The sequence below is a fragment of the Martinezella sp. CNPSo 3959 genome (genome assembly GCF_057784355.1).
Genome location: NZ_JBXSOV010000007.1, coordinates 166914 through 265179, shown reverse-complemented (window position 1 = coordinate 265179; position 98266 = coordinate 166914). Strand labels below are relative to the sequence as shown.

92 protein-coding genes and 1 riboswitch (1 of these 93 running past the window's edge) are annotated in these 98266 nt (G+C 60.1%); of the genes, 45 read left to right on the top strand and 47 right to left on the bottom strand.

From position 1 onward, the window contains the following. The first annotated feature begins 206 nt into the window (after window positions 1-206). The gene (locus AC13RE_RS17630; RefSeq protein ID WP_488563898.1) at window positions 207-731 is read left to right on the top strand and encodes an invasion associated locus B family protein; all 525 of its coding nucleotides are present in this window, start codon (window positions 207-209) and stop codon (window positions 729-731) included. On the opposite strand, the gene AC13RE_RS17625 is transcribed toward AC13RE_RS17630, so the two are convergent. Then, window positions 725-1645 (bottom strand): GntR family transcriptional regulator, encoded by a 921-nt coding sequence (locus tag AC13RE_RS17625; protein WP_488563886.1) that lies wholly within the window; start codon window positions 1643-1645, stop codon window positions 725-727. The two genes, AC13RE_RS17630 and AC13RE_RS17625, sit on opposite strands and share 7 nt — an antisense overlap. Window positions 1646-1934: 289 nt before the next feature. Here AC13RE_RS17625 and AC13RE_RS17620 point away from each other — a divergent pair, with 289 nt between their 5' ends. From AC13RE_RS17620 to AC13RE_RS17605, 4 genes are all read left to right on the top strand, one after another. Beyond that, on the top strand, window positions 1935-2948 hold the full coding sequence (locus AC13RE_RS17620) for a zinc-binding alcohol dehydrogenase family protein (RefSeq protein ID WP_488482535.1): 1014 nt from the start codon (window positions 1935-1937) through the stop codon (window positions 2946-2948). 376 nt (window positions 2949-3324) lie between these two features. After that, window positions 3325-3885: an FMN reductase gene (gene msuE / locus AC13RE_RS17615; protein WP_488563885.1), complete on the top strand. Its 561-nt coding sequence runs from the start codon at window positions 3325-3327 to the stop codon at window positions 3883-3885. A gap of 293 nt (window positions 3886-4178) precedes the next feature. Continuing rightward, window positions 4179-4763: an RBBP9/YdeN family alpha/beta hydrolase gene (locus AC13RE_RS17610; RefSeq protein WP_488563884.1), complete on the top strand. Its 585-nt coding sequence runs from the start codon at window positions 4179-4181 to the stop codon at window positions 4761-4763. 105 nt (window positions 4764-4868) lie between these two features. Further along, complete coding sequence (locus AC13RE_RS17605; RefSeq protein WP_488563883.1) at window positions 4869-5528, top strand: peroxiredoxin; 660 nt, start codon at window positions 4869-4871, stop codon at window positions 5526-5528. A 59-nt stretch (window positions 5529-5587) separates the two neighbouring features. Here AC13RE_RS17605 and AC13RE_RS17600 read toward each other — a convergent pair whose 3' ends face one another. Further along, complete coding sequence (locus AC13RE_RS17600; RefSeq protein WP_488563882.1) at window positions 5588-6490, bottom strand: LysR family transcriptional regulator; 903 nt, start codon at window positions 6488-6490, stop codon at window positions 5588-5590. Between the two features lie 94 nt (window positions 6491-6584). On the opposite strand from AC13RE_RS17600, the gene AC13RE_RS17595 reads away from it, so the two are divergent. Continuing rightward, complete coding sequence (locus AC13RE_RS17595) at window positions 6585-7619, top strand: aldo/keto reductase (RefSeq protein WP_488563897.1); 1035 nt, start codon at window positions 6585-6587, stop codon at window positions 7617-7619. A gap of 61 nt (window positions 7620-7680) precedes the next feature. Here the strand turns inward: AC13RE_RS17595 and AC13RE_RS17590 are convergent, their stop codons facing one another. Next, window positions 7681-8712 (bottom strand): aldo/keto reductase, encoded by a 1032-nt coding sequence (locus tag AC13RE_RS17590; protein WP_132717922.1) that lies wholly within the window; start codon window positions 8710-8712, stop codon window positions 7681-7683. A 262-nt stretch (window positions 8713-8974) separates the two neighbouring features. On the opposite strand from AC13RE_RS17590, the gene recX reads away from it, so the two are divergent. After that, window positions 8975-9511, top strand: coding sequence for a recombination regulator RecX (recX, locus tag AC13RE_RS17585; protein ID WP_488563881.1), 537 nt, complete (start codon window positions 8975-8977; stop codon window positions 9509-9511). A 64-nt stretch (window positions 9512-9575) separates the two neighbouring features. Then, window positions 9576-10190 (top strand): DUF922 domain-containing Zn-dependent protease, encoded by a 615-nt coding sequence (locus tag AC13RE_RS17580; RefSeq protein WP_488563880.1) that lies wholly within the window; start codon window positions 9576-9578, stop codon window positions 10188-10190. A 52-nt stretch (window positions 10191-10242) separates the two neighbouring features. Here the strand turns inward: AC13RE_RS17580 and AC13RE_RS17575 are convergent, their stop codons facing one another. Genes AC13RE_RS17575 through AC13RE_RS17555 form a run of 5 tightly spaced genes read right to left on the bottom strand, consistent with a single transcriptional unit; the run spans window position 10243 to window position 15518 of the window. Beyond that, entirely contained in the window at window positions 10243-10968 is a 726-nt protein-coding gene (locus AC13RE_RS17575) for a ribonuclease activity regulator RraA (RefSeq protein ID WP_488563879.1), read from the bottom strand. Window positions 10969-10986: 18 nt separating this feature from the next. Further along, window positions 10987-12723, bottom strand: a complete 1737-nt coding sequence (gene araD / locus AC13RE_RS17570) for an L-arabinonate dehydratase (RefSeq protein ID WP_488563878.1) — start codon at window positions 12721-12723, stop codon at window positions 10987-10989. Window positions 12724-12778: 55 nt separating this feature from the next. Further along, window positions 12779-13642, bottom strand: a complete 864-nt coding sequence (locus AC13RE_RS17565; protein WP_488563877.1) for an ABC transporter permease — start codon at window positions 13640-13642, stop codon at window positions 12779-12781. 3 nt (window positions 13643-13645) lie between these two features. Further along, the gene (locus tag AC13RE_RS17560) at window positions 13646-14461 is read right to left on the bottom strand and encodes an ABC transporter ATP-binding protein (RefSeq protein ID WP_488563876.1); all 816 of its coding nucleotides are present in this window, start codon (window positions 14459-14461) and stop codon (window positions 13646-13648) included. A 52-nt stretch (window positions 14462-14513) separates the two neighbouring features. Beyond that, window positions 14514-15518: an ABC transporter substrate-binding protein gene (locus AC13RE_RS17555; protein WP_488563875.1), complete on the bottom strand. Its 1005-nt coding sequence runs from the start codon at window positions 15516-15518 to the stop codon at window positions 14514-14516. Between the two features lie 129 nt (window positions 15519-15647). Here AC13RE_RS17555 and AC13RE_RS17550 point away from each other — a divergent pair, with 129 nt between their 5' ends. The 6 genes from AC13RE_RS17550 (at window position 15648) to nadC (ending at window position 21177) form a co-directional block, all read left to right on the top strand. Continuing rightward, on the top strand, window positions 15648-16340 hold the full coding sequence (locus tag AC13RE_RS17550) for a GntR family transcriptional regulator (protein WP_488563874.1): 693 nt from the start codon (window positions 15648-15650) through the stop codon (window positions 16338-16340). Window positions 16341-16496: 156 nt separating this feature from the next. After that, a complete protein-coding gene (locus AC13RE_RS17545) occupies window positions 16497-16706 on the top strand; it encodes a hypothetical protein (RefSeq protein WP_488563873.1) in 210 nt (69 codons plus the stop codon). 130 nt (window positions 16707-16836) lie between these two features. After that, entirely contained in the window at window positions 16837-17739 is a 903-nt protein-coding gene (locus AC13RE_RS17540) for an NUDIX hydrolase (RefSeq protein WP_488563872.1), read from the top strand. Between the two features lie 69 nt (window positions 17740-17808). Next, window positions 17809-18780 (top strand): quinolinate synthase NadA, encoded by a 972-nt coding sequence (gene nadA / locus AC13RE_RS17535; protein WP_488563871.1) that lies wholly within the window; start codon window positions 17809-17811, stop codon window positions 18778-18780. After that, window positions 18777-20318, top strand: a complete 1542-nt coding sequence (locus AC13RE_RS17530) for an L-aspartate oxidase (RefSeq protein WP_488563870.1) — start codon at window positions 18777-18779, stop codon at window positions 20316-20318. Before nadA ends, AC13RE_RS17530 begins: the two co-directional genes overlap by 4 nt. A gap of 1 nt (window position 20319) precedes the next feature. Next, on the top strand, window positions 20320-21177 hold the full coding sequence (gene nadC / locus AC13RE_RS17525; protein WP_488563869.1) for a carboxylating nicotinate-nucleotide diphosphorylase: 858 nt from the start codon (window positions 20320-20322) through the stop codon (window positions 21175-21177). 16 nt (window positions 21178-21193) lie between these two features. Here the strand turns inward: nadC and AC13RE_RS17520 are convergent, their stop codons facing one another. Together AC13RE_RS17520 and AC13RE_RS17515 are read right to left on the bottom strand one after the other, a co-directional pair. Continuing rightward, window positions 21194-21970, bottom strand: coding sequence for an SDR family oxidoreductase (locus tag AC13RE_RS17520; protein WP_488563868.1), 777 nt, complete (start codon window positions 21968-21970; stop codon window positions 21194-21196). Window positions 21971-22071: 101 nt separating this feature from the next. Next, a complete protein-coding gene (locus AC13RE_RS17515; protein ID WP_488482552.1) occupies window positions 22072-22932 on the bottom strand; it encodes a MurR/RpiR family transcriptional regulator in 861 nt (286 codons plus the stop codon). A 226-nt stretch (window positions 22933-23158) separates the two neighbouring features. Here AC13RE_RS17515 and murA point away from each other — a divergent pair, with 226 nt between their 5' ends. The 11 genes from murA to AC13RE_RS17460 all read left to right on the top strand — a co-directional run bounded on the left by murA (window position 23159) and on the right by AC13RE_RS17460 (window position 37358). Then, complete coding sequence (murA, locus tag AC13RE_RS17510) at window positions 23159-24415, top strand: UDP-N-acetylglucosamine 1-carboxyvinyltransferase (RefSeq protein WP_488563867.1); 1257 nt, start codon at window positions 23159-23161, stop codon at window positions 24413-24415. Further along, window positions 24412-25302, top strand: coding sequence for a glucosamine kinase nucleotide-binding domain-containing protein (locus AC13RE_RS17505; RefSeq protein WP_488563866.1), 891 nt, complete (start codon window positions 24412-24414; stop codon window positions 25300-25302). Before murA ends, AC13RE_RS17505 begins: the two co-directional genes overlap by 4 nt. A 253-nt stretch (window positions 25303-25555) precedes the next feature. Then, window positions 25556-26479, top strand: a complete 924-nt coding sequence (gene murQ, locus AC13RE_RS17500; RefSeq protein ID WP_488563865.1) for an N-acetylmuramic acid 6-phosphate etherase — start codon at window positions 25556-25558, stop codon at window positions 26477-26479. Window positions 26480-26536: 57 nt separating this feature from the next. Next, window positions 26537-28057 carry an ABC transporter substrate-binding protein gene (locus AC13RE_RS17495; RefSeq protein ID WP_488563864.1) on the top strand — a complete coding sequence of 507 codons (1521 nt, stop codon included), beginning with the start codon at window positions 26537-26539 and terminating at the stop codon, window positions 28055-28057. A 128-nt stretch (window positions 28058-28185) separates the two neighbouring features. After that, window positions 28186-29145 carry an ABC transporter permease gene (locus AC13RE_RS17490; RefSeq protein ID WP_113354403.1) on the top strand — a complete coding sequence of 320 codons (960 nt, stop codon included), beginning with the start codon at window positions 28186-28188 and terminating at the stop codon, window positions 29143-29145. Further along, entirely contained in the window at window positions 29145-29984 is an 840-nt protein-coding gene (locus AC13RE_RS17485) for an ABC transporter permease (RefSeq protein ID WP_488563863.1), read from the top strand. The genes AC13RE_RS17490 and AC13RE_RS17485 overlap by 1 nt, the downstream gene beginning before the upstream one ends. Further along, window positions 29981-31720 (top strand): ABC transporter ATP-binding protein, encoded by a 1740-nt coding sequence (locus AC13RE_RS17480; protein WP_488563862.1) that lies wholly within the window; start codon window positions 29981-29983, stop codon window positions 31718-31720. Before AC13RE_RS17485 ends, AC13RE_RS17480 begins: the two co-directional genes overlap by 4 nt. Window positions 31721-31760: 40 nt before the next feature. Beyond that, window positions 31761-32762 carry a serine hydrolase domain-containing protein gene (locus AC13RE_RS17475; protein WP_488563861.1) on the top strand — a complete coding sequence of 334 codons (1002 nt, stop codon included), beginning with the start codon at window positions 31761-31763 and terminating at the stop codon, window positions 32760-32762. 10 nt (window positions 32763-32772) lie between these two features. Then, window positions 32773-33888 carry an anhydro-N-acetylmuramic acid kinase gene (locus tag AC13RE_RS17470; protein ID WP_488563860.1) on the top strand — a complete coding sequence of 372 codons (1116 nt, stop codon included), beginning with the start codon at window positions 32773-32775 and terminating at the stop codon, window positions 33886-33888. 106 nt (window positions 33889-33994) lie between these two features. Next, window positions 33995-34945 carry a lytic transglycosylase domain-containing protein gene (locus tag AC13RE_RS17465; RefSeq protein WP_488563859.1) on the top strand — a complete coding sequence of 317 codons (951 nt, stop codon included), beginning with the start codon at window positions 33995-33997 and terminating at the stop codon, window positions 34943-34945. A gap of 142 nt (window positions 34946-35087) precedes the next feature. Next, window positions 35088-37358 carry an FdhF/YdeP family oxidoreductase gene (locus tag AC13RE_RS17460; RefSeq protein ID WP_488563896.1) on the top strand — a complete coding sequence of 757 codons (2271 nt, stop codon included), beginning with the start codon at window positions 35088-35090 and terminating at the stop codon, window positions 37356-37358. 54 nt (window positions 37359-37412) lie between these two features. On the opposite strand, the gene AC13RE_RS17455 is transcribed toward AC13RE_RS17460, so the two are convergent. The 7 genes from AC13RE_RS17455 to putA all read right to left on the bottom strand — a co-directional run bounded on the left by AC13RE_RS17455 (window position 37413) and on the right by putA (window position 48526). Then, entirely contained in the window at window positions 37413-38486 is a 1074-nt protein-coding gene (locus AC13RE_RS17455) for an ABC transporter ATP-binding protein (RefSeq protein WP_488563858.1), read from the bottom strand. Between the two features lies 1 nt (window position 38487). Further along, window positions 38488-40419, bottom strand: coding sequence for a glycoside hydrolase family 127 protein (locus AC13RE_RS17450; protein WP_488563857.1), 1932 nt, complete (start codon window positions 40417-40419; stop codon window positions 38488-38490). A 24-nt stretch (window positions 40420-40443) separates the two neighbouring features. Next, window positions 40444-41319, bottom strand: coding sequence for a carbohydrate ABC transporter permease (locus AC13RE_RS17445; RefSeq protein ID WP_488563856.1), 876 nt, complete (start codon window positions 41317-41319; stop codon window positions 40444-40446). Next, window positions 41316-42233: a carbohydrate ABC transporter permease gene (locus AC13RE_RS17440; RefSeq protein WP_488563855.1), complete on the bottom strand. Its 918-nt coding sequence runs from the start codon at window positions 42231-42233 to the stop codon at window positions 41316-41318. Before AC13RE_RS17440 ends, AC13RE_RS17445 begins: the two co-directional genes overlap by 4 nt. A 64-nt stretch (window positions 42234-42297) precedes the next feature. Further along, window positions 42298-43536 (bottom strand): ABC transporter substrate-binding protein, encoded by a 1239-nt coding sequence (locus AC13RE_RS17435; protein ID WP_488563854.1) that lies wholly within the window; start codon window positions 43534-43536, stop codon window positions 42298-42300. A 45-nt stretch (window positions 43537-43581) separates the two neighbouring features. Further along, complete coding sequence (locus AC13RE_RS17430) at window positions 43582-44538, bottom strand: LacI family DNA-binding transcriptional regulator (RefSeq protein WP_488563853.1); 957 nt, start codon at window positions 44536-44538, stop codon at window positions 43582-43584. A gap of 283 nt (window positions 44539-44821) precedes the next feature. Next, window positions 44822-48526 (bottom strand): trifunctional transcriptional regulator/proline dehydrogenase/L-glutamate gamma-semialdehyde dehydrogenase, encoded by a 3705-nt coding sequence (putA, locus tag AC13RE_RS17425; RefSeq protein ID WP_488563852.1) that lies wholly within the window; start codon window positions 48524-48526, stop codon window positions 44822-44824. Between the two features lie 185 nt (window positions 48527-48711). Between putA and AC13RE_RS17420 the strand changes: the two genes are divergently transcribed. Then, window positions 48712-49173: an Lrp/AsnC family transcriptional regulator gene (locus tag AC13RE_RS17420; RefSeq protein WP_015342703.1), complete on the top strand. Its 462-nt coding sequence runs from the start codon at window positions 48712-48714 to the stop codon at window positions 49171-49173. Between the two features lie 143 nt (window positions 49174-49316). Continuing rightward, a complete protein-coding gene (locus tag AC13RE_RS17415; protein WP_488563851.1) occupies window positions 49317-49583 on the top strand; it encodes a hypothetical protein in 267 nt (88 codons plus the stop codon). A gap of 46 nt (window positions 49584-49629) precedes the next feature. Here the strand turns inward: AC13RE_RS17415 and AC13RE_RS17410 are convergent, their stop codons facing one another. Continuing rightward, a complete protein-coding gene (locus AC13RE_RS17410; RefSeq protein WP_488563850.1) occupies window positions 49630-49815 on the bottom strand; it encodes a 4-oxalocrotonate tautomerase in 186 nt (61 codons plus the stop codon). A gap of 116 nt (window positions 49816-49931) precedes the next feature. Here AC13RE_RS17410 and AC13RE_RS17405 point away from each other — a divergent pair, with 116 nt between their 5' ends. Both AC13RE_RS17405 and AC13RE_RS17400 read left to right on the top strand, forming a co-directional pair. After that, window positions 49932-50816: a LysR family transcriptional regulator gene (locus tag AC13RE_RS17405; protein WP_488563849.1), complete on the top strand. Its 885-nt coding sequence runs from the start codon at window positions 49932-49934 to the stop codon at window positions 50814-50816. 70 nt (window positions 50817-50886) lie between these two features. Next, window positions 50887-51891 carry a LacI family DNA-binding transcriptional regulator gene (locus AC13RE_RS17400; RefSeq protein WP_488563848.1) on the top strand — a complete coding sequence of 335 codons (1005 nt, stop codon included), beginning with the start codon at window positions 50887-50889 and terminating at the stop codon, window positions 51889-51891. A 40-nt stretch (window positions 51892-51931) separates the two neighbouring features. Here AC13RE_RS17400 and AC13RE_RS17395 read toward each other — a convergent pair whose 3' ends face one another. Then, entirely contained in the window at window positions 51932-52792 is an 861-nt protein-coding gene (locus tag AC13RE_RS17395) for a LysR substrate-binding domain-containing protein (RefSeq protein ID WP_488563847.1), read from the bottom strand. Window positions 52793-52917: 125 nt separating this feature from the next. On the opposite strand from AC13RE_RS17395, the gene AC13RE_RS17390 reads away from it, so the two are divergent. Beyond that, the gene (locus tag AC13RE_RS17390) at window positions 52918-53778 is read left to right on the top strand and encodes an urea carboxylase-associated family protein (protein WP_488563846.1); all 861 of its coding nucleotides are present in this window, start codon (window positions 52918-52920) and stop codon (window positions 53776-53778) included. A 114-nt stretch (window positions 53779-53892) separates the two neighbouring features. On the opposite strand, the gene AC13RE_RS17385 is transcribed toward AC13RE_RS17390, so the two are convergent. From AC13RE_RS17385 to thiC, 6 genes are all read right to left on the bottom strand, one after another. Then, window positions 53893-54237: a hypothetical protein gene (locus AC13RE_RS17385; protein WP_132717953.1), complete on the bottom strand. Its 345-nt coding sequence runs from the start codon at window positions 54235-54237 to the stop codon at window positions 53893-53895. 161 nt (window positions 54238-54398) lie between these two features. Continuing rightward, window positions 54399-55010 carry a thiamine phosphate synthase gene (locus tag AC13RE_RS17380; RefSeq protein ID WP_488563845.1) on the bottom strand — a complete coding sequence of 204 codons (612 nt, stop codon included), beginning with the start codon at window positions 55008-55010 and terminating at the stop codon, window positions 54399-54401. Next, window positions 55007-55780, bottom strand: coding sequence for a thiazole synthase (locus AC13RE_RS17375; protein WP_488563844.1), 774 nt, complete (start codon window positions 55778-55780; stop codon window positions 55007-55009). The genes AC13RE_RS17380 and AC13RE_RS17375 overlap by 4 nt, the downstream gene beginning before the upstream one ends. A gap of 2 nt (window positions 55781-55782) precedes the next feature. Further along, window positions 55783-55980 (bottom strand): sulfur carrier protein ThiS, encoded by a 198-nt coding sequence (gene thiS, locus AC13RE_RS17370; RefSeq protein WP_015342713.1) that lies wholly within the window; start codon window positions 55978-55980, stop codon window positions 55783-55785. After that, window positions 55971-56948 (bottom strand): glycine oxidase ThiO, encoded by a 978-nt coding sequence (thiO, locus tag AC13RE_RS17365; protein ID WP_488563843.1) that lies wholly within the window; start codon window positions 56946-56948, stop codon window positions 55971-55973. The genes thiS and thiO overlap by 10 nt, the downstream gene beginning before the upstream one ends. Before the next feature lies 1 nt (window position 56949). Next, complete coding sequence (gene thiC / locus AC13RE_RS17360; protein ID WP_488563842.1) at window positions 56950-58776, bottom strand: phosphomethylpyrimidine synthase ThiC; 1827 nt, start codon at window positions 58774-58776, stop codon at window positions 56950-56952. 92 nt (window positions 58777-58868) lie between these two features. Continuing rightward, a riboswitch (TPP riboswitch) is annotated at window positions 58869-59000 on the bottom strand. Window positions 59001-59608: 608 nt separating this feature from the next. On the opposite strand from thiC, the gene AC13RE_RS17355 reads away from it, so the two are divergent. After that, window positions 59609-60700, top strand: a complete 1092-nt coding sequence (locus AC13RE_RS17355; protein ID WP_132717958.1) for a porin — start codon at window positions 59609-59611, stop codon at window positions 60698-60700. A gap of 215 nt (window positions 60701-60915) precedes the next feature. On the opposite strand, the gene AC13RE_RS17350 is transcribed toward AC13RE_RS17355, so the two are convergent. Continuing rightward, entirely contained in the window at window positions 60916-61572 is a 657-nt protein-coding gene (locus AC13RE_RS17350; protein WP_488482579.1) for a TetR family transcriptional regulator, read from the bottom strand. A 755-nt stretch (window positions 61573-62327) separates the two neighbouring features. On the opposite strand from AC13RE_RS17350, the gene AC13RE_RS17345 reads away from it, so the two are divergent. The 5 genes from AC13RE_RS17345 to AC13RE_RS17325 all read left to right on the top strand — a co-directional run bounded on the left by AC13RE_RS17345 (window position 62328) and on the right by AC13RE_RS17325 (window position 66652). Further along, window positions 62328-62900, top strand: a complete 573-nt coding sequence (locus tag AC13RE_RS17345) for an RNA polymerase sigma factor (RefSeq protein WP_488563841.1) — start codon at window positions 62328-62330, stop codon at window positions 62898-62900. Beyond that, entirely contained in the window at window positions 62893-63345 is a 453-nt protein-coding gene (locus tag AC13RE_RS17340; protein ID WP_488563840.1) for a hypothetical protein, read from the top strand. Before AC13RE_RS17345 ends, AC13RE_RS17340 begins: the two co-directional genes overlap by 8 nt. After that, the gene (locus AC13RE_RS17335) at window positions 63342-63794 is read left to right on the top strand and encodes a periplasmic heavy metal sensor (RefSeq protein WP_488482580.1); all 453 of its coding nucleotides are present in this window, start codon (window positions 63342-63344) and stop codon (window positions 63792-63794) included. The genes AC13RE_RS17340 and AC13RE_RS17335 overlap by 4 nt, the downstream gene beginning before the upstream one ends. Before the next feature lie 75 nt (window positions 63795-63869). Then, the gene (locus tag AC13RE_RS17330) at window positions 63870-65429 is read left to right on the top strand and encodes a DUF1800 domain-containing protein (protein ID WP_488563895.1); all 1560 of its coding nucleotides are present in this window, start codon (window positions 63870-63872) and stop codon (window positions 65427-65429) included. 2 nt (window positions 65430-65431) lie between these two features. Further along, window positions 65432-66652: a DUF1501 domain-containing protein gene (locus tag AC13RE_RS17325; protein ID WP_488563839.1), complete on the top strand. Its 1221-nt coding sequence runs from the start codon at window positions 65432-65434 to the stop codon at window positions 66650-66652. Window positions 66653-66700: 48 nt separating this feature from the next. On the opposite strand, the gene AC13RE_RS17320 is transcribed toward AC13RE_RS17325, so the two are convergent. Then, window positions 66701-67882, bottom strand: coding sequence for an MFS transporter (locus AC13RE_RS17320; RefSeq protein ID WP_488563838.1), 1182 nt, complete (start codon window positions 67880-67882; stop codon window positions 66701-66703). A 190-nt stretch (window positions 67883-68072) separates the two neighbouring features. Here AC13RE_RS17320 and AC13RE_RS17315 point away from each other — a divergent pair, with 190 nt between their 5' ends. Next, a complete protein-coding gene (locus tag AC13RE_RS17315) occupies window positions 68073-68786 on the top strand; it encodes a FadR/GntR family transcriptional regulator (protein WP_488482583.1) in 714 nt (237 codons plus the stop codon). Here the strand turns inward: AC13RE_RS17315 and aspA are convergent. Continuing rightward, window positions 68758-70185, bottom strand: a complete 1428-nt coding sequence (aspA, locus tag AC13RE_RS17310) for an aspartate ammonia-lyase (RefSeq protein ID WP_488563837.1) — start codon at window positions 70183-70185, stop codon at window positions 68758-68760. The genes AC13RE_RS17315 and aspA overlap by 29 nt on opposite strands. A gap of 273 nt (window positions 70186-70458) precedes the next feature. Between aspA and AC13RE_RS17305 the strand changes: the two genes are divergently transcribed. Beyond that, the gene (locus AC13RE_RS17305) at window positions 70459-71910 is read left to right on the top strand and encodes an amino acid permease (protein ID WP_488563836.1); all 1452 of its coding nucleotides are present in this window, start codon (window positions 70459-70461) and stop codon (window positions 71908-71910) included. Continuing rightward, window positions 71907-72869, top strand: coding sequence for an asparaginase domain-containing protein (locus AC13RE_RS17300; protein WP_488563835.1), 963 nt, complete (start codon window positions 71907-71909; stop codon window positions 72867-72869). Before AC13RE_RS17305 ends, AC13RE_RS17300 begins: the two co-directional genes overlap by 4 nt. Before the next feature lie 70 nt (window positions 72870-72939). Here the strand turns inward: AC13RE_RS17300 and AC13RE_RS17295 are convergent, their stop codons facing one another. After that, window positions 72940-73185: an SMc00767 family acetate metabolism repressor gene (locus AC13RE_RS17295; protein ID WP_015342730.1), complete on the bottom strand. Its 246-nt coding sequence runs from the start codon at window positions 73183-73185 to the stop codon at window positions 72940-72942. Between the two features lie 26 nt (window positions 73186-73211). After that, complete coding sequence (gene aceA / locus AC13RE_RS17290; protein WP_488563834.1) at window positions 73212-74501, bottom strand: isocitrate lyase; 1290 nt, start codon at window positions 74499-74501, stop codon at window positions 73212-73214. A gap of 206 nt (window positions 74502-74707) precedes the next feature. On the opposite strand from aceA, the gene AC13RE_RS17285 reads away from it, so the two are divergent. Beyond that, a complete protein-coding gene (locus AC13RE_RS17285; protein WP_488563833.1) occupies window positions 74708-76120 on the top strand; it encodes a helix-turn-helix domain-containing protein in 1413 nt (470 codons plus the stop codon). 97 nt (window positions 76121-76217) lie between these two features. Here the strand turns inward: AC13RE_RS17285 and AC13RE_RS17280 are convergent, their stop codons facing one another. The 14 genes from AC13RE_RS17280 to AC13RE_RS17215 all read right to left on the bottom strand — a co-directional run bounded on the left by AC13RE_RS17280 (window position 76218) and on the right by AC13RE_RS17215 (window position 91154). Beyond that, complete coding sequence (locus AC13RE_RS17280; protein WP_488563832.1) at window positions 76218-77162, bottom strand: sugar kinase; 945 nt, start codon at window positions 77160-77162, stop codon at window positions 76218-76220. Further along, a complete protein-coding gene (locus AC13RE_RS17275) occupies window positions 77159-78217 on the bottom strand; it encodes an ABC transporter ATP-binding protein (RefSeq protein ID WP_488563831.1) in 1059 nt (352 codons plus the stop codon). Before AC13RE_RS17275 ends, AC13RE_RS17280 begins: the two co-directional genes overlap by 4 nt. A 31-nt stretch (window positions 78218-78248) precedes the next feature. After that, window positions 78249-79064, bottom strand: a complete 816-nt coding sequence (locus AC13RE_RS17270; RefSeq protein WP_488482592.1) for a carbohydrate ABC transporter permease — start codon at window positions 79062-79064, stop codon at window positions 78249-78251. Window position 79065: 1 nt separating this feature from the next. Then, a complete protein-coding gene (locus tag AC13RE_RS17265; RefSeq protein ID WP_488563830.1) occupies window positions 79066-80001 on the bottom strand; it encodes a carbohydrate ABC transporter permease in 936 nt (311 codons plus the stop codon). Continuing rightward, window positions 80001-81332 (bottom strand): ABC transporter substrate-binding protein, encoded by a 1332-nt coding sequence (locus tag AC13RE_RS17260; RefSeq protein WP_132717978.1) that lies wholly within the window; start codon window positions 81330-81332, stop codon window positions 80001-80003. The genes AC13RE_RS17265 and AC13RE_RS17260 overlap by 1 nt, the downstream gene beginning before the upstream one ends. Window positions 81333-81392: 60 nt before the next feature. Further along, window positions 81393-82052 carry a GntR family transcriptional regulator gene (locus tag AC13RE_RS17255; protein WP_488563829.1) on the bottom strand — a complete coding sequence of 220 codons (660 nt, stop codon included), beginning with the start codon at window positions 82050-82052 and terminating at the stop codon, window positions 81393-81395. Between the two features lie 21 nt (window positions 82053-82073). Then, window positions 82074-82958 (bottom strand): dihydrodipicolinate synthase family protein, encoded by an 885-nt coding sequence (locus tag AC13RE_RS17250; protein ID WP_488563828.1) that lies wholly within the window; start codon window positions 82956-82958, stop codon window positions 82074-82076. A gap of 182 nt (window positions 82959-83140) precedes the next feature. Next, window positions 83141-84433: an amidohydrolase family protein gene (locus tag AC13RE_RS17245; protein ID WP_488563827.1), complete on the bottom strand. Its 1293-nt coding sequence runs from the start codon at window positions 84431-84433 to the stop codon at window positions 83141-83143. A 15-nt stretch (window positions 84434-84448) separates the two neighbouring features. Continuing rightward, complete coding sequence (locus AC13RE_RS17240) at window positions 84449-85390, bottom strand: ABC transporter permease (protein WP_488563826.1); 942 nt, start codon at window positions 85388-85390, stop codon at window positions 84449-84451. Beyond that, window positions 85387-86436 carry an ABC transporter permease gene (locus AC13RE_RS17235; protein ID WP_488563825.1) on the bottom strand — a complete coding sequence of 350 codons (1050 nt, stop codon included), beginning with the start codon at window positions 86434-86436 and terminating at the stop codon, window positions 85387-85389. The genes AC13RE_RS17240 and AC13RE_RS17235 overlap by 4 nt, the downstream gene beginning before the upstream one ends. Then, window positions 86426-87952, bottom strand: a complete 1527-nt coding sequence (locus AC13RE_RS17230) for an ABC transporter ATP-binding protein (RefSeq protein WP_488563824.1) — start codon at window positions 87950-87952, stop codon at window positions 86426-86428. Before AC13RE_RS17230 ends, AC13RE_RS17235 begins: the two co-directional genes overlap by 11 nt. Beyond that, window positions 87949-89373 (bottom strand): amidase, encoded by a 1425-nt coding sequence (locus AC13RE_RS17225; RefSeq protein ID WP_488563823.1) that lies wholly within the window; start codon window positions 89371-89373, stop codon window positions 87949-87951. Before AC13RE_RS17225 ends, AC13RE_RS17230 begins: the two co-directional genes overlap by 4 nt. Before the next feature lie 15 nt (window positions 89374-89388). Beyond that, window positions 89389-90375 (bottom strand): BMP family protein, encoded by a 987-nt coding sequence (locus AC13RE_RS17220; RefSeq protein WP_488563822.1) that lies wholly within the window; start codon window positions 90373-90375, stop codon window positions 89389-89391. Between the two features lie 197 nt (window positions 90376-90572). After that, window positions 90573-91154, bottom strand: a complete 582-nt coding sequence (locus tag AC13RE_RS17215) for a TetR/AcrR family transcriptional regulator (protein ID WP_488563821.1) — start codon at window positions 91152-91154, stop codon at window positions 90573-90575. 68 nt (window positions 91155-91222) lie between these two features. Here AC13RE_RS17215 and AC13RE_RS17210 point away from each other — a divergent pair, with 68 nt between their 5' ends. The 5 genes from AC13RE_RS17210 (at window position 91223) to AC13RE_RS17190 (ending at window position 95556) form a co-directional block, all read left to right on the top strand. Continuing rightward, entirely contained in the window at window positions 91223-91654 is a 432-nt protein-coding gene (locus AC13RE_RS17210) for a VOC family protein (RefSeq protein ID WP_132717988.1), read from the top strand. Between the two features lie 115 nt (window positions 91655-91769). Continuing rightward, window positions 91770-91976: a KTSC domain-containing protein gene (locus AC13RE_RS17205; protein WP_015342748.1), complete on the top strand. Its 207-nt coding sequence runs from the start codon at window positions 91770-91772 to the stop codon at window positions 91974-91976. A 157-nt stretch (window positions 91977-92133) separates the two neighbouring features. After that, the gene (locus tag AC13RE_RS17200) at window positions 92134-93444 is read left to right on the top strand and encodes an MFS transporter (RefSeq protein ID WP_488563820.1); all 1311 of its coding nucleotides are present in this window, start codon (window positions 92134-92136) and stop codon (window positions 93442-93444) included. Window positions 93445-93833: 389 nt separating this feature from the next. Then, complete coding sequence (locus AC13RE_RS17195) at window positions 93834-94547, top strand: FadR/GntR family transcriptional regulator (RefSeq protein WP_488563894.1); 714 nt, start codon at window positions 93834-93836, stop codon at window positions 94545-94547. Between the two features lie 88 nt (window positions 94548-94635). After that, window positions 94636-95556 (top strand): dihydrodipicolinate synthase family protein, encoded by a 921-nt coding sequence (locus AC13RE_RS17190; protein WP_488563819.1) that lies wholly within the window; start codon window positions 94636-94638, stop codon window positions 95554-95556. A 146-nt stretch (window positions 95557-95702) separates the two neighbouring features. Here the strand turns inward: AC13RE_RS17190 and AC13RE_RS17185 are convergent, their stop codons facing one another. The 3 genes from AC13RE_RS17185 to AC13RE_RS17175 form a co-directional block, all read right to left on the bottom strand. Then, window positions 95703-96476 (bottom strand): L,D-transpeptidase, encoded by a 774-nt coding sequence (locus tag AC13RE_RS17185; protein ID WP_488563818.1) that lies wholly within the window; start codon window positions 96474-96476, stop codon window positions 95703-95705. Window positions 96477-96774: 298 nt separating this feature from the next. Beyond that, window positions 96775-97080: a hypothetical protein gene (locus AC13RE_RS17180; protein ID WP_112337400.1), complete on the bottom strand. Its 306-nt coding sequence runs from the start codon at window positions 97078-97080 to the stop codon at window positions 96775-96777. Window positions 97081-97699: 619 nt separating this feature from the next. Further along, window positions 97700-98266, bottom strand: partial view of an alpha-D-ribose 1-methylphosphonate 5-triphosphate diphosphatase gene (locus tag AC13RE_RS17175; protein WP_488563817.1) — the final stretch only. The gene runs 660 nt beyond the window's last position; the window shows 567 of its 1227 coding nt (coding positions 661-1227); the start codon falls outside the window, past its right edge; the stop codon is at window positions 97700-97702.

Genomic DNA, 98266 nt, shown 5'->3' with positions numbered 1-98266 from the left:
ATGGGGGATGCATTGGCGTAAAATTGCCAATATGAGATCGCAAGCACTCAGTCTCTGAAGATCGGAATTTGAGATGCGACGTGCAATATTGTTGCGATACGCCACGCGAGGGGGTCGAAGATGGACGAGATAACACCGTTTAAGGTGATAATGTGTGTTGAGGAGGGCTGGTCAATATCGATAAATCGACCAGATAGTGGATTGTGATGACTGGCAAGGCGATCATCGGCGCCTCAAGTTCGGGCGCGTTGCAGGAGCGTTACGGCGACTGGATCCTTACCATCGTCAATCAGGGTACTGCCGATCTTGCCCGGCTATCTTATGCTATTTCATACACGCTGTATGATCTGCAGACAAACACGCCGGTACTGTCGATTGAACTTACTCCAGGGTGCGGGAGTCTCCGGGGCATGTTGGCTCTACCGCAGGGACTCTATCTGCGGAGCGTCGGGCTACCAGCAGGCGGCAAAGCTGCTCCCGGTCTCGCCTCGCCATTCGCTACCGCTTTCCCACGTGGCTGTCTTGTCGAGCTGAACCTAAATAAAGCCATGCTTGCCGGTCTGCGGCGCAGGCGCAATCTCACTGTGACGTTGGCTGCAGCCGATACCGACCGCGAGGTGAGTTATGTCATCTCGCTTCATGGGTTCGCCGAAGCTCTCAACCGGGCGCTCTCCATCGTCGATCCTTACGCAGCGAGGGCAGACACCGGGCCAGGCATGACCCTTCAGTAGGCCGGGTCTGGCGGCGTGCTCGAATTCTCAAGTCGAGCTTCTCGGGTGCTTGCAAGCAATGTCCGGCGTGCCTCGCTAAGATGCGCCGTACACGTCTGGTTGATTTTCTTCTGATCCCTTGAGAGGATCGCGTCGATATAATCTAGATGCTGATATACCGCCGCTTCGTTACGGCTGCGCTCGTCTTTCTTGTTCCATTGATAATGATAGAAGAAAATCAGCGAGATGACGTGATAAAATTCGGTGACGAAGCGGTTGCTGGAAGCACTGTTGATCAAACGATGCAACTGCTCGTCCAGGAGCGAGAACCGGTGATAGTCGGTCTCGATCGTTTCCAGCAACTTGAGATGCTCGCTGCGCAGTCTGCGTAGTTCGTTCCAGCTCGGATCGCCGTCATCGAGTTCCGCAAAGCGCATGACGGATCGCAGTTCGAAAATTTCGCGGATATCGGAAAGCTCGTTGGCGAATTCCAGCGTCATGCCGCGAAAGACCCATTTGCCGCCGGCCTTGCGCTCCATCAGGCCAAAATGCCGGAAACTCTGCAGAAATTCGCGGATCGTTGTCGACGACACGCCGAATTGCCGTGCAAGCTGAAGCGCGTTGATGGTCTGACCTGGCCCGCTATCGGATTGGAGAATCCACGTCAGGAAAGCGCGTTCGACCATCAATGTCGGCGGGATGGTTTCGGCTTCGCAATAGAGCTCTGATGGTTCTACCTGCCGCAGGACTATTCTGTCCGTGGAAATCAGACCGCTTTCCGTAGCCGCAGCAAGGCACTTGCGGACAGTCGTTCGGCTGGTGCCAAGGGTTCGACCGATCTCGCGTTCCGAGCCAAGCGGGTGTCCATGGCCGACCGATTGCACGTGGCGCAGGAATTCGTTGAACTGCCGTTTGAAGAGGTTTTCAGAACGCATGCCGCCCGCGCTTGCTGGTTTTTTAAACATAAAATACCACTTTAAATCGCTTATCTCAACCGTGTAAATTCAGCGCAAGCAGGCGGTGAATGAACGCAATCCAGTGTCGAAGTTCGAGGTGAAGGTGGTGCTCAAGTTATTCCTGTACGCCATCGGCGTGCGCAAGGGCGAAGCTGCCCTGAAGCCGGTTCGATCTACCGGTCGACATCGCCGCCCTGAACTGATCTATGTTTAGTAAACCGGGCGCAAGCGTCCGGTTTACTCCCCAATCCAGGAAAGGTTTCGTCACGTGAAAGCCCTGTTGATCGAAAGTGAAGGCATCAGCCGTTTCACCGATGTCGCTCGCCCACAGCTCGGGGAAGGCGATGTCCGTATTTCCATCCGCCATGTCGGCATCTGCGGGAGTGATCTCAACACGTTTCGAGGCCTCAATCCCCTGGTGCAATTGCCGCGCATTCCTGGGCACGAGATCGGCGGAGAGATTGTCGAGACCGGGGCGGGTGTTCCGCCTACCTACCGACCCGGGCAGCGCGTTATCGTGCTTCCCTATACCAGTTGCGGCACGTGCTCCTCCTGCCGCAAGGGGCGCGTGAATGCCTGCCGCTACAATCGCACGCTCGGTGTCCAGCAGGATGGCGGGCTCGCCGAAGAGATCGTTCTTCCGGCAGAGAAGCTGATCCTCAATGATACCCTTGAGCCGCGCTTTCTCGCCTTGGTCGAGCCGTTGTCGGTAGGCTTCCACGCAGTGGCGCGCGGCCGCGTGTCGGCGAGCGATCGCATCGTCGTATTGGGCTGCGGGATGATCGGCATGGGCGTCGTGATCGGAGCCGTTGCTCGCGGAGCCGAGGTGATTGCAGTCGACCTCAGCCCGGAAAAGACCGCGCTGGCAAAACAGTTCGGAGCCCGTCACACCATCGATGCCGGCACGGAAGATGTCGTTGCGCGCATTGTCGAGCTGACGGATGATCAGGGCGTCGATGTGGCCTTCGAGGCAGTCGGCCTTCCGGAAACTTTTCGTCAGGCGATCGATCTGGCTGGCTTTTGCGGCCGCGTCGTCTATGTCGGTTACGCCAAGGCGCCCGTTAGCTATCAGACGCAGATGTTCAATCTCAAGGAGCTTGATATCATGGGGTCGCGCAACGCGACCAAGTCTGATTTCGATGCGGTCATCGCCTATCTGGAGACGATCGGCGATCGTGCCGCTTCCCTTATTTCCAAGGTCATACCCTTTGCCGATGCCGAGAGCGCGTTACCCTTTTGGGACAAGAACCGAGACGTTTTGAAGGTCGTCGTCGAAAGATGAATATGTAGGAAAGCATGCAATCTCCAGTCGCGCTTCCCGGCTTGGCGGGGAGCGCGCCGGCAGCCGGCGTGGCAGCGAAATGGGCCTCCTGATCGCGCATTGCCTTGTAGTCTCCAGGACTGAGCTGGTGCGTTGGCGGGGCGCACGTTGGATCTTATTGAGAAAGCTACGGCATCAATCGATCCCCTCCTGGAGAGAGCCGGGACCGCTGCCATTTCCTTTCGGGGCATTTGTGCACTTCGCCCAGCCGGCTGCAGCATAGAAAGAGATTTTCCAATTCCCGTGCCTTCAGAGATCGCTGTTCCTTTTAATCCACTAATTTTATGGACAATATTTGGATTATCGAAAATGCATGCGATCTTCGGAAGGGATAAGAATGAGTGCGCCCAAACTTGTCGGCATCGTCGGCAGCTTCAACAGGCCGTCGAAGAGCTACGCGCTGGTCCAGGCCGTCGCGGATCTGGCAAGCGGGCGATATGGCTTCTCAAGCAGGATCTACGATCTGCATGATGTTGGCCCCTCTCTCGGCGCGGCCCAGTGGCGCAAGGATCTCGACGATCAGGCAAAAGGTGTGATCGATGAAATCGTCTCGGCAGATGCATTGGTTATCGGCTCGCCGACGTTCAAGGGCTCCTATCCCGGGCTGTTCAAGCATCTGATCGACCTTATCGATCCACACGAGCTGCGCGCCAAGCCGATCATCATCACGGCGACCGGCGGCGGCGACCGGCATGCGCTGATGGTGGAGCATCAGCTGCGGCCGCTCTTCGGCTTCTTCATGGCACATACCCTGCCAACCGCCGTATACGCGTCGGATCGTGACTTTACCGATTACAAGGTTTCCTCGGAACCGCTCGCCGGCCGTATCAATGAGGTCGTCGGTGAGCTCTCCGCCTTCTTCCCGCATCCGGTAACGGTGCTTGCCGCGGCCGAATGATGGGCTGAGAACGATTTGCAGCAGCCCCTGGGATTTATCAATCAAATGGAGGGTTACATGAAATGGAATGTCATTAGCCGCCTGAAGACGATTTTCGCTGGGCGTGCGTTGCAGGATGCGAATGAACGAATCCAATCCGTCGATCGGCCGGAGCCCGGCGAGCGAGAACTCTCCGCGCGCGACTACGAGATCTACTATTGGTGTACATCCCCCGCGCCTTGGCATTGAAGGGATGCATTTTTGATTTCCTGTCGCAAGCTTTGCATTCGATCGCTTTTCCTCGTGAGGCTTTCATGACCAGAGTACTGATCGTGCCTGGCCTTTTCGGCTCCGCCGAGGGGCATTGGCAGCGCTATTGGCTGCAGGATCAATCCGACGTTCGGCTCGTCGAGCAGGATAACTGGGACTTTCCCAATCTCGGCAGCTGGATGGAGAAATTGGAAGCTGCGCTGGAAGAGGCCGGAGAAGCCTATGTCGTCGCCCACAGCTTGGGCTGCGTGTTGACGGCGAGATTGGCTGGCCGGCAGGCCGCACGAAGGGTCAAAGGCGCGCTGCTCGTAGCGCCCTGCGATATTCCCGTGACGGAAACCCTGCATGCCGGACATCTATCCTTCGGCACCATGCCGACGGAAGCACTGCCTTTCCCAAGCATGACGATCGGGAGCTTGAATGACATCTATATGAGCCTCGACCGGCTCGGCATGTTCGGACGACTCTGGAATTCGGATGTTCGCAATATCGGCCTTGCAGGACATATCAATATAGCAAGCGGTTATGGGCGCTGGGTGGGTGGTTATCGCTTTCTGGACATGTTGAAGGCGCGTAGCAGGCATCGCAGGCCGCAGGGGTTTTCAGCGGCAATCGCGGCGTCCATTTAAAAGAAGGGCTTTTCATATCCGCCATTCGACGCCATTGTGCGACGATTTTTTCTCGTTCCCAGGCTGTCACAAATGCGCGCCGGGGTAGGTTTTGGAGGTAAGACAATGAGTTTGCGCATCAACGATATCGCGCCGGATTTTACGGCCGAGACGACACAGGGCGAGGTTAAGTTCCATGACTGGATCGGCAGTGGTTGGGCCGTGCTGTTCTCGCATCCGAAGAACTTCACGCCGGTCTGCACGACGGAACTCGGCGCGATGGCTGGCCTCGAAGGCGAATTCCGCAAGCGCGGCGTCAAGATTATCGGCATCTCGGTCGATCCGGTCGAGAGCCATGGTCGCTGGAAGAACGATATCAAGACGGCGACCGGTTTCGATGTCGACTATCCGCTGATCGGCGACAAGGACCTGAAGGTTGCCAAGCTCTATGACATGCTGCCGGCAGGCACCGGCGAAAGCTCGGAAGGCCGCACGCCTGCCGACAATGCCACCGTCCGTTCCGTTTTCGTTATTGGCCCCGACAAGAAGATCAAGCTGATCCTCACCTATCCGATGACGACAGGCCGCAACTTCGGCGAAATCCTGCGCGCGATCGACTCGATCCAGCTGACATCCAAGCATCAGGTCGCAACGCCGGCAAACTGGCAGCAGGGCGAAGACGTTATCATCACCGCCGCTGTCTCCAACGAAGATGCCATCACTCGCTTCGGCTCGTTCGACACGGTATTGCCCTATCTGCGCAAGACCCGGCAGCCATCCGCCTGATCGGCGTGGTGACTGGGAGTTTTAGCTGACACGATGCGGCCCTGACGGCCGCGTCGCTTTTACAGGTGAACGTTTTCGCGCAAGAAATCCAGCAAGGCGCGCACGCGCGCCGGCAGAGGGCCGCCCTGGCCAATATAGACGGCGTGGAATTCCTCGATATCTCCGGGATTGAATTCTTCCATCACCGGCTGCAGCCGTCTGGCCGCGATATCCGCTCTGACGGTGAAAGCGGCAAGCCGCGCCAGGCCTGCGCCGGCAAGCGCAAGGTGCCGCATGGCTTCGCCGTCGCCCACCTGCAGGCTGCGCGCCGCCGGTACCGTCGCAACCTCACCGTCAATAAGCAGCGGCCAGCCTTCGATCGCCCGGGAATAGCTAAAGCTGATGCGGCAATGTCTTGCCAATTCCGCGGCGGAGCGCGGTGTCCCATGCCTGTGCAGATAGTCCGGCGAGGCGACAATGATACTTTGTGTGGTTCCAAGCTTGCGGGCCATGAGGCTGGAGCTCTTCAGCGGCCCGGCGCGGATTGCAACATCGGCGCGCTCCTCCATCAGGTCGATGACCTGGTCCGTATGGAAGATCTCGAGCGAGACATTCGGGTGCAACGCCATGAAGCTTGGAACGAGCGGAGCCAGCACATGATTGCCGAAGGAGCCGCTGGTGTTGATGCGGATATGGCCGACTACCTGCTCTCCCGCCGATGCATGGCGTTCGGCTTCGGCAATATCGGCAAGAATGGCGACACTGCGCTCAAAGAAAGCGCAGCCCTCGGGTGTGAGCTGCAATCGCCGCGTCGAGCGGTGGATGAGCCGCGCGCCGAGGCGCTTTTCAAGTCTCGTGACGAGTTTGCTGACGGCTGAAGGCGTCATCCGGCAGGCTATGGCCGCAGCGGTGAAGCCGCCGAGTTCCACGGCGCGCACGAAGACTTCCATTTCACCGGAACGGTTGATCTCTTGGCGGCTCATGATGAATTGAAGTCATAAATGAGTTTCTTTTCGGCAATCTATATCATCTCTCCCATCGCGTCTATCTAACTGAAGAACCAACAGGAGACGGATGATGGAATATAGAAATCTTGGTGCTTCGGGCTTGCGCGTTCCCGTGCTCAGTTTCGGCGCCGGCACCTTTGCCGGCAATGGACCGCTCTTCAGCGCCTGGGGCTCGACGGATGCGATGGAAGCGCGCCGTCTGGTCGACATCTGCCTGGAGGCGGGCGTCAATCTCTTCGACACGGCCGATGTCTATTCGGCAGGCGCATCGGAGGAAGTGCTCGGTCAGGCGATCCGGGGCAGGCGGGATGCCGTGTTGATCTCGACCAAGACAGCACTGCCGATGGGCAATGGACCGGCCGATTGGGGCAGTTCGCGCTCACGCTTGATCAAATCCGTCGATGCTGCCTTGCAGCGTCTCGGCACCGATTACATCGACCTCTTGCAACTGCACGCTTTCGACGCCTCGACGCCAATCGAAGAAGTGCTCTCCACTCTCGATAACCTCGTGAAGGCGGGAAAGATCCGCTACATCGGCGCTTCCAACTTCGCCGGCTGGGAGCTGATGAAATCGCTCGCGATCTCCGACAAGCACGGCTACGCGCGCCATGTCGCCCATCAGGTCTATTATTCGCTCGCCGGCCGCGATTACGAATGGGAGCTAATGCCGTTGGGCCACGATCAGAATGTCGGTGCCCTCGTCTGGAGCCCGCTGGCATGGGGCAGGCTGACAGGCAAAATCCGCCGCGGTCAGCCATTGCCCGAAAAGAGCCGGCTTCATGAGACGGCGTCATTCGGGCCGCCCGTCGATGACGAGAAGCTGTTCGATATCGTCGATGTGCTGGATGAGATTGCCGGCGAGACCGGGAAGAGCGTGCCGCAAATCGCCCTCAACTGGCTGCTCAGCCGGCCGACGGTCGCAAGCGTCATCATCGGCGCGCGCAACGAAGAGCAGCTGCGGCAGAATCTCGGCGCGGTCGGCTGGACTCTTTCGAAAGAGCAGATCGAGAGGCTGGATAAGGTCAGTGAGACGACGGCTCCCTATCCCTATTTTCCCTATCGGCGTCAGGAAGGCTTTGCGAGACTCAACCCGCCGCTCGTTTGACACGGCAGGCGATCCCAACGACGGCGGCGAAACAGGCAAATGCTTCGCCGCCGGATGAAACTCAACGGCCACCCTCGATCTTGCGATGGCGCTGGTTCCGGCCGCTTTCGCCGTAGGGATAGGCGGCGGGTTGCGGCGCGCTGATCTCGTTCAGCCGATCCATCTCCGCCTCCGTAAGTTTCAGTTTGGCTGCGCCCAGATTGTCGGCAAGCTGCTCACGCGTGCGCGCGCCGAGGATGACTGAAGTTACCGCCGGTCGTGCTGCCGTCCAGGCAAGCGCCACCTGCGCCATAGTCACGTCTCGTGCCCTAGCAATTTCCTCGACCGTGGCAATGATTGCCCAGGTCCGCTCCTGCGCATTGCGCGGCGCAAAGGATTCGCTGCCACGATTGGGGTTTTCGCCAAGTCTCGTGGCGCCGGTCGGCATTTCGTCGCGCTTGTATTTCCCGGTCAGCCATCCACCGCCAAGCGGCGACCATGGCAGCAGGCCCATCCCGGCATCGAGGCAGGCGTCGACGATCTCGAGTTCGATGTCGCGCACGAGCAGATTATATTGCGGCTGCAGCGTCACCGGCCGCGTGTAGCCCTGGGCCTTGGCGATCTCGACGGCCTTGGCGATATGCCAGCCGACGTAATTGGAGAAGCCGTAATAGCCGATCTTGCCGGCACGCACGGCGTCATCCAGAAATCGCAATGTCTCCTCGATCGGCGTTAAAGCGTCCCAGGCATGCATCTGATAGAGATCGATATGCTCGACACCGAGACGGCGCAGCGAATCGTTCAACGCCTGGCCGAGATGGCGGCGCGACAGACCGATATCGTTCGGTCCGTTGCCCATCGGAAAGCGGCCCTTGGTGGCGATAACGGCCTGGCGTGCTTCTGTCGGACGCGCCTTCAGCCAGCGGCCAATGATCTCTTCCGACTTGCCGGCGCTGTAGACATCGGCGGTGTCGATGAAGTTGCCGCCCCACGCGAAGTAATCGTCGAGAAGCCTGTGCGACGCGGCTTCGTCTGCTTCCGCGCCGAATGTCATGGTGCCAAGGCAATAGGCCGTGACGACGGCCCCGCTTGGGCCGAGCTTGCGATAATCCATTCCTGCCTCCTCTGAACGGAGCTCTGCTGCCCAATGGGCAAAGCGATCGGGAGAGCTGCAGGCTCCGTGATCCATAGCAATAATGTGGTGTTTGAGACGGCCTCCACCGTCGATGGGGTTCGACGCTCGGCGTTTTACCGCCTTGGCCGCGAAAGGAGCATAACCAATCATCCCATGATTACCAAGCGCATTCATTGCCTGAGCCGCCCGGCTTGCGTAAAATTCTCCGTGATGATTCTTCTCTCGCCGAATGCTTTCCCGCATGGATGAAACGCCGACAAGCCGCATGCTTTCCTGGGCACGCAACTCGACCATCTATCGTTTAGAACGTCGGATGATGACCGAGAAGCAGCTGTTCGATGCGATTTCCAAGAAGGCGAAGCAGAAATTCGAGGATATCAGCGGCGCACAGATCAAGGCGCTTGCCGATTTTGCGGTGAAATTCGCCTATGAACTAAAGGTGCTTGATGACGTCGCCTTCGCCGAGATCAGCACACGCTCGGCGGTCCGCTCCGGCAAGTCGAAGAAAGCCATTGCCTTCAAGCTCGCGTCCAAAGGCATCAGTGGTGAAACGGTCGTCGCGGCAGTGGAAGAGGTCGATGATCTCCATTCCGCCGTCATCTTTGCCAGGAAACGTGGTTTCGGGCCTTTCCGGCGCGGTGATCTCGACGAGAAGCGCAAGGCAAAGGAATTGTCTGCCTTCGCCCGCAACGGTTTCAGCTTTGCCATCGGCAAGAGGGTCTTCGAGATGGAGCGAGAGGATGCCGAGGAAGTGCTTGAGGAGAACTCGGCATTTTGAAGCGCCATGCTCGTTGAAATAGCCGGGACCAACGGATAGCGTCGCGGCGCTTGAGGCCGTGGATATGAGGACGTTGGTGACAGTGAATTTTCGATTGCTCGCAGTGGCGATGTGCATCGCTTCCTTGCCGATGACAGCCCACGCCGAGTGGCAGGCGGTCGAGACGATCAAGACCTATGCGATTACCGGAGCCTCGGGGCGCGAACTCTATGACTCCATTGGCGAGCGTGGCCCCTTGCTCGGACCCAAGGTGAGGGCGATCGCCCATACGGACTTCAAGCTGACTTGGACGCGCAAATACGAGCCGCAGCCGAACGGCGCCTGCATGATCACGGTCAACATACCGAAACTGATCATCACCTACACGCTACCGAAGCCTTCGGCGCAATTGCCGGCATCGACCCGCAAAAGCTGGCAGACATTCATCGCCGGGGTCGAGGCGCATGAGCGCGTGCATGGCGGCTTCATCAAGGACATGGTGAAGGAAATCGAGGCCGTGAGCGTCGGCTTTTCCGTGCCCGACGACCCGAAATGCAGCAAGATCCGCGTGGAGCTGACGAAGCGGCTCGGCGAAATCTCCAATAAGGAGCGGCAGCGCAACAGCGATTTCGACAAGGTCGAATTCAGCGATGGCGGCAATCTCCAGCAGCTTGTTCTGAAGCTGGTCAAGGAAGAGTAGTTAAGAGAACCGCAGCCGGACGTATCCGCCGGCTGCGTCACCTAATGTGGCTTTATCGACCCTTCTGCTTCCGCCATTCCGCGAATTTCTGCTTCGGCGCGTCGCTGGTTGCCGGATAGAGGCCGATGATAGTGGCGCCGTTCATGACTTCCTCGGTGACGAAGTCCTCATAGGCCGTCATTTCCACGGTCTCAGTGGCAATCTCATCGGCAAGATGCGCCGGAATGACGATAACGCCCTCATTGTCGCCGACGAGAACGTCGCCGGGGAAAACCGCGACATCGCCGCAGCCGATCGGACCGTTGATTTCGATAGCCTGGTGTAGCGTCAGGTTCGTCGGGGCGGAGGGGCGGTGATGATAGGAAGGAATATCGAGGGCGGCGATTTCAGGGCTGTCGCGGAATCCTCCATCGGTAACGACACCGGCCACGCCACGCACCTGCAGACGCGAGACGAGAATGGAGCCGGCGGAGGCCGCGCGCGCGTCCTTACGGCTGTCCATGACCAGCACGAAGCCGGGCGGGCATTGCTCGACAGCGGCACGTTGCGGATGTTCCGGGTTGCGGAAGACTTCGAGCGTGTTCAAGTCCTCGCGCGCCGGAATATAGCGCAGCGTGAAAGCCTGGCCGACCATGTTCGCCTTCTTCGGCGAGAGCGGCCGCACATCCTGAATGAACTGGTTGCGCAGGCCGCGCCGGAAAAGCGCGGTGGCGATCGTCGGTGTTGCGACGCCCATCAGCTTGTCGCGCGTCTCATTGCTCAGCACATAGTTGCTCATGCGATATGTTCCTCGTAATTAGTAGATGTCGGGTTCGCCCGGCGTCGGGCCGAAGCTGTTTTCCAGGAAGTCGAAATCACAGCCGGTATCGGCCTGCGCCACATGGCGCGAGAACATCCAGCCATAGCCGCGGCCGAATTTTTCCGGAGGCTTGACCCAGGCGTCGCGCCGGCGTTGCAACTCGTCTTCATCGACCAGCATGTCGATGCGCCGCGCCTCGAGATCGAGGCGGACGATATCGCCATTGCGCAATAGCGCCAGCGGTCCACCCACATGCGATTCCGGCGAGACATGCAGAATGCAGGCGCCGTAGCTGGTGCCGCTCATGCGGGCGTCGGAGAGGCGCAGCATGTCCCTGTGGCCCTTCTTCAGAAGCGCCTTCGGGATCGGCAGCATGCCCCATTCCGGCATGCCGGGACCGCCCTGCGGACCAGCACCGCGTAGCACCATGACGTGATCAGGCGTGATGTCGAGATTTTCGTCGTCCACCGCTGCCTTCATCTCCGGATAGCTGTCGAAGACCAGCGCCGGTCCCTGGTGCTTGTGAAAGCGCGGATCGCAGGCGGCCGGCTTGATGACAGCCCCGGTGGGCGCAAGGTTGCCCTTCAGCACCGCAAGCGACCCCTCATGATAGACCGGATTGTCGAGCGAGCGGATGACGTCGTCATTGTAACATTTCGCTCCCTCTAGCGTTTCGCCGAGGGTGACGCCGGAGACGGTGAGCGTCGAGAGATCGAGCTTGGAAGAAAGCTTCGCCATCAGGGCGCGCAGGCCGCCGGCATAGTAGAAATCTTCCATCAGATAGGTTTTGCCGGTGGGCCTGATATTGGCGAGCACCGGTGTCGTGCGTCCGGCCTTGTCGAGATCGTCGAGCGAGAGAGAGATGCCGGCGCGCCGCGCCATCGCGATCAGATGCACGACGGCATTGGTGGAACAGCCCGTCGCCATCGCGACAGCGACGGCATTGTTGACCGCGGCCTGCGTGACGATTTTCGAGGGAACGAGATCTTCCCACACCATCTCGACGATACGCCGGCCGACAGCTGATGACATGCGGATATGATTGGCATCTGGGGCGGGTATCGAGCTTGCACCCGGCAGCGTTAGCCCCAGCGCCTCGGCGATTGCCGTCATCGTGCTTGCCGTGCCCATGGTCATGCAGTGACCATAGGAGCGGGCGATGCCGGCCTCGACATCGACCCATTCCTTCTCCGAAATGGTGCCGGCGCGGCGCTCGTCCCAGAACTTCCAGGCATCGGAACCAGAGCCCAGATATTCGCCGCGGTAATTGCCGCGCAGCATCGGGCCGGCCGGCAGGTAGATCATCGGCAGGCCCATGGAGAGCGCGCCCATGACGAGGCCGGGCGTGGTCTTGTCGCAGCCGCCCATCAGCACGGCGCCATCGACCGGGTGCGAACGCAAAAGCTCTTCGGCCTCCATCGCGAGCATGTTGCGATAGAGCATAGTCGTTGGCTTGACGTAGCTTTCCGACAGCGACAGTGCCGGCAGCTCCAGCGGAAAGCCGCCGGCCTGCAAGATGCCGCGCTTCACGTCCTCGACGCGATGCTTGAAATGCGCATGGCACGGATTGGCGTCGGACCAGGTGTTGAGGATGGCGATGACGGGCTTATCCGTCCATTCTTCGGGCGCGTAGCCCATCTGCATGGTGCGGGAGCGGTGTCCCGAACTTCTGAGGTCATCCGGTGCGAACCATCGGGCACTGCGTAAGTCCTGGGGCTTCTTCCTGCTGTTCATTGTAATTGCGCCTTGTATTCGAATGTTGGTCGAAGGGATAAAAGCATGCGCCGCATCATTCCTTCATGCCCCATTTTAGCAGGGTGCGGCGCTCGATCGTTTGGAAAACCAGGTTTTCGACAATAAGCCCGATGACGATCACAGTCAGCAGGCCGGCAAAGACTGAGGGAATGTCGAGAAGATTGCGGTTTTCGAAGATGAACCAGCCGAGGCCGCCCTGGCCGGAGGAGACGCCAAAGACGAGTTCGGCGGCGATCAGCGTGCGCCAGGAAAAGGCCCAGCCGATTTTCAGGCCCGTGAGGATCGATGGGAAGGCGGCGGGGATCAGGATGCGGAAGACATAGGAAAGACCCGTCAGCCCATAATTGGCGCCGACCATGCGCAAGGTGCGGGAAACGCCGAGAAAGCCTGCGTGCGTGTTCAGAGCGACGGCCCAGAGAACGGAATGAATAAGCACGAAGACGAGACTTGCCGGTCCCAGCCCGAACCAGATGAGGGCGAGCGGCAAGAGCGAGATGGCCGGCAGCGGATTGAACATCGCCGTCATGGTCTCGAGAAAATCGGTACCGATGCGGGTGTTGATCGCAACGACCGTCAGGACGGCTGCGAGCACCGTTCCCGAGATGTAACCCATCACCAGTATCTTCAGCGTGGTCCAGATACGGGCCGGCAGGACGCCATCGGCGAACCGGTCATAAAGTGCGGTCAGCGTGTCGCTCAGCGTCGGGAATAGCAGCGGATTGTCGAGATGCCGGGCATAGGCCTCCCATATGACGGCGAGGATAACGATCAGCAATGATTTGCGGAACAGGCCCGACTGCCAGAGGAGTTCCGTTGTGCCGAGCTTCTGCTCGACGGCGGCTATATGGCCGGCGGCTTCCGTTGTCTGTGGAGCAAGGATGATCTGTGGCGCGCTCATGGTTTACTCCCTGTGCCCCTGCTCGGCAAACAGCATGTGATGGATCTCCTGTTCCAGCTTGGCGGCAGCAGCGGGATCGTCACGAACGGCTTCCACATCGCGCACCTCGGCCTTGACGCGGCCGGGATGCGGCGACAGCAGCAGGATGCGGTTGGAGATCTTGATCGCTTCGGCAATCGAGTGCGTCACGAAGATGACGGTGAACCGCGTATCTTCCCAGAGCTGCAGGAGTTCGTCCTGCATCTGTCGGCGGGTGAGCGCATCGAGCGCTGCGAAAGGCTCGTCCATCAAGAGGATATCGGGCTGCATCGCCATGCCGCGGGCAATCGCGACACGCTGTTTCATGCCACCTGACAGCATGTGTGGGTAAGTGTCGACCGCGCGGGTGAGCTTGACCTTGTCGATATAATCGCGGGCGATGGCCTCGGCTTCGCCGCGCGGCAGGTGACGGGCCGTTGTCAGCGGGAACATGACGTTTTCCAGCACCGTCTTCCAGGGCAGCAGCTGGTCGAATTCCTGAAAGACCATCATGCGGTCGGCGCCCGGTTTCTTGACCGCTTGCCCCTTGATCTCGATCCGGCCCGTCGTCGGTGTCATGTAGCCGCCGATGGCCTTCAGCAGCGTCGATTTTCCGCAACCAGAGGGACCAAGAAGGACGAAGCGGTCAGACTGGGCAACCGAGAAGCTGACGTTTTCCGTCGCGGTGATCAGCAGGTTCGGCGTCTTGTAGCGAAGCGTTACCCTGTCGACATTCAGAAGAGGTTTTGCGGTCATTGTTTCCGTCACCGGCATGTCGGCGTGCGTTTTTGCCTGAAGCATGAGCCTTCTCCGAGGGGTGGCTTGAAGGCGGCATTTGCGCCGCCGACAGGCGTCAGTTGCCATTAAGATCGGCTGCTTCCGGCAGGTAATAGTCGGTCCAGGCCTTGGGCATGGTCTTCAGCGTGCCGATTTTATGGAGATGGGTCGCGAACTTCATGGTTCCCTGCGGATCCATGCGGAACTCCATCATATGCGGCTCGTTCAGGATCGCTACGAGATCTTCGACGCTGGTCTTGTCGCCGCTGACGGTCTTGTAGGCTTCCACGGCCGATTTCGGGTCCTTCTTGATGAGATCGATCGCTTCGGCCGTCGCCTCGCGCAACGCCTTGACGATGGTCGGATTGGCGGTTGCGAACTGCGTCGTGGTGAAAAAGGTGCCCTGGGTCAAATCGCCGCCGATGATGTCGCGGGAATCGATGACCTTGTGAACGCCCGGCTGCTTCAGCTCGAGATATTGGAAGGGCGGGGCGGAGAAGTGGTTCTTGACCTCATGGGTCTGGTTCGCAAGTGCTGCCATTGCATCGGGATGGCCAAGCTGCACCGTGTTGGTGTCGAACTTGTGCACCTGGTCGTCGCCATACATTTGCGCGGCGGCCATCTGCAGCAGGATTGCCTGCGTCGAGACGCCGACCGTCGGCACTGCGATCTTGTCGCCTGGCTGAATATCCTTCAGCGACTGGATGCGCGCATCGCGCGAAACCATGATGACGGGTTGGGCCGAATTGGTGACGATACCCTTCACCTTGCCTCGGGTGCGGTCCCAAAGCAGCAGCAGATTGCCGGTGCCGGTATTGACGATGTCGACGTTGCCGGAGAGCAGCGCGTCAGTCTGCGCGCCACCGCCGCTAAAGGTTCGCCATTCCACCTTGACGCCCTGAAGGCCATCGGCCGCCGCATGCTTCTCGATCAGTTTCTGCGTCTCCATCACGTGGCTGGCGAGATAAAGAATGCCCGGCTGACGCGTGATAGAGATGTCGGTCTTTTCGGCAGCACCGGCTGAAAAGGTGCCGGCAATTGCCATGCCGACCGCTGTCAGACAGCGAAGAAATCCTCTCATTTGCTCCTCCCAATTGATCCAACTTTGAAAAACGAAGTTGGCTTGGACTGACTAAAGCACTAATGTATCAGTGCATCAAGCCCTGAACTGTGTTTAATGAGCAAACGCTCTCGATCAGAAAGGCCGCCAGTGAAGCTCAACCCGAAGGAATTCGCCCTCGATCGCTCCCGCCAGGTGGGGCCTCAGATCCTTGAGATCCTACGATCGCGCATTCTTTCGATGAGCCTGCCGCCAACAACGGTCTTGTCGCGCATCTCGCTGCAAAGCGAATTCAATGTCAGCCAAACCCCCGTGCGCGATGCCCTGATCCGGCTTGAGGAGGAGGGGTTAGTGGAGGTCTATCCGCAATATGCGACGGTTGTTGCGAGGATCGATATCCGTAACGCGACAGAGGCGCATTTTCTGCGATTGTCGATCGAACTCGAGGCGGTCCGCAGGCTGGCTGTTGAATCACCTGCAGAAACGGCAGCGATCCTCGAAGGCATCCTGGCTCGCCAGAAGCATGTGATGTCACAGGAAACCTATGATCTCTTCGATATGCTCGATAAGGATTTCCATCGCGTTCTCTATGAGCGGGCCGGCATTCTCGGCCTGTGGTCGACGGTCCGGCGCCAGAGCGTGCATCTCGACCGGCTGCGCATGCTCAACCTGCCGATGCCCGGCAAGCTGGAGCAGATCATTGTCGATCATCAAGCCGTGGTCGATGCCGTCCGCTCGGCCGATGCGGAGGCCGCCGTCGCCGCTTTGCGCCGGCATTTGTCGGGCACCTTGTCGATCGTCGATCTCATTTGTGAGCAATATCCGGATTATGTGAGCCGCTAGACCCGAAATTTGCTTGACTGCCCGGTAGGGTTGCGGTGGCACCGACAAAGGATCGATGTCGCCGGCAATCTAACTGCCTCCAAAACTCATCGAGCGCATCATGACAATGATGGCCTGAGGGTTTATGTTTTCGCTTCACCACTTAGGGAGGTGATATTGGAAGCGCTCAATAGCCTTGTCATTGATCTCCTGGTTTTTTTGAAAGCTGGTCCGCGACCTTATCGCGAGGTCATGGATGCGTGGCGGACGAGTTGTCCCCGATTGCCCATCTGGGAGGATGCAATGGATCTTGGTCTCGTTGAGCGGGAGCAAGGTTTTATCGTGCTGACCGATGCGGGGAGAAACCTGTTGGAATCTCGTCAGTAAAGATCGCTGTTTCCACGATTGATTCGATACGCTTCATTTTGCCAGTAGATGTGGAGCGTGCCAGCACCCGCATTGGCTTGCGCCTTACTTCATGCGACAAAGTTAAAGGGAAACAAATCATGGAGTTCGCTTGACCATCGGGCTTGCGCATGCGGAGCTGATCGCGGTTCTGACGGCCGTTACGGGTAGTGATCCCAGGGTAATGACGGTGCGGTCGGGCGATGCCTTACCGTCCGGTCCGTTTGAGCTCGGACATCGCACCTTGCAGAGCGGGTTGCGCGAATGGGTTCAGGATCAGACCGCCCATCCCGTCGGCTATCTGGAGCAGCTTTATACGTTTGCCGATCGCGATCGAAACAATGACATTCTCGGCGGTCGCACGATTTCGATCAGCTATCTCGGGCTCGTGCGCGAGCAGGCGGCACCCGGCGGCGGCATGCCGGGCTGGCATGGCTGGTACGAATATCTCCCTTGGGAGGATCACCGAAACGGTCCTCCAGCTATTCTCCACGATATCGCCGCCCGGCTTGCGCCATGGATCGAGGAGGATGCGATGCGTAGCGGGCAGCGCCGCCGCCGCGCCGACTTCGACTTCGGGCTGAATGGTGCGGCATGGAACGAGGATCTCGTGCTGCAGCGCTATGAATTGCTCTATGAGGCGCGTCTCGTCGCCGAGGCGGGCTGCGATCTCAAGCACAATTTTGGCCGATCGATGTTTGCCGATCATCGCCGCATCCTTGCGACCGGCATGGCGCGGCTTAGGGCCAAGATCAAATATCGCCCCGTCGTCTTCGAACTCATGCCCGAAAATTTCACGCTGCTGCAATTGCAGAAAACCGTCGAGGCATTGGCCGGCCTGACGCTACATAAGCAGAATTTTCGCCGGCTGATCGAGCAGCAGGAGCTGGTGGAGGAAACCGGCGGCACCGAAAGCGAAACCGGCGGCCGTCCGGCCAAGCTCTTCCGCTTCCGCCGCGCAGTCCTCGAAGAACGCGAGTTCGCCGGAACGAAATTACCACTCTCCCGCAATTGACATATGCTCACAACGAGAATATCTATTTGCTCATGATATACTCAAATTGAGTATAATAAGGAGCCGGCCATGAATCTTCCCATATCCGCATCCTCCCTTTACGATCGTGTCAGCCGCGTCATCCCCAAAGCCGAATGGCTGTCGTTCCAGGATGATGTCGAGGCGATCCTCGAATTGAAGCGGCGGCACAATGCCGTCATTCTCGCGCACAACTACCAGACTCCGGAAATCTTCCATGGTGTCGCGGATATCGTCGGCGACAGCTTGGCGCTTGCCCGCAAGGCTGTGGAAGTGGATGCGGACATCATTGTCCTTGCCGGCGTGCATTTCATGGCGGAGACCGCCAAATTGCTGAACCCGGAAAAGACGGTGTTGATCCCCGACATGGAAGCCGGATGCTCCCTCGCGGAATCGATCACGCCAGAGGATATCGCCTTGCTGCGTCAGGCCCATCCCGGCGTTCCCGTCGTCACCTATGTCAATACGTCGGCGGCCGTGAAGGCGGCATCTGATATCTGCTGCACATCGGGCAATGCCCGGCAGGTGGTGGAATCGCTCGGCGTGCCGAAGGTGCTGATGCTTCCGGATGAATATCTGGCGCGCAACGTCGCACGCGAAACCAATGTCGAGCTCATTGCCTGGCATGGGCATTGCGAGGTTCACGAGCTCTTCACCGCAGACGATATTCGCCAGCTTCGCGAGAATTATCCGGGTGTAACCGTGCTGGCCCATCCGGAATGCCCGCCCGACGTCGTCGCTGCGGCGGATTTTGCCGGTTCGACCGCCGTGATGTCCGATTATGTCGGCAAAAAGCGCCCGTCGCGCGTCGTGTTGCTCACCGAATGTTCGATGAGCGACAATGTCTCTGTGCATCATCCGGATGTCGAATTCATCCGCCCCTGCAATCTCTGCCCGCACATGAAACGCATCACGCTTGGCAATATTCGCAAAGCTTTGGAAGAGGGACAACACGAGGTGACGGTCGACCCGGCAATTGCCGCAGATGCCCGTCGGGCGGTTGAAAGGATGCTGGCGATATGAGCGAGATTCGTGAAGACTTGAGCGGCCGCATCGTCATCGTCGGCAGCGGCCTCGCCGGATTAATGACGGCGCTGACGCTGGCTCCTGAGCCAACCGTGATTATTACCCGCGCCTTGATCGGCGCGGAGACCTCAAGTGCCTGGGCGCAAGGTGGCATCGCCGCCAGCATAGGCAAGGGCGATAGTGCCGCCCTGCATTTCGCGGATACGCTTGCCGCCGGTGACGGGCTCTGCGACGCGAAGGTGGCGGCAAGGATCGTCGCCGAAGCACCTGCCGCCATCGCGGCACTGGAGTGCTTCGGTGTTGAGTTCGACCGCAACGATGCCGGCGAATTGTCCCTCGGCCTCGAAGCTGCACATTCGTTTCGGCGTATCGTGCATTCCAAGGGTGATGGTTCGGGGGCCGCCATCGTCCGCGCGCTCGCCGAGGCGGTTGCCTGCACCCCATCGATCACGGTGCTCGAGGGTTATCAGGCGCAGCGACTGTTGCTGGATGGCGATCGTGTCGCCGGCCTTCTGTGCCTCACCGGCAAGGGCAGTGTCGTTCTACAGTCGTCGCGCATCGTCCTTGCTACTGGCGGTATCGGCGGCCTGTTCGATGCCACGACCAATCCGGTCGGCAATTTCGGGCAGGGGATTGTGCTTGCGGCACGGGCCGGCGCTCAACTTGCCGACATGGAGTTCGTGCAATTTCATCCGACGGCGCTTGACAGCCGCAGGCGCCCACTGGCGCTTGTCAGCGAAGCCGTCCGCGGCGAAGGCGCGCTTCTCGTCAATGAAAGCGGTGAGCGCTTCATGGCTGACGTCGAAGGCGCCGAGCTTGCGCCGCGCGATGTCGTCGCGCGCGCCATTAGCGCGCAAATTGCCCGCGGCGGACGGGTTTTTCTCGATGCGCGAGCTGCGCTCGGCAACCGTTTTGCCGCGCGCTTTCCAGTCATCGAGGCCCTTTGCCACGAGGCGGGCGTCGATCCGGCGAGCGAGCTCATCCCGGTGCGTCCGGCCGTTCACTACCACATGGGCGGCGTTGCGACCGACGAGAATGGCCGCAGTTCCGTTCCTGGCCTATGGGTTGTGGGCGAGGCGGCGTCTACCGGCCTGCATGGCGCCAATCGCCTTGCCAGCAATTCGTTGCTGGAGGCGGCTGTCATGGGGATGCGGGCGGCGCACGATATTGCAAGTAGCGATGCGAGCCCTGCACGTTTGCCGAAACATTTCCCCGAGACTTTTGCGCCAGATCCGGCGCTCGTCCGGCCGATTGTCTCGCGGCATCTCGGCGTGCTGCGCAATGCCGGCGCAATCCATGGCGCCATTGCCGCCCTCCTGCCGCTTTGCGAGAACGAAAGCACGGCAACCGACCCTGCGCTGGTGGCTTTGCTGATCGCCGTCTTCGCAAGTCTCCGGATGGAATCGCGCGGCGCCCATGCCCGCACGGATTTTCCGCTGAAACTGCAACATGCGCAGCGCCGCATGATGCATCTCACCGACGCGCTGGATATCGCCCGGTCCGTCGCCCCATATTCCATGGCAAGGAGTGCCTGATATGACACTTGCTCCGCTCCCGCGCCTGATCGTCGAGCCGTTGGTGCGCAATGCGCTGATCGAAGATCTCGGCCTTGCCGGCGACATCACATCCATGGCTGTCGTCCCGGCGGAACATCGGTCCCGCGTTGCTATGGTCACCCGCCAGCCGGGCGTAGTCGCAGGTCTCGATGCCTCCGAACTTGCCTTCCAGCTGGTCGATCCCACAATCGTCGTGACCCGGCACGTGCCCGATGGTGCGAAGGTTGATGTCGGCGAGGTCATCGCGACGATCGAAGGGCCGTCCCGCGGCCTGCTGACGGCGGAACGCACGGCGCTTAATTTCCTCGGCCATCTCTCAGGCATTGCCTCCGTGACCGGCAGCATCGTCGAGGCGATCGCCGGCACGAAGGCATCGATCGTCTGCACGCGCAAGACGACGCCGGGCCTCAGGGCGCTGGAAAAATACGCGGTGCGCGCCGGCGGCGGCATGAACCATCGCTTCGCGCTCTATGACGCCGTGTTGATCAAGGACAATCACGTCGCAATTGCCGGGGGCATCGCGGAAGCCATCCGCCGAGCCAAGGCGGGTGTGGGTCATATGGTCAAGATCGAAGTCGAGGTGGATACGCTGGCGCAGCTTCGCGAAGCGATGCAGGAAGGCGTCGACGCCGTGCTGCTCGACAACATGACGCCGGATCAGCTGCGCGAGGCGGTCAATATCGTCGGCGGCCGGGCCATCACAGAAGCCTCCGGCCGCATCACGCCGGCAACGGCTGCCGCAATCGCCGCCTCCGGCGTCGATCTCATCTCCGTCGGCTGGCTGACGCATAGCGCGCCGACGCTCGATATCGGGCTGGACTGGAAGGCGGCGGCTTAGAGCCGCCGATCCCGAGTCAAACGACCACCGGCACCTGCGCGCCATCCATGCTGATCACCGCGCCGGTGACGTAGCCGGCTTTGGCCGAACTCAGGAAAGCGGCAACATTGGCGATGTCGGCTGGATCGGCCATGCGGCCGATCGGGATGCGCTTCACGGCGTCGGCGAGCGCTTCCTCTTCGGTCGAGCCTGAGATCTTCGCCGCCGCCTTCAGGCCTTCAGCAACGCGATCCGTCTCGGTGAGGCCGGGATTGAGGCCGACGACACGCACGCCCTTGCCGGCATAGGCATTGGCGAGCCCAACACTTGCGAGCATCAGGGCGGCATTGGCCGATCCGCCCGCCAAATGGACGGGGGAGGCGACCTTGCCGCCGTTGCCGATGATATTGATGACGACACCTGAGCCGCGTGTGCCCATGCGCTTGATGACGGGATCGATCACGTTGATGTAGGAAAAGTATTTCGCGTCCATTGCAGCCCGCCAGATGGCAGGGGTCAACTCATCCGCCGGCGTGCGGGCCGCTGCACCGGCGCTGTTGACGAGGATATCGATCGGGCCGACGTCGGACTCGACCTTGTTCACCACGGCAAGTGCCTGCTCGTCGGAAATCAGGTCGGCGGCGTAGCCGCGTGTGCCGGGAAGCCTGGAGAGGGCGGCATCGATATTGGACTGTGAGCGCGAGCAGATCGCGACCCGTGCGCCTTCCTGCAGGAAGAGTTCGGCACAGGCATAGCCGATGCCCTTCGAGCCGCCGGTGATCAGAACGACTTTATCCTTGAGGCCAAGGTCCATGGAATATCTCCGGTATGATTTGCTTGGATCGCCAAGCTACGTCCCGAAATCATCACCGTACAGGGTCGCGGTCGTCACAGCTTGGTTACTGGAGCGCGATCTTATGAGAGACGCTTTGCCTTCAGCACGGAAACGGCCGTCTCGCTATTGTGGACATAGTCATTGGCGTCAGGCTGACGTTGCACCAGCAGAATGAACAGCAGATCGGTCAGCATCAGCTGCGCATCGCGGGCGGTGATTGCCGAGGAGCGGACGCGATCCTCATCGCCGACGGTATGAAGGCAGATATCGGCGACGCGGGCGAGCGGATTGTCCTGCAGCCCGGTGACGGCAATGACCGTCGCCTGGCGCTGGCTAGCCAGTTCAGCGATCCTGAGGGTTTCAATACTGGCGCCGGAATAGGAAAGCGCAAAGAGCAGGTCGTCCGGCCCAAGCGTCGATGCATTGGCCATCTGCACATGGCTGTCGCTGTCATGCAGCACATTGCGGCCGAGCTTCATCAGCTTGTAGGAAAAGTCGCGTGCGACCAGCGACGAGGCGCCGACACCTGCCAGATGGATGCGCCGCGCGTCATGAAGCGCCTCGAGAGCCTTTTCGATATCCGCTTCGTTGTTGACCGAGATCGTTTGCTGCATCGCCTGCATCTTGCTGCCGAGCAGCTTCTGCAGGATCGTGAGATAGCTGTCGCCTACCTCGATCGTGCCGTGGATCATACCGGCCGGCGCCTGCCATTCCTGCGCTTTCGCCTCGCTGACGGCAAGTTTCAGTTCCTGATAGCCGGCATAGCCGAGCTTCTGGCTGAACTTGACGACGCTCGACTGGCTGCGGCCCGTTTCGACCGCGAGCGCAGCTGAAGACAGGCGCAGCATCTGGTCGGGATTGTCGATGATGAACTGTCCGATCTGACGATCGGCGGGCGCCATGGTTTCGAGCTGCGCGCTGATTTTCTTTAAGATCGACATTTGTCCCTTCGAGCCATCGAGGCCGCTTCTCCCGCCGACACGAGCGCACCGAAAATAGCATTCGATTCAAGCTCGGCAATCTCGCTTCGTGCGATCGGACATTATCACAGCAAATTGGAATAAAAAATTCCAAATCTGGTTGACACTCTGGAATGGCCGATTAGTCTTTGGAAGAAATGCGTGAAGGACTCGCGGTGTCCTCACCTTTCCTCGACGGATACTCATCATGGACAGACTTCGCATCTCCGGCGGCAGACGGTTGCAGGGCGCGGTGACCATCGCCGGCGCCAAGAATGCAGCCTTGCCGCAAATCGCAGCGGCGCTCTTGAGCCCGCATCCGCTGGAACTGACGAACCTGCCCGCAGTCAGCGATGTCGAGAACATGCTCGATGTCATTGCCCTTCACGGTGCCAGAGTTGAGCGCGGGCCGCATGGCACCACGATCGATGCGAGCGAGCTCGTCTCGAAGGAGACGTCCTACGATACGGTCAGACGTATGCGGGCGACCGTGCTGGTGCTTGCGCCGCTGCTCGCCCGCTTCGGTCACGCACGTGTTTCGCTTCCCGGCGGCTGCGCCATCGGGGCGCGGCCCGTCGATATGCACATCAAGGCCCTGGCGACTCTGGGCGCCGATATTGCGATCGAAAGCGGTCTGATCGTCGCATCGGCTTCAAATGGGCTGAAAGGCGCGCGGATCGTGCTGAGTTCGCCATCCGTAGGTGCGACCGAAACGGCCATGATGGCCGCCTGCGCCGCCAAGGGAGAAACCGAGATCTTGAATGCCGCCCGCGAGCCGGAGGTGGCGGATCTCGCGGCCTGCCTTAGCGCTATGGGTGCGCGGATCGAAGGGGCGGGGACCCATCGCATCCTCATCGATGGTGACACCGACTGGCGTCCGGCCAAGCATCATGGCATCCCTGACCGCATAGAGGCAGGCACCTATGCGGTGGCAGCGGCGATCACCGGCGGTCAGCTTGAGCTTATTCATGCCCGGCTAGAAAACCTTGCCTCGGTCGTCCAGGCGCTTGAGGCCATGGGTGTCAGCGTCTGGCCGAGTGATCGCGGTCTGGTGGTCTCCCGGGACGGCCCGCTCAAGGGAGCCGATATCACAACCGAACCCTATCCGGGCTTCCCGACGGACCTGCAGGCGCAGTTCATGGCGCTCGCCTGCTGTGCGGAAGGCGCGTCGCTGATCCGTGAGACGGTATTCGAAAATCGCTTCATGCATGTGCCGGAGCTGACGCGGCTTGGCGCCAATATCACCCTGCAGGGCACGACGGCACTGGTGCGTGGCGGAGCGCCGCTCAAGGGCGCGCAGGTGATGGCGACGGATCTGCGCGCCTCGGTGTCGCTGGTTCTCGCCGCCCTCGTGTCCAAGGGCGAAACCATCGTCAACCGCGTCTATCATCTCGACCGCGGCTACGAGCAGCTCGATCGCAAATTGCGTCTCTGCGGCGCCGATATTGAACGGCTGACGTCATGACCGCCGTATCGGAAAACGCTCCTTATTTCCTCGGCATCGATGGCGGCGGTACTGGCTGCCGGGCGCGCATCGAGGGTGCTGAAGGCACGATTTTAGGGCAAGGATTGTCCGGCCCGGCAACGACCAGGCTCGGGATCACCGAAGCATGGGCGTCGATTTCTCGTGCCTTTGACGCAGCGATAGAAGAAGCCGGGTTGAGTGCCGACGATATCGGGCGCATCCACGTCGGCGTCGGGCTGGCAGGCATCGGCCGCAAGGGCGCGCTTGATGCGTTGAAGGCGATAGAGCATCCATTTGCCAGTATCGAGTTCATTAGCGACGGGGAGGGCGCCTGCCTCGGCGCGCATTCCGGTCGCGATGGTGCCATCGTCATTGCCGGGACGGGCTCGATCGGGCTCGGCCTCGTCGAAGGACGGCAATTGCGGGTCGGCGGCTATGGTTTTCCGATTTCGGATGAGGGCAGCGGTGCCTATCTCGGGCTGAAGGCAGTCCAGCTTGCGCTGCGCGCCCATGATGGCCGCGAACAGAAGACGGCGCTGCTGGCCGAAATCATGCAACGCTTCCAGAATGATCCGATGGAGGCGGTCGCCTGGATGGACCGGGCTTCGGCCACGGAATATGCGGCCCTTGCACCGATGGTCCTCCGCCATGCCGATCAGGGCGATGCCGCAGCGCGGCGGATTGTGCAAAGTGCAGCCGCCCATATCGATACGCTGGTTCGCACCCTGTTCGAAAAAGGTGCGCCGCGCGTCTGCCTGCTTGGCGGTCTCGCAAGCCCGCTCGAGCCTTGGCTCTCGCCCGATGTGCGGCGGCGCCTGAAGCCGATCGACGGCGATGCGGTGTCAGGTGCGATCATTCTGGCCAAGAGAGCCATTCGCAAAAGCTGAAGAGGGATCTGTGGAGGCTGAATTTCGCTCGATCGAAATGGAATATTTTATTCCTTTTTAGATTGACGGAAGGAATAAACAGACATAGTGTTAACCAAGGTAAACAGGGAATGGACGGGGAACGAAGCCGAAAAGGCCATCCTTCGTCCCGGCTGACTGAAAACCGATTTTGCGGCGGTGAACTCGATCTTGAAGTGATCGAGCTTGTCACTGTGACCTATTGATATCGAAGCGTTATTTCGCGAGCAGGCCCATGACAGAGCAGACGTTGATATCCGAACTGGAGCAGTTGGTTTCCGAAGGGCGCAATCCGAATACGATGCATATCGATCTGCTGCCGACCTTCGATATCCTGCGTGAAATGAACTATGAGGATCAGACGGTGCCGCTCGCCGTCGAGAAGGTCATTCCGGCGATCGCCGCCGCCGTCAATCAAATCGTCGCCGCCTTCCAGAAGGGCGGACGGCTGATCTATATGGGTGCGGGCACGAGCGGCCGTCTCGGCGTTCTCGATGCTTCCGAATGCCCACCGACTTTCAGCGTGCCGCCGGACATGGTCATCGGCCTTATTGCCGGCGGTCCGGATGCGCTACGGCGCTCGATCGAGGGGGCGGAGGACGATCCGGCACAGGGGCGCCAGGCGCTGGAGGGGATCAAGCTGAGCAAGGACGACGTGGTCGTCGGCATCGCCGTCAGCGGCCGAACGCCCTATGTGATCGGTGGCCTGAATTACGCCAAGAGCATCGGTGCCTTTACGGTTGCGCTCTCCTGTAACCCGAACTCCATCATCGCCGGTATTGCGGATCTGGCGATCTCGCCGGTCGTTGGTCCGGAAATCCTGACCGGCTCGACAAGGCTAAAGTCGGGCACCGCGCAGAAACTCATTCTCAACATGCTGACGACGGCAAGCATGATCCGCATCGGCAAGAGCTATCAGAACCTGATGGTCGATGTCAGTGCCAGCAACAAGAAGCTCGTGGCGCGCGCCTCGCGCATCGTCATGCAGGCGACCGGCTGTACCCAGCAGGAAGCGCGCCGCGTGCTCGATCTGACCGGCAATGACGTCAAGCTTGCCATTCTGATCGAAATTACCGGGATGGGCATTGAAGAAGCCCGCACGGCATTGCAAAACGCTGATGGATTCCTGCGTAAGGCCATCAACGCCAGGACTGCTTGAGACAATCAATAGGCTAAAATCGGCCGGGGACATTTAAAAAAATTTGGAGGACTGAAAGTGAAAGGGAATTTTGCAAAGACGCTAATTTCGGGAATAGCGCTGGCCGTGGGGGTTGGTTTGGCGGCCGTCGCGATTCCAGCGCAGGCAGCGACGCTGCGTATGGCATGGTCGCAGGACGCGACCGGGCTTGATCCGCATAAGCAGACGGCCTTCTCGTCCATTCGCCTGCTGGAGCTGATCTATGAGCCGCTCGTTCGCCTCGACAGCAATCTGCAGATCGCGCCCGGTGTGGCCGAGAGCTGGCAGTTCTCCTCCGACGGCAAGCAGCTGACCTTTAAGCTCAATGCCAAGGCCAAATTCCAGAACGGTGCGCCGGTGACTTCGGCTGACGTCAAGGCCTCCTTCCAGCGCATTCTCGATCAGGCAACCGCCGCGGTTGCCCGCGCCAACTTCCTGTCGATCGCGAGTATCGACACGCCCGATGCCAATACCGTTGTTTTCAACCTCTCGCAGCCCGACGTTCCGCTTCTGACAGCCATGACGAGCCTCAATGCTGCCGTCGTGCCGGCAAGCGAAATCACCGCCGGCACCATCGGCACGAAGGCGATCGGCTCCGGTCCGTTCAAGCTTGACAGCTGGGTTCCAAATTCCAAGGAAGTCTTGAGCGCCAACAAGGATTGGGCCGGTGGCGCCACGGGCGTCGACGGCATCAATATCAGCGTGCTGCCGGATGAAACCGCGATCCTTGCGTCGCTCCGCACCGGTCAGATCGATTTCGCGCTGCTCAACGATCCGCTCGTGGCAACGCTGGTGCCGAAGGAGCCGAAACTGCAGCTCACCCGAACGCCGGTGCTCTCCTACAACGTCCTGCAGCTCAATCCGTCCCGCAAGCCGATGGATCAGCTGGCCGTGCGCCAGGCAATCTCCTGCGCCATCGATCGCAAGGATGTGATGGATACGGCAGCCCTCGGCGAAGGCAAGGTGACCGGGCCGCTGACGATGCCGCTCTATGCGACCGATCCCAGCAAGCTCTTCTGTTACACGCGCGATGTTGCCAAGGCGAAGAAGCTGATGGCCGATGCCGGCTTTGCCAATGGTTTCTCGGCGACGGTGATCGCCGCAACCGGTGAGCCGCCGACCGCCACCGCCGAGGCGCAGGTCATTCAGTCGCAGCTCGCCGAAATCGGCATCAAGCTCGATATCAAGGTGATGGAACTCAACGTCTATGTCGACACCTGGCTGAAGGGCAATTTCGACATGGCCGTTGCGCTGAACGGCGGTAGTGCCGACCCCTATTCGATGTACAACCGTTACTGGACAAAGACCGGCAACCTGCAGAAGGTAGCCAACTATATCGACGACACGCTCGACAGCTTGATGCAGAAGGGCCGCGCGGAGACCGATCCGGCCAAGCGCAAGGAGATCTTCGCCGAATTCGAAAAGCATCTCGCCGAAGTCTCGCCCTGGATCTGGCTCTATACAGCTTATGGCTATACGGCCGAGCAAAAGAACGTCGAAGGTTTCGTGCCTACGCCGACAGGCTCGCTGTTCGGCCTCAGCAAGGTTTCGATCAAGTAGCGATGACCGGGACATAGAGCATTTCCCTTCAATCTATGTCATGGAAATGCTCGATCTCTTTGTTTTTAAGCAATTTCAGCTGTCAGTTCACGTCTTGGTTTAGCTGAAGTTGTTCTAGAGGAATTGCAATGTCATATCTGACGCGCCGGCTGATGACATTCCCGCTGATCATGCTGGGTGTGTCCATCTTCGTCTTCGTCGCCATCCGGCTGGTGCCTGGCGATGCGATCACTGCGATGCTCGGAACCAATGCGGGCCTGCTGACGCCAGAGCAGCGGCAGGCCCTTGCCGCCTATTTCGGTATCGACCAGTCCTGGCCGATCCAATACTGGCATTGGCTGCTTGGCGTATTCCAGGGCAATCTCGGCATATCGGTCACCTATGGCAAGCCGGTGCTCGATATCATCTTGGAGCGCTTTCCGTTGACGCTCGAGCTTGCCTTGCTTTCCATGGTGATCGCGCTTGCCATTGGCCTGCCTGCCGGCGTCTTTGCCGCCACCCGAAATGAAAAACTGTCCGATCTTGCCGTGCGCATCGTCGCCATGATCGGGCAGTCCACGCCAAACTTCGTTCTCGGACTTCTGCTCATCTATGCCTTGTCGGCCGGCTTCGGCGTGTTGCCGACCATGGGTGCCTTCACGCCCCTTTGGGAGAACCCGCTTGAAAATCTCGGCCAAATGATCCTGCCCGCATTGACGCTCGGTTTTGCCTTTGCCGCGTCGGTGACGCGCGTGGTGCGCTCGGCCATGCTCGATGTCCTGAGCGATGATTATGTCCGCACCGCCCGTAGCCGTGGCGTGCCGGCGCGTGGCGTCATCTGGCGGCATGCCCTGCCGAATGCATTGATCCCGGTGGTGACGCTGAGCGGCGTCGAATTCGGCTATCTGCTCGGCGGCGCCGTGCTGGTCGAGCAGATCTATGCCCTACCGGGGCTCGGCCGCATGGTGCTCGATGCCATCCTGCAACGCGATTATGCGCTGGTGCAGGGCAGCGTGCTGTTCATTGCCTTCAATTTCATGATCGTCAACCTGCTCGTCGATCTCGCCTATGTCGCGCTTGATCCACGCGTCCGTCTGGGAGAAGGCTGATGCGGATCGTCAAGGCTATTTTCGGACATACGAGCGGTCGGATTGGCGGCGTCATCGTCCTCATTTATGTTCTACTTGCCATTCTCGGCACGTTGGGTGTGACCCCGCATGATCCCCTGACGCAGAACCGCATCGACCGCTTGCACGCCCCGAGCCTCACCTATTGGATGGGCACCGATCTTTTCGGCCGCGATGTCGCGAGCCGCCTGATGCATGGCATCGGCGAATCCTTCACCGTGGCCTTCTTCTCCGTTGCCTTTGCGACCTTGCTCGGTACGTTGCTTGGCTTGACGGCGGCATGGTCTGGCAAGCGCTGGGATGGCGTCATCATGCGCGCGATGGATGTGCTTTTAGCCTTTCCGGCGATCCTTCTTGCGCTGCTGATCATCGCCATTGTCGGGCCTGGCACCTGGACCAGCGTTGCGGCGATTGCGATCGTTTATACGCCGATTTTTACCCGCGTGGTGCGAGGCCCGGCCCTTTCGCTGAAGGCACGCGATTTCGTCGATGCCGCCCGCACCTTCGGCAGCAGCCGGTCCTACATCCTGACACGGCATCTCCTGCTCAATCTCGTCGCACCCCTGACTGTGCAGGTAACGCTGGCGCTTGCCTGGTCGCTGCTGACGGAAGCGGGTCTCAGCTTCCTCGGCCTGGGAACGCAGCCACCGGCCTCCTCGCTAGGCCTGATGCTGAGCGACAGCCGCAATCTCATGGAGACTGCACCCTGGCTGCTGATCTTCCCTGGCGTAACCATCATGATCTCCATTCTCGGCTTCAACCTGCTCGGCGATGCCCTGCGCGATATCCTTGATCCGAAGATGCGGAGGGCGACGGTATGACACCGCTGCTTTCTGTCTCCGATCTTCGCGTCGGCTTCGGGCGCAATCCTGAAGCTAATCCCATCGTGCGCGGCGTCAGCTTCGACCTGGATGCCGGTGAAACGCTGGCGATCGTCGGCGAGAGCGGCTCGGGCAAGTCCGTCACCGCACTTTCGATCAATCGCCTGGTCGATTTCGGCGGCGGTCGCATTACCGGCGGCTCGATCCGGTTCAAGCGTGCCGACAACAGCATCCTTGATCTTACCAAGGCCAGCGAAGCGGAGCTGACAAAGATCCGCGGCGCGGAGATCGGCATGATCTTCCAAGAGCCGATGACCTCGCTCAATCCCGTTTTGACCATCGGCACGCAGATTGAAGAATCCTTCCGGCTGCATCGTGGCCTGACCGGCAAGCAGGCGAAAGCGGCGGCCAAGGACGCCCTGGATCGCGTGCGCATTCCGGATGCGGCGCGGCGGTTGACCTATTGTCCGAACCTGCTTTCCGGCGGCATGCTGCAGCGCGTGATGATCGCAACGGCGCTTGCCTGCAATCCTCGTCTATTGATTGCCGATGAGCCGACGACAGCGCTCGATGTCACCGTGCAGGCGCAGATCATGGCACTTCTTGCCGAATTGAAGCGCGAGACCGGCATGTCGATGATCTTCATCACCCACGATATCGGCCTCGTTGCCGGCATTGCCGACAAGGTGATGGTGATGCAGGCTGGCCAAGCAGTCGAGCAGGGCGAGCTTAATCGGATACTCGATCATCCCACCCATCCCTATACCCAGCATCTATTGCATTCCGTTCCGCATTTTGCCTCGGGACAGGCTGCACGCACCGATTTTCAAAGGGATGAGGCGTCGTCCAAGCCGGCATTAAAGGTTGACGGCTTGACGGTCCGCTTTCCGGTCAAGGGGAGTTTCCTGCGTCGATCGACCGGTGCCGTTCATGCCGTCGAAGGCGTCGGTTTCGACCTGATGCCCGGCGAGACGCTGGCGATTGTCGGCGAAAGCGGCTCGGGCAAATCCACCACCGCCCGGGCGATCCTCGGATTGGTGAAGGCGATCCGCGGCACGTTTACGACCAATGACGGCAAGGCCGCCGATCGTACGAGCGCTGTGCAGATGGTCTTTCAGAATCCATACGCTTCGCTCAATCCGAGACTGCGCATCGATAACATCCTTGCCGAACCGGTGATCGCCGCGGGCGGCCGCGTCTCAGCTGAGACACGAGACCGGATGGTCATGCTTTTGAATCGCGTGGGTTTGCCGGAAAATGCGCTGGAGCGCTATCCGCACGAATTTTCCGGCGGCCAGCGTCAGCGGCTTTGCATCGCGCGCGCCCTGATGCTCAATCCGTCCGTGCTGGTGCTGGACGAAGCGGTGTCCGCGCTCGACGTCTCCGTTCAGGCGCAGGTCCTGGAATTGCTGATCGAACTGCAGCGCGAATACGGTCTTGCCTATCTCTTCATCTCGCATGACATGGCGGTCGTGGAGCGTATCGCCCATCGCATCGCGGTGATCTATGCCGGGCAGATCGTCGAGATCGGCGATGCCGCCTCGGTCTTGTCGGAGCCCAAGCATTCCTATACCAGGCGATTGATCGCGGCGGTTCCGACGGTTGCGCGGCGCAAGGAAAACTTCACGCTCGATACTCGCCAGGTTCCGTCCCTGGTGCGTCCTTTGGGCTTCGAGCCCGCCGTTCCCGAGTGGCGCCGCTTTGCGCCGGATCACATCGCGCTGGCGGAAGCTTGAGCGAGGCCGAGGAGAGGCGAGATGGCGAGTAGGGGGAAGCATGCAGTTTCAAGAGCGTTTTGATCGAGCCTTCGCGCCGATCGAGCAATCGGTTTCGGCGGCGCGCGTCCCCGGCGGCGTGCTTGGCATGGTCGATCTCGACGGCATCAGGCAGGTCCGCGCCGTCGGCTCGGCACAGAAGGTGCCTGATATCAGGCCGATGCTGGCCGATACCTGGTTCGATCTTGCGTCGCTTACCAAGGTCATTTTCACTACGCCGCGCATCCTGGCCCTGGCCGAGGCCGGCACGATCGACCTCGATGCTCCCTTGATCGAACTCCTGCCCGATCTGCGCCAATACAGCGCCGAGGCATGGGAACGGAAGGTGACGTTCCGCCAATGCCTCGGACACCAGACACCTTTTCCGGCAGTCGAGCCTATCTATACCTACGGCCGCGATCCCGATCTTCTACGCACCTTCATCCTGCAGCGCGAATGGCGCGCCGGCCCGCCCGTCTATTCCGATATCAACTTCATCCTGCTCGGCTTCGCGCTGGAGCGGCTGAACAGAAAGACAATCCGCGCCATGGATCCGGGGCCGGGATTTGCCTTTTCTGCGCCGCCGGAATTGGCCGCTGCAACGGAAGACTGCACCTGGCGCCACCGTGTTCTATCGGGCGAGGTTCATGACGACAATTGTTCGGCGTTGCAGGGTGCCGGTCATGCCGGTCTCTTCGGAACGGCGGACGCGATTCTCGATTTCGCCAAAGGATTGCTTGACGGTAGCGGGGCGTCGGCGCAGTCAATCGCGCTGATGCGGACACCGCTTTCCGCCACTCGCACGCATGGCTGGGAGCGGCCCCATGACGGTTGGCATGGTGGCACTCTTTGCTCGCCCGGCACAATCGGCCACACGGGGTTTACAGGCGTGGCCCTCTGGGTCGATTTCGACCAAGGCCGAGCCTGGACCCTCCTCACCAACCGCATTCATCCGACGCGCCACTTCGACAGCGGCATTCTGGCGCTCCGTCAGACCGTCAGCGATCTAGTCAACGCAGCATAGGAGCCTGACCATGGAACCAATCTGGGCAGTCGGTCTGATGACCGGGACCGTCCTCGACGGCAATATCGATGTTGCCATGCTGAAGACGGACGGCGAGCGGATCGAGGAGTTCGGCCCCTATGTTCTGGCTCCCTATCCCAGCTGGATTCGGGAGCTGCTGGAAGAGACGCTGCGGCAGGCACGGGCGTGGAATTTCGAGGGACCCGAACCGGCGATCTTCAAGGCGGCCGAAGAGGCTTTGACGCGAGCCCAGTCGGAGGCGGTGAGGGAACTGGTTGAAGGGAACGGCATGACGATGGCCGATATCGGCGTTGTCGGCTTCCACGGCCAGACCGTCCTGCATCGCGCGCCACAGAAGGATCGTCTCGGCCAGACACGCCAGCTTGGCGATGGCGAGCTGATGCGGTCTATTCTCGGCACGAAGGTCGCCTATGATTTCCGCTCGGCCGACATGCGCGCCGGCGGGCAGGGCGCACCACTTGCTGCCGCCTACCATACCGCGCTGTTGCGCGGTGCGGGTGCTGCGGGCGAGGCGGCTATTCTCAATCTCGGCGGCGTTGCCAATGTCACCTGGTGGGACGGAGAAGGCAATTTCGTTGCTTTCGATACCGGCCCGGCCAATGCGCCGCTCAACGACTTCATCAAGTCCTGCGGGCTTGGCGAGATGGACCGCGACGGTGCGCTTGGGGCTGCCGGCAAGGTCGATGAGGCACGGCTCGAGCGGCTGCTGCAGCATCCCTATCTCACGACACCCTATCCGAAGTCGCTGGATCGTTTCGATTTCGGCGCCTCCATGGCGGATGGCCTCAGCCCGGAGGATGGTGCCGCAACACTTTCGGCCTTCACGGCAAGCGCCGTCGGCAAGGCGCTGGATCTCCTTCCTCGCCGGCCCACCAAGGTCGTCGTCAGCGGCGGCGGCCGGCACAATCCGACGATCATGTCGATGCTCAGGAGCCGGGCTGGCGTCGAACCGATCTTTGCCGAAGATCTCGGCTGGCGCGGCGATGCGGTGGAGGCGGAGTGCTTTGCGTTTCTCGCGGTGCGCGTGCTGCGGGGCCTGCCGATCAGCTTTCCCGGCACGACGGGCGTGCCGGCGCCGATGCGCGGTGGCCATCTCGCGCAGTAGCCGTCCGCGAACCAGCTGTCGCGTGAGAGGTTTTCGCTTCCGTCCATCGATGATATGAAGAGGCCGCGAATTTGCGATCGGTTGGTCTCGGACGGATATCGCTTATATGGCAGGCAGGCATTACCGGGTAGGCTTCGTCGGCATCATCGTTGCTTTTGCGATCGCATTTGCCATTAACGGCTCTGCTGTCAGACCCGCACGAGCTCAACCGGAATGGAGTGTCGCACCACTTGTTTGCGTTTCCGGACCGCTGACGACGCAGACGGGCCAAACGCTGTGCCTGCGCAAGGACAGCTACAATCGCGATCTTTGCACCGCCATCGAGTATTTCGCTCACAGCAATCGTCTGCCGCCGGACTATCTTGCACGGCTCGTCTGGCGCGAAAGCCTGTTTCGCTCCGATGCCGTCAGCCCCAAGGGCGCTCGCGGCATCGCGCAGTTCATGCCGGGAACTGCGAAGCTGCGTGGCGTGCGCGACAGCTACGATGCGCTGGAAGCACTTGGCAAGGCGGCGACTTATCTTGATGAATTGCGGGACCGCTTCGGCAATTTGGGATTGGCTGCCGCTGCCTATAATGCGGGTGAAGCCGGTCTTGCCAATTTCCTGAATTCCGGTGGTCTTCCCTATGAGACGCGGAACTATGTGAGCGCGATCACCGCGCACAGCGTTGAGGAATGGCGCGACGATCCGCCCGATATCGCAGCGCCCGTGCTGGATAAGAGCAAGCCGTTCGTCGATTCCTGTGTCGCGCTTGCGCAAAGCCGTCGCCTGAAGCCCATTCCCTTGGAGCAGGAGCGGCCCTGGGCGCCCTGGGGCGCGCAACTCGCCGAACATTTTCAGGTGGATGCCGCTCGCCGTCTGTTTACCGCAAACATAAGAAAACTGCCGACTCCGCTGAATACGGAGAAGCCGTTGATCGTGCGGCAGCGCAATGCCGACTTTGGCCGCCGTGTCCGTTATGCGGCGCGCATTCCGCGGCAAACGCGGGAGGAAGCGGATGCCGTTTGCACGCAGGTCCGGCAGCAGGGCGGCTCCTGCCTGGTCTTCAAGAACTAATGCAAGCGCATAGCTCCGGCATGCTTGGTGATTGTTTGATTCTCTGGCGCTTGATTGTGCTTTACTCCCTGATGTCGCAAGCTTATTTCTTGCAAGCCCGACCTTTGGGAGGAAGCCGTTTGGGTTGCTAAAGGAGCGTATGATGGCGCAAAAGCGTGAAGTCCCCGGTATTCGTCCCTATAACAGCCCGGCCGGCGGTTGGGGCGCGTTGAAAGCTACGGCAAAGGCTGTCCGCGACCAGATGGATGTCACTGAGGCGCCTGGTCTTCTCCTACGCACCAACAAGCCCACGGGTTTTGATTGTCCCGGCTGCGCATGGCCAGACAAGGAGCATACCTCCACCTTCCAATTCTGCGAAAACGGCGCCAAGGCCGTTACCTGGGAGGCGACGAACAAGCGCGTAACGCCGGAATTCTTCGCCGAGCACACGGTCAGCGAACTTCTGACCTGGAGCGACTACGAGCTGGAAAATTCCGGACGATTGACGCATCCGATGGTCTACGACCGGGCATCCGACACCTACCGGCCGATTGCCTGGGAAGACGCCTTTGCCCGCATCGGCGAGGTCATGCGCAGCCAGCCCGATCCGGATATGGTCGAGTTCTACACCTCGGGCCGTGCTTCCAATGAAGCTGCCTTCCTATTCCAGATCTTTGCCCGCGAATACGGCACCAACAATTTCCCCGATTGCTCGAACATGTGCCACGAGGCGACCAGCGTCGGCCTGCCGCAATCGATCGGCATCGGCAAGGGCACCGTCTCGCTCGATGACTTCGACGAATGCGATCTGATCATCTCCATGGGGCACAATCCCGGCACAAATCATCCGCGCATGATGGGTACGCTGCATGAATGCTCGCGCCGAGGCGTGCCGATCATCGTCTTCAACCCGCTGAAGGAGCGGGCGCTGGAGCGTTTTGCCGATCCGCAGGATCCGATCGAGATGGGAACCTTCAGCTCGACCCCGATCGCCTCGTCCTATTATCAGGTGAAGATCGGCGGCGATGCCGCCGCGCTCAAGGGCATCATGAAGGCGGTTCTCGCACTGGCCGAGATCTCGTCAGATGTTCTCGATCACGCCTTCATTGCCGAACACACCACCGGCTTCGACGCGCTTGTTGCCGATATTAATCAGACGGAGTGGGCCGATATCGAGCGTGTCTCTGGTCTTGCCCGCGCTGATCTGGAGCAGGTGGCAGAGATCTATGCCAAGTCGAAGGCAACGATCGTCGCCTATGGCATGGGCATCACCCAGCATGCCAAGGGAACGGCTAATGTCCAGCAGATCGCCAATCTCTTGCTATTGCGCGGCAATTTCGGCAAGCCGGGTGCCGGCATTTGCCCGCTGCGCGGCCATTCCAACGTGCAAGGCAATCGCACCGTCGGGATTACCGAGAAGCCCACTCCCGCGCTGATCGAAGGCATCGAACGGGCCTTCGGTTTCACCTCGCCAGCTCATCACGGTCACGATGCCGTTGCCGCCATGCAGGCGATGGCGGAGGGGCGCTCCAAGGTGCTGCTGTGCCTCGGCGGCAATTTCTCGATTGCGCTTCCCGATCCGGAACTTTGTGCGCAGGCGATGCGTAAGCTCGATCTCGCCGTCCATATGAACACCAAGCTCAATCGCTCCAATCTGCTGATCGGCAAGGAATCCTTCCTGTTCCCCGTACTTGGCCGTACCGAACAGGACGTTCAGGCAACCGGCGCGCAATCGGTGACGATCGAGGATTCGATGTCGATGGTGCATGCCTCAAGCGGGCGGCTGAAGCCGGCCTCCGACCAGCTGCGTTCGGAGCCGGCCATCGTTGCCGCTATGGCGCAGGCCACCCTGCCGAACAGCAAGGTCGCCTGGATGGAGCTCGTCACGGACTACGATCTGATCCGCGACAAGATCGAAATCGTCTATCCGGATTTTGCCGATTACAATGAGCGCATCCGCGTGCCGGGCGGCTTCCGCCTGCCGATCGGACCGACGGAGCGCGTCTGGAAGACGCCTTCCGGCAAGGCGGAGTTCAAGCTGTTTTCCGGCCTCAACGAGGACATCGCGCTTTCAGATGGGACTATCCTCAAGCTCGCTACGATCCGCAGCCACGATCAGTACAACACGACGATCTACGGTCTCGACGACCGTTATCGCGGCGTCTTCGGCCGCCGTGACGTGCTGTTCATGAACGATAAGGATTTGAAGGCAAAGGGGCTGGAGCACGGCGATCTCGTCGAGATCGAGACCGCGCTGCCCTCAGGCGGCAAGCGGCTCTTGAAGCTAACGGCTATTTCCTACGATATTTCCGAAGGCTCTGTTGCCGCCTACTATCCCGAGGCAAATTGTCTGATCCCGATCGACTACCAGGACAAGGAAAGTGGCACTCCTTCGTATAAGTCCGTTCCGGTACGGGTCAGCAAGGCGGCTTGATTTTCACGCGATCATCCAGCCACCGTTTGCTACCGCGTTGGCTGGGTAAAGCGTCTACCGCAGCCGCTCTCCTTGTTTGTCGAAATAGCGTCGCCGTTCGGGTGGGCAATGCAGATGGAGCGTGTCGCCGCGCTCGATCTCCGGCCCATTACGATACTCGGCAATAACGGATTGACCGTCCTCTGTCTGGCAATAGAGATAGCGTGTGCCGCCTAGATATTCGGTGACGTCGACCGTGACCCGCAACGCATCGGACGCATCGGACGTGACGACGAAATGTTCAGGACGCATGCCAAGGAGGATCTTTTCGCCGGCTGATGGCTTGGTCTGCGCAAGGTCGACCTTGATGCTGCTATTGCCCACCTTTGCCATCCCATCATCGGACCAACTGGCCTCGATCATATTCATCCTTGGCGAGCCGATGAAGCCGGCGACAAAACTGTTGGCGGGGTCTTCATAGACCTCGCGCGGGCTGCCCACCTGCTCGATCCGGCCGTCCCTCAGCACGACGATCCTGTCGGCGAGCGTCATGGCCTCGGTCTGATCATGGGTGACATAGATCATCGTATTGCCGAGTTCGCGATGCAACCGGGCAATTTCGATGCGCATCGAGACACGCAGCTCGGCATCGAGATTGGAGAGCGGCTCGTCGAAGAGAAAGACATCCGGCTCACGAACGATGGCGCGGCCGATGGCCACGCGCTGGCGCTGGCCGCCTGAGAGCTGCCCCGGTCGGCGGTCGAGCAGGTGGTCGATCTTGAGGATCGCGGCGGCCGAGCGTACGCGCCTTTCAATTTCGGATGCGTCGGCCCGCGCCATTTTCAGCCCGAAACCAAGATTGTCGCGAACGCTCATATGCGGATAGAGCGCATAGGACTGGAAGACCATGGCGATGCCACGCTCGGACGGATCGAGATCGGTGACGTCTCGGCCCTTGATGGCGATCTCGCCGTCGGTCACCTCCTCCAGCCCGGCAATCATCCGCAGCAGCGTGGACTTGCCGCAGCCGGAGGGGCCGACGAAGACGACGAAAGCCCCTTCCGGTATGTCAAGATCGATGCCGTGAATGACCTCCAGTCCGCCAAAACTCTTGCGGACGCCGGTCAGGCGCATGCCGTTCTTCGTCATGTCAGGCTCCGCGCTGCAACTGATCGGCGCGGATCCAGACGAGCATCTCGCCCGGATCGCGATTGTCCCAGAGATGGTAGGGCACGAAACGAGCGGTGGAGGCAGTGCTTTTCGGCGTCGTCGTCCGATAGAGATCTGAGCCCCAGTCAGCCTCATCTCGCGTGACTGAAACATCGAGCGCCACTGCTCCCTCCAATGCGGCAATTTCCGTCGCCTTGGCGGAGGCCGGATCGCTGGAAAGCGAAATGCTGTTGAGGTCGTGACCATTGTCGGTAGTTTCGACGCAATAGACGAGCGGGCCGCGCATCAGGGCCGCACGCCCGGCATCCTGGCGGACCTTTGGGTTGGCAAACAGCGTGCGGGGGATCAGCGGAAGGGTAAGGTCGACGCTATCGCCTGCCTTCCATTCCCGCTCGATGCGGGCATAGCCGTCGACGGTGATCGTTGCCAAATCGACGGGTGCGCCATTGACTGCGAGCGTCGCGCCCTCAGCCCATTCCGGGATGCGCAGTGACAGCACAAATTTCGCTGCGCGATCGGGATTGACCTCGAAGCGGATTGCACCGTCCCAGGGATAGCGTGTCTCCTGGGAAAGCTGCACGGTTGCACCACCGGCGAGTGGCACGCGGGCTTTGCTCTCGCCGTAGAGATGAACGGCGATCTCGTTGTCGGCTGCGGCATACATGTAGGAGCCGACGGAGGCGAGCAGGCGTGCGATATTGGGCGGGCAGCAGGGGCAATGGTGCCAGGTCCAGCGGTGATGCTTGCCGGCGCTTTCCAGAGGATTTTCGTAGAAGAAGGTCTTGCCGTCTTGCGACAGGCCCGCCATTGCACCGTTATAGAGCGCTACTTCCATGATATCGGCATAGCGCCGGTTCGGTCCTCGACCGAGCATGCGGTTGGCCCAGAAGACCAGGCCGACGGAGGCGCAAGTCTCGGCATAGGCGCTCTCGTTCGGCAGGTCGTAATAGTCGGTAAAGCCCTCGTTAGAGGCAGCCGGTCCGATACCGCCGGTCACATACATCTGCTTCGTCGTCAGGTCGTCCCAGAGCGTCTCGAGGGCCGAGGTCAGCGTATCGTCGTTATATTCCGTGGCGATATCGGCCATGCCGGAATAGAGGTACATGGCGCGCACGGCATGGCCGACGACCTTGGTCTGTTCGCGCACCGGCAGATGCGATTGACTGTATTCATAGGTCTTCTGTACGAAATTCTTTGGGTCGCGGCCGTCGCGAATGGCTTCCTCAGTGAAGAAATGCGGTTCCTGGCCGCGCTCGTCGATGAAGTATTTCGCGAGATCGAGATATTTCTTCTCGCCGGTGACGCGACCGAGCTTGACGAGCGCGAGTTCCACCTCTTCATGGCCGCAATAGCCGCGCAGCTGGCCTTCGCCATGGCCGAATACGGTGATCATGTAATCGGCAAAACGGCTCATGATGTCGAGCAGTTTGCGCTTGCCCGTTGCCTGATAGTAGGCGACGGCCGCCTCGATCAGATGACCGGCGCAATAAAGTTCGTGATGGTCGCGCAGGTTGGTCCAGCGACGGCCGGGCTGGACGCGCTGGAACCAGGCGTTCAGGTAGCCGTCTTCCTGCTGCAGCTTTTCATACATGTCGATGATGGCGTCCGCGCGCGCCTCCAGTTCGGCATTGGGGCGGCGATAGAGGGAATAGGCGATGGTTTCGATCGACTTGCCGAGATCGCTGTCCCAGAACATCTGCGTCGAGCCCGACCAGGTCTGCAAGGGGATGACGATGCCGGGGCTTGGCTGGCTGACGTCGATCGCCTGGATCATGCCCGCTTCGACGCAGCGGTCGAGCAGCGTTGCCGCGGTGGAATTGCAGATGGCATCCTGGCGGGCGCCGAAGAGGCCGGCGAGTTCGACATTCGGAACGGGCAAGGGGCGAAACTGGCGGTTTTCTCTGTCAGACATGGCTTTGATCCGTTGTTGCAAGGGTTATTTCACCGCGCCGGCCATCAGCCCGCGCATGTAGTAGCGTTGCAGAAGCAGGAAGACGATGACGCAGGGGATGGTCATGACGGCGATGCCGGCTTGGACCGCGCCCCAGTTGACGGCGCCGAGGCGACCGGTCCTGACGGCGATCATCAGCACCGGCAGGGTGAATTTCTCGTTGCTCGACAGGAGCACCAATGCTGCCAGGAATTCGTTCCAGGCATTGAGGAAGGCGAAGATCGCGACAGTCGCAACGCCAGGCAGCACCAATGGGAAGAGAACACGGAAAAGAAGCTTCAGATCCCGCGCGCCGTCGATGCGTGCCGCTTCCTCGATTTCCTTCGGCACGGCGTCGAAGGCGTTGCGCATCATGAAGACCGAAAAGGGAAGCTGCAGCGTCACATAGACGAGCGTCAGCCCGATCAGCGAATTGTTGAGGCCGAGCCTTGCCAGGATGATGAAGAGCGGCGTCAGGATCGACTGGAAGGGGATCATCAGCGTCGCGATGATGAGAATGAAGAGCGCGCCCTTGAAGGGGAAATGATAGCGCGAGAAGCCATAGCCGGCGAGCAGGCTGACGATGACGGTCAAGAGCACGGTGGCGACCGAGACGAAGAGTGAGTTCAGCGTGTGCTGGATGACCCCGGCGCCAAAGCCGTCGAGCGAGCGATAGGCGTCGAAGCTGAAGCCAGTCGTCGGCCATGGCGGCAGCGGCGGCAGGCTCGCCTCGGTTCCGTGCCGGAACGAAGACAGCAAGGCGATCGCGAACGGTGCGAAGAAGAAGATGACGATGATAACGCCGATGCCGTGATAGCCGATGCCACTCCAGAGCTTGCGCCTTGCGCGGCGCTCTTTTGCCGTAGTTATGGTTTGGGTCATGGCTTGTCCTCCCCGACGCGCAGCAGCCAAAGCTGGACGATGCTGATCAGCACCAGGATGACGAGGAGCGCGATCGAGAGCGCCGCGCCATAGCCGAGGTTGAAGGACACGAAGGACTGGTTGAAGATGTAATAGACCACCGAAATCATGCGGTTCTGCGGGCCGCCTGATGTCATGATGTAGAACTGATCGAAGGCAAGCACCGAGCCGGTGATGGAGATGATCAGCGCGAGTGCGATCGTGCGGCGCATCAGCGGCAGGGTCAGATGCCGGAAGCGCTGCCAGCGCTTCGCACCATCGATCCGGGCGGCCTCGGTCAGTTCGGAGGGGATTGCCTGCAGGCCTGTCAGCAGGATGATCATGGTGAAGCCGGCGATCTTCCACACCACCATGACGATGATGGTCGCGAATGCCATGTCGAAATCGGCAAGGAGGTTCGGCCTCTTGTCGACGAGACCGAGCGCCAGAGCGACCGGTGCGAAGAAGCCGGCGTCGACATTGGCGAGCCAGACCCAGAGCAGCGACGCCGTTGCAAGTCCGACGACGACGGGAAGGAAGATGATCGTGCGGTAGAAGCCGACGAACGGCCGGCGCTTTTCGACGAAGAAGGCGAGCGGGAAGGCGACTGCGAAGATCGCGATGGTGACGATGACGGTGTAATAGGCGGTGAAGCGCAACGCCATTATGAAGCGCACGTCCGAGACCATGCGGATATAATTACCGAAGCCGATCCAGCGGGGATTGCCGAGCAATGGCCAGTTGTGGAAGCTCATCCAGAAGGTAAAGACCACGGGTAGCACGAAGAAGACGATCACGAGCGCCATGGCCGGCGCAATATAGAGAAACCCGTGCCAACTGGCACGCCGCCGTCGTTTTCGGGGACGTGCGGTTGCGATAGCTCCAGGGCCAGCCATGGAATGCTCCCGATATTGCGATGGAGGAACCGGGGAGCAAAGCTCCCCGGCGCGGGTGAGTTTACTATTGTTGGGCGTTATCGATGATCGACTGCATCTCCGATTGGGCATTGGAGAATGCGCCATCGACGTCGCTTCCGAAGATGGCTGCGTTGGTAAAACCGGCCCATGGTCCGTTGGCGCTGTTGATCAAGTCGTTGAACTGCAGCGTATAGGGCGTCTTGGCGACGGCGATCGCCTTCAGCCCGACCTGCATGCGCGGATCCAGGCCCTGAAGCACCTGATCGGCGATATCGCCGCGCGTCGGCAGGCTGCCGTATTTCGCCATGATCTTCTGTCCGTCGAGCGAATAGGTGTATTCGAGGAACTTCTTGACGGCATCGAGCTTCTTCGTGCCCTTGGAGATGACGAAATTGTCGCCGCCGGCAAAAGAGGACGGCTTGCCGTCGATGCCGGGGATCAGCGTCACGCCGAAATGGATATCGGGATATTGCGTGATCAGTGTGCCGATCGAAAAGGCGCCGATGCTCTGCTGTCCGATCTTGCCGTTGCTGATGCTGAGGAAATTGGCGCCTGTGTCGCTTGCGGCACCCGCCGGCACCAGATCCTTCTTGACCATGTTGCGGTAGATGTCGACCGCCTTGCGCATTTGCGGCGTGTCGAGCGTCGCCTTCTTGCCGTCTTCCGAGAGAATGTCGGCGCCGGCACCCCAAACGAGCGGCGTGAAGGTGAAGATCATGCAGCCGCCACAGCCGCCGCCGGAGAAATAGAACCCATAGGTATCGCCACCGAGCGCGCGGATCTTTTCGGCGTTGTTCGTAATCTCCTCCCATGTGGTCGGAGCCTTTTCAGGGTCGAGGCCGGCCTTCTTGTAGAGATCCTTGTTCCAGGCGAAAACCGAGGTTTCGACGGATAGGGGCAGGCCATAGATGTGACCGTCATAGGTGCCTAGCTTCACATGCGAGGGCGACAGCGAATTGAAATAGGGCAGGCTCTTTGCCCAGTCCGTCAGATCCTCGAGCTGACCGGCGGCGGCGAAAGCCGGCGTATAGATGAGGTCCATCGACAGAGCGTCGGGCGCCTGGCCGCCAGCAATGGCCGTCGCATATTTCTGCACGAGTTCGGCAAAGGGCACTTCGGTCAGCGTGACCTTGTCCTCATGGCCGGCATTATAGGCCTCGACGACCTTCTTGAAGGAATCGCCGATGCCGCTTCGAACCCACATGGAGATGTTTTCGGCGGATGCGGCGGATGCAAGGCACAAGGATATAAGGCCAGTTGCGGCCAGAAATCGCTTCATCATGTTCTCCTCCCATGGGGCTACTCCCGTCAGCCCCTTTTCCTTTAATCAACGACCGGGGCTTCCCCCGCATGATTGCCGGACGATAAGTTCGCACGGCAAAGTTCTGATACCCGGTTCGACGCTGCGTCCCTCCGCAAGCGCGAGAACCGTCAGCCCGGCCTCGCGGCCAAGCGCCTTGAGATTCATGTCGACCGTCGTCAGCGGCGGCCGGGTCTGTGCGGCGACGATTTCCCAATTATCGAAACCCACCACCGAGACATCTTCCGGCACCCGTATGCCGCGCTCACGCAGCGCATCGACGACCGCGCGGGCGATCTGGTCGTTGCCGCAGAAGATCGCGTCCGGCTTTGCTCCAGCCACGCTCCAAAGCTGTGCGACGGCGTGGTGCCCCCAGGCCTCGGACCATGTACCGTACATGACCGGCAGCCCGTCTCCGGCGAGGTCGCGATAGGCCTTGGCGCGTTCACGCACCGAAACGAAGCTTTCCGGGCCGGTCACATGGGCGATCCGGCTTCGGCCGAGCCCCTGCAACCATTCGACAGCAAGGGCAGCCCCCTGATAGTCGTCGGCGCAGAAGGTGACGCTTCCCGGTGCGCCTTCAGTGAAGGCATAGATGACCGGAACCGGTAGATTGGACAGATCCACCGGCAGACGGCGGTCGATCCGCTTCCCCGACGCGATGATACCATCCACATGCTTGTCCAACATGGCGTCCACATGAACCTTTCCAAGTGCCGGATCGTCCTCGATCGTGCAAAGAAAGACCGAGACGCCGTGATCGACGAGCGCCTCCGTGATGCCGGCCATGACCGGCAGCGTGAAGCGACCATATGTATCGTTGGTCAGAAGACCGATCGTGAAGGTGCGATTGCTGAGCAATCCCTTGGCCAAGGCATTCGGACGGAAGCCGATTTCGGCGGCGGCGCGCTTGACCCTTTCGCGTGTGTCGTCGCCCATGCGGCCGGTATTGTTCAAGGCCTTGGATGCCGTTGAAATGCTCACGCCTGCAGCCGCTGCAACGTCGTGAATCGTTGCGCGTCCGCTTTTCGCACGCTGATTTTCCAGATGTCTTCTCCCAATCAATTTTCATGAGAAAAGCTTTTCTCAGCGAAGGAGTCAACTAGAGAAAAGCTTTTCTCAAAAATTTCTGCACGGCAAAGAAGGAGGCGAGAAGCTGGGTGAGGGCCGCAGCGAATTGGCGGGTCACTGCAGAATGCACGCCATGAAACGAAGCGGCGGCCGAGACCTGCCGGTCTGGCCGCCGTGTTCTAGATCGCCATTAGTTTTAGCCGATCGTCATCAGGCTGGCATTGCCGCCTGCAGCCGCCGTATTGATCGATGTTGTTACCTCTTCAAGCAGCCAATTCAGGCAATAGGCGTCGGCGTTTTTAGCGATTTCTTCGCTCGAGGCCGCCTGGGCGAGAACCAGCGGACCTGGAATTGCCGAAATCACCTTGATCGCCTGCTGTATCCGCTCGGCATCGCCCTCGATCAAGGCGCCGGCAAATGGTCCATCCGCCGCCCAGTCTTTCGTCCAGGAAATGCGATTTGCGACCTGCGCAGGCAGGCCATGAAGCTCTTCCTGCAGGTCCGATGACGCATCGATGACCATCGAATTGCCTGTCGCTAGCGCTGCGGCGATTTGGACATGCAAGCCAAGTGCTGTCTGCGGAGCAAGCAGGATTCTTCCGCGCGGATGCAGAGCATAGAGATTCAGCTCGCCGACTGGGCCTTGCAGTTCGGTATTGAAGCCGAGCGACGACTGGCTGGCGACGGCACGGGCCTGTTTGGCCGCATCCACAGCACCCTTGCTTTCGAGCCAGGCGACGAACCGCTGGGCGGTGGGGTCGGCTTGTACGGAGGCATCGCGTAACGGTTCGGTCGGCGAGGCGACGAGGCGACGCAGATACATCGGACCGCCTGCCTTCGGGCCTGTGCCGGAAAGACCGCGGCCACCGAAGGGCTGGACGCCGACGACGGCGCCGATGATGTTGCGGTTGACATAAAGATTGCCAGCCCGCACGCGCTCGGTCACATGGGCGATCGTATCGTCAAGCCGGGTGTGCAGGCCGAAGGTCAAGCCGTAGCCCGAGGCGTTGATATCGGCAATCAGCTTGTCGAGCCCCTTGCGCTGATAGCGCATGATGTGAAGGACCGGGCCGAATACCTCGCGCTTCAGATCGCTCAGCTTCTTCAGCTCGATGATGGTGGGAGCGACGAAGGTACCCTTGGCAGCGTTTTCGGGAAGGTCGAGCTGTTCGACATTGCAGCCGAGCTTGCGCATGCGTTCGATATGTTCATCGATGCCGCGCTTGGCGTTGTCGTCGATGACGGGGCCGATATCGACGGCAAGCCGATCGGTCCGGCCGACCGAGAGCTCGCGAAGGGCGCCGCGCAGCATGTTCAGGGTACGGTCCGCGACTTCCTCCTGCAGGCAAAGGACGCGCAGGGCCGAGCAGCGCTGGCCGGCACTGTCGAAGGCCGAGGCGATGACATCGCCGACGACCTGTTCGGCAAGGGCGGAGGAGTCGACGATCATGCCGTTCTGCCCGCCGGTTTCTGCGATCAACGGGATCGGCTTGCCGAATTTGGAGAGCCGTTCGGCAAGCTGAGCCTGGATCAGGCGAGCAACTTCCGTCGAGCCTGTGAACATGACGCCGGCCGTTTCAGGAGCACCGACGAGGGCTGCCCCCGTTCTGCCGCTGCCGGGGACAAACTGCAGGACATCGCGCGGGATGCCGGCCTCGTGCAGGATGCGGACGCCCTGCGCTGCAATCAGCGGCGTATTGCCGGCCGGCTTGGCGACGACCGGATTGCCGGCGACCAGCGCGGCCGCAACCTGACCGGTGAAGATCGCCAGCGGGAAGTTCCATGGGCTGATGCAGACGACAGGGCCGAGCGGCACGCTCTCCGGCTTCAGCACCTGGCGTGCCTGCGCGGCATAATAGCGAAGGAAGTCGATAGCTTCCCGGATTTCACCGACGGCGTTTGCGGCCGATTTGCCGGCTTCGCGGATGGTCAGGCCGACGAGAGCAGGCATCTCGCTCTGCATGAGCTCGGCGGCGCGTTCAAGGATGGCGGCCCGCTCTGCGGGGCTCACCGCGGCCCAACCCTCGGCTGCCGCGGCGGCAAGCCGCATGACGTCGGGCGCATCTTCCGGCTCCAGTTCGGTGACATGGCCAACGAGGTCCGCATGGTCGGCAGGATTGAGAACTGCACGGGTCACGCCACGTTCGGAGCGGTCGGCGAGAAGTGGCTTGGCGGTCCAGTCTTTGGCTGCGGAGGCTTGCAGCTGCGCAGAGAGATCGTTGAGCGCCGTTTCATTTGAGAGATCGACACCAGCGGAATTCCGTCGCGCGCCGCCGAACAAATCGGCCGGGAGAGCGATCTTCTCGTGCTGCGCGCCGACAACCGTCATGTTGCGCACGATCTCGGCGGGATCGGCGATCAGCTCGGATACCGGGACGGCAGGGTCGGCGATCTTGTTGACGAACGAGGAGTTGGCGCCGTTTTCGAGCAGGCGGCGGACAAGATAGGCGAGCAACGTTTCATGGGTGCCGACTGGCGCGTAGATCCGGCAGGGGCGATTGAGATTTTCGGCTCCCACGACCTCTTCATAGAGCGGCTCGCCCATGCCGTGCAGGCACTGGAATTCGTATTTGCCGACCGCAAAGTCGTCGCCAGCCATATGGTAGATGGTGGCCAGACTCTGGGCGTTGTGGGTCGCAAATTGCGGAAACACTACGTCGGTCGCGGCCAGGAGCTTCTTGGCGCAGGCGATATAGGAAACGTCGGTGTAGATCTTGCGGGTATAGACGGGGAAACCTTCGAGGCCGTCCAACTGCGCGCGCTTGATCTCGGCGTCCCAATAAGCGCCCTTGACGAGACGGACCATGAGGCGATGCCCGGAGCGGCGGGCAAGATCGATGATGAAATCGAGGACGAAGGGGCAACGTTTGCCATAGGCCTGGACGACGAAGCCGATGCCATCCCAGCCGGACAGATCCGGATCGAGGCACAGTTCTTCCAGAAGGTCCAGCGACAGCTCCAGCCTGTCGGCTTCCTCGGCGTCGATGTTCAGGCCGATATCATAACGCTTGGAGAGCAGCGCCAACGCCTTCACCTTCGGTAGAAGTTCGCCCATCACCCTGTCGGCCTGCGAACGCGAATAGCGCGGGTGCAGTGCGGAGAGCTTGATGGAGATGCCGGGGCCTTCATAGATGCCACGGCCAGCCGAGGCCTTGCCGATCGCATGGATGGCGTTTTCATAGTCGCGATAATAGCGCTCGGCATCGGCGTGGGTCGTCGCCGCTTCGCCGAGCATGTCGTAAGAATAGCGGAAGCCCTTTGCTTCGAGCGCACGTGCTCGCTTCAATGCTTCATCGATGGTCTCGCCGGTGACGAATTGCTCGCCCATCATGCGCATGGCCATGTCGACGCCACGCCGGATGACCGGCTCGCCGGCGCGGGCGATCAGCTTTGTCAATGCGGCGGAAAGGCCGCCTTCGTTGACCGTCGAGGTCAATTTGCCTGTCACGACGAGGCCCCAGGTCGCGGCATTGACGAACATCGAGCGGCCACCGCCGATATGCGACTTCCAGTCGCCGCCGGCGATCTTGTCACGGATCAGCGCATCGCGCGTTGCGGTGTCCGGGATGCGCAGCAGTGCCTCGGCAAGGCACATCAGCGCCACACCTTCCTGGCTCGACAGCGAATATTCGTGCACTAGTCCTTCGACGCCGTCGCCCTTGTGCTTGGCGCGCAGCGCTTCGATCAGTTTCTTGGCCGTTTTCCTTGTCGCCTCGCGAGTCGTTTCCGGCAGGGTGGCCGCCTCGAGCAGGGCAGGCAGGCATTCGGTTTCGGGACGCCGGTAGGCGGCAGTGATCGCCTGGCGAAGCGGGCTCTGCTCACGAATGGGCGGTGCAAAATGCGAAAATGGGGCAGCATCTGGAGCTGGTTCTTCAGTGGCAAGCTTGGCAGAGACAGTCATGATAACCTCAAGGTGCAAGGGACCCAATGGTTTGAGCTGAGGTCAGCGATATCGCCACCCGTAGCCCTCCCGTTGCTTCGACGAGAACATACTTCATTCCAAAAAAGCGTTCCGCCTTGAAACTGCGGCTTTCCAGTCATATTGAACTTCAATAGCGCTTATTTCAAATAGGAATGCCTGCAAAAATGACCAAATCCAGTGAAATTGACCAGTTCGACCAAAAGATCCTCGACGCCCTCGTCGAAGACGGCCGTATGTCGATCACGGAGCTTTCCGAGCGGGTCGGCCTCTCCAAGACTCCCTGCCAGGCACGCCTCAAGAAACTGATCGATTCCGGTTATATCGACGGCTTCAAGGCCATCCTCAATCCGATCAAGCTTGGTCTCGATCACGTCGCCTTTGCGGAAGTGAAACTCACGGATACCCGTGAGGAGGCCTTGCTCAGCTTCAACAATGCCATCAAGAAAATCAAGGAAATCGAAGAGTGCCACATGATCGCCGGCCGCTTCGATTACCTCCTCAAGGTGCGAACCTCGGATATTCGCCGCTACCGCATCGTTCTTGGCGAGAAAATTTCCAGCCTGCCTTTCGTCGCAAGCACTTCGACCAATGTGGTGATGCAGTCGGTCAAGGAAAACTGGTCGTAATTCCGTTTCTCATTTCATCCGCCTTTCCATCCGCCGCGTAGGGCTTCGCCACCCGATCTATCTTGCCGGCTAAACAATGACCTAGATTTCGCCATTCGAATCGGATCATTGCGAGACGCTAAAATAAGTAGGATGGAGTACGCATGGAGACCAGTGCAGGCGACCGTGACCTTGTCGAGGTCATGAAACGGTACTTTGCGGTGAAGGCCGAAGTCGAGGAAATGAAGCGTCGCCTGGAGGCGGCAAGGCGGGAGAGCGGCGAAGAGATCGGCGCATTCTACAATCCGCGCAGCAATCTGAGCCACGCCGCCGATATTATCCGTTCGCATGCTCTCAAGCAGGAGATGGCGCGTTTGATGGATTGGGCCGAAGCCTGGGGGCGGCAGAGCCTAGCGCCAAACGAGGCCTGACGGTCGAATAAAAACCGCCAGGCCGCGATCACGAAATCGGGTCGTTTCAGCTATCCGATTTCAGCTTTCCTGCTGTCGCCCAGGACTCTTTCGAAATCTCGGTAATGATGATTTCCACCGATTCCGGTGGGCAGACGAGTGTTTCCACAACGGCTTTGGTCGCTTCGCGAACGAAAGCGCGCTTCTGGTCTTGCGTGCGGCCGGGATGCATTTCCAAGCGCAGGATGGGCATGGCAACTCCTTGAGCAATTATCGCCGGATCTTCGGCGCCCACGGACTATCTTGCAAAACCATTTGGCGATAAATACGCTTCCGTTTGCTTCATTCCGAACCTGTGGGTATGTAATCATGGACAAGTTGGCGGGAATGGTGATGTTCGTCAGGGTGGTCGAACAGGGCAGTTTTGCCGCCGCTGGCGATATAAGCCAGGTGTCGCCGGCCATGGTTGCCAAACATGTGAGGACGATCGAACAGCGGCTCGGTGCGCGCCTCCTCCACCGCACCACACGCCGTCATCAGCTGACCGAGGTCGGCAAGCTTTATTACGAGCGCTGCAAGACGGCGCTGGCGGAGGTAGAGCTCGCCGAGCAATCGGCCTCCGAACTGCAATCGGCGCCGCGCGGGCGCCTGCGGCTCGTCGCCCCCGTCAGTTTCGGAACGCAAAGCCTCGTGCCGGCGCTTGTCGACTATCTGCATGAGAATCTTGAGGTCAGTGTCGATCTGGCGCTCGACAACAATCCGCATGATATGATCGGCGAAGGCTACGAACTCGGCATTCATATCGGCGATCTGACGGACACCAATCTCGTGGCGCGTCCGTTAAAACCCTATCGGCGCATTCTTGCGGCGTCGCCGGATTATCTGGATCGGTGCGGCAGGCCGCAAAGCCCCGAGGAGCTTGCCAATCATATGTGCCTCGGTCATTCCTACTGGCGACTGCAGGGGCGCTGGCATCTCGTCGGTCCAGACGGGGAAACGCGTGAGATCGCCATCAGGGGCAGGTTCACCACCAACCAGGGCGGGGCTTTGCGCGTTGCCGCTCTGCACGGAGCCGGCATCGTGCTGCAGCCGGAACTGCTCCTGGCGGCCGATCTCGATGCCGGCCGGCTTGAGCCGGTCCTACCTCTGTGGTCGTACCAACCGACACCGATGCACCTTGTCTATGCGCCGGACCGGCGTCCAACGGCCATGCTGCGCAGCGTCATCGATTTTCTTGTCGCTCGCTTCGGCTGAGATTCTCCCTCTTTCATCTGCTGCGAATCCATGATCAAATCTGATCATCGGTTTGGAAAATGAGGAAAGCGTGGCCAAGGTTACGTTGAAGGATGTGGCGGCGGCCGCGGGTGTGGGAGCAGCCACCGTCGAGCGTGCGCTCAATGGCCGCGGCAATGTTTTGCCGGAGACGGCGGAGAAGATCTTCATCGCCGCCAAGCGGCTCGGTTACCGCACGCCGCCTGCGGGGATCAGGCACGGTCTGGTGCGCATCGAGGTCGTGCTGCTGCGGCCTGAAACCTATTTCTATTCAAGGCTCAATCGCGCCTTCGAGCGCATCGCCGCCTTGCTCGACAAGGATATCCAGATCCAGCGGACTTTCGCCAGAGAAGACGATCCTGCCGATTTTTCACGTCATATCGCCAATCCACAGGCACGGCGCTCCGCCCTGATCGTGGTTGCGCCCGATCATCCCGATGTGGTCGGCAGCATCCGCAAGGCTGCCAGCGGCGGCATTCCTGTCGTGCAGATCATGACGCGGCCAGCACTGGAGCTGCCTTACGTCGGCATCGACAACGAGGCGGCCGGCCGCACCGCCGCCTTCTACATGGCGCGTATGCAGTCGAATATCTCCGGCACTTTTGTCGCGCTCTGCCACAGCGGCGCTTATGAGAACCATAAGGCGCGTATCCGCGGCTTTTCCAACTATCTGCTTGATCATGCGAACTCCTCGCATCGCTTCGTTGAAGTCATGTTCGATGAGGACGATGAAATGAAGACGATCGAGCTGCTGACCAACGCCTTCGCCCGATATCCCGATATTATCGGCCTTTATAGCGCCGGCGGCGACAATGCCGCAATTGCGACGGTCCTGCGCCGATATCGTCAGCAGCCGGTCTTTTGGGTCGGGCATGAATTGTCCGATGCGACGCGCATCTATCTCAAGGAGGGACTGATGACGATCGTTCTCGATCAGGCTCCGGAGGTTCAAGCCCGGCGTGCCATCGATCTGACTCTGAAGCGGCTGGGCCTGATCGATACCGACGTCGATGTCGAACCGGTGCGTTTTCTGACCGTTACCCCTGAAAGCCTCTGAGGACATTGGCTTACCGCAGATGGGGATGCTGCTCCGGTGTCTACTTGTTCACGGAAACAAGCCAGTTGCGAAACGTTTCAGCATCGTTGGAAAGATGGCTGGCTTCGATCAGCCAATAGGATTTATCGGTGTCCAGTGCCGTATTGGATAGAGCAACCAGCGTTCCATTGCCCAATTCTTCTCCAATCAAGGCCGAGGGGCAGAGGCCCACACCTTGACCGCCGATGACCGAGCCGATCATCAAGCCGAAATCGGCAAAGATCGGGCCGGCTCTTGGAGGCTGGTGGATACCTTCGAGGGCGAACCAGCGTGTCCATGCGGCCGTCGTTTCATCGTGCAGGAGGTCGAGATTAAGGAGATCGGCTGGCGTCCTGATCGGTCCGTGACGGCGCTCATATTCTCTCGAACAGGTCGGCCGCGTTTCGGCCGTCAATAGCGAAATGGCATGCGTCGAAGGTCTTGGTCCGTGACGGATCAGAAGATCGACGCTTGCCTCCTCCGGCGTCCTCGCATCGAGCGCGTAGACGATATTGATCTGGATTTCGGGGTATTCTTTCTTAAATGCGGTCAGCCGGGGTATCAGCCAACGCGTGGCGACAGAAGCAATACAGGCCACGCTGACCGGCCGACTGTTGGTGGCAAACCGCAGCTGCCGGGCGGCGATATCGATATGTCCGAGGCCGTTTGCCACGGCAGCCCCGAATTCACGGCCGGCCATCGTCGCCGTGACACCACGGGCATGGCGCGTAAAGAGCTTGATGCCGAGCCATTCCTCCAAGGTACGCACATGCTGGCTAACGCCCGCGGCCGTGAGATTGAGCTCAGCTGCCGCCTTGGCAAAGCTCTCATGGCGAATGGCTGCCTCGAAGGCGCGAAGGGAGGCAAGCGGGACATGTTGCATTCCGCCAGGCTAAGTAAAACTTAGCCAAAGCGCAAGCGCGATCACCGTTGCGCAAGGAGCCGGTATCCTTACAGTGCTGCCGAAACGAATGTCTTTTTGTCAGTCGGTAAGGAATGAAAGCCGCCATGAACAGTATTTTCGATATGCCCGCACCCGCCGATGCCGAGGAGCGGCGCGGCAAGCCCCCCGTTGTCGTCTACCCGAACGGAACGCTGCCGCCGGTCGATATGGATGTGCTGCGCGCGGCAAGGCAAACAATGACCAAGATTGGCGAAACCGTCGTGCCCCCGCGTGAAGGCGGCAGTTTTCGCGTGCCGAAGGGACATTTCTTCCGGATTGTCAGCGTCGAGGGCGCGCAGGTGGGCGATCTCAATCTATGGAATGCTGCCGATCTTTCCGAGCGCTTTTTCAGCGGCAAGACGAGGGCTTTGCACGCCACCCATGTCGGTGTCGGCGATCGACTGTGGAGCACGCTGCCCTATCTGCGGCCAATGGCGACGATCACACATGATACGCTTGGCTGGTATGGTTGGGACAGGGATGGAGCCGGCGTCCACGATGTCATCGGCACGCGCTGCGATCCCTATACGAACCGGCTGCTGAAAGGCGACGACTATCACCATTGCTGCCATTCGAACCTGTCACGCGCGCTCGCCAAGGAAATGAACATCCCTGTCCAGGAGGCCGAGTTTCACGTTCACGACGTGCTGAACGTGTTCATGTGTACCGGATTTACGCGCGATACCCACCAGTATTTCATGAAGGCGAGCCCCGTTCGGCCGGGCGACTTCCTCGAGTTCTTCGCGGAGATCGATCTGCTCGGTGCGCTCTCCGCCTGCCCCGGTGGCGACTGTGGCAGCGAACATTCGAGCGATACGGAGCCCTGTTATCCGTTGCTGGTCGAAATCTGGCGGCCTGAGCCAGAAAGCCTCGTCGGGCGAACATTCCCGGAGCTTACTGCCTATCCGAGGACGCACGGACTATAATTTGCCGCATAAAATAAATTTGCCGGCGGTTGCGGCCGCCGGCGAATCCGAATCATCCATCAAACGATGCCTCCATTCGGGCGGACGCATCGTTTATTGCCTAGTTACAATTGCCTAGTTACAAACGCGAATGCGCTCGTAATGCCAGCCATAGTCATACTCGTTCTGGACGCGGCGATCCTCGTACCAGCATCTGGGCGGCGGCGGGGCGACTTCGTAAACCGGACCCCTGTTGCCAAGAGCGCCGCCAACAAGCAGGCCGCCGAGAAGACCGGCAGCAACGCCGCCGGCGATCGCGCCTCCATTGCCATGGTGGTGATGACGACGCCAATCGTCATGGCCGCGCCAATCACCGCGATGGCCGTCGTAATATTGTGCCTGTGCGCTGCTGACGGGCGCCAATGCGCCGCCTACGACCGTAGCGGCCAGCAAAACCGTAAGAACCGTCTTCTTTATCATGACTACCTCCAAAGCAGTCTTTGTGCTCAGCGAATACGCGAGTCATCTAATTAACGCCTTCAGCATGATTATGTTCAGCTGAATATTCAATGAATGGCCCGTTCATCGGGCAATAGCGGCTGGAAATAGCCCCTTGCATGGGCTCCTGAGGGGCGATCTTGTCAATTTGGAGGCGTCTGTCGGGTCGCCGCCACCCATTCGAGCGTTCGCGATTCGGGGTCAGGATTGCGGGTGATATCCGTTACGACCGCACCGATATCGGCGCCATGCTCGAATACAGCCGCAAGACGTTCGACCGTCAGGCCGCCGATCGCAACGAGAGGCCGATTGCCGATGCGCGCCTTCCACGCGCCGATCCGATCGAGGCCTTGGGGTGCCCAGGGCATAATCTTGAGGACGGTCGGATAGATCGGCCCCAGCGCTATATAATCGGGTTCGGCAGCAAGCGCCGTCTCCAGCTCCGCCTCGTCATGTGTCGAAAGCCCCAGCTTCAATCCGGCATCCCGTATGGCGGAGAGATCGGCAGAAGCAAGATCCTCCTGGCCGAGATGGATGAAATCGCAATCCTCCTCGATTGCCAGCTGCCAATAGTCGTTGACGATCATTTGGCACTCATGCGCGGCGCAAATTGCCTTCGCTTCGCGAATTTCGGCGCGGATCTCAGGCGTTGAGCGATCCTTGATGCGCAACTGTACCAGCTTGACGCCGAGCGGCACCAACCGCCTGATCCAGGCGGCGCTATCGACGATCAGGTAGAAGGGATCTAGCGTCATGCGAACACCGCCTTTCCGATCACTGGTGTCGATGGCACCGCCATATCGCGCGGCTCCAGCATGCCGGCGCCGTATGCCTGCCTGCCGGCATCGATGGCCTTGGCGAAGGCTTTCGCCATCGCGACCGGATCGCCGGCCCCGGCAACCGCTGTATTGAGTAGCACGGCATCGAAGCCGAGCTCCATGACGGTTGCTGCATGCGAAGGTCTGCCGATGCCGGCATCCACGATCAGCGGAACCTCGGGAAAATGTGCCCGCATCGATCGCAGCGCAGAGAGATTGAGCGGTCCGGCCGCCGTTCCGATCGGCGCGCACCAGGGCATCAGCACCTTGCATCCGGCTTCCAGCAGCCGCTCGGCGACGATGAGATCGTCCGTCGTGTAGGGAAAGACCTCGAAGCCGTCATCGGTGAGGATTCTCGCCGCCTCCACCAGCGCGAAGACGTCGGGCTGCAGCGTATCGTGATTGCCGATCACCTCGAGCTTGATCCAGTTGGTCCGAAAGACCTCGCGCGCCATTTTCGCGGTCAGAACCGCTTCGGATACGCCGTGGCAGCCTGCTGTATTGGGAAGGACGCGAACGCCGAGTTCGCGAATCATCTCGAAGAATGCGCCGCCATTACGCCCGCCTGCCGTTTCCCGGCGCAGTGATACGGTCACGATCCCGGTTTGCGACCGTTTGACGGCCTCCGCCAGTACGGCCGGGGAGGGGTAGCGCGCCGTGCCGAGAAGAAGGCGCGACGCGATTTGTGTTCCGTAGAGTTCAAGCATGGTCAGCCTCCCTGCATTGGCGTCAGGATCTCGATCCTGTCATCGTCGGTTAGGATATGGTCGCCGCGTTCCTCGCTATGGACGAGTTCGCCGTTGACGGCGGTTGCCAGCCACTCGCCCTCATATTCGAGAGCCGTGAGAAGTTGCGAAAGCGTCGTTGCTTCGACAATCTGCGCTTCGCCATTGATGATCAGGCGCATTGGCGGCTCCTTTCGTCGTGTCCGGAAAAGACGAGATCGGCGGCTTTCTCGGCCATGGCGGGTGCGAGCAGGAAGCCATGGCGATAGAGACCGTTGACAAGGATGGCTTTGCCCTGCCGCGTCACGCGCGGAAGGTTGTCGGGAAAGGCAGGGCGGATGCCGGAGCCGGTTTCGACCGCCGCAGCTTCGGCAAAGGCCGGATGCAGCGCATAGGCTGCGTTCAAGAGTTCCATCAGCGAACGGGCGGTGATCGGCCCTTTGAAGTCGGTCTCGATCATCGTCGCGCCGACCATGAACAGGCCTTTGCCGCGCGGCACGATATAGACCGGAAAACGTGGATGCAGCAGGCGGACGGGCCGCGAAAGCACGATTTCATCGCTCTGCAGATAGAGCATTTCGCCGCGAACCCCACGCAAATCGTGGATGCGACCGATGCGGGCGGCCCCTGTGCAGTCGACGATCTCAGAGAAGCTATGGTCATCCACGAGCACGTCGATAAAGGTGACGCCTTTTGCAGATAGATCGTCCTTCAACGATTGCAGGACCTCGCGGGGATTGAGATGTGCTTCCTGCGGAAAGAACAAGCCCTGGCGAAATCGGCCGGCAAGCGAAGGTTCAAGGGTGGCGATGTCGTCTTCGTCTACCCAGCGATAGTCCGTCGTGCGGCTGGCGAATCGCCTCAGTTCGTTTTGATCGCGGTTCGGCGCAACGACGAGCGTTCCATTGCGGATGATCTTGCCAGGCAGAATCGCTTCCCATCGATCGGCGGAATCACGGCCGAGCGTCAGCACAGCCTCATCGGCGCTTTCCCGCTCGCACCATGGCGCCAGCATGCCGCCGGCAAGCCAGGAGGCGGCGCAATGAAAATTCCGGCCTGGATCTGAGATCGTGACCTCCGCTCCGCGCCGGATCAGCTCGTGAGCGACCGTGAGGCCGGCAACGCCGGCCCCTTTAACGAGGATGCGCATGTCACTCGGCCGGCTGTGCAGGGGTTTCGACCGGCATATAAAGGTCTCCGCCCTCTCGATACTTGGCTGCCATGGCTTCCAGCCCTTCCTTCTGCGCTTCGGCGCGGATGTCGTGCGAAATCCGCATCGAGCAGAATTTCGGGCCGCACATCGAGCAGAAATGGGCCACCTTATGAGCTTCCTTCGGCAGGGTTTCGTCGTGGAAGCTGCGAGCCGTGTCCGGGTCGAGCGAAAGGTTGAACTGATCTTCCCAGCGGAATTCGAACCGGGCGCGCGACAGAGCATCGTCACGAACCTGCGCGGCCGGATGACCTTTGGCGAGATCCGCCGCATGCGCTGCGATCTTGTAGGTGATGACGCCTGTCTTGACGTCGTTGCGATCAGGCAGACCAAGGTGCTCCTTCGGCGTGACGTAGCAGAGCATCGCCGTCCCGAACCAGCCGATCATGGCAGCGCCGATGCCCGATGTGATGTGGTCATAGCCGGGCGCGATATCCGTCGTCAGCGGCCCGAGCGTGTAAAAGGGCGCCTCGCCGCAGACGGAAAGCTGCTTGTTCATGTTTTCCTTGATCTTGTGCATCGGCACATGGCCGGGGCCTTCGATCATCACCTGGCAGTCTTTTGCCCAGGCGATCTTCGTCAACTCGCCCAGCGTCTCCAGTTCTGCAAATTGCGCGGCGTCGTTGGCGTCAGCTATCGAGCCGGGGCGCAGGCCGTCGCCGAGCGAGAAAGACACGTCATAGGCACGGCAGATATCGCAGATTTCCTCGAAATGCTCGTAAAGGAAGCTCTCGCGATGGTGATGCAGACACCACTTGGCCATGATCGAGCCGCCGCGCGAGACGATGCCGGTGACGCGATTGACGGTAAGCGGGATGTAATGCAGCCGCACACCGGCATGGATGGTGAAGTAATCGACGCCCTGTTCGGCCTGCTCGATCAGGGTATCGCGATAGATTTCCCAGGTCAGTTCCTCGGCAATGCCGCCGACCTTTTCCAGCGCCTGATAGAGCGGCACAGTGCCGATCGGCAGCGGCGAATTGCGGATGATCCATTCGCGGATGTTGTGGATGTTACGGCCGGTCGAAAGGTCCATGACGGTATCGGCGCCCCAGCGCGCGGCCCAGACCATCTTCTCGACTTCCTCCGCCATGGAGGAGGTGACGGCGGAATTGCCGATATTGGCGTTGATCTTCACCAGGAAATTCCGGCCGATGATCATCGGCTCGCTTTCGGGGTGATTGATGTTGGCCGGAATGATCGCCCGGCCGCTCGCAACTTCCTGGCGGACGAATTCGGGGGTCACATGATCCGGAATATGGGCGCCGAAGCTTTCGCCATCGCGAATCAGGGCTTCTGCCTTCGCCTTGCGGCCGAGATTTTCGCGGATGGCGATGAATTCCATTTCCGGGGTGATGATGCCGGCGCGTGCATAGGCGAGTTGGGTGACCGCCTTGCCGTCTTTTGCCCGCAGGGGCTGCCGCTTGGCCGGAAACTCGGGCGTCAGCCGTTCGCCGGTGACGAAACCATTGTCTTCAGGGCGCACATGCCGGCCTTCATAAGCCTCGACATCGCCGCGGCCGAGAACCCAGTCGCGGCGCAGCTGAGACAGGCCTTCCTCGATGCGGATATCGGCGCCCTCGATCGTATAGGGGCCGGAAGAATCATAAACAATGACAGGCGGCTCGCCCGAGGTCGGATGGACGCTGATTTCGCGCATCGGCACGCGGATGTCCGGGTGGATCTCTCCGGGAACATAGATTTTCGTGGATGCCGGCAGCGGTCCAGTGGTTACGGTCGGAGTGAGGTTCTTTGCGGCAATATTCATGGTTTGAGGCTCCAAGTTGCAGTTGGAGACCCAGTCAATCAGCCGGAATGATGGAAAGACGCCGGCATGGAATCCACGCGGGAATCCGAAGCCTTCAAGCGCTCGCACCGTCCCTACGCCAGTATGAACTGGATCAGGTTCAACGGGTCACTGCGCCACAGGAGGCAAAGCCTCATTGTCCAGCAGTATCTCAGCCCCTTGCCGGGACCCCCCTGGTGAATACGAAAAGGCTATGCCTTACCCTTGTTCTCTGTCAACCCCGCAACGACGGTCGCGTTTTCTCAATCGATTGACCAATGTGGCGCGGGGGCGGCGTGGATTCTATTGGGGCGAGCCTCCGATAGGCGCATCATCATCTTCGATGACGCTGCTCTTGATTCATGCCCGTTCCCGCATAGATGGTGCGGATGAAAACTCTGGATCGCGAGCCTCATTGGGGAAGCCTGTCTCGATTTGGTGCGAATTCTTAAACCTTGGCGACGCCGACTATTCCGGCAGTAAAAGGCGCAGCCAGCCGCCCGTTGCATTTAAGCAACAGCAATCAAGTCTAATGCCGGGGCAGGTTTCACAGAATTGACAAACATACGGGCTGTTTGTAAACCAAATATAGGACATAAACTGTCTTACGGACGAGCAATCGGCCGGATCGGTAGAGGCATTTCAAAACCTTTGCCGCGGGGTGAATTATGGAGGTTAGAGGGGACTCAAGCCGACATCAGGTGCGTATCTGCCGGACTGCCCGGTTGCGTTCAAACCGACGTAATCCTCAGGGTGGTGTTCCAGCTTTGTACTCGCGGTAAATTGGAATGCATATTGCAACCAGGAGTTTAAAATGAACATCAAGAGCCTTCTTCTCGGCTCCGCTGCTGCGCTGGCAGCAGTTTCTGGCGCCCATGCGGCTGACGCGATCGTCGCTGCTGAGCCCGAGCCGCTGGAATACGTTCGCATCTGCGACGCCTACGGCGCTGGCTACTTCTTCATTCCAGGCACCGAAACCTGCCTCAAGATCGGCGGCCGCGTCCGTACCGAAGGCGAGTGGTACGATGCCTACAACCCGAACAGCCATAACGGTACGCTGTGGCACACCCGTGCGGAGCTGAGCGTCGACACGGCAACCGACACCGAATACGGCCCGCTGAAGACCAACACGGTCATCCGTTGGGATTGGAATGACGGCAACTCCACCTCCACGAAGCTGCTGTTCGCAAACATCAGCCTTGGCGGTTTCCTCGTCGGTAAGGCTGACTCGCAGTACAACTCCTACATCGGTTATGCCGGCGACGTCATCAACGACGACGTGATCTATGACGGTCCGTACGAACTCAACCAGTTGACCTACAACTACGACGCCGGCAACGGCTTCACGGCTGTGATCTCGGTCGAAGACTCGAACTCCAGCGGTTCTGGCGCTTCCTATGGCTCCAGCTGGTGGTCTGACGACAAGGGCAACCACTACGCTCCCGACGTCGTTGCCGGTGCTGGCTTCAAGTCCGGCGCATGGGGCTTCAAGGTCGTTGGCGGTTATGACTCGATCGTCGAAGAAGGCGCCATCAAGGCTCGTGTCGATGCTGACTTCGGTACCTTCTCGGCCTTCTTGATGGGCGGCTGGAACACTGACGGCGACAAGCTGAACAAGTATGCCGGCACCAACCTCGATCGTTCGGCTTGCCCGGTTAACGATGCATCGAAGTGCGGCTGGGGTGACTGGGCTGTTTGGGGCGGCGTTGGCGTTCCGATCAACGAAAAGCTGAAGTGGAACCTGCAGCTCGCCTACACCGACTCGAAGATCTTTGCCGCAACCACCAACGTCAAGTGGAACCCGGTCAAGAACCTGCTCATCGAGCCGGAAGTCTCCTACACCAACTTCGATTCTGTGAACCAGGATCAGTGGGCTGGTATCCTGCGCTTCGAGCGTAGCTTCTAATATTGAATTACCCGGCTCAATGCCGGGTAAGAGAAGCCTGACGTTCCAATCCGTCAGGCTTCTTTCATCGATCGGTTGACCTCCGATCAAAGCAAAGGATCTGGCTTTCCCTCCGGATCCTTTTTTATTTCCAGCTTTGGGGAATCGGTTCAGCTCCCGGCAGAGGCTTAAAACCGCCATCGTTGGTTCTCTTCAATTCCGAAGGGAAAACCGTTCTAGGCTTTTTCCGGTATCATCGCGGCAATCGCCAGCTCCTGCGCCTGTGCCAGCGGGAACCAGGTCTTCAGCACCATCTTTATGAACATCTGTCCACACGGGACCAATTCGAAGCTGCCTCGGTCGAGGGTCCATTCGGTGATCAGGCCGCCGATGACCGCTGTCAATGCGGAAGAGGCGGTATCCGGCGTCCAGGGAGCCGGAAGTTTCGTCTTTTCATCCATAAGGGTGAATATGCGTTCGAAATTTTCATGCATGTCGTGCCGAAACGAACTCGCCCGGCTCGTGGTGCCGTCGCAAAACGCCATGTCGAGATGCATCATAACTTTCAGCATGCTGCGCTTGCGCGGGTCGCTGTGAATATCGTCAAATATCGCGGCAATGGTATCGGCGATGAGATCAAGCGGGTTGGGCGGCAGTTCCTTCGACATCCGCTCCGCGAGATCCTTGAACGGCTGCTGGGCCTCGTCGCGAATCGCAAACATCAGCCCTTGCTTGTTCTTGAAATGCCAATGCACTGCCCCCCGCGTGACACCGGCGGCTACGGCTATCTCTTCCAGGCTGACATTCTCGTAGCCCTTGTCGAGAAACAGAGCTTTTGCGGATTGCAAAATCTCGTTCCTCGTTTCTGCCGCCTCCTCCTTAGTTCGCCTCATTCACCTCTCCACAGAAACCGATGTTCAAGCTGCGCCCCTCTTATTGATATTCTTCTTCCATCATACCGTTCAGTGCTGGAGCCCATATACCAGCGATGCTCAACGGAGTGGAGGTATTTATCTATCCTCAAAAATTGAGCAAGCAAATCGTAACAGAATATATCCTGTCAAGCGCTATAAGCCATGCGCAAGTTTGCGTGAGCAATTTCCCCATCTTGTGAAGCGAAAATCGGAAAGTGTAGGTGCTGATATAGCCCTGATGCGAAATATATTGGCCGGCGATCCCCGATCCGCTTGTTCCGGAAGCGATGTAGCGTTCAAGTTGAAACCTATGATGCATTTTAGCCCGCGGCGTTCGCAGATCCGTCAGCTCATATCGATCATCGAGGTCTTGATCCCACCGTCATGCGGCGGGTCTGATCGCCATGGCTTTGGTCGAACACTGGTGGGACCGATCGTCAAGCGATCTGCTGCTGTTCCGACCTAGCTTGAGCTTTCGTCTGTCTTCTTGCAAGCTGACGATAGCTCGAGCGCAAATCGTCTTTCAGCGTGGAAAGAGAATTCGAAAATTCCTGGCATAAGAGCGACGGATTTGCATAAGCGCCGCGTTCAATTCTCGTGAACCCGCGTTTGATGTCGAAGGATGATACGCTGACCGAGATGCTGCGATCCAAGTGGCACTGTTTGCCGGCTGTAAGGCTGAGGCCGAGGTGCCATGCAACTATCGCAGTGAATTGGAGCGGTGGCGATTGTCGATGAAGTGGGATCGCGCGCCCAAGAGTGGCGACCAGGATGAGGATCTGCTTGGCCGAATCGCTGCGGGCGATGTTTCGGCAATGCGCATGATGGTCGCGCGGCAATTACCGCGCATCGTCGCCGTCGCGACCCGCATGCTTGGCGATGCGGCCGAGGCCGAAGATGTGGCGCAGGAGACGTTTTTGCGCATCTGGCGAAATGCCGGCGGCTGGCGCCAGCGCAATGCGCGCTTCAGCACCTGGGTGCATCGTGTGGCGATCAACCTTTGCTATGATCGCCTGCGCCGCCGCAAGGACGTTCTTGGCGAACATCCGCCTGACATCGAATATGAAGGGCCGGCGCCGGATGCGGACTTGATGAGCGAGGACGATCCGTCGAGACGTGTCGAACGGGCCTTGCAGATGATTGCGTCCCGGCAGCGCGAGGCGATCATTCTGGTTTATTACCAGGCGCTGTCGAACGCCGAGGCGGCTGAGGTCATGGATGTCAGTGTCGATGCACTGGAAAGCCTGCTTGCGCGTGGAAGGCGCTCCTTGCAGGTGCTTTTGTTGAAGGATGAGGGCGATGGTTGAAAATATCGCGGGTCCGATGAATGCCGAACGGTTCGAAGCGCTGACTGCGGCCTATGGCGGCGATATCGGCCGATGGCCGCAGGCCGAGCGCGCGGCCGCACGGGATTTTGCCAAGGGCACCGCCGCCGCGCAAACACTTGCGCGCGCCGCCGATCTGGATGCGCTGCTCGACACCTACGTCGTGAAGCCTCGTCACACCGGCCTGGAAGAGCGAATCCTCGCAAAGCTCGTGCGGCGCCTGACGATACGAAACTGGTTCCGCTTCGGGTCGGCCGGGATCGGCCTTGTGGGGATCGGCATCGCCGGCGCGCTTGCCGGCAGCATTGCAATTGCCGTCTTGGTTCCGAGTCTGACATCCGATACCTCGATCGTCTCAGATGGAACCGCGACCATGTTCGGCGATATCGGACCGGATGCAGGCATAGCGCAGCAGGACAGCCAATGACGGACCGAAGCTTTCGAATAGTGGTTATCTCTCTGCTGGTGCTGAATACGTTCCTGATCGGAGCGTTGGCCGGTGGCGGCCTGACATGGATCCGCAAGACACAGGCGCGTTCCGAAATGATGCCGCTCGCCGGCGAGCAATTGCCATCGGCCCAGAAGAAGGCCTTGCGTGCCGCGCTCAGCGAAGCACGCAAGGGCGAGCGCCAGACCATTCTCGAGGCGCAGCAGGCAAAGATCGATGCAGCCTCCATCCTCGGTCAACCCACGCTCGATACGGCGGCGCTTTCGGCGGCGCTGGCAAGGGCGCGCGATGCCGATATGGCCCTGAGGGCGAAGGTCGAACAACGTGCCGTCGATTTTGCGGCAACGCTTTCCTACGACGAGCGTCGGGCGCTATCGGAAAGCCTAGTCCGCCGTAGCATGCCCAAGGCTGCCGCTGCCACAAAATGATCACACTTGCCGAGCGACGGATCGAAACCAAGCCTGCGTTAAAGGAGCATGTCTGAAGCAGGAGTTGGCAAGGCCATGGCACAGCAGTCCAATGATGTTTACGCCGCGCTCGCTCTTTCCCGTTTCGGGTTAGGGGCAGACCACAACGGCACCGCTTCGATAGCAGCCGATCCGCGCGGTGCATTGCTGGAAGAAATCACCGAGCGTTACGTCCCGGTTCCGGTCGGGCCGCAGCTGCAATCCACAGCCGATCTTCTCGTTTCTCTCTATGCGTTCCAGGAAGAGCGCAAGGAGGCCAGACAGCAGGCCGCAGCCGCTGTCGCCGCCGTGCCGCAGGACAAGCAGATGCAAGGGCCGCGGCCGCCGCAGAAGCCACCGGTGCAGCCTCCGGGTGCCATGCCAGGGCAGCAGAACAATCAGGCAATGGCCACTCCACCGAACAATCAGGCCCAGCCGAATAACCAAGCCATGGCGGCTGCCATCGGCAAGGCAGTCGAGAAGCTGGAAAAGCCTGCAATGCCCTACCTGCCACAGCAGGTCCTGCTGGCGGAAGTGGAAGCCCGCTTCAACGGCACTATCCGGCAGCCATTGATCGGCTTTGGCGAGCGGCTTGCCATGTTCTGGGCAAACCATTTCGCGGTCGCCGTCTCGAAGAGCGAGGAAGTTCATATCGTTGCCGGCGCCTTCGAGCGGGAAGCGATCCGGCCGCACGTCTTCGGCCGTTTCGCTGATATGCTATTCGCCGTCGAGACCCATCCGGCCATGCTTGCCTATCTCGACAACCAGCAATCGATCGGGCCGAACTCGAAAGCCAATGCCAACAAAAAGCGTGGCTTGAACGAGAATCTCGCCCGCGAGACGCTGGAACTCCATACACTCGGCGTCAATGGCGGCTATACGCAGGCCGATGTGACGACGCTTGCCAGGATCATCACCGGCTGGACGGTGGCACGCGCCGACGGCAAACTCGGGACGCCGGGCACCTTCGTCTTCAATGCCGGCGCGCACGAGCCTGGCGATCAGACGCTGCTCGGTCTCACCTATGCGGACAACGGCGTGGGGCAGGGGCGGGAGGCGCTGCGCGATCTTTCCCGCCACCCGGCAACGGCACAGCATATCGCCACCAAGCTCGTTCGCCATTTCGTCGCCGATACCCCGCCGCCAGGACTTGTCCAGACTGTTACGGCGACCTTCAGCAAGACGGATGGTGATCTTTCGGCCGTCTATCGGGCGCTCGTCGGCTCCGAGGATGCATGGAACCCGACACTGTCGAAGGTTCGCTCTCCGCTCGAATTCTTGACCGCACTTTTGCGGGCAAGCGGCGAGACACCGAAGCCGAATGTCATCCTCGGCGCGTTGACCGCCATGGGCCAGCCTTTCTGGGCGCCAGCCGGCCCTAACGGCTTTGCCGACACCGCCGATGTCTGGGCTTCCAGCGAGAGCCTGAGCATGCGTATGGATGTCGCCAATATGATTGCGAATGCGGTGCCGCCCCAGGTCGATCCCCGCAGTTTCGTGTCCGACAGCCTGGGGCCGCTTCTTTCGAATGAAACGCTACAGGCGGTATCGCGTGCGGAAACCCGCAAGCAGGGCCTGACGATCGCTTATCTTTCCCCCGAATTTCAAAGGCGCTGACCATGACCTGCGAACTCATGACCCCCACCCGTCGTGCCGTGCTTGGCGCATCCGGCGCGTTGTTTGCCTGGGCCTTCATCCCGCGCTTCGTCCATGCTGCCGGCGGACGCGACCCACGCTTCATCACTATCATCCTGCGCGGCGCGCTCGATGGTCTGACAGCTGTCCCGCCCGTCGGCGATCCGGACTACGCGGCATTGCGGCAAGCGATCGCCCTGACGACGAGCGGCCCAGACGCGGCGTTGCCGCTGGATAGCTTCTTTGCCTTGCACCCGTCGATGCCGAATTTCAACAGGCTCTATCGCGCGGGGCAGGCGGCCGTCGTGCATGCCAGTGCGACGCCCTATCGCGATCGGTCCCATTTCGACGGTCAGGACGTGCTGGAGTCCGGTTACGAAATGCCCGGCCGCGTCGAATCCGGATGGCTGAACCGGATGCTGGAGGGCCTTCCGAAGGGCGATAAGGTTTCACCGGGAGCTTCGGAGATCCGAGGCCTCTCGGTTGGTGCCAATGCACCACTCGTTATTCGCGGCAGGGCGCCGGTACTCGGCTGGTCGCCGTCGACCCTCCAGCCGGTGAGCGATGATCTACCGCCGCGGCTGATGGATCTCTACAACCACACCGACCCGCTCTTTGCGAAAATCCTCACTGAGGGCATTTCGACCGGCAAGATCGCCGCCGGCCTCGATGTCAAGGCGAAGGGAGGGCCCGGCGATCCCACTGGCATGGAACAGATGGCGAGAGGGGCCGCGCGCCTGTTGGCCCAAGACGATGGCCCTCGCGTCGCAGCACTGGCCTTCGAAGGATGGGATACCCATGCCGGAGAGGTCGATCGGCTGAACAAATTGCTCGTCGGGCTCGACAATTCCTTTGCCGCTTTCCAGCAGGAGCTTGGTCCGGCCTGGAAAGATACGGCCATTCTTGTCGCAACCGAATTCGGGCGAACGGCGCAGGTCAACGGTACACAGGGCACCGACCACGGCACTGGAACGGCCGCCTTCCTCGCCGGCGGCGCGATCAGGGGTGGCCGGGTCATCGCCGATTGGCCCGGTCTCAAGCAGGCGCAATTGCGCGATGGCCGCGATCTTGCCGCCACGACGGATCTGCGCGCTGTCGTCAAGGGTATCGCGGTCGATCTGCTTGGCGCGTCACCGGCGCTATTGACGCGCGCTGTCTTCCCGGGCTCCGATCACGTCCTGCCCATGAAAGGGCTGATCGCCTGACTTGTATGCCGGCGGCCGGTGTTAAGGACCGCGGCCTTCCAATAGAAATTACGTGAGAGCGGTGTTTGGAGGAACGGCGCCGCTTCGCCTTTCGCTCGTAGCCGAGAGGATGGCAACCACGCAGGCCAAGGCAAGGGTGATCGCGCCGAGCACCGGCAAACTGCGATAGCCATATCCGCTCTCGAGCAGTGCAGCACCGACGCTTGCTGCGATCGCGATCCCGATATTGAACCCGGACGGAATGAGCGAGGAAGCAAGGCCTGGTGCATCGGCGGTCCACATCAGGATGCGAGCCTGGATAGGGGTGCCGATGGCAAAATTAAGCGCGCCCCAAACGAAGATCGCCACACTCATCGGCAAGGGGTAGGGGCTGACCAGATAAAGGACGACGAGTATCGCGGATTGAATGGCGAGCATCGCGATAAGCGAGGGCATCAGCTTCCAGTCCGAAAGCCTGCCGCCGATCACAACCCCCAATGTCGCTCCGACGCCATTGAGCAGGAGGACCCAGGGAATAAGCATGGCATCAAGGCCGGTCACTTCACGCAGCAGCGGCGTTATGTAGGTGAACGGCACCATCTGGCCGATCATCAATGCGAGCATCATGATGAGAGATGTCCAGACCTGCTGGCGGCCGAGAACACGCACCTCTCCGCTCAAATGGCCGGATTGCTGAGTTTCTGCCTTCGTCTGTGGGATCAAGACCCATATCGCGGCCAATGCGAGGACGCCAACCAAGGTCATCGCCCAAAACGTCGTTCGCCATCCCCAAAGTCCACCGATCGCCGCGCCCAGAGGAACGCCGACAATATTGGAGACCGTCAGTCCTGCAAGGATCACGGAAACCGCACGTCCTCGAAATTCCGGTGGGACGAGGCCGACCGCGACCACCATCGCAATGCCGAAATAAGCGCCGTGGGCAATTGCGGTCGCGACGCGGAAGAGGAGCATGGCGGCGAAATCGGGCGCAAGCGCGCAGGCGATCTGACCCAGGCAAAAGGCGATCATCAGAGCGACCAGAATGGTCCGGCGCGAAACCTGTCGTGTCGCCATGGTCAGGAGCGGCCCGCCGAGTGCAATTCCCAGCGCGTAACCCGATACTAGATAGCCAGCAAAGGGGATCGAGACATCGAGACCCTGCGCCACGTCCGGAAGAATGCCCGCGATGACGAACTCGGTCGTGCCGAAAGCAAAGGCGGCCAGAAACAAAGCGAAGAGCGGTAAGGGCACGATGACGTTCCACATAAAGGAATAGGGATTTCTTTATATCGCCGGCGAAGGCGGTATCAAGTGCAAGTTGTTGCCGATGGCGTTATCAACATAAAGTCGGTTTTTCGAATTGTGTTGCGGCCCGGCGAGCAAACGCCATTTCGTGAGCCGATCCTTGACAAGCGCGGAATGTTTGTGAAGTTTGACTGTCATGAGTGAGGTGGCTGATTGGTTATCTTATACAAGTCCGATCAGTCGGAAAAACGCTGCCGAAGCAGTGTTTGATGATATTCGTTCGGCGATAACATCGGGACGGTTGGCGGTCGGGATGCGGCTGCCCGCCGAGTCGCAGCTTGCCACGCGTTATGGTGTCAGCCGCCCGATCATCCGCGAAGCACTCCGGTCGCTTCAGACGCTCGGCCTAACCCAGACACGTACCGGCAGCGGCACCTATGTCGTCACGGCGACGCCAGGTCCGGAGCTCCGCTATGGCGGCTATTCCGCGCGCGACTTGATCGAAGCGCGTCCCTTCATCGAAGTTCCTGCCGCCGGCTGGGCGGCGCTGCGGCGCACAGAGCAGCAATTGGCGCGATTGCTTGAACTTTGCGATGAGATGGACCGGGAAGAAGACCCTTTGAAGTGGGTAACTCTGGACTCGGAATTCCATTCGATGATTGCCGAATCTTCCGGAAACGCCGTCTTTGCCAAGATCGTTTCCGACGCCCGTGATGCACTGATGCGCCAATCGGAGCTCGTCAACATGATGGCGCAGCGCCGCGTGGCCTCGAATGTCGAGCACCGCCGCATCGTCGAGGCGATTGCGGCGGCATCGGAGGAGGGGGCCATCGCGGCGATGGAGGCCCATCTCGGTCAGGTTAAGCGCGTGGTGACCACGATCATCGGCGAGGATCAGCCGCATCGTTGAGAACAGCGGGCAAGTTGGCGAGGCGCTCCGGCCGTAGTGCCTCGAAGAGCTCCTCCGCGGTCAGGTATCCATGGTCCAGCACGATTTCCGGCACTGTGCGTCCGGTTGCCAGCGCCTCCCGAGCAACCTTGGTTGCAGCCTGATAGCCGATCAACGGATTGAGTGCCGTGGCAAGGCCGATTGACTCCTGCAGGCGCTGCGCCATGAGAGCCGGATTGGCCGTGATGCCATCGACGCAGCGTTCTGCAAGGATATGGCAGGCGGCGGTCAGATGCATGATGCTTTCCGAGAGTGAGCGCACGATGATCGGTTCGAAGGCATTGAGCTGCAACTGGCCTGCTTCCGCCGCCATCGTCACGGTGATGTCGTTGCCGATGACTGAGAAGGCCACCTGATTGACCATTTCCGGGATCACCGGATTGACCTTGCCGGGCATGATGCTCGAGCCCGCCTGCATCGCCGGCAGCGTGATCTCGCCGATGCCGGCGCGAGGACCGGAAGAGAGCAGGCGCAAGTCATTGCAGGTCTTCGACAGCTTGACCGCGACGCGCTTCAGTACGCCGGAAAGATGGACGAAGGCGCCAGGATCCTGCGTTGCTTCGATGAGGTCGCTTGCGGTGACCAGCGGGCGGCCCGTCAGCCGGGCAAGATGGGTGCAGGCAAGGGCGGCATAGCCGACAGGCGCATTGAGGCCGGTGCCGATGGCAGTAGCGCCGAGATTGACCTCATGCAGAAGGGCGGCCGATTCGATCAGGCGGGATCGATCTTCCCCGAGCATGACGGCAAAGGTTCTGAATTCCTGACCAAGCGTCATCGGCACGGCGTCCTGCAGCTGCGTGCGGCCGATCTTTAGAATGCTGTCGAATTCCTTGGCCTTGCGCTCGAAGGCTTCCTGCAGCGTTTCCATTGCCGCCGCGAGATTGTCGATCGCTTCGATGAGCGCGACATTGACGGCCGTCGGATAGGCGTCGTTGGTGGATTGGCTGAGATTGACGTGATCGTTCGGATGAAGGTGAGCATAGTCGCCTTTGGCATGGCCGAGCAGTTCGAGCGCGCGGTTGGCGATGACCTCATTGGCGTTCATATTGGTGGAGGTGCCGGCGCCGCCTTGAATAACGTCGACGACGAATTGGTCGTGAAGCTCGCCGGCGCGGATTTCGTGGCAGGCGCGCACGATTGCATCGAGCTTGTCTTCGCTCAGCAAACCCAGCTCGTGATTGGCAAGAGCCGCTGCTTCCTTGACGAAGGCCAAGCCTCGGATGAGATGCGCATAGCGGCCGATCGGTGTTCCCGTCACCTGGAAATTCTCCACGGCTCTTGCCGTGTGCACTCCCCAATAAACCTCGGCGGGAATATCCTTCTCGCCCAGCAGGTCATACTCGCTTCGCGTCTTGACCACATTATCCTCCTACATGGAAATCAAGCTAAATCTGTCAAGCTGTATGACAGATTTAGAAATCTGTTATCCCTTAGCTTACGCCCCGTCAATAAGTGTCGTTTGGCTTGACCCGTCGTTATTTCTGTGTCTAAGAGGAAATCTGTCATACAGCATTACAGCATGACCGGCGATCGTTAAGCTCGATCGACGGCCAGATTAAGGCAACGGCATCCGGTCGGGTGCAACATCAGCACCCCGGATCCGCTCATGGACAAACGGCTCGAGGGAGGAGCAATGTCAGTCGAACCTATTCAGAATATTCCGGCAGATCGCCGGCCGCCGGTCAATGAGGACCTTGGCTATCACAAGGCCTTGAAGCCGCGGCAGATCCAGATGATCGCCATTGGCGGCGCGATCGGCACAGGTCTCTTCCTTGGCGCAGGCGGACGCCTTGCCGCGGCAGGCCCGGCTCTCATCTTCGTCTATGCGCTCTGCGGTTTCTTTGCCTTTTTGGTGCTGCGCGCGCTTGGCGAGCTCATCATGCACCGCCCGAGTTCCGGCTCCTTCGTTTCTTACGCCCGCGAGTTCTACGGCGAGAAGATGGCCTTTGCTGTCGGCTGGATGTACTGGCTGAACTGGGCCATGACATCGGTTGCAGATGTGACGGCTGTTGCCCTCTATATGAACTTCTTCAAGCACTACGTTCCCTGGCTTGCGGGCATCGACCAGTGGGTTTTTGCGCTGATCGCGCTGATGGTGGTGCTGGCCATGAACCTTCTGTCGGTGAAGGTCTTCGGCGAGCTCGAATTCTGGTTCAGCCTGATCAAGGTTCTGGCGCTGGTCAGCTTCCTCGTCATTGGCATCTATTTCGTCGTCTCGGGTACGCCGATTGCCGGTCATTCCGCTGGTTTCAGCATCATCAGCGATAGCGGCGGTTTCTTCCCCAATGGCATCTTGCCGGCCTTCGTCATCATACAAGGTGTGGTCTTTGCCTATGCGTCAATCGAGCTGATCGGCACGACGGCAGGTGAAACGGAAGATCCACGCAAGATCATGCCGGGGGCGATCCGCACGGTGGTTGCGCGCCTGCTGATCTTCTATGTCGGCTCGGTGCTGCTACTGTCGCTGCTTCTGCCCTACACGGCTTACAAGGCGGGTGAGAGCCCATTCGTCACCTTCTTCGGGACGATCGGTATCCAAGGTGCCGATATCATCATGAATCTCGTCGTGCTGACGGCCGTTCTGTCCTCGCTCAATGCCGGCCTTTATTCGACGGGTCGTATCTTGCATTCGATGGCGGTTTCGGGCTCAGCGCCGGCAGCGCTCGCCAAGATGAATAAGGCCGGCGTGCCCTATGTTGGTATCGCCGTGACGGCTGTCGTGACCGTCATCGGTGTGGCGTTGAACGCCGTCGTGCCGTCGGCCGCTTTTGAGATTGCCCTCAATATCTCGGCGCTCGGCATCATCTCCGCCTGGGGCGTGATCATATTGTGCCAGCTGAAGCTCTGGAGGTTGTCGCAGCGCGGCGAGATGGCCCGCCCGGATTTCCGCATGTTCGGCGCGCCCTACACCGGTATCCTGACGCTCGTCTTCCTCTTTGCAGTACTGGTGCTGATGGCGCTCGACTATCCCGTCGGCACGTGGACGATCGCCTCCCTCATCCTGATCGCACCGGCTCTGGTCATCGGCTGGTATCTGCTGCGTGACCGCATCTATTCGCTGGCGGCCGAGCGGGGTCAGTCGTGACGGCAGGGCAAGCCAACCCGCTGGTGGCAGTCATTGCCACCGGCGGCACCATTGCAAGCGAACGCACCGAGAGCGGCGCCAGCATCCCTTCACTGACGGGGGAGAGCCTGCTGGCACTGCTCCCGGACATGCCTGTCGATCTCAAACCCATCGAGCTGATGGCAAAGGATTCGGCGAGCCTGACGCTCGCCAACATGCAGGAGATCAGCGACAAGGTTGGCGAGTTGTTTGCCGACGACGCCATCAACGGCATCGTCATCCTGCACGGCACAGACGCTATGGAAGAGACGGCGCTGCTCGTCCATCTGCAGCATGGCCTGAATAAGCCCGTTGTGTTTACCGGTGCGCAATTTACCGCTGATCATCCCAAGGCAGACGGGCCTGGCAATCTTGCCGCTGCCGTTGCCGCCGCCATCGATCCGGCCAATGCGGGCCGCGGCGTGCTCATCTGTTTCGGCGGCCGTCTGCTGCCGGCCTGGGGGCTTTATAAACACTCTTCTGATGTTGCCGACGCTTTCCGGCAATCGCGGCCGCTCGAAAATCCGCCAAGCCCGTGCCTTGCGGCGGCACTTGATAACGTGCGGATTGATGTTGTGGCAATCTACCCTGGCTGTGACTCCGTGCATGTGGATGCGAGCCTCAGGGCCGACGCCCATGGCATCGTTCTGGCTGCCCTCGGTTCCGGCAATGCCAATTCGCGTTTGGTCGAAGCCGTCAGGCGGTGTGCCGATGTCGGTGTACCCGTCGTGGTTTCCAGCCGCGTACCGGATGGATTGCTCGTTTCCAGCTATGGCGGCGGCGGTGGCGGACATGATCTTGCTGCGGCCGGTGCAATCCATTCCTCGACGCTACGCCCGGGGCAGGCGAGAATTTTGCTGGCAGCCCTCGTCGCGTCCGGCGCGAGTGAGGAGGCGATCGAACGCGCGTTTTCAGACTTCGTCCGCGACGCGACGCCCTGATTGCAGCCACGAAAACGGGCCGCCCGTCGATTGACGGCGCGGCCCGAATATTCGCTGAATACTGTCTTCGCTACGCCGTTTGCGTTGCCTTGGCGACGACGACGGGGATCAGGAGATCGCCCCAGTTGCCGTTGCCGCCGTGGTGGCGGGCCGAGCGGACCAGTTCGACCGAAACGCCGGCCTCGACCGCATTCATGACGGTCTGGTTGAGGCGATGCAGCTCATTGGCCAGCATACGGATGACCGCCTGCTGATCGGCATTCATGGTGAGAGATTGCTCCTCGGCTCTCTCGCGAACGCGTGCTATCGATGCCATGTCATTCTCCTCCTAAGATCCTGATATCACTCTGCTGCCGGTTTGAATTGGGCATGCTCGGTCGATCCGTGCATGGCCGTTGTCGATGACTGCCCGCCGGTGATCGCCAGCGAGACCGCATCGAAATAGCCCGTGCCCACTTCGCGCTGATGCTTGGTGGCGGTGTAGCCATTGGCCTCGGCTGCGAATTCGGCTTGCTGCAGCTCGGAGTAAGCCGCCATCTGGCGAGCCTTGTAACCGCGGGCGAGCTCGAACATGCCGAAATTCAGCTGGTGGAAGCCGGCAAGCGTTATGAACTGGAACTTGTAGCCCATCGCACCCAGCTCGCGCTGGAACTTGGCGATCGTCGCGTCATCTAGGTTCTTCTTCCAGTTGAAGGACGGCGAGCAATTGTAAGCCAACAGCTTGCCGGGATGGACCCGATGCACGCCCTCGGCAAATTTACGCGCCTGCTCGAGATCCGGCTTCGACGTCTCACACCAGATGAGGTCGCAATGTGGCGCATAGGCGACGGCACGGGCGATGCAGGGCTCGATACCGTTCCTGACCTGATAGAAGCCTTCGACCGTCCGGCCGGCGTCGTAATCGACGAAGGGCTGGTCGCGCTCATCGATATCCGAGGTCAGAAGTTTGGCGGCCTCGGCGTCGGTACGCGCAACCACGAGGGTCGGCACGCCCATGACGTCGGCGGCAAGCCGTGCCGCATTGAGATTGCGGATATGGGCCGCCGTCGGAATGAGGACCTTGCCGCCGAGATGACCGCATTTCTTCTCCGATGCCAGCTGATCCTCGAAATGGACGCCCGCGGCACCCGCCTCGATATAGGCCTTCATGATCTCGAAGGCGTTCAGCGGACCTCCGAAGCCTGCCTCAGCATCGGCGACAATCGGTGCGAACCAGGTGTCGACGGAAAGCCCTTTGCCTTCGGCAGTCTCGATCTGGTCGGCGCGTTGCAGCGTGCGGTTGATGCGCTTGGCCAGCTCCGGTCCTGCATTGGCAGGATAGAGCGATTGGTCGGGGTACATGGCCGAGGCCGTATTGGCGTCGGCGGCAACCTGCCATCCCGAGAGATAGATCGCCTTCAGACCGGCGCGAACCATCTGCATGGCCTGGTTGCCCGAGAGAGCGCCGAGCGCATTGACGAAATCCTCTTCGTGAATGAGCTGCCAGAGGCGGCTCGCGCCCATCTCGGCCAATGAATGCCGGATGGTAATCGAGCCGCGCAACCGCTCCACATCCGCGGCCTGATAGGGGCGCTCGATACCATCGAAACGCCCGGCAGGCGCGCTGGGAACCAGTTTGTAAAAATCTGTCATGCGATTCTCCCGATACTTCCTCTCGATCCTCCGATCGATCTCGATTGCACGACTATTTTTACAACATCGATGCTGCAAGAGCGAGGAAAACTAGAAATCGCCGTTAGATAAAAGGGTTATGATGTGTTATTGTTGACATCGGGCTTCGGTAAAGTTGTAAATCTTGTAAAAGATTGCCGACTCGAGAATTGTAAAAGGTATGACACATGGTTGAGCGCAAGATATTTGCCGGGCCGAAGGTTCGACGCATCCGCATGGGCCTCGGTCTGACGCAGACGACGATGGCGCAGGCGCTTGATATCTCGCCGTCCTATCTCAACCTCATCGAGCGCAATCAGCGGCCACTAACCGTGCAGCTGTTGTTGAAGCTGTCGGCGGTCTACAAGGTTGATCTCGACGAATTGCAGGGCGAGCAGGGCGGCAGCGCAGGGCAATTGCGTGAAGTCTTTGCCGACCCGTTACTGGCAGGCGAGATCCCTGGCGATCAGGAGCTGATCGAGCTCGCCGAAGCAGCGCCGAATGCGGCAAACGGCATGATCCGGCTTTATCGCGCCTATCGCGAGCAGGCCGCAAGACTGTCCGATCTCGCCGAGCTTCTAGCTCGCGAGGGCAGGGTTGCCGAGGTCGCCGGACCGCGCCTGCCGCTTGACGAGGTTCACGATCGCCTGCAGTCGCGCCCGAATTTCTTCGCCCGCATCGAAGATGCTGCGGAGACCTTCCATGAACGCCTGTCGCCCGGCGACGACCTGGCGGGCGCATTGAAGGCATGGCTGAAGGCTGAGCATGGCATCGCGGTACGCCTGTTGCCGGTGCACGCCATGCCTGGCTTGCGTCGGCGCTATGACCGGCATTCGATGCGGCTTTTCCTGTCGGAGCGTCTGTCGCCCTTCGATCAGATCCGGGAGATTGCGACAGAAGTCTCTCTTTTGGCCCTGCGCGAGGAGATCGCCGCCGAGCTGACCTCCCTCGCGCTTTCGACACCAGAAGCCAACCGCATCGCCCGTTTCGAGCTGGCACGCTACGCGTCCCATGCGCTTCTGATGCCCTATGGTGCCTATCTCGCGGCAGCGCAGCGACTGCATTATGATATCGAAGCCCTCGGCGCTCGCTTCGGCGTCTCCTATGAGCAAGCCGCCACGCGGCTGAGCAGCCTGCAGCGACCAGGCGCATCCGGCATTCCGTTTTTCCTGATGGAGATCGACAATGCCGGCCATCGCCTGCGCAAGGCGGGCGCCCAAGGCTTTCCGCAGGCCCGTTTCGGCGGCGCCTGTCCGAAGCTCAATATCCACGCCGCCTTCGCTCAGCCCGGGCAGATATTGGTGGACGCTACCCAAATGCCTGATGGGGCTGGTTTTCTGACCGTATCACGAACGATCGAGGGGCCGCGGGCCGATTTCGGCGAAAGGGTACGCCGCACCGCACTTCTGATCGGCTGCGATATCGCCCATCGCGACGAGGTGGTCTATGGCAAGACGCTCGGCACCAATCAGATCCCAATCGGCCCCGCCTGCCGCCTATGCGAGCGTCAGGGTTGCCTGGCGAGAGCAGAACCGCCGGTCACGCGTCCCCTTGGCCTCGATGAAGTGGCGGCCGGTCTCAGTGTGTTCGATTTTCAGTGACTGCATTGATTGTCACCGCTCGAAAGAAGGCCGGAGCCTCGCCGTGACGAGTGGAAGACGTGGCCTCATCGAGAATGCTGCGCTTGCGACCGAGCTTTCAACCCAACTGGGATCGGCGGATCACGTTGGCCCGCGTCGGTGCCCCGGATCGTCCCCCAAAGGACTCGCATTTGATGGCGGCGGCGATAGAGGAAAAGCGGATTGCGTCTGCCGGCGGCATACCTTCTGCCATTGCGAGAGCGAAGGCGCCGTGGAAGATGTCGCCGGCGGCGAGCGTATCTACAGCCTTGACGGAAATGGTCGGGCAATGCGCGACGGCTTTGTTTTGTTCGTCGAACCAGTAGCTGCCGGCAGCACCTGCCGTCACGCAGATGAAAGCGTGGTCGAACCGCTGTTTCAGGCGATGCGTCATGGCAGACGCATCGCTTGTTCCCGTCAGGCGATGGGCGGCCGGTTCGGAGAAAACGATATGGGTCGCTTCCGGTGCCAGTTGCTCGATGACGCCATCAGGCGCCACATCGCCGTCGAGAATGGCAGGCTTGCCCATCGCTCTGGCAGCTTTGAGAACCTGCAGTGCCATCGCCGGCCAGCGAACGTCGACAAGTACGGCATCGAATGCAGCGATATCGCCAGCCGTGAAATCTTTCACCGTATGATGCAGTTTCGGATCGTAGAAGGGAACGATCAGCCTTTCGCCGTCATCGTCCACCAGGATCGTCGAGACGGCAGAGCGTGCGCCATCCACGCGCAGCATGCCGTCCACATCGATGCCGGAAGCACCGAGATCGCGGATAATGCGCTCGCCGGTATCGTCGTCGCCAACGGCACCCCATAGGCTCGCCTCGCCACCGAGGCGCGTAACGGCATAGGCCGCGCTGGAGGCCATGCCTTCCGCGATCTGCAGCATGTCATAGGGCAGAACCTTTCCCTGACCTTGGGGAAGGGTGCGGACGCGAAAAAGCGTATCGAGAACGGCAGCGCCGACGCAAAGAATATGCCTGGGCGTGCCGAAGGGTGGATCGAAGACGGATGGAGCGGTCAAAGGCGCTTTCCGCTCGCCTTGTCGAAAAGATGGATGCTGGCCGGATCGATGCCGATTTCGATCTTGTCGCCGAAGCGAATGTTCAGACGTTCGCGGAACAGGCAGGAGATTTCCTCGCCGCCGCAATCGAGCTTGGCGTAGATCTCAGATCCCGTGCCTTCGACAATGCCGACCCGGGCTGGCAGGCCACTTGCCGTTGCGCGGATATGTTCGGGCCGGATGCCATAGACAAGCGGACGTCCACCGTGCTCTGCGATGGCAAAGTTTTTCGGCAAGGGTAGGATGAGGCCCTTGTCGCTGCGGAAGACGCCTTCCTCGATCCTGCCGTCGATGAAGTTCATCGAGGGCGAGCCGATGAACCCGGCGACAAAGAGATTGGCCGGTCGGTCGTAAAGATCGAGCGGCGCGCCGACCTGTTCGATAAAGCCACCATGCAGCACGACGATCTTGTCGGCCATGGTCATCGCTTCCACCTGGTCATGCGTCACGTAGATCGTCGTCGTGCCGATGCGCTGATGCATGGATTTGATCTCGCCGCGCATCTGGACGCGCAGCTTTGCATCGAGATTGGAGAGCGGCTCGTCGAACAAGAAGACCTGAGGATCGCGCACCAGTGCGCGGCCCATGGCGACGCGCTGGCGCTGGCCGCCGGAAAGCTGACGAGGCAGGCGATCCAGCAGATTTTCCAGGCCGAGGATGGATGCCGCCTTCTGTACCTTGGCTGCGATTTCCGAAGCGTTTGCCTTTTTCAGTTTCAGCGCAAAGCCCATGTTTTCAGCGACCGTCATATGCGGATAGAGCGCGTAGTTCTGGAAGACCATCGCGATATCGCGGTCGCGCGCCGGCAGATGGCTGACCTCGCGCCGGCCGATGTGGATTTCGCCCTCGCTCACCTCTTCGAGCCCGGCGATCATGCGCAGCAGGGTGGACTTGCCGCAGCCCGAAGGGCCGACAAGGACGACGAATTCGCCATCGGCGATATCGACGCTGATGTCATGAATGACCTTCACCTGGCCGTAGCGCTTCTGGATGCTCTGTATATTGACGGGTGCCATGAATGTGATCCTATCCAAAAGAATGGCTGCGTCACTTGACGGCGCCGGCCGTCAGACCGGCGATGATCTGCCGTTGCGCGAACATCGTCAGCACGAGCACCGGCAGCGTTACGATCAAGGCAGCCGCTGCAAGCGGTCCCCAGCTCACCTGCTCGAAGGAGAGCATGTTATAGACGGCCACTGGCAGCGTGCGGGTTTCGCGGCTCGCAAGCACGATGCCGAAGACGAAATTGTTCCACGAGAAGATCACCGAGAGAATGAAGGCGACGACGATGCCGGGCCGGGCGATCGGCAGGGCGACAAGGCGGAAAACCTGCCAGGGTGTCGCGCCATCGATGCTTGCCGCCTCCTCGAGTTCCATCGGCGTCGTCTCGAAATAGCCGATCATGATCCAGACGACGATGGGGACGGTGACGACGAGATGGATGATGATCTGCGGCCAGAGCGTTCCGAGCAGATTGAGCCATTGGAACAGCAGAAATAGCGGGATGAGGAAGGAAAGGCCCGGCGTCATGCGGGCGATCATGATGACGATGGCCGACTTCTCTGCCTTCAGCCGCGCGATGCCATAGCCTGCCGGCACACCGATAACGAGGGCGAGCAGGGTCGCTGCCCCGGTCACGAGAATGGAGTTCCAGAAATAGAGGAAGAAATTGTTTTCCTGGAAGACATTGAGGTAGTTCGCCCAGGCTATGCGATCCGGAATGAGGATCGGCGGGTAGGCGCCGTTATCGATCTCGTATTTCAGCGACAGCGAGATCATCCAGAGGAAGAACAGAATTACGGGCGAGACGATGACCAGGGCCACGAAGAACAGGCCGATGCGATTGAGTGTCGAGCGCTTCATCTCAATGTCCCTCCGCGTCGGTCCATTTCGTCCGTTGCCGCATCATCAGGAGGATGAAGGAAAGCGCGACGATGATGATGAAGAACACCACGGCCATGGCCGAGCCATAGCCGATGTCGTAATAGGAAAAGGCGGTGTTGTAGAGATAGATGTTGATGGTCTCGGACGCCGTTCCCGGGCCGCCTTGGGTCATCGCATAGATGATGTCGAAGCTCTTGATCGCATCGATGCCACGGATGATGACGGCGATCATCAGGAAAGGCGAGATCATCGGCAGCGTCAGATAGCGGAACTTCTGCCAGGCGTTGGCGCCGTCGATTTCGGCGCTCTCATAAGGTTCGCGCGGCACGGAGGCGAGGCCGCCGAGCACGATCAGCATGACCAGCGGCGTCCATTGCCACACCTCGACCAGCACGAGGGAGGGGATGACGCTCGCCTGATTGTAGATCCACTCCTGCGGTCCGATGTCCACAAACGATAGCAGGTAGTTGAGCACGCCGAGTTGCGGGTGGAACATCATCGTCCAGACGAGCGCGACGGCAACAGGCGTCGCCATCATCGGCATGACGAAGATGCCGCGCAGGAACCCGCGCAGCGGAAAGTTCGCATCGAAGATCAGTGCCGCCAGCGTTCCGAAGATCAAGGGGCCGACAACGGAGAGCAGGGTATAGAGAACCGTGTGCCAAAGGGATTCCCAAAAGCGCATGTCGGTCGCAAGACGGACATAGTTGTCCCAGCCGACGAAACTCTGCGATTGACCGAGCGTCCACTTGTTCACGCTCATCCACAGGGTGAAGACCCAGGGGAATACGATGACAGCGGCAATCACGATCAGCGCGGGGATGACGAAGGGCCAGTAGTTGGGAGCAAGCCGTTGCGGCTTGCTCCTTCCTTTGGTTGCCTTCGCGGCGGTATCTTCGATGCTCACGGAGGCCATTATCCCTCGCTTCGTGCCAGAACCGGCTCGAATTGGGCGGTTGCTGTCTTCAGTTCGGCTGCAGGATCTGCGCCGCCGATCATGTTCGTCAGCGCGACACCATAGATGTCGCGGAACTCGGTGACCGGGATGATGACGGGCAAGGCGAGCTGGGAGACCTTGGCGGAGCCGGCGACGGCATCGAGCCAGGCACCCGGCATTTTCACGCCCTCGCGCACCTTCTGATCCTCCAGGATGGATTGGCGGAAGGGAACACCGGCGCCGGCCTGCAGGAGGCGCGCGCCCATGTCGTGCGAGATCGCCCATTGGCAGAAGAGATAGGCGGCTTCCTTTTTCTGGCTGGCCGCCGTCACGCCGAGGCCGTCGCCGGTCGTCGCCGCTGCCTGCGCATTCGGTCCTTTTGGCATGACGCCGTAGCCAACCTGGCCGACGACACGGGATTTTTCCGGGTTTTCGATTGGCGGCGCGAAGCCGACGCCATCCACCCACATGCCGATCTTGCCCTGCAGGAAGGCCGATTGCGCTTCGGCCCAGTTGAAGCCGGAAACGCCGGGAGGTGCCGATTTCGTCATCAGGCGCTGATAGAGCTTGGCGGCATCCACGGCCCCTTGCGATTCCGTCTGCAGCTTGCCGTCAGCCGAAAGCGGCGTCGTGCCGTAGCCGAGCATGAAGGTCGTCCACACCGGCGCGTTGGCATTCTTCAGGCCGCGCGCGACGAACCCATAGGTATTGGTCGATTTATCCGTCAGCGCCTCGGCGGCTTTTGCCATATCTTCGAAGGTTTGCGGATAGGCGAGGCCCTTCTTCTCGAACAGGGCCTTGTTCCAGTAGACGATCCAGTAGTCCACCGAGAAGGGCAGCGAGCGCATGACGCCTGCGGAATCCTTGGCGAACTTCAGGCCTGCCTCGGCGAAATCGCTCTCCGTCAACGAGGGATCGGTGAGCGACGGATCCTTCATGAAGCCGCTGATATCAGCGAGCCAGCCACCTTTTTCGAATTGACGCTTCTGGACGTGATAGCTCAGATGGACGACGTCGAAACTTGGCTTGCCGGAGCTGAGCTCGATCGTGGTCTTTTGGCGCTGCTGTTGTTCCGGCGTCGCCTCGGCATTGACCTTGATGCCGGTCAGGGCTTCGAACTCGCTTAAGTATTTGAGGATCGTCTCGCTGCGCGGGCTCTTGACCAGATTGACCTCGAGCGTCGTGCCGGCAAAGCGCTTCCAGTCTACCGCGGCCGAGGCGGTGCGCACACCCAGAAGGCTCGTTGCGCCTAGTGCGGCCGTGCCGGCCATGAAGCCGCGACGTGTCGGATTGAAAAATGACGATGACATTGCGTTCCTCCTCCTGTGGCCGAAAATCTCCTCATTCGCGGCCTTGTTATTCGAACCTCTTCACATCTTCAGCGCGCGATCCCGTGCTCCGCCAATGTGCGATACGAGAGCGGCAACGGCCTCATCGGCCGATCGCCGCTCGATTGCTTCAAGCACTTTCAAATGCTCTTCCATGACCGGCCCGACATGGCCGTTGATGCGGAACCTGTCCTGGCTGATCAACCGCATCTTGATCGAATTGACGCGATAGGCATTCGAGATGATCGTGTTGCCGAGCGCATCGATGAAGGCATCATGCATGCCCCAGTCCACCGATTGCGCGTGAAGCTCGAGTTCCTGCGAGCTGTCGCCGGATCGGATCGCATCGGCAATATCGCGATGGTCCTTCAAAAGCTTGGCAATCGTCTCGTCCGACGCTGAATAGGTGAACAGCGCGACGGCTTCCTTTTCCAGAAATAGGCGCAGTTGGAAGGCTTCGCGGATCAGGTCCAGATCGATATGGGCAATCTGCAATCCGCGCTGCGGCACCGTCTTGATCAGCCCTTCGGCTTCCAGGCGCGGGATCAATTCGCGGATCGCGCCGAGCGTCAGTCCCGTCAGTTCGACGAGCCGCCGCTGCGAGATGAATTGCCCGGGACGAACGTCGCGCGCCAGGAGATGGCGCGTGAAGCTCTCATAGGCTTTCTCTCTCAACGTCGTCTGTTCGCCTGGTCCGTCCATCGGCAGCTCCGGGCTGGTCGGTTAGGCTGCCTTGGCGCGAAACAGTGCGCCGAAAGCAGCAAAGAGCGTGTCGGAATCTTGGCTGTTCAACGCCACGAGCGGCGGACGTACAGCGAGCCAGCTATCGTTGTCAGTCAAACGGGCGAGAATGGCCTTGATCGAGGGGATGACCGGATAGTTCAGCAGTTGCCCGACGAAGCGCTCCACATTGGCGTCGTCGATGCCCTTTTCCGCCATGGCCTGAACTTCGCGAGGAAGGAGATTTGCCATGCCGGAGATTGCTCCCTGTCCGCCGAGCCGAACGCCGCGGGCCAGATGCCGCTCGTCGCCGATCAGAATGATGAGATCGCCATGCGTCTTCAGCAATTCCTCGGTATAGGGCCAATCGCCGGAGGAGTCCTTGACGCCGACAACGACATCCGGAAATGCGTCGCGCAGGCGACCAACAAGGGAAATGGAGAGCGGCACCATCGTCACCGACGGAATATTATAGACGATCACGTCGCGCGCATGGGTGCCCAGCATGGTGAAAACGGCCGAAAACCATTTGAAGAGGCCGTCGTCGCTGACATTCTTGAAGTAGGAGGGTGGGGCGAGGAGAATGTTGCGGACACCTTGCGCCAGCGCCTGTCCAGCCTGTGCAGCAGCATCCTCAGCGGCATCGACCAGTACGCCCATGACGATCTGCTTGGGCTCGATACCGGCCGCGAGCATAGCGGCCAGAACCTGTTTGCGCTCCTGCATGCCGATCGACGCGCCTTCGCCCGTGGTGCCGAAAAGGGTGACGCTCTTGCAGCCATTGGCAAGGCAATGCTTCGCCTGCTCGATCACTCCTGGGATCGCAATCTCGCCATCCGCGTCGAAGGGTGTTGCCAGGGCGGCCGACAGGCCAAAATTCTCACTCATCCGATCCTCCCGATCTTATGGGATGAGTGCGTATCATACTGACATGTTAGTTGTAAAGTACAGTTTTATTCAGTCATGGATAACTGATGTTATGAGTGTGGAGAGGCGTCATTTGCCGATGCGATGGGCGTTATGACGACCGCCTGTTCGTTCGCAATGGTTCCGACTGTAAACAGCCAGAGCTATTTCCGCATAGGCACGTAATCGAGCCCGCCATCGATCTTTGAAGGCCTGCCATCGAGGAAAAGCTCGCCGATGCGCGGCGCGGAGCGGGCGATGACCTTGCCGCGCTTGATGACGGCGAGGCGGTTGGGTTTCAGCCGCAGCGCTTCCAGCGTATCGACGGCCTGCAGCACGACGAAATCGGCATTGCAGCCCTTTTCCAGGCCGTAGCCTTTAAGGCCGAGCGTCTTGGCGGAGTTGACGGTGAGCGCGTCGAAGATCTTCTTCTTGTCTTCGATGCCGGCCATCTGTGCGACGTGGATGGCCATATGGCCGACCTCGAGCATGTCGCCCGAGCCCATCGAATACCAGGGGTCCATCACGCAATCATGGCCGAAGGAAACATTGAGGCCGGCATCCATCAGTTCGCGCACGCGCGTCATGCCGCGGCGCTTGGGATAGGTGTCGTGCCGGCCTTGCAGCATGATGTTGATGAGTGGGTTGGGGATCACATTGATCTTCGCCTCCGCCATCAATGGGATGAGCTTGGAAACATAGTAATTGTCCATCGAATGCATCGAGGTCAGGTGCGAGCCGGCAACACGTCCCTGCAGCCCGAAGCGGATGGTTTCTGCCGCCAGCGTCTCGATGTGACGCGACATCGGGTCGTCGGTTTCGTCGCAATGCATGTCGATGGGAAGGCCGCGATCTGCGGCGATCCTGCAAAGCGCTTCGACCGAGGCTCTGCCCTCATCCATCGTGCGCTCGAAATGCGGAATGCCGCCGACGATATCGACGCCCATGTCGAGTGCGCGTGAGAGGGAGGCAACGCCGTCCTTGGCGCGGTAGTATCCATCCTGCGGGAAGGCGACGAGCTGCAGGTCGATATAGGGCTTGACCCTGTCCTTCACCTCCAGAAGCGCCTCGGCCGTCACCAGCTTCGGATCGGAAGTGTCGATATGGCTGCGGATGAAGAGCAAGCCTTGGGTGACTGCGAGATCGCAGTAGCGCAATGCGCGATCGACAAGCTCCTCCTTCGTCACGATCGGGCGCAGCTCCCCCCAAAGCGCGATGCCTTCCAGAAGCGTGCCGGAAATATTCATGCGCGGCAGGCCAAGCGAAAGCGTCGCATCCATATGGAAATGCGGATCGACGAAGGGCGGGCTCACCAGCCGATTGGTCGCATCGACTTCTTCCTTTGCCTCGGCCGCGATCGAGGCCTCGATTGCTGCGATCTTGCCGTCCTCGACCGCAATGTCGATGCCCTTGCGGCCATCAGGCAGATTGGCATTACGAATGATCAGATCGAACATGGAAGGCTCCTCGGATTATCTTTCGCCACGGCGATAGGGTTGCATCAGCGCCTGTGGCACGCGGGCACGCCTGCTCATGACGGCAAGGGCGACGATGGACAGGATATAGGGCGTCATCAGGAAGATCTGATAGGGCGCACCCTGCACCGCCGTCTGCAGACGCAGCTGGAATGCGTCGAAAAAGGCGAAGAGCAGGGCGCCGAACAGCGCCCGGCCCGGCCGCCAGGACGAAAAGACGACAAGCGCGATGCAGATCCAGCCGCGGCCCTGCACCATCGTCGGAAAGAAGCTGTTGAAGGCGGAAAGCGTCAGGAAGGCGCCGCCCACGCCCATTAGCGCGCTGCCGGCAATGATGGCGCCATAGCGGATCTTCATCGGGTTGAGGCCTTGAGCCTCGGCCGCATGCGGGTTCTCACCCGTCATGCGGATCGCAAGCCCAACCGGTGTGCGGAAGATGAGGTATGCCATGACCAGCGCGACCAGGATTGCGAGATAGGTCGGCGTCGTCTGTGTGAAAAGCGCCGGGCCGATGAAGGGCAAGGTGGAAAGCCCGGGAATTGCGATCGGCTGGAACGGCGTGATGGTCGGCGGCGTCCCAGCGACCGGAACGATCAGCCGGAAGATATAGTAACTGAAACTGGATGCAAACAACGTCACACCGAGACCTGAAACATGCTGCGACAGGCCGAGCGTCACCGTCAGGACCGAATGCAGAAGCCCGAAAATGCCGCCGGCGATCGCCGCGATCAGAAGTCCGGCCCACAGGTCGGCGCCGTGATAGACGGAGAGCCAGCCGATCATTGCACCGAACGTCATGATGCCCTCGATGCCGAGATTGAGGACGCCGGCCCGTTCGCAAAGCAACGCGCCAAGTGTGCCGAAGATCAAGGGTGTTGCAATCCGCAGCACGGCAGCCCAAAGTCCGGCTGAAGCAATGATATCGACCAGCGTGCTCATCGGCGGATCCTGTACTGCGTGAAGAACAAGGCGATCAGCATGGTCAACAGCGACAGGGCGACCGTGACGTCGGCGATGTACGTGGGGATGCCGAGGCTGCGGCTCATACCGTCGGCGCCGACGAACATGGTTGCGGTGAAGATCGCCGCAAGGACGACGCCGAGCGGGTTAAGGTTTGCAAGCATGGCAACGACGATGCCGGCATAGCCGAAGCCGGGCGATAGATCAGTCGTGACGTAACCCTTGACGCCCATGACTTCGATCGCGCCGGCAAGGCCGGCAAGCCCGCCCGAAAGACAGGCGACCTTGACGAGCGTCGACCCGAGGCGAACGCCGGCGAACACGGCGCCTGACGGATTGAGGCCGGCTGCCCGCGACTGCATGCCGAAAACCGTGCGCGACTGGATGAAATAGACGATCGCCGCAATGATGATCGCAATTGCAAAGCCGATATGAAGGCGCGATCGGGCGATCAGCTTCGGCAGCATGGCGTGATCGCCAAGCGCCTGGGATTGTGGCCAGCCGAATGCCGTCGGGTCCTTCAGCACGCCGTCGATCAGCATGGAGACGAAGAGAACCGCGATGAAATTCAGGATGAGGCTCGTCACAACCTCGTCGACGGAGAAGCGCAGCCGCAGCCATAGCGGCACGAGGATCAATATCATCCCGGCGAGGGCGCCGATGATCATCAACAGCGGAATGAGGATCGGGCCGGGCAGCCCGGCAAGCATTTTCGACCCGAAGGCCGCAACGGCAATGGCGCCGAAATAGAATTGTCCCTCGGCGCCGATGTTCCAGAGGCGGGCACGAAAGGCGACCGCGGCGGCCAATCCCGTCAGGATCAGCGGTGTTGCGCGGGTCAGCGTCTCCGTCGCCGAAAGCCTGGAGCCGAAAGCACCAAGCAGGATCCGCCGATAGGCTTCGAAGACCGGCGCGCCGGCAATCGCGATCAGGATGCCGGCGAGCGCCAGGGCCGCGACGACCGCAAGCACCGGAGCAAAGATGATCATAGACAGGGGGCGGTGTTCACGCCGTTCAAATCGCATGTTCGGCCCCGCTTCTTTCCTTCCATTCACCAGCCATCATCAGCCCAAGCATGCGAGCATCGGCCTCACCGGCATCGATCGGTGCCGAAAGGTGACCGCCGACGATGGCCTGGATGCGATCAGCCAAGGCGATCACTTCGTCCAAATCCTCCGAGATCAATAGAACGGCGGTGCCCTGTCGGCGCGCTTCTAGAATGCGTCCGTGAACGGCGGCCACGGCCCCTTCATCCAGTCCGCGCGCCGGCTGGGCGGCGATGAGGATACGCGGGCGTTCATGGAGATTGCGGCCAAGGATCAGCTTCTGCATGTTGCCGCCAGACAGCAGCCGGGTGCGGCTTGCCACACTGCCGCCGCGCACATCGAATGCTTCGATGATCTCCTGCGCGAAGGCCATGCCGGCACTGCGGTCGACCAGACCATGCTTCGAATAGGAAGACAGGCGCTCGAGCACGGCATTCTCCCAGATCGCCATTTCGCCGATCGCACCATCACGATTTCGGTCTTCCGGAATGCGACCGATGCCTGCATCGATGACCGCAGCCACATCAAGATCGCCGACGGGCTTGCCGAACAGAAGAAGCTCACCGGAGGAACGGCTTGCGGTGCCGGACAGGATTTGCCCCAGGCTCGCCTGGCCGTTGCCCGACACGCCGATAATGCCCAGAACTTCACCGGCGCGGACATGAAAGCTGATCTTCTTCAAGCGCTCGACGCCACCGGTCCTGACGGTGATATCGCGAGCTTCGAGCACGATGTCGCCCGGCGTTGACGCTTCGCGGATTGGGCGCGTGACGCGATGTCCGACCATAAGTTCCGCAAGCTCGGCCTTGCTGGTCTGAGATGCCCGTCTTTCGGCTGCAACCTTGCCGCCGCGCAGGACGACGATACGGTCAGCCGTGGCCATGACTTCATCGAGCTTATGGGAGATGAAGATCAAGGATAGACCTTGTGCGGCCATCTGTTTCAGCGTCGAGAAGAGCTTTTCCGCCTCGATCTGGGTGAGAACGGCGGTCGGCTCGTCGAGGATCAGGATGCGCGCGTCGTTGTAGAGCGCTTTCAGGATTTCCACCCGCTGCTGCTCGCCGACCGAGAGATCGCCGAGGCGGGCATCGGGGTCGACCTTCAGGCCGAAACGCTCGGAGATCGCCAGAAGCTTATTGCGGGCCGACGTCATTTGAGATGTGAGCGACCACAACCTCTCAGTCCCCGTCATGATGTTTTCGAGCACTGTCAGGTTCGGCGCCAGCGAGAAATGCTGATGCACCATACCGACGCCAGCCCGAATTGCGGCGCGCGGCTTGCCCGGTGGCAGTTCCACATTGTCGATCAGGATGCGGCCGGTATCGGGCACATAGTGGCCGAAGAGGATGCTCATCAGCGTCGTCTTGCCGGCGCCGTTTTCTCCGAGCAGGGCAACGATCTCGCCCTTTGCCAAGGACAGCGAAATATTGTCATTGGCGAGGGTGCTGCCGAAACGCTTGCTGACACCTTCGATGGTGAGAACGGCTGTGGTCATGTCGCGAAGCCTGCAATCGGGAAGCGGTGTTGCCACCGTTGCTCGGCCTCGAGCGCAGATGCAAGCCGCAGCAACAGCTTATCCTCGCTCATGGGCGCCATCATCTGGATCGGCAGCGGCAATCCGTGCGTATCTTCACCGAAGGGAAGCGTGATTGCCGGAAAGCCGGATATGTTGGCGAGCGAGGCAAGAGGCGCAAAGGAGGCCATGCGCTCGAGGTGCAATTCCGTGTCCGAATGATCCGTGGGGAAAGAGCCAATCGGCGGTGGCGCCGCGGCAAGCATGGGCATGACGATGACATCGACCCTGTCGAAGATTTCCCACAGAGTGCGGCTTGCCCTGACGGCGCCATTAAGCGAGCGCCAAAGGACTGTTGCCGGCATGGCGCGTCCACGCATGATGAAGGCTTGCGTCATCGTCTCCACGAGGCGCACGTCCAGTTTGAGATCGTCAATCAGGCCGGCGATATTTACGGAGATGATATCGCCAAAGGCACGGGCGCTGGCCTGGATGGCACTCTCCATCTCATCCCAACGGATGGATATCAGCTCGTTTCCTTGGCTTTCCAGGAACCTGGCCGCTGCTTCCACCGCTTGGGCCCGATCCGACTCGATAGCGTAGTGCCGTCCGGTATCGGTAAGGAGGCCGACGCGAAGCTTGCCCGTCTTGGCCGGGTGTTGAGCGATGTCCGCGTACGGCCCCCTTGTCTTTCCGCGGACAACATCGAAGATCGTTGCGGTATCGCGCACGGAGCGGGTGACCGCAAGTTCGCTGGCGATGCCGCCGAGATGATTGCCGAAGGAGGGCCCGGCGGGCACCGCCCCGCGCGTCGGCTTCAATCCGACAAGGCCGCAGCAGGCGGCCGGTACGCGGATCGACCCGCCCGCATCCGTTGCATGCGCGATCGCCACGATACCGGCAGCGACTGCGGCTGCGGCGCCACCCGACGAGCCGCCGGCAGTTCTGCCCGGATCCAACGGATTTCGGCTGATCGGGCCGATCGCAGGTTCGGATGCGAGTGAGAAGCCGAATTCCGGGCTGGTGCTTAAGCCGAAGGCGCAGAGGCCGGCATCGCGAAAACGCTCTGCCAAATCGCTGTCCGCGCCTTTGCCGGCGCGGGCGAACAAGCGAGAGCCAGCAATCACCGGCAGCTCCGGGAAGGGGCCGCCGAGATCCTTGGCGACCGTCGGCACACCGGCAAAGGCGCGCTCCGCAAAGCGGTCTGGATGTACCGATGCCTCCTGATCCAGGGCGAGCGCTGCCGCAAGCCCGGCTTCAGGATTGATATAGGTAATGGCGCCAAGCTCATCTTGCTTGGCGCAAGCATCAAGCGCAGCCTGCATGGCATCCACGCAGGTAAGCGTGCCGGATTTGATGGCGCCGGCCAGCTCCGTGGCATCGGCGAATGACGGGCTGCCCATGATCGCGCCGGGCAGTTACTTCGGCTGATCCGCTACCTTCGGCACTTCGAAGGTGCCGGCCTTGATGTCGGCGCGGACCTTCTCCATTGCAGCTTCGGCCTCTGCTGGTGCTGTGCCCTTCACATAGACGATGTCGCTGCCGCCTTCCTTCATAAGGCCATAGGCCGTGTAGTTGCGGCCGACCGGCTTGCCGCCGGCGACATCGGCGATTGCGGCATTGAGTATGGGGCGGAAGTACCACATGGCGTTGGCAAAGACGGTATCGGGATAGCGTGGCGTGTAGTCGATCAGCGATCCCACCGATTTGATATGCCGCTCCTTGGCGGCATCCGCGGTGCCGATGCGCTCACCGAAGAGAATGTCGGCGCCGGCGTCTATCTGCGCGAGACCGGCTTCGCGTGCCTTCGGCGGGTCGAAGAAGGTGCCGATGAAGGAGACGAGATGCTTGCAGTCAGGATTGACCGCTTTGACGCCGGCAGCAAAGGCATTGATCAGCATGTTGACTTCCGGGATCGGGATGGCGCCGACCGAGCCGACGACATTCGACTTAGTCATCTTGCCCGCCAGCATGCCGGCGAGATAGGCGCCGTCATAGTTCCAGGTGCCGAAGACGCCGAAATTGCTGCCGGCTGCCTCGCCGCTGGAGCCGAGAACGAAGGCTGTGTCCGGGTAGTCCGCAGCGACTTGACGTGCTTCCTTTTCCACCGCATAGGCTTCACCAATGATCAGCTTGTTGCCCTGCTCGGCATATTCGCGCATCGCGCGGGGATAGTCCGTGCCGGAAACGCCTTCGGAAAAGACGTATTCGATAACGCCTTCCTTGGCCGCATCTTGAAGTGCCTTGTGAAGACAGGAATTCCAGGCGTTTTCGACTGGCGAGGCGTGAATGCCTGCCACTTTGAGCGGCGCAGCTGCGCGCGCAGCCGGCGCAAGCGCGCTGACGCCGAGAGCGATGCCCGATGCAATGACGGCACGGCGTGACAGTATGATTTCATTGGTCATTTTTAGTTCCCCAGCTTTTTGATCAATTGGTAAAAATCATATGAGGAGGCTAAAAATGTGTCAAGCGATCCGGGTGCTCAAATAATATGCGGGAGTGGCAAGTGTCCGCTTGTTGCCGGTGGCTCCAAGCAGCCGGCACGATCGCTATTTCATCGCTTTACGCGCGACGATCTGGCAGAGGTTGACGAATAAGCGCGTCACTCGGCGATCCGTTCGATCATATGGCCGATCGCCTGACGGTAGCGGTCAGCATCGCCGCCGACATCGATCGCAAGGGCGGCCCGATCGAAGGCGGCCGATAGAATATCGGCGAGCGCGTCGACCGGAATGCCAGATTTGCGGCCGTGACGGAGGGCTGCTTCCAATCCCTGTTTGAGAGTGAGGCTAGTCGTCTCCTCGTCCAGTTTTTTCATCTCCGTAAAGCCCAGCACCGTCGGTCCTTCGATCAGCAGAAGTCGAGTGCGACCATTAACCCGCATGGCATCGAGATAGGCGTTGCTGCCGGCAATCAACGCGTCGTGAGCGGGAAGCTGCTCCGGCGTCGCTTGCTCGATGGCGCGGGTGACTGCCAGTGCCTCCTCTCTGACGACGGCGCGAAAGAGCGCGCGCTTATCTTCATAGTGATGATAAAGCGCGCCGCGGGTGATGCCGGCGGCTGCTACGATCTCCGGCGTCGATGTTTCAGCATAGCCTTTCTCCACGAACAAGGCTCGTGCCGCGGCGATGAGAGCAGCCTTGGTCTTCTCGGTTCTCTCACGATTGGAGCGCGGATCTTGCATGCATGCAGCCTGTATGTTATTTGAAAAATACAGGCAGATTGTATGTCTTTTTTGGGGAGATGTGAAGCATGAAGGTGACAAGCTATTATCCTGTCATCATGACCGAGCGGGTGGAGGAGACGGCCGCTTTCTACATCGCGCATTTTGGATTTCGGGAAAACTTCGCGAGCGATTGGTATGTCCATCTGCGATCGGCTGAAGACAGCAGTATCAATCTCGCCATTCTGGATGGCCGGCATGAGACGATCCCGTCGCAAGGGCGTGGCCGGGTAGCTGGGCTGTTGCTCAACTTCGAAGTGGAAGACGTCGATATGGTCTACGACCACCTGCGGGAAGCTGGATTGCCTATTTTGCTAGCGATCCGCGACGAAGATTTCGGTCAGCGACATTTCATAACGGCCGATCCGAATGGCGTCCTGATCGACATCATCAAGCCGATACCGCCAAGCGCCGAGTTCTTAGCTCTTTATGCCGAGAGCGCCTTGCCGCCGGACCAGTAAGGTGTTGAGCCCAATCGATAAAATCGAGCAATACAACTCTATCTTTGATTAACTAGGTCGCTTCACCCAATATTTCGCTTTTCATGCGACAAAGCCGGCAGAGGTAAGGTGACCCATGCAAGAGCTTCCGGTTTCGTCAAAAATCATCAAATCAGTCTATTTCCGTCCGGATGACGGACGGCTTTATATTCGCTTTAAAAATGGTGAGGAACGTCAATTCACCGGCGTTCCGCAAAAGGCAGCGATTGCCATGGTAAAGGCGCCGTCGCCCGGCCAGCACTATATCGAGCATATTCGCACGAAATTCGAACGCGTCGCCTGAAACGCAGCCTACACGCGGACTGGCATTTTCGCTTTGAAAGTGCCGGCTCGTTCGTCTTCCGTCACGAAGTCGAACGAGCTTTACGTCTCAGCGCATTGATAAACGCTGAGTTGCGCTATCTACATCGATCAGAACCATCTCCCAGGGAGGACGCGGCGTGATTGATGAAAAGCAGCTTATATCCAAGATCACCTGGAGGATTATGCCCTTCCTGGGGATCCTTTATCTGATCGCCTATATCGATCGCCAGAACGTCAGTTACGCAAAGCTGCAGATGGTCGGCGATCTCGGCATGAGCGAATATGCCTATGGTCTCGGCGCGTCGCTGTTCTTCATCGGTTATTTCATCTTCGAGGTGCCGAGCAACCTGCTTCTCGACAGATTCGGCGCTAGCAGATGGTTCGCGCGCATTCTGATATCCTGGGGCGCAGTCACGGTCGCTCTGGCTTATACGCAGAATGCGACCATGTTCTACATTCTCCGTTTCCTGCTCGGCGCCTGTGAAGCCGGCTTCTTTCCAGGCGTTCTCTATCTGCTGACCCTCTGGTATCCGTCTGCCTATCGCGGCAGGATGGTCGGGCTTTTCATGATCTTCAGCGCCTTTGCCAACGCGATCGGTGCGCCGCTCGGCGGCGTGCTGCTGGATTTGAACGGGCTCTATGGTATTGCCGGCTGGCAATGGGTCTTCCTGGTGACGGGTGTTCCCGCCATCCTTGCCGGCTTCATCACCCTGTTTTATCTGCCGGATCTGCCGTCCAAGGCGCCGTTCCTTGACGATACGGAAAAGAAATGGCTGAAGGACCGGCTCGCGGTGGAAAATTCGGGCATGGAGCAGAACGCCGCCGACGGCTTCAAGGCGCTGATCAATCCGCGCGTACTGCTGATGGCGCTTTGCTATATCGGTTTCCCGCTTGCCGCTTACGGTCTCAGCTACTGGCTGCCGACCATCGTCAAGAATTTCGGCGTCAGCAACACGACGAACGGCTTCCTGAACATCATTCCTTGGATTCTTGTCGCCATCGCTCTTTATGCCGTGCCCGCGGCAGCGGACAAGGCGGAGTCCAAGACGCCCTATATCGTCATTCCGGCGCTTATCGGTGCCGCAAGCTTGGTTTTATCAGCCGTTATTCCGGACCATACACTACAGTTTGTTTTCCTCTCCATTGCGGCAGCCGGCATTTTTGCGGGGCAGCCGGTGTTCTGGAGCCTGCCGTCGCGCTTCCTGCAGGGAGCTGGTGCGGCAGCGGGTCTTGCCGCGATCAACTCCGTTGGCAATCTCGGCGGCTTTATCGCGCAGAACGTCGTCCCCTGGATCAAGGATTCCACGGGAAGCACGATCGCGCCGATGTTCTTCCTAGCGGCCTGCCTTCTGGCAGCGGCACTTTTGGTTCTAGTGGTGGGGCGCATGGTGCCGCGCACGCCACGGCCGGAAGATTTCGGCAACTCAGGCGCAGCCCGAGTCAAATGATTGCGCTCATCTGAGCAAAATATTCTTCGGATGAGAGGGGGCGGTCTTATGGCCGCTCCTGGGAGGCGTCGGCATCGACGTCCCAACGCTCGGCGAGGTTCTACAGTACCTCGATAAATTCGAGCTTCGAGCGACGCGGCCTGCCAGAGACAGGGCCGCCATTCCCGCTATGCCGCCGAGGACGACGCGTCTGCTCACGCCGTGGGGCTTTGTTTAAGGTCGATGCGACCGGTTTCCAACCCGTCTGATGCACTCGTCTGGCGCAGCGTTGAGACTTTATTGCATTCCCAGATAATTACAAGAGTTGACAGATTTTTACAGATTTAGTAGCTCTGGCACGTCGAAAATGCGCTCTGCCTATTGGTGGCCGCCATTCACGAAGGACAATGATGAAACTCTCTGTCACCAACAATTCCGGTGTGGGCGCGACGCGCTTCGGCGACATCATCTATGAGAGGATCGTCGCGATGATTGCGGATGGAACCTTTCCGGTGAACGAGCGGTTGCCGGCGGAAGCCAAGCTCGCGGAAATGTTCGGCGCGTCACGACCTGTCGTGCGCGACGCTCTGGAGCGGCTGCGTGCAGATGGTTTGGTCGTTTCGAGCAAGGGGTCGGGTTCCTATGTCAGGCAAAGGCCGGATTCCTCGGTCCTGAAAATGGTGCCTGTAGGATCGCTTGCCGATGTCCAGCGCTTTTTCGAATTTCGCGCCGGGCTTGAGGCAGAGGCCGCCGAGCTTGCTGCGCGCAACTGGCAGGCTGATGACAAGGAGCGGATCACGGCGGCGCTGCAGAAGATCGAACAGTGTCTTGGCGAAGGGCGTCTTGGTGCTGAAGAGGACCAGGAACTGCACGACGCCATTGCGATCGCGACCGGCAATCAGTTCCATATCACAGCTCGCGAATTGTTCCGGCCGCACTTCGCCATAGGTCATTCCGTGACCCGCAGCCTCAGCCTCAAGCGGACGCCAGAGCAGATCCGCAGTGTGCAGGATGAGCATGCCGTCATCGTGCAGGCGATTTTCGCGCGGCAGGAGACCGAGGCTCACGATGCCATGAAGCGACATATCTTGAATGCACGCGCCCGCATGTTCCAGGGCGTATAGAGAATTGGATGAGGTGAAGGCGAGGTGATGGCTTCTTTACGTCTCCTCGTTTGCGTCTCGATGGATGATAAAGGGTCAGGGTAGGAAGATGAGCATTGAAACCATGCGGCAGGTGCTGAACGGCGTCTCCGGTGTTCCGGTCACCGCCTATGATGGAAGTGGCGAGGTGGAACCGCGCGTCACCGCCCAGATCTATCAGCGGGTAGCGGCTGCCGGGATTCATAACATCGTCGCAGCGGGCAATACGGGCGAATTCTATGCGCTGACGCCGGGGGAAATCCGCCGCGTCCACGAAGCTGCGATCAAGGGCGTCGACGGCAAGGCGCCGGTGACGGCGGCGATTGGCCGTTCATTGCGCGAGGCGATCCGGATGGCGAAGGATGCTGCCTCGATCGGCGCCTCCGCCGTCATGTCCCATCAACCGGTGGATCCTTTCGCCGCGCCCGGCTCGCAGATCGACTATTTTCGCGATCTTGCGGAAGCTTCGCCCCTGCCGCTCGTCGCCTATGTCCGTGCCGAGGGCTTCAGCGTCGACGACATGGTCCGCCTGGCCGGTCACGGCAACATTGTCGGCATCAAGTTTGCGACGACGGATTTGATGCTACTTTCAAGGGCGATCGCGAGTTCCGACCCAAAAGGCGCGCTCTTCGTCTGCGGCCTGGCCGAAAGCTGGGCTCCGACATTTGCGGCGGCCGGCGCAAGAGGCTTCACCTCAGGCCTCGTCAATGTTGCGCCGAAGCTGTCGCTTGCCGTTCATGCTGCCTTGGAGAAAGGCGATTTCGCCGCTGCCCGCGCCATCGTCAACAAGCTTGAGCCCTTCGAACGTATGCGCACGAAGTTCCGCAACGGAACAAACGTTACCGTCGTCAAGGAGGCCGTGACCTATTCTGGCCTCAATGTCGGTCCTGTCCGCGTTCCGGGCGTGCCACGCCTTGACGAGAAGGATCGCGAAGAATTGTTCGCTTTGCTGCGCAGATGGCGGGAGGCGGATGAACTTGCCTCCAGCTGACGCATCGGTGCCAATGACGGCGATTTCGTGAACCAAATCTGATCGGCGCCGGAGAAACTCGCTTCGGCGCCGCACTCTCCCATACCGTCGTTTACGCAGTTTCCCTTGGGTTGAGATGAAGAGATCGGCGATCGTTGAGGTCGCAATCAGAGCACCACGACCTTCGCTCCTACGCTGACCCGGCTATAAAGATCCATTACATCCGGATTTGCCATGCGGATGCAGCCGGAAGATACGGCCTTGCCGATCGAATTGGGCTCATTGGTGCCATGGATGCGATAGAGGGTGGAACCGAGATAGAGCGCGCGTGCCCCAAGGGGATTATTGAGACCGCCCTCCATGTGATCGGGTAGTTCCGGCCGACGGGCGATCATTTCCTTAGGCGGTGTCCAATCCGGCCATTCCGCCTTGCGGCTGACTGTTTCCGTGCCTTTCCAGGAAAACCCCTGCTTGCCGACGCCGATGCCGTATTTGAGTGCGGTTCCGTCATTCTGAACCAGATAGAGGCGTTTTTCCTTCGTGGAGATCACGATCGTGCCCGGTTCGTAGCCGGAGAAGGGGACCACCGTGCGCGGGATCGGCGATCGCGCCATGGTCGCACGCTGGTCATCCTTGACGCCTGGGTTGAACTGCGGGGAAGTCTCGCGCGGATCGATCGAAGCCTGCCGCGGTAGCCGCCGGGGAGGAGGTGGGAAGTCGCCGTCCTCGTCATCATAATAGTCATAGGCGTCGCCGCGATAGTAATAGCCATCGTCGAGACGCCGATCGTCGCGATAGCGCGGTGGCGCTTTACGGAAATACCGTGGAGCAGCGTAGTCGTCGCCATAATCCGGCAAGTATCTCCATTCCTGTGCATGTGCGGCGACGCTTGTCATCAGCACTGCCACAGCGGGCAAAAGAATCAGTCTCATAGTCTTCATGTCACAACCATATTTCCCGAAATTGTGCGCCGCGAGGGTGGGCAGCTTGCGCCGACAATTCCGGAAACGGCGGGCGTAATTGTGGCAAAACGGCTGAAAGTCTCACAGTCAGGTGCTAGATACAGTCGATAATGAAGATATTGCGGCAGATTTGGAAGCGCCTGCAAATCCCGACAAGCCGATCGGCAGAAATCGCCAGGAGGACTATGGCGCGAGCTGAATTGGGCATCCGATGGCGCCCTGCATCTATAGAGATACCGTTTTTATTGTCGAACGCTGCGATTGCCGGCTGGAGCTGTTAAATTCCTGCTCCGTCGAGCTGTTCAGCGTCGTCGCCTTCCCAGGGGGAGGGCATCGAGGTCCGATTGAGGTTGGCCGATGGAAGCGGCATCCAGCACTTCAATTCCGGCTCGGCATATTCGATGATGCATCCCGGCGCAGAATCGGAAGCGCGCCAGCCTTCCGACCCGAAGCGGTCCCCACTCGACCAATAGGCAAGGTCGACTTCTGCAGGCCCCTGCTCGGAGGGGCGAATCGTAACGAGAATTCTGCTGCCGTCTTTCGGCGCGCTTGCCATTTGGCGCCAGCGATCTGGCTCGTCCATCATTATTCCTCCTGCCTCGCTCCAGATTGGAAGTGTCGCCTCACCATTGGAAACGGTCAACTCAAACTTTGCACAATCCAGCCACTGCTGATTGATCTTGGATCCAAATAGATCGCGATTTTCCGCAATCGGTGGGAGCAACCGCTGCCGATGCTTTGATGGATATAGCGTCTCTTTTTAAGGGAGAGAGCCGCGTTTGGCGCTGCCTTACCGGTGTTCAGCACAGCGTCTCCATAAGCAATAGCGGCTCAGATAATTCGAGGTCTTCGGCCACGGGCAGGCTTTCGGCCGGGATCCATTTGCGCGAATGCCTCGATATTTTTCGGAACCAGTGACCCACGGCTGCGTAGACTTATGTGACAAGCTTTGCTGGGTTCTAGCGAGCGCGCAGCGCGGTGCTTCGTGGCGCACCCAGAAAGGGCGAATTTCATTGCACGACGATCCCTGGAGTCATGTCGAAAGGAGGCCGCATGTCCAGATACACGCCTCTGGTGCTTTTTTTCATCTGCGCGGGATTGCTGACTTGCATGATCGGTGTCGGTTTGGCCTCCCTTCTGCAATGAATGGGACCATCCCGGATCACAAAATACGGCCTGTGACGCGGTGCTTTGATGCGCCGCTAGTGCCCAGCGGCAATGGCTCGATAGGCCTCGCGGCCGGCGACCCAGGTGCGCCGGACGACGGGTACATCGCCCTCCGGCCATTCTACCAGGATGAGGTCGGCTCGGCTGCCCACCTTGATCGTACCGCGATCGTGAAGGCCCGATGCGCGTGCGGGATTGCCGGAGACCAGCGGCCACAGATCTTGCAGTGATCCCACGCCATCCGCCTTCAGGCGCGCGAGCCCAAGCAGCATGGCGGGATAATAATAATCCGAGGCAAGGATATCGCAGAGGCCCTCGCGGATCATGTCGGCGGCCCCGATGGAGGCGAGATGACTGCCACCGCGCGTCGCATTCGGCGCGCCGAAGACAATAAAATCACCCGCGTCTCGGGCGGCGCGCGCCACGCGGCGGTTCATGGGGAATTCGCAGATACGTGCACCGCGTGCGCGATAGAAATCACGCGTCTCAATCTGGCTGTCGTCATGCGAAAGCATCGGAGCGCCGGCAGTCTCGCCAAGTGCTGAGACCTCGTTGATGGCCGCCAGCACTTGCGGCCGGCGCTCCCACATGGCGCGTGCCAT

What these genes read in the sequence shown, in the direction of transcription:
- recX (WP_488563881.1), top strand. Translation starts at nt 8,975, where the DNA reads ATGGATGAAACGCCGACAAGCCGCATGCTTTCCTGGGCACGCAACTCG.
- AC13RE_RS17410 (WP_488563850.1), bottom strand. Translation starts at nt 49,815, where the DNA reads ATGCCCATCCTGCGCTTGGAAATGCATCCCGGCCGCACGCAAGACCAG.
- AC13RE_RS17355 (WP_132717958.1), top strand. Translation starts at nt 59,609, where the DNA reads ATGAACATCAAGAGCCTTCTTCTCGGCTCCGCTGCTGCGCTGGCAGCA.
- AC13RE_RS17610 (WP_488563884.1), top strand. Translation starts at nt 4,179, where the DNA reads ATGACCAGAGTACTGATCGTGCCTGGCCTTTTCGGCTCCGCCGAGGGG.
- AC13RE_RS17465 (WP_488563859.1), top strand. Translation starts at nt 33,995, where the DNA reads ATGGCAGGCAGGCATTACCGGGTAGGCTTCGTCGGCATCATCGTTGCT.
- AC13RE_RS17295 (WP_015342730.1), bottom strand. Translation starts at nt 73,185, where the DNA reads ATGGCATCGATAGCACGCGTTCGCGAGAGAGCCGAGGAGCAATCTCTC.
- AC13RE_RS17260 (WP_132717978.1), bottom strand. Translation starts at nt 81,332, where the DNA reads ATGTCATCGTCATTTTTCAATCCGACACGTCGCGGCTTCATGGCCGGC.
- AC13RE_RS17520 (WP_488563868.1), bottom strand. Translation starts at nt 21,970, where the DNA reads ATGGACCTTGGCCTCAAGGATAAAGTCGTTCTGATCACCGGCGGCTCG.
- msuE (WP_488563885.1), top strand. Translation starts at nt 3,325, where the DNA reads ATGAGTGCGCCCAAACTTGTCGGCATCGTCGGCAGCTTCAACAGGCCG.
- AC13RE_RS17185 (WP_488563818.1), bottom strand. Translation starts at nt 96,476, where the DNA reads ATGAAGACTATGAGACTGATTCTTTTGCCCGCTGTGGCAGTGCTGATG.
- thiS (WP_015342713.1), bottom strand. Translation starts at nt 55,980, where the DNA reads ATGCGCCTGATCATCAATGGCGAAGCGCAGATTGTCGAAGCAACGACG.
- AC13RE_RS17565 (WP_488563877.1), bottom strand. Translation starts at nt 13,642, where the DNA reads ATGAGCGCGCCACAGATCATCCTTGCTCCACAGACAACGGAAGCCGCC.
- AC13RE_RS17240 (WP_488563826.1), bottom strand. Translation starts at nt 85,390, where the DNA reads ATGAGCACGCTGGTCGATATCATTGCTTCAGCCGGACTTTGGGCTGCC.
- AC13RE_RS17515 (WP_488482552.1), bottom strand. Translation starts at nt 22,932, where the DNA reads ATGTCGATCTTAAAGAAAATCAGCGCGCAGCTCGAAACCATGGCGCCC.
- AC13RE_RS17605 (WP_488563883.1), top strand. Translation starts at nt 4,869, where the DNA reads ATGAGTTTGCGCATCAACGATATCGCGCCGGATTTTACGGCCGAGACG.
- AC13RE_RS17215 (WP_488563821.1), bottom strand. Translation starts at nt 91,154, where the DNA reads ATGCAAGATCCGCGCTCCAATCGTGAGAGAACCGAGAAGACCAAGGCT.
- AC13RE_RS17205 (WP_015342748.1), top strand. Translation starts at nt 91,770, where the DNA reads ATGCAAGAGCTTCCGGTTTCGTCAAAAATCATCAAATCAGTCTATTTC.
- AC13RE_RS17335 (WP_488482580.1), top strand. Translation starts at nt 63,342, where the DNA reads ATGACGGACCGAAGCTTTCGAATAGTGGTTATCTCTCTGCTGGTGCTG.
- araD (WP_488563878.1), bottom strand. Translation starts at nt 12,723, where the DNA reads ATGAACAGCAGGAAGAAGCCCCAGGACTTACGCAGTGCCCGATGGTTC.
- AC13RE_RS17450 (WP_488563857.1), bottom strand. Translation starts at nt 40,419, where the DNA reads ATGTCTGACAGAGAAAACCGCCAGTTTCGCCCCTTGCCCGTTCCGAAT.
- AC13RE_RS17435 (WP_488563854.1), bottom strand. Translation starts at nt 43,536, where the DNA reads ATGATGAAGCGATTTCTGGCCGCAACTGGCCTTATATCCTTGTGCCTT.
- AC13RE_RS17255 (WP_488563829.1), bottom strand. Translation starts at nt 82,052, where the DNA reads ATGGACGGACCAGGCGAACAGACGACGTTGAGAGAGAAAGCCTATGAG.
- nadA (WP_488563871.1), top strand. Translation starts at nt 17,809, where the DNA reads ATGAATCTTCCCATATCCGCATCCTCCCTTTACGATCGTGTCAGCCGC.
- AC13RE_RS17235 (WP_488563825.1), bottom strand. Translation starts at nt 86,436, where the DNA reads ATGCGATTTGAACGGCGTGAACACCGCCCCCTGTCTATGATCATCTTT.
- AC13RE_RS17440 (WP_488563855.1), bottom strand. Translation starts at nt 42,233, where the DNA reads ATGGCTGGCCCTGGAGCTATCGCAACCGCACGTCCCCGAAAACGACGG.
- AC13RE_RS17560 (WP_488563876.1), bottom strand. Translation starts at nt 14,461, where the DNA reads ATGCTTCAGGCAAAAACGCACGCCGACATGCCGGTGACGGAAACAATG.
- AC13RE_RS17315 (WP_488482583.1), top strand. Translation starts at nt 68,073, where the DNA reads ATGAGTGAGGTGGCTGATTGGTTATCTTATACAAGTCCGATCAGTCGG.
- AC13RE_RS17270 (WP_488482592.1), bottom strand. Translation starts at nt 79,064, where the DNA reads ATGAAGCGCTCGACACTCAATCGCATCGGCCTGTTCTTCGTGGCCCTG.
- AC13RE_RS17245 (WP_488563827.1), bottom strand. Translation starts at nt 84,433, where the DNA reads ATGTTCGATCTGATCATTCGTAATGCCAATCTGCCTGATGGCCGCAAG.
- AC13RE_RS17405 (WP_488563849.1), top strand. Translation starts at nt 49,932, where the DNA reads ATGGACAAGTTGGCGGGAATGGTGATGTTCGTCAGGGTGGTCGAACAG.
- AC13RE_RS17285 (WP_488563833.1), top strand. Translation starts at nt 74,708, where the DNA reads ATGGTTGAGCGCAAGATATTTGCCGGGCCGAAGGTTCGACGCATCCGC.
- AC13RE_RS17555 (WP_488563875.1), bottom strand. Translation starts at nt 15,518, where the DNA reads ATGAGAGGATTTCTTCGCTGTCTGACAGCGGTCGGCATGGCAATTGCC.
- AC13RE_RS17230 (WP_488563824.1), bottom strand. Translation starts at nt 87,952, where the DNA reads ATGACCACAGCCGTTCTCACCATCGAAGGTGTCAGCAAGCGTTTCGGC.
- AC13RE_RS17475 (WP_488563861.1), top strand. Translation starts at nt 31,761, where the DNA reads ATGCAGTTTCAAGAGCGTTTTGATCGAGCCTTCGCGCCGATCGAGCAA.
- AC13RE_RS17395 (WP_488563847.1), bottom strand. Translation starts at nt 52,792, where the DNA reads ATGCAACATGTCCCGCTTGCCTCCCTTCGCGCCTTCGAGGCAGCCATT.
- AC13RE_RS17385 (WP_132717953.1), bottom strand. Translation starts at nt 54,237, where the DNA reads ATGATAAAGAAGACGGTTCTTACGGTTTTGCTGGCCGCTACGGTCGTA.
- AC13RE_RS17275 (WP_488563831.1), bottom strand. Translation starts at nt 78,217, where the DNA reads ATGGCACCCGTCAATATACAGAGCATCCAGAAGCGCTACGGCCAGGTG.
- AC13RE_RS17595 (WP_488563897.1), top strand. Translation starts at nt 6,585, where the DNA reads ATGGAATATAGAAATCTTGGTGCTTCGGGCTTGCGCGTTCCCGTGCTC.
- AC13RE_RS17305 (WP_488563836.1), top strand. Translation starts at nt 70,459, where the DNA reads ATGTCAGTCGAACCTATTCAGAATATTCCGGCAGATCGCCGGCCGCCG.
- AC13RE_RS17375 (WP_488563844.1), bottom strand. Translation starts at nt 55,780, where the DNA reads ATGCTTGAACTCTACGGAACACAAATCGCGTCGCGCCTTCTTCTCGGC.
- AC13RE_RS17180 (WP_112337400.1), bottom strand. Translation starts at nt 97,080, where the DNA reads ATGGACGAGCCAGATCGCTGGCGCCAAATGGCAAGCGCGCCGAAAGAC.
- AC13RE_RS17485 (WP_488563863.1), top strand. Translation starts at nt 29,145, where the DNA reads ATGCGGATCGTCAAGGCTATTTTCGGACATACGAGCGGTCGGATTGGC.
- AC13RE_RS17190 (WP_488563819.1), top strand. Translation starts at nt 94,636, where the DNA reads ATGAGCATTGAAACCATGCGGCAGGTGCTGAACGGCGTCTCCGGTGTT.
- nadC (WP_488563869.1), top strand. Translation starts at nt 20,320, where the DNA reads ATGACACTTGCTCCGCTCCCGCGCCTGATCGTCGAGCCGTTGGTGCGC.
- AC13RE_RS17380 (WP_488563845.1), bottom strand. Translation starts at nt 55,010, where the DNA reads ATGACGCTAGATCCCTTCTACCTGATCGTCGATAGCGCCGCCTGGATC.
- AC13RE_RS17630 (WP_488563898.1), top strand. Translation starts at nt 207, where the DNA reads ATGACTGGCAAGGCGATCATCGGCGCCTCAAGTTCGGGCGCGTTGCAG.
- AC13RE_RS17600 (WP_488563882.1), bottom strand. Translation starts at nt 6,490, where the DNA reads ATGAGCCGCCAAGAGATCAACCGTTCCGGTGAAATGGAAGTCTTCGTG.
- AC13RE_RS17345 (WP_488563841.1), top strand. Translation starts at nt 62,328, where the DNA reads ATGAAGTGGGATCGCGCGCCCAAGAGTGGCGACCAGGATGAGGATCTG.
- AC13RE_RS17330 (WP_488563895.1), top strand. Translation starts at nt 63,870, where the DNA reads ATGGCACAGCAGTCCAATGATGTTTACGCCGCGCTCGCTCTTTCCCGT.
- AC13RE_RS17390 (WP_488563846.1), top strand. Translation starts at nt 52,918, where the DNA reads ATGAACAGTATTTTCGATATGCCCGCACCCGCCGATGCCGAGGAGCGG.
- AC13RE_RS17530 (WP_488563870.1), top strand. Translation starts at nt 18,777, where the DNA reads ATGAGCGAGATTCGTGAAGACTTGAGCGGCCGCATCGTCATCGTCGGC.
- AC13RE_RS17325 (WP_488563839.1), top strand. Translation starts at nt 65,432, where the DNA reads ATGACCTGCGAACTCATGACCCCCACCCGTCGTGCCGTGCTTGGCGCA.
- AC13RE_RS17480 (WP_488563862.1), top strand. Translation starts at nt 29,981, where the DNA reads ATGACACCGCTGCTTTCTGTCTCCGATCTTCGCGTCGGCTTCGGGCGC.
- AC13RE_RS17250 (WP_488563828.1), bottom strand. Translation starts at nt 82,958, where the DNA reads ATGAGTGAGAATTTTGGCCTGTCGGCCGCCCTGGCAACACCCTTCGAC.
- AC13RE_RS17625 (WP_488563886.1), bottom strand. Translation starts at nt 1,645, where the DNA reads ATGCGTTCTGAAAACCTCTTCAAACGGCAGTTCAACGAATTCCTGCGC.
- aceA (WP_488563834.1), bottom strand. Translation starts at nt 74,501, where the DNA reads ATGACAGATTTTTACAAACTGGTTCCCAGCGCGCCTGCCGGGCGTTTC.
- AC13RE_RS17505 (WP_488563866.1), top strand. Translation starts at nt 24,412, where the DNA reads ATGACCGCCGTATCGGAAAACGCTCCTTATTTCCTCGGCATCGATGGC.
- AC13RE_RS17210 (WP_132717988.1), top strand. Translation starts at nt 91,223, where the DNA reads ATGAAGGTGACAAGCTATTATCCTGTCATCATGACCGAGCGGGTGGAG.
- AC13RE_RS17265 (WP_488563830.1), bottom strand. Translation starts at nt 80,001, where the DNA reads ATGGCCTCCGTGAGCATCGAAGATACCGCCGCGAAGGCAACCAAAGGA.
- AC13RE_RS17350 (WP_488482579.1), bottom strand. Translation starts at nt 61,572, where the DNA reads ATGAGGCGAACTAAGGAGGAGGCGGCAGAAACGAGGAACGAGATTTTG.
- AC13RE_RS17445 (WP_488563856.1), bottom strand. Translation starts at nt 41,319, where the DNA reads ATGACCCAAACCATAACTACGGCAAAAGAGCGCCGCGCAAGGCGCAAG.
- murQ (WP_488563865.1), top strand. Translation starts at nt 25,556, where the DNA reads ATGACAGAGCAGACGTTGATATCCGAACTGGAGCAGTTGGTTTCCGAA.
- AC13RE_RS17590 (WP_132717922.1), bottom strand. Translation starts at nt 8,712, where the DNA reads ATGGATTATCGCAAGCTCGGCCCAAGCGGGGCCGTCGTCACGGCCTAT.
- AC13RE_RS17220 (WP_488563822.1), bottom strand. Translation starts at nt 90,375, where the DNA reads ATGACCAATGAAATCATACTGTCACGCCGTGCCGTCATTGCATCGGGC.
- AC13RE_RS17420 (WP_015342703.1), top strand. Translation starts at nt 48,712, where the DNA reads ATGACCAAATCCAGTGAAATTGACCAGTTCGACCAAAAGATCCTCGAC.
- AC13RE_RS17470 (WP_488563860.1), top strand. Translation starts at nt 32,773, where the DNA reads ATGGAACCAATCTGGGCAGTCGGTCTGATGACCGGGACCGTCCTCGAC.
- AC13RE_RS17575 (WP_488563879.1), bottom strand. Translation starts at nt 10,968, where the DNA reads ATGAGCAACTATGTGCTGAGCAATGAGACGCGCGACAAGCTGATGGGC.
- AC13RE_RS17415 (WP_488563851.1), top strand. Translation starts at nt 49,317, where the DNA reads ATGGAGACCAGTGCAGGCGACCGTGACCTTGTCGAGGTCATGAAACGG.
- AC13RE_RS17580 (WP_488563880.1), top strand. Translation starts at nt 9,576, where the DNA reads ATGAGGACGTTGGTGACAGTGAATTTTCGATTGCTCGCAGTGGCGATG.
- thiO (WP_488563843.1), bottom strand. Translation starts at nt 56,948, where the DNA reads ATGCGCATCCTCGTTAAAGGGGCCGGCGTTGCCGGCCTCACGGTCGCT.
- AC13RE_RS17455 (WP_488563858.1), bottom strand. Translation starts at nt 38,486, where the DNA reads ATGACGAAGAACGGCATGCGCCTGACCGGCGTCCGCAAGAGTTTTGGC.
- AC13RE_RS17490 (WP_113354403.1), top strand. Translation starts at nt 28,186, where the DNA reads ATGTCATATCTGACGCGCCGGCTGATGACATTCCCGCTGATCATGCTG.
- AC13RE_RS17340 (WP_488563840.1), top strand. Translation starts at nt 62,893, where the DNA reads ATGGTTGAAAATATCGCGGGTCCGATGAATGCCGAACGGTTCGAAGCG.
- thiC (WP_488563842.1), bottom strand. Translation starts at nt 58,776, where the DNA reads ATGAATATTGCCGCAAAGAACCTCACTCCGACCGTAACCACTGGACCG.
- putA (WP_488563852.1), bottom strand. Translation starts at nt 48,526, where the DNA reads ATGACTGTCTCTGCCAAGCTTGCCACTGAAGAACCAGCTCCAGATGCT.
- AC13RE_RS17195 (WP_488563894.1), top strand. Translation starts at nt 93,834, where the DNA reads ATGAAACTCTCTGTCACCAACAATTCCGGTGTGGGCGCGACGCGCTTC.
- AC13RE_RS17460 (WP_488563896.1), top strand. Translation starts at nt 35,088, where the DNA reads ATGGCGCAAAAGCGTGAAGTCCCCGGTATTCGTCCCTATAACAGCCCG.
- AC13RE_RS17225 (WP_488563823.1), bottom strand. Translation starts at nt 89,373, where the DNA reads ATGGGCAGCCCGTCATTCGCCGATGCCACGGAGCTGGCCGGCGCCATC.
- murA (WP_488563867.1), top strand. Translation starts at nt 23,159, where the DNA reads ATGGACAGACTTCGCATCTCCGGCGGCAGACGGTTGCAGGGCGCGGTG.